Here is a 115343-nt window from a genome sequence, read left to right as displayed (position 1 = left end):
TGGAGCGATAACAATCGGGTAATTCGCGAAAATCGCCATACCTACTGTTCCAACAACGGTTGCAATAATTGTTGCTGTAAACGCTTGGTCAAATGGTACACCTGCATCAGATAATATTTTTGGATTGATGACAAGAATATACGCAAATGTAAAAAAAGTTGTGATGCCAGCTAAAAACTCTTGCTTCACAGAAGTATTATATTTTTGTAATTGAAACATGCTTATGTACCCTTCCTACACCTGAATTATTATCACACATTCTTTTTCTTACTAGTATGTGAGAAAATATAATACTTAATCTTAACAATCAATAAAAAGAAGAGTCAATATATTCCCTAATAGTTAGAATTTTAAGTTTAAGTCTGACAAGTACAGATGTAGTACAGTTCATTATGATTATTTTTGTAGCATAACAGATAGAAATGTTTTATAATTTGAAATAGTTAAATATTTAGTAAACGCATTCAAATATCGTTCACTCTACAAGGGGGATTCTTCTTATGCAGCACACAAACAAATCTGGAACTTTAAATCGTGGTTTAAAAGAACGACATATTACTTTAATGTCACTGGGCTCAGCTATTGGCGTTGGGCTATTTTTAGGATCCGCTTCCGCCATTAAACTAGCAGGTCCTTCTATTTTGCTAGGCTATATGATTGCCGGTCTCGTTATTTTTTTCATTATGCGAGCGCTTGGGGAAATGGCAATTGAACAACCTGTTGCTGGTTCTTTTAGTAAATATGCATATGATTATATTGGACCACTCGCTGGTTATATTACTGGTTGGAATTACTGGTTCTTATGGGTTGTTACTTGTATGGCTGAAATTACAGCAGCTGGTATTTACATGCAGTACTGGTTCCCAGATATCCCGCGCTGGACTTGGGCATTACTTGCTCTATTATTAATGAGCGCTTTTAACTTCTTATCGGTAAAAGTATTTGGAGAACTTGAGTTTTGGTTTGCTCTCATTAAAATTGTCACAATTATCTGTATGATAGTAGTCGGAGCTGGTATTATTTTATTCGGATTCGGAAACGGTGGTATCGCTACTGGTATTTCAAATCTTTGGTCACATGGTGGCTGGTTCCCAAATGGATTTTCTGGGTTACTACTCTCCATGCAGATGGTACTATTCGCTTATTTAGGCGTTGAATTAATCGGTGTTACAGCTGGTGAGGCTCAAAATCCGAAGAAAACACTCGCAAAGGCAATCGATAACGTATTTTGGAGAATTCTACTCTTTTACGTTGGGGCATTATTCGTTATGATGGCAATTTATCCATGGAACGAACTTGGTGAGAAAGGCAGTCCATTCGTATTAACATTCCAACAAATTGGTATCGCAAAAGCAGCAGGTATTATTAACTTTGTCGTATTAACAGCAGCTCTTTCTTCTTGTAACGGTGGTTTATTTAGTACAGGCCGTATGCTATATACATTAGCTCAGCAGAAAAAAGCTCCTGAAAGATTTGGTCGTTTAAATAAAAATGGCATTCCAAGCCAAGGAATTGTAGCAACTGCTATCGTTTTACTAATTGGTGTTATATTAAACTATCTCGTACCTGCAAAGGTATTTACATGGCTTACTAGCATTTCAACTTTCGGTGCAATTTGGACTTGGGGAATTATATTAGTCGCTCAAATTAAATTCCGTAAAAGCTTGCCTACTCAAAATAAACAAAAGTTATCGTATAAAATGCCTTTATACCCATTAAGCTCATATTTCTCACTCGTTTTCCTTGTATTAGTATTAGGTATAATGGCGTATTCAGAAGATACACGAATTGCATTGATTGTCGGCCCAATTTGGCTTATCGGCTTAGCAATCGTATATTACATGAAAGGGTTTCATAAGATTGATGAAACACCTAACTCAAAAATTAGTTAAGCAAAACATCCCTTCCTTATTACTTGGAAGGGATGTTTTTATATCTATATAAATATTTCTCAACAAAATTCACGGTATTTTTACAATTTTTTAATATTTTTTATGTTTTCCGTCTTTATTTTTACAGAAAAATAAATTACATTATTAAAGCACATATATTTATTATTAGGGGGATTCTTCTATGAAGAATAAAAAATGGATTACATTTTCTTTAGCAACAGCAATTACACTAAGTATAGGGACCTCGTTCATACCGTCTACTTATGCCGAAAGCTCTGTAGACCCAGCTCCTGAAATTGCTGCAAAAGTTGTAAATCAAAACAATGGGAAGAAAGTATTATTCGATAATACACACGGTCAAACTGCTGGGACAGCTGACTGGGTTATTGACGGCGGCTTTTCTGACTTCGGAAACGGCATTGCAAAAAACGGATATCACGTAAAGGAACTTCGTAAATCAACACCTATTACGTACGAAGACTTAAAAGATTACAATGTATTTATCGTTCCAGAAGCTAATATTCCTTACAAAAAATCTGAGCAGGACGCTATGTTACAATATGTAAAAAATGGTGGTAGTATCTTCTTTATTGCTGATCATTACAATGCAGATCGTAATAAAAATCGCTGGGACTCTTCTGAAGTATTTAATGGATATAGACGCGGTGCTTGGGATAATCCAGCAAAAGGAATGTCTAATGAAGAAGCTAATTCACAAGCTATGCAAGGAGTAGAAAGCTCTGATTGGCTCTCTGACAACTTCGGTATTCGCTTCCGCTACAATGCACTTGGTGATGTTTCAGCGAAAACAATTGTATCGCCTGAACAATCTTTCGGAATTACAAAAGGTGTTTCGTCTGTAGCAATGCATGCTGGTTCTACTCTAGCAATTACAAACCCAAAACTAGCAAAAGGACTTGTTTACCTTCCAGAAAATCCATCAAAATGGAATAACGCTGTTGATAGTGGCGTTTATAATGGCGGTGGTATTGCAGAAGGCCCATATGCTGCTATCGCAAAAGTAGGACTTGGAAAAGCTGCCTTTATTGGTGACTCTTCTCCTGTTGAAGATGCTACGCCAAAATACGTTCGTGAAGATTCTGGCCAAACAAAGAAAACTTACGATGGTTATAAAGAAGAAAACGATGCGATTTTATTAGAAAACATCGTAAATTGGTTATCAAATAAAGAGACATTTACAAGTTTAGATCAAGTAAATGGTTTACAACTTGATTCACCTACAGCTCTACAAACATTTGAACAGCCAAGCTTATCAACAGAACCACAACCTGAACCTTGGAGTGCACCAAATGCAGGTTATCAATGGTTTAATACAAATACTTTCAAACCAGGTTCATACGGTTATAACGGTGCGGTAACAACAAGCGACTACGTCGTTACACACCCTAGCATTCTACCAAACAATGAAATTTTCCAAATGAAGATTCAAGTAAATAACTTACTACCTAATACAACGTATAACAACTATTCTTTAGGTATCTTCACTACCGGTGGAACACAAGTGGCTAAAGTACAAAATGCAAACGGCACTTGGCCATCTACTTTCGGATATAGTAGTGCATTTTCTTTCACAACAAACAGCTTAGGCTCTGCTGAGAAAGTTGTAAATGTACAGATTGATTCAAATACAACTGGACAAGCAACGCTTCGTCTACGCCAAAATACAACAACGAAATATAATGAAACTGTAACGATTAATAAGAAATAATAAAAAAGGCAATCCATACATGGATTGCCTTCTTCTCACTTCTCTTCCTTCGAGAAAAACATTCTTGAAATAACGATACCTATACTACCGACGATTAGGAATAACACTGCCCTAATCATCATCGATACCTCTGGTAAGTCAAGTAAGAATAACTTCCCTACCGTTACGACTAAAACGACTAAACCAGCATATAATATTTCATTCATATTTCTATTTCTTCCAAACCAAACCGCAAATAATGCATATACCATCCATAATAACGATACTGATACACTAATTACGCTTCCATCTGTAGATAAAACTTCACCGATTCTCGTAATTGTAATAAATACAATTATCATAAACCAATAGAGCACTATAGAATACATATATTTGCCGAAGCTCGCTAATACTTCTTTCGCTTCTCTCATGCAATAATAGAACGTTCCTATTAAAATAAGATGAGCAACAAAGCCTGCCGAAATAAATTGATCAAACGGGCTAAAAATAGTCTGTATCATTCCAATTGCGTAAACCGTCGCACTAACATACAATTTTATCTGTTGTTTTACTTTAATAGAAGTGACCATGCCGAGGAAACCTTGTAACAATAGTACAATCGCTGCATTCACTAAACTATACTCATATAAAATTGCTAAACTAAATGCTCCCATTGCGAAACCAAATAAGAGATTTGTAAATGTAGAATGTCTATTTTTCCTATATTCACATACGAACATAGCGGCATGTACGAATGCACTAATAATCAATCCCCATGTTGTAAAATCAGGTATTTTTGAAATAGCTAGTATAAAGAACACTGCATTCGCACTAAATATCGCCAAACGTGGTTCTAGTATAAAACTTCTCTCCGTAAACATATGCCAAAATAATAGTAAATGAATCAAACCATATACAATCGTTAACTGTATTTGCAAGTTCTCTACTAACATTGACATAACAGCAAAGAAAACGAAAAGGACAATGGCAGCAACAGCGTAAGAAATCATATATAAGTATTTATAACGATTTTTCAACGCATACCATAATAAACTAAGTGTTAATACTGTCTCATATCCAAAGAAAATATAAGGATTAGGAGTCGTACTATTTAACAAGAATGGTACGAAGAACGCACCGACCGCTACGAAAATAGTGAGATATTCCGATTGATATCTTTTCGCTAAATAAATCCCTAAAATAACCCATGCAATATTACAGAGAAACGCGACACTTGCCGGAATAAATCCATATAAATAATGTGCTGCAAACGTCGTTAGAACAATCCCGGTAATACTTCCTCCAGCTAATACTAATCCTAACGCTTGCCGCTCTCTTTTAATTTGAATATCTCCTATATAATACAACCCGATAGATAATGCGATACCAAACACAATTCGTATCGCTGGTGTTAATAAACCAGCATCTACCCCTGCTTTAAATAACCAGATCACTCCAAGCAACATAATACCGACAAATACACGCGGTAACCACGTCTGACAAAACTTAATAATATTAAATGGCTCTGGTTTAAAAGCCGATATATCTACTTGTTTTAACTCAGGTTCTTGCAAAGGCTCTTTTATCTTAACTATTTCTTCTTTTGGCTTTTCCTCCATTACCGTTTCAATATATTCTTTCTTGTTCTTACTAACATGTTGCTGAGCGTTTTCTACTTCTATTTCCCTCTGCTTTACTTTTAATTCAGCAAGTGCTTCTTGAATTGTTTCAATTGCCGTTTCGAGTGCTTCTATTTTCTTATCCAAATCCTTCTTCATACGCTCCCCCCTTATTCGTAACTCTCATTGAACCTATATATTACCAATTATCTTTATCATACTCTTAGTCTATTCATTTTCAATAGTATTTTTCCAAAAAAAGAAAGGTGTCTTCCCAAAATAGGAAAACACCTTTTTACTCATTTATTCTTATTTAGAAAAATGCTAACGATAAAACCAAGACACATGCCTACAATAGCTGGAACAATCCACCCAACACCTTCTGTATAAAACGGGATGTATTTTAATGCTGACGTCCACTGATTCATCATTACATTTTTATTTAAAATGTCAATTGCACTAAATATCGCTACAACCAAAACAGTTACTGCATATACGTATGCATACTTTCCAATATACTGATGGAATAACCCTAGAATAATAAGCGTTAACGCAATTGGATAAATAAATCCAAGAATTGGTACTGATACTTTTAAAATTTGCGTTAACCCTAAATTAGCTAAAATCATACTAACAACGCTTACTATAAATGCCCACAATTTATAAGATACTTTCGGAAATGCACTCGCAAAAAATTGACTACAAGACGTAACAAGTCCAATTGAAACACATAAACACGCGATAGTAAAAATAAGACCTAATAAAACGACTCCGCCCTGTCCAAATAATGTAATCATAACTTGTGCTAACACTTTCGCACCGTTATCAAATGTTCCTAATGAGCCACTAATTGCCCCCACATATCCAAGGATGACATAAATAATAGATAATAATAGTCCTGCCCCAATTCCAGCAATACTCATATATTTCGCTAAACCTTTATCATCTTCAATACCCTTTGCACGTAATGCATTTGCAATAACAATTCCAAAGATTAAAGCAGCTAACGCATCCATTGTTAAATATCCATCTAAAAACCCTTGAAACATAGGAGCTTGGCCATAGTTCCCTATTGGTTCTTTCATATCTCCTACTGTTGTAAACATACTCTTTATAAAAATGAGTGCAATCATACATAATAATAATGGCGTCAAGACTTTTCCAAACAACCCCATTAATTTAGATGGGGATAAACTTAACCAGTAAACAATACTAAAGAAAATAACTGTGTAAAACAATAATAATCCGTTTCCTGCTTCAGGGAATAACTGACCTGGCCCCATTTCAAAAGCTAAACTTCCCGCACGGGGTATACCAAGCCCAGGTCCAATAAATACATACACGATACATGGAAAAATAATTGCAAATGAAGAATGAACCCTACCCGCTAACGTTTGAAAACTTCCTGCTTTTGCAATAGAGATAACACCTAATATAGGAAGACCTGTTGCTGATATAATAAACCCTACTAATGAAATCCAAACATGTTCTCCTGCTTCATACCCAAGGAAAGGTGGAAATATCAGATTCCCTGCTCCAAAGAACATAGAGAATAACATAAGGCTAATAAGTAAAATTTCTTTTTTCTGTAACAATTTCATTTCTTTCTCCTTCTTTAATTTCATCTTTTATGAAATCAATTTCACATATAAAAAAGTACAATAACCCGCTTCCTTACAAAGAAAACATAGTCCATAGTCTATCACAAAAGAAACACCCATTCTATAGCTATTCCTCTTTTCCAATTTCTTCTGAAAAATCAACCTTTATTGACTTATAATAGTTAATAAAGTAAAATATTAAATGTACAAAATTATTAACTTTGTTTTTGTTTGTGTCAGGAGGAAAATAACATGGAATCAGCGATACAACTAGAAAGAGAACAACAAAGAAAAAAGAAACATCCTCCAGGTTTATACTTACTCTTCTTTACAGAAATGTGGGAAAGATTTAGTTACTATGGATTACGAGGATTATTAACATTATATTTAACGACAGCTTTAGTAAGCGGTGGTCTTGGGTTTAGTCCCGCATGGGCACTCTCTATTTACGGATTTTATACTGGGGCCTGTTATTTCACACCAATGATTGGTGGATACTTAACAGACCGTTTTCTAGGTAGACGAAAAGCAATCACAATTGGTGGTATAACAATGGCAATCGGTAACCTTACACTATTTGCCTTGCAAAACCAATTAGGCCTATACCTCGGATTAGCGCTTATTATTATCGGTAACGGATTCTTCAAACCGAACATCTCTACACTGGTTGGAGAATTATACGAAGAGAACGATCCAAAACGTGATAGTGCATTTACCATTTTCTATATGGGTATTAACGTCGGTTCATTTTTAGCTCCACTCGTTTGCGGATTTTTATCAGAAAATTTATTCAAAACAACAGTTGATGGCGTTGTACATTACGGATTCCGTTACGGTTTCTTAGCCGCTTCAATCGGAATGATCATTGGACAAATTTTATTTACAACACTATCAAATCGCTTCCTTGGTAATATCGGTAAAAAACCAACTCGCGATTTACAAACAGCTGCTGGACAACCATCAGTAGGAGATACACCATTAACAAAAAAAGAAAAACAACGTACCGCAGTTATCGTCATTTTAACATGCTTCGTTGTCTTCTTCTGGGCTGGCTTTGAACAAGCTGGTAGCTCATTAACATTATATACAAACAAATTTGTAGACCGCTCTGTGTTCGGATGGGAAGTTCCAACATCTTGGTTCCAATCGGTCAATCCATTATTTATTATTTTACTTGCTCCAGTCATTTCTGCATTATGGGCAAAACTTGCAACTCGCAAGCAGGGTGATTTAAAAATCCCAACTAAAATGGGACTTGGTATGATCTTGCTCGGTATCGGTTATATCATTCTCGTTATCGCTACATTAAAAACAGGTAGTGATGAACATAACATTACAGAAAAAGCAAACTTACTGTTTATCGTCTTTACGTATCTTTTCCATACGTTAGGTGAGCTATTCTTATCACCTGTCGGACTATCAATGGTTAGTGCGCTTGCACCGGTAAAATTAGCATCTTTACTAATGGGTGTATGGCTAGCAAGTTCAGGTATCGCCAACATTTTAGGCGGACAACTTGCAAGCTTCACAACTTCACTTGGATACGCTGAAGTATTCACAGTTATTGGCGCTGTGGCAATTGTACTAGGTTGTGTTTTATTATTAATTTCTAAGAAATTAGTGAAATGGATGGATTAAAAAAGATGAGGAATTTCTCCTCATCTTTTTTTATGCTGTTTTCCCTTGTTCTATTGCTTGTTCGTACAGCTCTTTATGTTCTTTATATTCACTTGGTACGAAACTCTTATAGAAGAATGAGAACCAGCTGTCTCCCTTTTTATACCCTTCTTCTCGAATTTCCGCTGCTTTTTTATTCGATTTAAATCCTTCAGTAAACCATTTCTTTAACAATTCATTTCTTTCATACTTAGCAGGAACTTTTAAATCATAGTTTTCAAATGCATACTTATAGCCAGCTTTTTCTACTGCCTTTTTCGTAGATTTATAGCCTTTTTCATACGCTGTTTCATATGCCTTCACGTATACTTCTTTCTCTCTATTTCCAGGATTCTTTTCAGCTAGTTCTTTCCCTGTCTTTTCCCCTAACTCAGCTTGCTCTTTTTCAATTTTTTCTGTTCTTTCTTTATTCCCTACTTTGAATCCGTCTGCAAAGTTTACCTTAAACTCTGAAGCAACTTGACTATCGTCCATCGTCTCTTGTGCTAAACCTTGTTCTTTTCCTTTTTCAAAATGCGTTTTCTTCTGCTCTTCTAAAGACCATGCGGCTGCATAAGTCGCTTTAAACGCTTGTTTATATGCATCAGATTTTCCAGCTACATGCACTTCTGCATCATTTTTTCCTGCTTTAAAATCAGTTTCTCCATTCTTTTGACCTTCAAGTTGACCTTTTTCCATATCAGCTTGGCGCTGCGCTTCCTCTTGTTTACGTGCCTCTTCAGCTTTTCTTTGTTCCTCGGCTACACGTTGTCTCTCTTCTTCAGCTTTACGCTGTGCTTCTGCAGCACGTTGTTTTTCCGCCTCGGTATTGCGCTGTGCTTCTGCTTGTCTCTCAGCTTCTACAGCACTATTATTATTCTGGCTAGGAGCTGGGCTCGTTGCACCACTACTAGAAGCTGGTTTATTATGATAATGATATTCCCCGTACTGTAATCCCCATTTCTCACAATTTGTACGACACGTATGTCCTCCATTAGCATCTGTACGCCCTGGATGTGCATAAGCTGAAATCGGAGCTACCAATAACGCTATACTCGTTGTTAAAAGAAGTTTCTTCACCTGTTGTCTCACTCTTGTTCCTCCCAAAATATAGAATCCTAACTTTATTATACATAAATAGAATAATATTTGAATACAAACCAAAATATTCTATTATTTCTCAACATTAGTAAAAAAGAAGGTGAACTCTTTAAAGAGTTCACCTTCTTTTTTACTTCTTCGCCTTCGTTCTTACTAAATCACCAGCAACAACATAACGCTTAGAATTATCCTTTACAGATACACATGTAATAAGCGTTATCTCATCTTTCCCATGATCCTCTACAACTTCCCACTTATCAGGAGTCACTTCAGATACACCAGTAACCGCATACTCATATTCATTTTCATTGTCATACAAATAAATTTTATCGCCTTTTTTCAAAGAAGCTATATCACTAAATAAAACACCTTTTTTAGACATGTTATGTCCTGCTAATGCGTAATTTCCTTTTCCCATAACTTGATTCTCTTTTACTGTCGCTGCACCTGATAATAAGTTTTTTTCAGTAGAAGCTTTTAAAACAGGCAGTTCTACTGAAACACTTGGAATCGAAATACGACCAATTACTTGTTTCTTATCTAATGATGCATTCGCTACTTCCGCCAAGTCTGGTTGATTAATTTTGGAAGCATCTACAAATTCCGTCTCATGCTTTTCATAATCCATCTTTTGAACAGCCTGCACATTTTCAGTCTGTTTCTTTTCAGCCTGATATCCATCATAAAATGGCTTTCCAATTAACACGCCACCTACAACAAATAGCAGAATTGCTACTATACTATAAATTCTTTGCTTATTCATACACAGTTCCTTTCCCTTACAAAATCTTACTCTATATAAAATGATAAAATAATATCGCTATATGTACAAGTATTAGCTTAAAAAGAAACCTTCTTGCCAGTGCAAGAAGGTTTCTTTTTAAGCTAATTTATTTCTGTATAGTGATACGTGAAATACTGTCATTTGAATAAAGAAAATAGAAAATAGAATATATAATGGGTATCCAGGAAGATATTCATTAATAATAGGCGAAAAAGTTAAAAATCCAACTGCACAAGGTAACACAAACCATAACGATACAAATGTTGTTCGACAAGCTTTATCCGTAATCGCTTTTTCACGTTCATCTTCTAGCGGAAATAATAATGGATACATCCAAAAAGATAAATTCTTATATTTTTTCTTTTGAATTCTATAAAAAATTGTAACTATAATTGCTCCAATAAATAATAAAATGAATGGTACTCCATTAAACCATACTTCAAATGGGAATTTCTCGTTTTTAATTATATCTGCTAACTCTGTAATGACACTATAAAATTCAACAAATGTCCAGCATGCTAAAGCAGTATAAAGCACGTTTATGATATAAGAAAAAACAATTCTATTCATCCTCTTCCCCCTCCTTATTTAAAACAAACACGTCTTCCATCTTTAACTGAAACACATCACAAATCGTAAGTGCTAATAACAACGAAGGAACGTAATCACCTTTTTCAATTGCAGCAATTGTTTGTCTCGTTACTCCAACCTTTTCTGCTAATACACTTTGCGTAAAGTTAAAACGAGCTCTTAATTCTTTTACTCTGTTTAAAATGGTCAAATTTACCACCTCTCACCATTATTGTATGCTATCCTTAACAAAATGTAAACTCAACTTAACATTATTATTATAAAAAAATCCAACTCTACGTATTGTAAAGTTGGATTACTTGTTAGTTTAAAATTGTAACTTTAACTGTTCTTCTGCCCCAGCTACTTGATGAACCTTTATCTGGCATTAAAACATCAATTCTATGCCCCTTAATAGCTCCACCAGTATCGGCTGCAATTGCTACTCCATAACCTTCAACATTTACAGTCTTACCTAATGGAATAACACTTGGATCTACAGCAATTAATTTCATTCCTGGGTTTGCAGTTAGATTATAACCTTTACCACCTGGTCCCCATGCAGAAAATACTTGTTGACCTGGCGCATAACCATTTTCTCCTGGATCAGCTGTATAAGCTGTAGCTTCTACATAAATTTCTTTCCCACCAGCAGTTGGCTTAGAAGATGGTTCAGGTTGTGCAGGTTTTGTAGGTTCTACCTTCGAATTATTATTAGCAACTGGTTCAGCTGGTTTATTAGCTTTTTCCTGCTTTTGCTTTTCAGCAATTTCCGCTTGTGCTTTCGCTAAAGCTTCTTGCTCTGCTTTTGCAGCCGCTTCTGCTTTTGCACGCTCTTCCGCTGCGATTCTTGCTGCTTCTTGTTCACGAGCAATCGTTTCTTGTACTGCCTTCATATTTGATTCAATTTTAGCTTTCTCTTCCGCTGCTAAATTAAGTTGGCTTGCAACTTCATTATATTTAGCTTGAACTGTTTGCAAGTTATCTTGACGTTTTTTCAGGTTATCTTGCAGTTCAGCTTGCGCTTTTGCTAATTTTTGTTTATCTACTACTAAAGATGCTTCTTTTTCGTCAATTGTTTTCTTGTCCTCTTCAATTTGACGAAGATCTTGTTCTTGTAGACGTAAAATTTCTTTATCAGCTTCTAGAATAGTAGAAACTGCGTTCATACGTTGTAAGAAGTCTGCAAAGTTTTTTGACTCTACTACAACTTCTACTACTAAACTTGTATTTGAACTGTTCTGAACAGAAACCATACGTTTTCTCATAATATCTTTACGAGCAAGGACTTTATCCTCTAAAACGATAATTTCTTCCTTTTTTTGTTCAATCTGCTTATGTGTTTCATCAATTTTACGTTGAATAGCAGCTTGATCCTCTTTATTTTTTGCAATTGTATTATTTAAATTATGTAGTTCGTTTTCGATACCTTTAATTTCTTTACTAACAGCTTGCTTCTCTTGCTCTTTCTTTTGCATTTCTGCATCGTTTTGTTGCAATTGCTGTTGCATGTTGTTAAGTTTCTCGTCGTTTGACTCTGCTTTAACAGCGACTGTACTAGAAAGACCGATAATTCCTGCTAATACTAGACAGCTGATTCGCTTAAAATAGTTCATAATCCGACTCCCTTCTTATACAGTTATACATGATTTATTTTACAGTTTGTTTACAAAACGATTAAATACAGTTTATTTTTCGTGACGAAAAAAAGAGAATTATGAATAAAATGTAATAGATTCTTAAATATTTAACAATTCCTATATTTAAAAAATACAAAAGATGCTAAAATCCAAATATAGAGAAAATATAACTTTCGAAGGCGGTTGAAATAAATACATGTTTACTCAAAAAAAATCACTCCAACATACAATTGCTCAATTAGAAGAGCGTATACAAGAATTAGAATTAGAATTAAAACAAAAAGATATTGAAAAGCAAGAGACTATTTCTACTATCCACGATCGTGTACAAAGCGTTGTCCAAGAGCATCAACTTGTAAATAACCAACACAATACACTTCAAAGCTTAGTTCAACAATTAAGTTCATGTTTCGAAAATGTTTCAACACGTACGACACATTCCAATGAGTTAAATAATGAAATGTTACAAAAGGAACAAAGCTTAATTCAGTCTATTGCAGAAATTATTGACTGCTCTAATGAAGGAAAAGAATCCGTTCACCGCTTACTTATTGTAATTAATAAATTAGGTGAACAATCTCAACGCACGTCTAATAGTATGAATCATCTAAGCGAACGCTCAAAGGAAATCGAGCAAATTGTAGAAGTCATTCAAAACATTGCAGCACAAACAAATTTACTTGCTTTAAATGCGAGTATTGAAGCCGCGCGTGCTGGAGAGCATGGTAAGGGATTCGCTGTCGTTGCCAATGAAGTAAGAAAACTAGCGGAAAGTACAGCAGAAAGTACAAAAAACATCGGCAACTTAACGAAAAAAATTCAGGAAGAAATTGAAAAAGCATATGATAACACAAAAGATAATTTACATTTAGTTGATGAAGGTGTAGAAATGAGCGCCGATACAAATGCTAGAATTGAAAATATTTTAGTTATGATTCAAACGTTACAAAATGGTGCTACAAATGTTATTAAGGCTATCGAAAACCAAAAGTCTTGTAATGATGACATATTACGAGAATTCGCTAACACGCAACAAATGTTCCAAAAATTAAATACTACTATTATGAATCATATTCATGATGCTGAAAAAGTCGATGTTCAATTGTCTAAAAGTCTTCAAGAAACAGTAACTTCTTAATTAAAAATAAAAATCCCTTATACTGCTATAAGGGATTTTTATTTTATTTCGAATATTTATTTCTTTTCAATATTCATCCATATCTTTGTTATAATGGAAAAGTTGTTTCTTTCAACTAATAAACAAGGAGGTTATTATGGAACAATTTTACTACGTTTTAAAATATTTAATTCTCGGTCTGTTCCAAGGACTAACAGAACCAATTCCGATTTCTTCAAGTGGTCATCTCGTTTTAGCACAACATTTGCTAGGACTAAAAATAGAAGGGTTTAGCTTCGAACTACTTGTTAATTCAGCTTCATTATTAGCTGTATTACTTATTTATAGAAATGATTTAATTCGTCTAACGAAGAATGGTCTCTCTTATATATTTACAAGAGCAGAAGACGCAAAATCAGATTTCTTCTTTATTATTTATCTTGTTATTGCAACCATTCCAGCAGGTGTTATTGGTGTTTTATTTAAAGATTACATCGATCAGTACTTAAAAGGTGTGAAGATGGTTGGGATTTCCCTTCTTATTACTGCTGTCGGCCTTTGGATTATTAGAAATTTACGCGGTCGTAAAAATGATGGCGACCTTTCTATGAAAGATGCAATCATCGTCGGATTAGCACAAGCTTGCGCACTGATTCCCGGAATAAGCCGATCTGGTGCCACAATCGTAGCAGCAATGTTACTTGGTATGAAGCAAGAAACAGCACTTCGCTTCTCATTCTTACTATACATTCCTGTTAGCTTAGGTGGCTTATTGTTAAGCATTACAGACATTGCAAATGATCCAAATCTAGACACATTATTCGTACCATATGTCGTTGCATTCATCGCAACATTTATCATGACGTATATTTCACTAAAATGGTTTATGAACATTATGGCAAAAGGAAATTTAAAATATTTCTCTTTCTATTGTATTATCGTAGGTGTACTTACTCTTATTTTCTTATAAAGTAAAACTTACAAATTGAAAGCGAGTCATCTAGTGTAATAGAATGACTCGCTTTTTTATACCTCTATTAAGTTAAAATCTATTATTTACTCATAATTTTCTGAATAGTATAATATTATTTAAGTTTACTATTACAGTAATTCTATCTTTCCTACTATTATCGTAAAAGAGGTGTTTATATGTTTATAGTTACTAAACTCATTCACATTAAGTACGAATATGAAAATGAGCTACTTTATGGGCTTAAACAATATTATCCTTCCCCTGGAACGAACGGTTGTATTAACATAGAGTTTTCACATGTTCATCGTACAAATGATAAGGCAGAATATATGATTCGTCTGTTATGGAAAACACAACAAGATTACCATACATGGCTTTCTCAAAGAGAAGGCCATGTAACTTTGAAGCACAAAATACAAGGCTATATACTTTCTTCCAAATCAAATGCTACCTATGTGCATTAACCCTTCTCTTTTTATTCCTTACGAGGGGCAAAATGATAAAGTGAAACTTTAATCAGCCCTCATCAATCGGGCTGTTCACAAATAACAAGATAAGGACCCTCTTACTTTTCATACTGTAAGAGGGCTTCTCTTATGCATACACTTTCTTCTCTTGACAATACAAACGAATAACATGTTTATTTTGTTGAAATACATCATGCGTCAGACGAATAATAATAAAGTTTCTTTTTGTTTGATCATCATGAACAAAAATCTGTTCTCCCTCCTGAAAACGCCATGCACTTTCAAAAGTCGTAATATGATCCCCACTTACAGAAAAAAGTTCATATCGCATCTCTTGTACCCTCTCTCAACTTACATAATCATAATATCCTTATATTAAATTTATTATAACTTAATTCCTATAAAATTAGTAATTATTTCTATTTCGAAAGATTTTAACTTTGTATTTAAATATTTTTAGCGCTATAATGATAAACGAATTTTCATTGAAAGGAGTTTTACTTTGACTGCATATTTATTTCCAGTAAAAACAGCATTTATTTTATTCCCCTTTTTAGCAATGTTTCTTTTAATCCCTTTTTTAATATTTAATTATCGAAAATACGGTTATTTAAATAAATGGCGCTCATTTATTTTATACTCATTATTACTTTACTTATTAAATGCCTATTTTCTTGTTATTTTGCCGTTACCACAAACGTTTGATACTTGTAGCCTACAACCAGCTAATACACAACACATGCAACTCTCACCATTTTATTTCATACAAGAGATTAGTAGTCATACATCGGCAGTTTTAACGAAACCAGCTACTTATTTCTACTTATTAAAAGAGTCTGCGTTTTTACAAGTTGCATTTAATGTTCTATTAACTGTTCCATTCGGTATTTACTTACGTTATTATTTCCGACGTAGTTTCTTACAAACAATTTGCATTTCCTTTTTCCTTTCACTATTTTTCGAGCTAACACAAGTGACTGGATTATACGGTATATACAATTGTGCATACCGATTATTTGATATCGATGATTTGTTTTTAAATACATTAGGTGGCGTAATTGGTTTTATCATTGCACCAATATTTACGTACTTCCTTCCGAAGACAAACGAGTTAGATAGTCATATTGATTTGGAAACGAAACCAGTCGGATTCATTCGTCGCCTTATCGCGATGCAAATTGATTGGATTTTCTTATCTATCGTCGTACCTGTCGTTAAAAACAAAGGAAATTCTTTCTTCGTTTCTAATATGCAATCTTACACGAATATGTATGAACTCATTTTCATTACGTGTTCAATCCTTATTTATTTTATTCTTATTCCATACTTTACAAATGGAAAAACAATTGGGAAAGCATTGCTTCGCATTCATCTGAAAGGAAAATCAGATCGTATTACATTAAAAGAACTATTTATTCGCTACGGTATATTTTATTTTGCGTTAGGCGGAATCAATTATATTCTTTCTAGTAGCTCTATGTTAAATCATACAGAACCTTTAGTATTACTCGTTACATTGTTATTCCTATTTATCATTAACGGCCTATTCATTATTCATGTTTTACTGCATGTATTTAGCCGTGATAAACTACTATTTTATGAACATATTAGTCATACAAGAAATGCAATTACACTAAAAAAAGCTGACAAATAATTATTTGTCAGCTTTTTTATATACATAATGTTAAAATTTAATCAGTGGGGGTCTTACTGCCCGGCAAATAGCGGGATAAATAACTTTTCTGCATAAGGATTAAAAAACATTCCAAGTTCATCTAGAGACTTCCTCGCCTGTAAAAACGAATGAAACTCTGGATATATATCTTGTAATTGCTCATACGATAATGTATGCATTTTCCCCCAATGCGGACGCCCTTCATACTTCAGAAAAATTTTTTCCACTTCGCCAAAGTAAGCAGCATATTTCATACCTTTATACATATGAACAGCGATATACGCTGAATCTCTTCCATAGGCTGGACTAAGCCATATATCATCACCTTTCACATAGCGGCATTCGATCGGGAAGTGCACCTTATACTTTTTCTTTTCAATAAGATTTGAGATTTCTTCTACAACCGTCCTCATATACTTTGAAGGAATGCTATACTCCATTTCATAAAATGGTACCGTACGTGATGTAGCAAATACTTCATAGCTCGGGCCAATTATTTTTGTGTTTGGTACAGCTTTAGCTGATAATCGACTCACGCCTTTACTTATAGAAGGAAACCATTTACACCCTTTAGATAGTAAAGAGAACATCCTATTTTCAAGTAACTCCACCTTTAATTTATGCCATTTCAAATCACTGCCTGTATTCGTTGTTTCGTTCGTAAGTTTTACTTGTACTTCATCAGAATAAGGAAAAACGAAAAATTCAAAATGACGATGCTTCTTATATTCTTCTAGTTTGTTCATTACAGTGGATAATGACTGTTTTTCACTTTCATAAACGAGTGAATACGCTGGAATAACCTTTAATTTTATCTTTACAATGATACCTAACATTCCAAGTGACAACTGAAACGCTCTCCAATATTCTACGTTCTCAGTTTCCGAACAAACTATACTCTCACCATTAGATAAAACTGCCGTAATCTCTATAACTTGTGTTGATAAACTCCCAAAGGTAATACCCGTTCCATGAGTCCCCGTACTAATCGCTCCTGCAATAGATTGTGAATCAATATCCCCTAAATTTTCTTGCGCATAGCCTTTTTCCTCAAGTAACTTCCCTAAATCATATAACTTTGTTCCTGCCCACACTTCAGCGACCATCTTCTCTTCATCAATATTCACAATGCCCTTCAATTCATCTAAAGAAACTAAAACTTCTTCGGTTTGCACAAGGGGTGTAAACGAGTGTCCTGAACCAACAACACGAATTTTCCGCCCCTTTTTTCGTGCAAGCCCCACAACTTCTACTACATCTTGTATACTTTCTGGATACATCGTATAATGCGGCGTTCCTTCTACATTCCCTGTCCAATTCCTCCACTTTTGTCCCTTTATAGAAAGCATTGGCCATCCCCCCGATATGTTGAATACTCCCCAACAATCTCTCCTTTTTTAACACGATACAAAAAAGGAAAGCGCTCACATAATTCACCAGCCTTACTATGACGAAACAAAATGGACTCTCCTATATCCACTCGTTCCTCGCCGCTATAAAAAATTGGCGTTTGTACCTCGCCAGCACCTTCTAAAGCTAATAGTTTTGCACCCTTCGGTCTCCAAACTTCAGGCTCTTTATCTTTTCCAACTGCTCCTGAAGCAATATATCCACCACCTAGGCAAGTGTAAATAAACGGGACTGGTTTACGCACAACTGGTAAAGCAAATCCGACCGCTGGATGAAATTTCACCTCTTTATAATAATCAAACAGCTTCGGAGAATAAAAAGCAGAACCTATTGTAATCTCTGAAACTGAATTATCTTTCTCAGTTGTTTTTATGCTTCCTGTTCCACCTCCATTTACAAACCTTAGCTCAATACCAAGTTTTTGTATTGCTTTTACAATATGTTCTCTTCTTTCTTTCACTTCTAGCACTGATTTCTGCTTTAAATACGAAATCACTTTACTTTTCAGCCATTGATTCGGTATATGGTCTCCCACCCCAGCAATTTGAGCTTCATAACCCATCACACCATCTAACATTAAATATGATGACCTTCTCACCTTTTCTACTACTTTCAACGCATCCTGCACATTTTTTACTGGGGATCTTTGTACACCAAAATGAAATTGAAAGAAACGACTACTCATATCAATATCCAAACAAACACGAAAACATCCTTTAGATTTCTCAGCAATTTTTTCTAAATACACAATATGCTCTTCACAATCCACCATACAAGTTATAATGAAACCTTTCTTTGTTAGCAAACTAATTTCACACAAAGCTCTTTCATCATAAGCAGGATATCCGAGCAATAAATCATTAAATCCTTGTTCTATTAAAAATAAAACCTCTCTAGGTGAAAAGCACATAATACCTTGAAATCGATCATTTGCAGCTAAAATCTTTTGCATAATCGGAACAGAACGTAACGATTTACTCGCTATACGAATCTTCTTATTTCCACTTAACTCTATAATCGATTGAATATTTCTATCTAAAGCCACTTCATCCAAAAATGCACACGGTAATGGAACTTCTTTAAAAATTCCTCGATCCACATTTTTCTCTCCTCTTTTCAATATGTCTTATACATATTGGAAAGAAAGTATGATTTTCCTGTTTGCAAATAAAAAAAGTTTCTTCTTTACGAAGAAACTTTTTGAAACTACTTCATAGAAATAGTCGCCTCTACTGGATAATGATCAGAGTAATCATTATACGTATATTTTTGGAACCATGATGTAACAGTCCATTGTGGAGATTTCGGCTGTAACACCTTATTCTCTATATACGATGGGTTCGCATGGTCTTTGCTTGCAATAATATAATCTAAATATTCGGCAGGACTATCAGGGAAATTATATTTTGCAATACTGTTTGTCGTTGCATCCCAAGTCGCTGTATATCCAGTATAAGATGGTACAGAAGCGTTCAATGTTTTAAACATAGATGCATACTCTGAATCATTATTGTTCTCTGCATTTATCTTATTTACGTTCATATCACCACCAATTAACACATACTCATTATTTGGTATATTTTTATTTTTAATAAAATCTTGAATTTCTTTTAATTGGTTCGTACGTACAGATGCTGGTGAAGTTTTTCCGCACATACTATCTTCAGCCTGCAAATGCGTCCCAATCACGTGAACGAAACGATCATTTTTCTTAATTTTCGTGTATACAAATCCTTTATTCGATAAATTATCTGGCCCGCATCCTTTTGCAAATACATATTGAATCTTTTCAGCGATTGGCCATTTGCTCACAATCGCAACGCCACCATCTTCAGGAGTTGAAGATGAATAGTTTCCTAACGTTTTATCCCATTCACTTCCACTACTACGACCTAATACTGCTGTTTGATTTGGATATTCTTTCTTCAAATTCCCTAATAAACGATCTGAAGCGCTATTATCAAACACTTCATTTAATATAACTACATCTTGATTCTTTATATAATCTGCCGCCCCGATTAAATCAGCACGCTCAGTTTGTCCCCAGTTCGGATATAAGTTTGTTGATAGCATATATACATTATGCGTCATCACTTTTAATGTATCATTTTGATTTGTAGACACTTCTGCTTGAGCTGACGTTCCGCTATATAAAGCTCCTAAACCAACACCTAAGCTAAGTACACCTTTTAGCAATTTACCTTTCACGTTTCATACCTCCATGTATTGTATAGTGATAAAAAGGCCAAATACTCTATTCTGAGATTTGACCTTTTTTAAATACTTAACGATTTCCGTACGTATCAAACCAAAGCTGAATATATCCAGCAGTAACACGTTGTGCATCCATTAAACGCTTACCTGTCATTGGTGTAACTTCAGCGCGCCATTTATCTGCATATTCTTGTGATACAGCAGCTCTCACGAACCAATCTTTCGTATTATCATTTACAATGCCAGCGTAATCTTGTTTCGCAACTACTGCCGCTCCATGAATCCAATCTTCTGGATTCGTACCTTTCCAGTTCCAATATCCATTTCCATCCGTTACTTTATAATTATCTTTTATCGTATCTACAAAGTTTTCATATTTAGAATGGAATCCTTGTGGATACGATAGATTCGTAAAGTTTGCCGCATGCATCGGTTGGTTTACATCCCCTAAATAATGAAGAGATAATCCTAAATAGAAGAACGCTTGTTTCATATCTTTATTTTTATAAGACTCACCAGCTAATTTAAAATATTTAGCTCCTGTTTCCTTTGCCTGCTTTGCATATGGAATATAAGTTTTCCCATTGTCAGGGTCATAGAAATGTGAAGCAAATGTGCTATTATCATAATAAGGATTTTCATAGTCAGCAGCATAAATACCGTTCTCTAACTCAGTACGCCATTCATTTAATAGTGCAACTCGATCTTGTTTTACAAGTGTTGTATTACGAGACATAATATCAATTGCACGGTTTACAATCCATAAATGAGAATTCACGCCTTCTTTATGTTTATCTTCAGCAGACCAGCGCGGAATAACTCCAAATCTCTGTCCCCCATCATTTTCATGAGCAAATGCAACACTTTGTAATGGAGCAACTAATGTAATAGCTGCCGCTAAAGCAAGTACTTTCTTTTTCATATAAAATCCTCCATTTTATAATTGAATTATTGTAAACATTTTGTTAGGATCCTATGATGTCATCCGGTTAACCTATGACTAGAATATCCCACCTTTCATGAAATTTCTATCAATAAATTAAAATATGCAAATGTTCATATCATTATAACTTTATACACAGTGAATATAATGAATGAATACACTTTCATTTTAATAAACTATTATTAAGGCTTGTCTAAACTAATGTAAAAAAAAAGTAAAGCATCTGAATGCTTTACTCTTTTTTTCTATTCGATAATATACTTGGCAATTGTACATTAACTGCTAACTTATGAATAAATCCAAACACTAGTCCAATCCCAATAAATATGTATAAGATTGTAAATATCTTTCCGAAATCAGTTTGCGGACTAAAATTCCCATCACCGACAGTCGTCAACGTGACCACACTAAAATATAAAGCGTCAATAGGACGTAATCCTTCAACTGTACTATAAAAAATCGTACCCGATATTAAAGTCAAAATTGTTAATACAAATAATACTTGAAATTCTTTATCTTTCCACGCTCGTAAACAGGCTCTTAACATTCGCTTTAAAGTTAACAAAAATGAAAGCATTAGATTCTCCCTTCCAAACAAAAATACATTGAGTCAAAGGAAAGTCTATCACCTTTCAGTATAGAAAAAAAGTAGCCCTCTTCTATTTCTAGAAAAGGGCTACTCTATTCGATTCTATCTTATTTAGGTGAAACAAGAATTTTCACTTGTGTTTTATCTTTTACAAGTGCTTCAAATCCTTCTTCAACAACTTGATCCACTGTAATTTTTTTCGTAATTAATTTCTCTGCTTGAATTTGACCGGAGCTAATCAATTTAATAACAGCTGGGAAGATGTGACGGTATCCTAAAATACCAATAACTTCTTTTTCTTTTAATACTAAGTTATTTGGAGTAATTGTTGCGTCTTTTTCCCATACACTAACAATTACAGTTTGTCCTTCAAAGCTTGTACTTTCAATCGCTTGACGTAGTACAACTTCAACACCTGTTACTTCAAAGCTAACATTTACACCTAACCCATTTGTTAAGTTACGAATTTCAGCTAACACATCTTGAGTTGCTGGATTTAATACATAATCCGCACCTGCTAATTTCGCTAACTCTTGACGTTCTTTAGAAAGTTCAACTGCAATAACAGGAGTTGCTCCTGCTGCTTTAGCTGCTTGGATAACAAGAAGTCCAATTGGACCGCAACCAAATACCGCTACAGCTTCCCCTTCTTTTAATTTACTTTGACGTACTGCATGAACTGCTACTGCTGCTGGTTCTACAAGCGCACCTTGTTCATACGTCATTTCATCTGGAATGTGATGAACCATATCTTCTGGTACTACTGTATATTCAGAGAAACCGCCGCCTTCTCCGCCAAGACCGTGGAAAACAAGTTGTTCACAAACATTGTAATGTCCATGTTTACAAGCTTCACATTTACCACAAGAATAAATTGGCTCTACAACAACGCGGTCTCCCACTTTATGAGATGTAACGCCTTCACCAATCTCTATTACCTCACCACTAAACTCATGACCTAAAATAACAGGTGCTTTCACATGTGTTAATGGATGTTCTTCTGTTGGAATAAAAATAGGCCCTGCTAAATATTCATGCAAGTCTGTCCCACAAATACCACACCATTTAACTTTGATTTTCACTGTTCCTGGTTTTACTGTTGGTTCTGGTACTTCTTCTACTCGTACATCACGTTGATTATGCCAAAGTAGTGCTTTCATTTTATACATCCCTCTCTATGTATATACTTAACCTGGTGAAGTTTACAATTCTATTATAATACTTCTATCCATATATTTCAAAAAAACAATCACATCCCCACTAATTTTTTACAAATAACGTTCAATATTTTGTCACTTTGTACTTTTTTCCACATCTGTTAATTCAATTTCATTGCAGGTGAAATTAGCATTGTGCCATAATAGCATAGGAGAGGTGAATATCGCTTGAAATATTTTATTTACTTTATCGTTATCGTGGCATTTTTAGATACATTTTCACAATTACCTATTATGAGTACTTTCGCTCAAAGCCTTGGAGGAACTCCTCTTATTATCGGGCTAGTTGTCGGTATGTACTCATTCGCTAATATGATCGGTAATATTATTGCTGGAGCCGCTGTCGATAAATTTGGTGCAAAAAAAATCCTTTATATAAGCATGGGAATTACGAGTTTCATAGTCTTGTTATACACCGGTGTTCAAAGTGGTGAACAACTATTAGTTGTGCGCTTTATGCATGGATTTAGTGATGGCTTTTTAATTCCTGCTGCCTTTACATTTTTATCAAAACAAACAAATGCAAAAAGACAAGGAAAAGCAATGGCTCTATCTGGTGCTGCTGTTGGAACAGCCGCAATCGTAGGACCTGCTTTCAGCGGTATTATGAAAGCAACAGCTGGCGTAGAGTGGGTCTTCATTACTATTTCTATTTTAATGGCTCTTGGTACGATCGTATCTCTATTCTTCTTACCAAATAACGTATCAAGAAAAGATACATCAAGAACGCAAATGATGAACAAAGAAGATATGGTTGAACTTTTAAAATCAGAACCGTTATTACAAGCATATATTGGTGCTTTCACATTAATGTTTTCACAAGGAATTGTCACTTATATGTTACCAGTAAAAGTTGAGGCATTAGCGCTTAAAGCATCTACAACAGGCATGATGTTAAGTGTATTTGGTATAACTGCTATCCTCTTCTTCTTGCTTCCAACAAATCGTATTTATGATCGATTTAATCGTTCGAAACTAATGCTAATCGGAATTGCAGTTATGGCATTCGCATTATCTTTACTCGGATTATTTGCTACAAAAGGTATGCTCTTTATCGTAATGATGATTTATGGAATTGGATTCGCAATCCTCTTTCCGTCTATTAACGCTTTACTCGTTGAAAATACTACAGACGATAATCGCGGAAAGGCATTCGGATTATTTTATGCCTTCTTCTCATTAGGAGTTGTTGCTGGCTCCTTTACAGTCGGCGCAATCGGAGCATCACCTAGCGTCAGCTTCATTATCGGGACAGCATTTTTATTAACATTTGCTGGGATGATTTATGTAAGAAGCAAAGTAAAAAAGACAATGATGGGATAATCCATCGTTGTCTTTTTTTTAATGCATATTGATATAACCCGTAATATAATGGAAGCGTTGGAATAATGCCAATTAATTTAAATATAAAAGGTAACGGCTCATCTCCCTCTTCATATAAACGAAAAACAAAAACTGTAGTTAAAGTCCAAATGACGCTAAACAAGAAGATACATTTCCAAACAATTGAGGTTAATATTTGTATATCAAATACAAAGCCAAAGAGCCCTATCGAATAGAACTCTTTTTGCCCAATATATTACTTTTGTGTATAACCAAATAACAATGTAAATAAATTGAGCCGTAAAGGCAATAATACATCTCTTCTTTTAAACAGAAAGTTTATAAATACTGACGATACTTCGACAATTTCCTCGGAAATATTTCCTTTCCCCACATAATTTGATACAGTACACATGAATAAACACTTGTATTACATAAAGTGAAACTTTAATCAGTGGGGGTTTTGTTCCTCCCCACTGATTATTAGTTGAACCAATCGGGCTTTTACGGGCAGTTGATCTCACAACTCACTTCTTTACTTCCACTGAATTTTGAGGTGGGGATCTTACTGACCGTTAATGCGGGATAAACTAAAATAATAACTTACTGTACAAATTAAAAAGCACACTCTTCATATGAAGAATGTGCTTTTATGTTATTAACGTTTAATCCAAACAGCGCCTGCCGATTTATCTTCTGCCTGTCCAACAACTTGGAATTTAAGTCCAAGGTTTGGAACTTTTCTTCCTGCGTCTGCAATTTGCTTGTTACTATATACTTTTGAATCATCAAAAGTTGTAACACCTTGTAATCCAGAATAGTTAAACTGACCACGTGTTAATGAATTTACACTCCATGCTGGTGTTTTATCAAATGAAAATGCAGCATCTGCAATTTGCATGCCCGTATTACCGTATGCTGGTTTCCCGTTTAAATTACCAACTAGCGCTTCTGGATGAGAGTCAACAACACCAAGGAATCCTTCGCCTGGATGCATCCCAACCCAGTTATCTTTAAAGCTATCATCTGCATACCAAACGACAAGACCTGTATTATACACTGGACCTTTTCCTGCTTTTAAACCATTATCTGATCCCGCATAATTTCTCCACTCTAAGTAGTAATAATGAGCTTTCTTCTCTGTCCCATCAGAAACAACAAAACCATTTAAATTCATTTTAGACTGTCCTTCTGCATCATCAGAAAATACAACTTGTCCATCAACAGTTACATTTACATTGTCCATCGCAAAACCTTTATATGTTACAGCCGGATCTGTAATATAGTCGAATTGTAGTTTCACTTTTTTGCCTTTAAATTGACTTAAATCATATGATTTATCAATCCATTTCCCATCTGTTGTATCTTTATCTCCTTGGACTACTTTTTCCCCAAGTCTATCAATTAATGTTTTCGTTCCATCTTCTGTTACTGCATGTACTTCGACGAAATCGCACTCTGCTTCTAACTCATAATTTGCTTTATAATCGAATTTTGCATTTGTTCCCTTTGTTAAATCAAAGAATGGTGTCTCTAACGTTGTATGCATATCATCGCCTCTTGTACTATAATATGCATGCTTTCCAAACTCCGGTTTAATCGTTTCAACACTTTTACCTGGTAAGTTAACACGTACAACGCCTGGACGATTTGATTTCGTAACACTTTGATCAATATAGGTAGGAACTCCCACACCACTCTTAATTTTATCGTAATCTACTTCTAATATTTTTGCCCAGTTGCCACCCATATTCTTTTGTAAGAAGTCTTTATTTTGTGGTGAAAAACTAGTCGGCTCTGTTCCTGCGATTTTCCCTGTCCAACTACCTCCACTCATTAATGACCAAGCTTCGACTGGTGAACCATTTCCAGTATATTTCGTGTCATATTCATCTGGTAATCCAAGATCATGTCCAAATTCATGTGCAAACACACCTACAGCTCCATCTTCTGGTTCAATTGTGTAATCATGTGCTGCTACTTTACCACCAAAGTAATCTACCTTTGATTTCGTACCTTCAATCGCTACTGGATCTACTGCTAATTTTGAACGATGTGACCAGATCGCATCATCACCTAATTTACCGCCACCAGCTTCTTGACCAACACCAGCATGGATTACCATTAAATGATCAATTACACCGTCAGGTTCATTTTGATTCCCGTCCCCGTTTGTATCATATCTATCAAATTGATCAAACTGGGATAAATCTAGTCCTTTCTCAGCAGCTGCATGCAAAGCTTCTTTCACTAAATCACGTGCACCCTTTGGACCTTTATTATCGTGACCACTGCTACCATCAGCTCCATAATCAGATGCTTTTCCTGGAACAGTTAGCCACTCCGTTACATATCCATCTGTCGTATAACTACCACCAGACTGCTCTTCATAGTATTGTTTAAACGTTTTTACTTTTGAACCATCAAATAAAGTATACGGCTCATTACCGAACAACATCTTTTGATAATGTTCTCTACTAAAGTCTTTCGAATACATATAACCTGGTGTTTGATCAATATTATTATGTTTATAATCACTAAATTCAACGAGTAACACTAATACTTTATCCGATCGAACAGATCCCTTATATGGAGCTTGCTTTGCTTTTGAAGTTGGAACTTGCCCATTCAATTGCTTTTTATTTGGTTCTGGCTTTTGCTCAAGGCTAACATTTTTTTCAGCCTTTTTTACATTTTCCTTTTCTTCCATCTTTTTCTCTTTTACTTTTTTTGTGAAATCAGATGTTTCTTGTGAGTGAGCATCTGGAAGAATTTCTTTATTCGCCTGATCTCCTTGTTTCTTTTCAATATATTGCTCAACAGCTTTTTTCGTCTCTTCTTTAGAAGATGCTGGATTAATTGTTCCTCTTTCTTTCAGAGCTTCCGCTAAACGATCTTCTTGAATTAAATTGTAATCAATTGGTGTTGTAGATACACTATCTTTCTCTTTTGCTACCGTTTCTGCATATGCTAACGGAGCACTCATTACAGATGTACATCCGATAATTGCCGCAATTGCTAATGATGACAACACTTTAAATGGTGCTTTTCTTCTCATTCCATTTCTCCCCTTTATAAAACTTAAAATTCAGATAAATCGGTGCATTTTTGTCCAAATCTCTGTTTACTACCCTCCCTATATAAAAAGACATAATTCTATAAACATTAAGCTTTTTGTTATAGAATCATGCCCTCCAGTTTTCTGGTCAGACCCTCTATCTTTTTATCCCTTGGTTCAATTAATAATCAGTGGGGGGATGAACAAAGCCCCCACTGATTAAAGTTTCACTTTATGTCGAAATATTAAAAATAAAGAGTTATGTGATATATATTAAATATCTTATATAACAAATTTAAAAGACAATATGCAAAATTGCATGAAAATTCTTTTAAATAAAAAAGAATCCTAGTCAATTAAACTAGGATTCTTGCTTTTCTATTATTTCTCTTGTGTTTTTTCCCAATCAGCTAAGAATTTCTCAATTCCTTGATCTGTTAATGGGTGCTTCACTAATGAAGCAATTACGTTTGCTGGGATTGTTGCAATATGTGCACCGTTTAATGCTGCGTCAGTTACGTGAACGCTGTGACGTACAGATGCTGCGATGATTTCTGTTTCGATACCATGAATTGCAAAGATTTCTGCGATTTGACGAATTAAATCCATACCGTTATGACCGATATCATCTAAACGACCTAAGAATGGTGAAACGTACGTTGCACCAGCACGAGCAGCAAGTAATGCTTGAACTGCTGAGAATACTAATGTAACGTTTGTACGAATTCCTAAATCAGAGAACGCTTTTACTGCTTTTAAACCTTCTGTTGTCATTGGAACTTTTACAACAACGTTTGGAGCAATCTTCGCTAATTCTTTTCCTTCTTCAATCATTTTATCAGCTTCTAAGCTAATTACTTCTGCACTTACAGGTCCTTCTACAACGTTGCAAATTTCACGAATGCGCTCGTGGAAATCTACGCCTTCTTTTGCTACAAGTGATGGATTTGTCGTTACTCCAGCTAATACGCCTAATTCATTTGCCTCTTTAATTTCGTTAATGTTTGCTGTATCAATAAAGAATTTCATTTGTTGTTCTTCCTTCCTAATTTTCATTTTATATTTATTTATTTTTCTTAATAAGCTCTAATTCAATCGGAATAGATTTGTCCACTTTTTTACCTTGTGTTATCTCTTTTGCTGTTTGCATCGCCTTCTCTCCGATTAATTCTGGTTTTTGAGCGACTGTTGCAGCCATACGCCCATCGTTAACCGCTTTCACAGCATCTTCTGTTGCATCAAATCCAACAACTACTACATCTGTTTTTCCAGCAGACTTCAATGCTTCAAGTGCACCTAATGCCATCTCGTCGTTATGAGCAAACACGGCTTTAATATCGCTATTTGCTTGCAAAATGTTTTCCATAACAGATAATCCTTTCGCTCTATCAAAATCAGCCGCTTGTTTGGCAACTACTTTTAAAGACTTATCGGCTACGTTATGGAATCCTTTCCCACGTTCACGAGCAGCAGACGATCCAGGGATTCCTTCTAACTCAGCAACGTTTGCTCCTTCGCCGACTAATTCACGAATGTAATCACTAGCCATTTGACCACCTTCGATATTATTAGATGCAATGTGAGAAACAACCTTACCTGAATTCGCAACGCGGTCTACTGTAATAACAGGAACATTTGCTGCGTTTGCTGCACTTACTGCTGAAGCAACAGCATCTGAATCGGTCGGATTAATAACAACTACATCGACACCCTTTTGAATTAAATCTTCAACATCGTTCGTTTGCTTTGCTGCATCATTTTGCGCATCAACAGCAATCAATTCGATGCCACTATCTTTCGCTTTCTTTTCTGCCCCCTTTTTCAAAGTTACAAAGAAGGGATTATTTAAAGTTGAAACAGAGAATCCAACTTTAATAGTTTTATTTCGACCTTTATCGCTAGAATCCTTTGCCCATTCTGGCGGTTCCATTGAACAACCAGCAGTAATGACCATAATACATGCAACGAGTATAAGTAACCATTTCTTCATGAACTGTCCCTCCATTACGCTTCTTTTCTACGATCAATTAATACAGCTAATAAGATTACAAGTCCTTTTACAACTTGTTGGAAGAAAGAAGATACACCTAATAAATTTAAACCGTTATTTAGTACACCGATAATAAGTACACCGATGAATGTACCAACAATCCATCCTCTTCCCCCAGAAAGACTTGTTCCACCTAATACAACTGCTGCAATTGCATCTAATTCATAAGAAGTACCTGCAGTCGGCTGTGCAGAATCTAATCGTGATGTTAAGACAATACCTGCAAGCGCTGCCAAAATTCCGGAAAGACCGTAAATCATTACTTTAATTCTCGTAACATTAATACCTGATAGTGCTGCTGCTTCTTCATTTCCACCAATTGCAAATGTACGGCGACCAAATGTCGTTTTCTTCAAAATGAAGTACAGTACTGCGAAAGCGATCATCATTGTAACAGCGGGTACCGGAATACCAAGAAAATAACCGCGGCCAAACATTTGGAACATTAAATGATCACCAAGACCAGTGATCGGACGTCCGTCCATATAAACAAGCGTCAACCCACGAAAAATAGTCATTGTTGCTAAAGTTGCAATAAATGGAGCTACTTTTCCTTTCGCAATGATGATACCGTTTACAATTCCCATTACAAGACCTGCTAATAGTCCAACTGCCATTGCAAGGAACGGATCCATGCCACTTGCCATCATTCCAGCAACAAGTGCACTTGATAATGCTAAAATAGAACCTACCGATAAGTCAATACCCCCTGTTAAAATTACGAAGGTCATTCCAAATGCAATAAGCGCATTAATCGATACTTGACGCAGTATATTAAATAAATTTGGAATTTCAATGAACGCTGGATTTAAAGCTGTAATTACGACGATAATTAATACTAAACCGATTAAAGAACCGAGTTGTTGTAATACATTCCCCTTCTTAGCCATCCTTACTCTCCCCCTGTAGCTAGTGCCATAATAGACTCTTGTGATGCCTCATCTTTCCCTAAAATTCCGCCGACTTTTCCTTCATGAATAACAAGAACTCGATCACTCATCCCTAAAACTTCCGGAAGCTCAGATGATACCATAATAACGGCATCGCCTTGCTCTGTAAGCTTATTCATAATAGAGTAAATTTCTTTTTTCGCTCCAACATCGACACCTCTTGTTGGCTCATCTAAAATGAGTAATTGCGGATGAATGCCTAGCCATTTTGCGATTACAATCTTTTGCTGATTTCCACCAGAAAGAGATTTCACTGCCTGCTCTCCGCTAGATGCTTTCACATTAAGAAGCTTCATCATATCCTCTGTAAACTGTTGTTCTAGCTCATTGCTTAGAACACTTCCCTTTGAAAGATTTTCTAAATTCGGTAAAGCTAAATTTTCTCGAATTGAAAAATCTAACACTAATCCTTCAGACTTTCTATCTTCTGTAATGAAAGCAATTCTTTGTCTAATTGCATCTATTGGACTATCAATCTTTACTTCTTGTCCATTTATAAAAATTTGTCCAGAGTCTAAAGGTTCATAACCAAATATCGCTTTCATAATATCAGTGCGACCAGCCCCCATCAAACCAGCTACACCAAGGATTTCACCTTTCCTCACTTGAAACGAAACATTTTCAAATTTCCCTTTCTTCGTTCCATTACGCATTTCAAAAATGACATCACCAATTTGACTATTTCGCTCTGGGTAACGTTCACCAATGCTGCGCCCCACCATCATACTCACTACTTCATCAAATGATGTTTCTGGAATTAATCTCTTTCCCACGTATTCTCCATCACGCAAAATCGTAATAGCATCACATATTGAGAAAATCTCTTCCATACGATGCGAAATGTACACGAATGAAACACCTTCTTTACGTAACTTATTGATTACTGTAAAGAGCGTTTCGATTTCACGATCCGTCAGTGCCGCAGTAGGTTCATCCATAATAATAACGCTCGCGTTTGTCATTAATGCTTTCGCAATTTCGATAATTTGCTGTTGTCCAACCGATAATTCCTCTGCTAACATAGCGCCTCTTACATGCAGCCCTAGCTCTGCTAGTTGCTGCTGCGCAATCGCGTTCATTTGTCGAGTGCGTAAAATACCTGTTTTCCCATACATTAACTCTTTACCGAGAAACATATTTTCAGCTACTGTTAAATTCGGCAATATGTTTAGTTCTTGATGTATAAATGCGATGCCGTACTCTTCAGCTTCTTTCGCATTTTTAAAGGTGCGCTCTTGCCCATCAATCTTGATTGTCCCACCATCTTTTTTGTATACACCTGTTAAAATCTTCATGAGCGTTGATTTACCCGCTCCATTTTCCCCCATCAATGCATGGACTTCTCCTGTTTCAATCATAAACTGTGCATTCTTCAAAACAGGATTGCCATTGAACGCCTTTGAAATGTTTTTCATTTCAATATGCATTCCCATCACTTCCCTTTATTAAAAAATCACGCCTGCATGTAAAATTACATTTGCATAAGGCGTAGCCTCGCCTGTACGAATAATTGCCTTCGCTTTCTTTGTATGCTCTTTAAATTGTTCATGAGATACATACTCAAATGCTGGCTCTATTAATTTCCGTTCGATCTCTTTATTTACTTCTGCATTATTTATAATGACTTCTTCTGCTAACGTCACTTTTTCGATTGCCATATCATCAGCTACAACTTGTAACACCTCTAAAAAACTCGGTTTTCCAATCTCAACAGCTAAATCAATTCGTTTTACTCCGTCAGGAATTGGTAAACCGCAATCAGCAATTACAACCGTATCTGTATGCCCAAGTGAAGCAAGGACTGCCGCGATTTCACTGTTTAATACACCATGCTTTTTCATCCAACAATCACCTGCACTTCACGTACTCGATCTCTCGTTGGCATACCGCCCTGTGCCCCAAGTTTCGTTACAGAAAGACCACCGGCAATATTCGCGAAACGAATTGCTTTTTGAAGTGTCTCTCCTTCAGAAAGTGCAACTGCTAACGCACCATTAAATGTATCACCAGCTCCAGTTGTATCCACTACATCAACAGCAATGCTAGGAACATGTACAATCTCTGTTCCATTATGGAAACGAACACCGTTAGAACCTTCTGTCATCAATAATTTATTTGGATACTTCGCCAATAAATCTTCAATTGGTGATGTAAAATCATCTAATACGATGCGGCACTCATGTTCATTTGGCGTAATATAAGTTGCTTTTTCTAAAATTTCTTCTGATAAAACTTGTGCTGGCGCTGGATTCAACATAACAGGAATATTATGTTCCTCACAAATAGCCAATACATATTTTACTGTTTCAAGTGGAATTTCTAGTTGAAGAACAACCATATCCGCTTTTACAAGAAGGTCTTTGGAGCGATCTACAACTGACTTATTTACAAGAGCATTTGCCCCTTGTACGACAACAATACTGTTATCTTCTTCTGCTAAAACGATATGAGCAATTCCTGTCGTTCTATCTGTAACCGGTACCACATAATCGATAAAAATGCGTTCGTTCTCTAAATTTTTTCTAACTACTGTTCCATAATCATCATTTCCTACCGCTCCAACCATTGCTACATTTGCTCCTAACCTAGCTGCAGCAACTGCTTGGTTTGCCCCTTTCCCTCCTGGGATTGTATGAAACGCTTCACCAATTACTGTTTCTCCTGCTTTCGGCCGTTTTTTTGAAACAGCCACTAAGTCCATTGAAATGCTTCCTACTACTGCAATATTTGGCATCTGTTTCATCTCCTTACTTCGTTGTATTTCGTTCTATAATTTCAATTGGCAAACGATAGTGTTTCTCTTCTAATGTATTTCCTTCCATTTGCTCTAACAACAACTCTGTTGCAATTTTCCCCATTTCATATATCGGTTGTGCAACTGTTGTAATAGATGGATACATCATTTCCGTTAAAGAAATGCCATCAAATCCGATAATTTGTAAATCATCTGGAATGGCAATCCCCTTTTGAAGTGCAGCCTTTACAATACCAATCGCAATTAAATCATTCCCAGCAACAATACCATCAATATGCGGGTATTCTTCTAATAATTCCATCGCTACACGCTCACTATTTGCTGGCTCAAACGTACTCTCCGCAATCATATACGAAAGATTATTTTGCGTAATAACGTCTACAAAACCTTCAAAACGTTCATTTGCAGTACTCACATCACGTGGTCCGCGAATATGTGCAATATGTTTACATCCTTTATCTAGTAACAACTTTGTCGCAGCCTGACTTCCTGCATAGTTATCTGCATATACAGTAGGAATACGCTCATTAAACATACGGTCAATCGCAACAACCGGAACAGATAAATTCATGTAATTAACACTATTTTGTGGATTCGTTGCTACAATAAATCCATCTACATTATTTTGTCTAAGTACATCAATGTATTGTTTCTCTTTTTCTAAACTTTCATCAGAGTTACAAAGAACAACTGTGTAACCTTGTTTATGTGCTACATCTTCTACGGCACGTGCAACTTCTGGAAAGAACGGATTCACGATATTCGGAACAACTAAGCCAATTAAACGAGACTTTTTATTATACAGTGAACGCGCTACTGTACTAGGCTTATAATCTAACATCTCTATTGCACGCTCTACCTTTTTTAATGTATCTTCATGAACATATCCATTTTTATTTAGAACTCTGGAAACGGTCGCAACAGATACTCCCGCTAATTTCGCAACGTCTTTAATCGTACTCATTCTCTTTTCTCCTCATTTCATGTAACCGTTTACAGAAAATAATATAACGTATTTCTAAAAATACGTCAATCATTTCTCACTAAAAAGCTTTTAAGGTTATACTCAAAAAAACACCGCCATAAGGCGATGCTTCTTCATTACGAGTATGATACAGTTTTTTCTTTTTCTTCAACAGCAGGCTCTTCAGCATCTTTTTTACGATCTGATAGTTTAATTTTTTGTAAGAAAATCGTAAAGATGGCACCTACTACGATAAATACTAATCCTGTTAAGAATACAGTATGAAGCGAGTCTACTAAAGAGTTTTTCAAAATAGGTACAATGCTGTTAGCAAACGCTTCTGGCATTTGTTTTAATGCCTCTGGGCTAAATAGCATCGAATATAAACCTTGTGGATCTGTGTGAATCATATCTTTAAATTTCGTTACCATTTGTCCCGCTTCTTTCGGGAATGTATCTAATACAGGTACTAATTTATTTGTTAACGTTGTACCTGAAGTGTTATTCATAATTGATCCTAAAATTGTAATACCAAATGTTCCACCAATTTGACGGAAGAACTGACTTGATGACGTTACGACACCAAGGTCTTTTTTCGGGAAGCTTTCTTGTAACGCTAATGTTAATGTCGGCATTACAAGACCCATTCCTAAACCGATAACCATCATATAAGAAGTAGCTGTAAGCTTCGTTGTGTGCATATCCATCGTTGTTAATAACCAAAAACCACCGGCCATAATAAGCATACCTGCGATAATTTGTGGTTTTACACCAACTTTTAATACAAGTTGCCCACCGATAATACTCATTACAATCATTGTAATCATCATTGGAGTCATAATTGTTCCTGATTCAGCAGCACTTACTCCTACAATACCTTGCATGAAGAATGGTACGAACATAATCGCGCCGAACATTCCAATACTCATAAAGAATCCAATCGCATTCAGTATTGTAAATGTGCGATTTTTAAAGAAATGCATTGGTAAAATCGGCTCTTCAGCTTTCGTTTCAACAATAACAAAGCTAACGATACCAATTACAGCTAGTGCGAATAAACCGATAATTTGCCAAGAATCCCATGCATAATCTTTTCCGCCAAACGTTAGCGCAAGTAATAAACTTACAACACCTAGAATCATCGTAAAGATTCCAGCGATATCAATTTTAATTGGTCCTGTTTGTTTATGTGATTTTAATCCCATTGCAATAAAGATTGTTGCTAAAATACCAACCGGTAAGTTAATGTAGAATACCCATCTCCAGTTCACTGCATCTACAATCCAACCACCAACTTGCGGTCCAATTACAGAAGCAAGACCGTATAACGCACCAAAAATACCTTGCCATTTCGCACGTTCTTTTCCCGTGAACATATCTCCAATAATAATCATAGCCATTGGCATCATAATACCGCCACCAAGACCTTGAATACCACGGAAAATAATTAATTCTGTCATACCATTCGCCATACCACATAACGCCGAACCAATCATGAAAATAACTAGCCCTGTTATATATACGTTACGACGACCAAGTAAATCCGCTAATTTACCTGCAATTGGTACAACTGTCGTTGATGTTAACATATAAGCTGTCGTTAACCATGTCATTAAACTTAATCCGCCTAGGTCACCGACGATACGTGGCATTGCTGTACCAACAATTGTTCCATCTAATGCAGCAAATAGCATCGCGATTACTAAACCGATTAACAACAACTTTCTATTTTGATTTTCTTGTTGCTCCATGTAATCTCCTCAATTCCTCTTAGTTATTCTCTTTTTTCTCTTGTGTCCCGCAAATAATGGTTTCTAACTTCTCAAAGAGACGTAATAAATCTTCTCTTTCTTGCAACTCTAAATGTGAAAAGTATTTTGCAATATGCTCGTTGCGAGCTGTCATTGCCTCTTCTACTCTAGCTTTCCCCTTTTTCGTTAACTCGATGATGACAACACGACGGTCATCTTTGTCGTGATAGCGTTCTACAAGTTCTTGATCGATTAGACGATCAATCATCACTGTAATCGCGCTAGGCTTCACATACATCTTTTTTGCTAATGTTGTCGCTCTTGAAGCCCCATAATGATCTAAAATCTTTAAAATATAAAACTGCGGTGGTGTAAGTCCTGTTGCTTGCATTTGTTCTAATAACTCCGTCTGCATTTTCTTTCCAATCGAAAAGGCAAGAGCTTGAATTTTATCGATATGCGTCATATCATTTGGCATGTTATCCACCTCTTATTTAAACAATAAAATATTTAACGTATTTAAATATTAATCCCGCGAACAAAATCCGTCAATACTTTTATTCATAAAAACGTTTACATTTTTGTCACAAAGTTGTATAATTTTCGACGAAGTTAATATTGACAGTCACGGAGAAACGGAGTACACGGCTATGAATCATAAAAAAGGAAACTTTTTTATATTTCATGGCCTTTTTATATTCTCTGTCTTAAAACGCTTCGAATTAATTAGGGGAGGATTTTCATTTTATGTTTTTCACACAATTATTTAAACCTGCGCCCCACGCGGAACGCTTACCAGCTGATCGCGTTGATAGCGAATACCGTAAATTACGTTTACAAGTATTCTTAGGTATCTTCATCGGTTATGCAGGCTACTACTTTGTTCGAAAAAACTTTTCACTAGCAATGCCATACTTAATCGAGCAAGGCTTTAGTAAAGGGGAACTTGGGGTTATCCTTTCAGCAGTTTCTATTGCTTACGGATTAAGTAAATTTCTTATGGGTATCGTATCCGATCGTTGTAATCCTCGCTACTTTTTAGCAGCTGGGCTATTTTTATCAGGTATCATTAATATTATTTTCGGCTCATTTTCTTTCATTACAACGAGCATTATACTTATGTTTGTACTTCAGTTTTTAAATGGATGGGTACAAGGTATGGGATGGCCTCCTTGTGGTCGTACGATGGTTCACTGGTTCTCTATTAGCGAACGTGGTACAAAAATGTCTATTTGGAACGTCGCTCATAATGTTGGCGGAGCGCTTATGCCTTCCCTTGTAACATTAGGCTTATACTTCTTCGCAGATGACTGGAAAAGTATTTTTTACTTCCCAGGTATTCTTTCAATTTTAGTTGGTATTTATGTATTAATTACGATGAAAGATACACCTCAATCTTGTGGACTACCTTCTATTGAAGAACATACTGGGGAATATCCACCAGATGAGAAAGTAAAAGATCGCGAACGCGAACTTTCAGTAAAGGAAATTTTATTTAAATACGTATTAAACAATAAGTTTTTATGGTACATCGCTATTGCGAACGTTTTCGTATATTTCGTACGTTACGGCGTTGTAGACTGGGCTCCTACTTATTTAGTAGAAGAAAAAAGCTTTACTCATAGTAGCTCACGTACTGCTTACGCTCTATATGAATGGGCTGGTATTCCAGGTACACTTCTTTGCGGATGGATGAGTGATAAACTATTTAAAGGACGTCGTGCACCTGCTGGTATTCTATTTATGGTTGGTGTATTTATCGCAGTTCTTGTTTACTGGTTAAACCCTCCTGGTAATCCAATGGTTGATAGTATCGCACTTGTCGCAATTGGATTTTTAATTTACGGACCGGTTATGTTAATTGGTCTACACGCTCTAGATTTAGCACCAAAGAAAGCTGCTGGAACTGCAGCAGGCTTAACTGGATTCTTCGGTTACTTAGGCGGAGCAGCTTTCGCTAGTGCAGCTATGGGCTTTATCGTAGATGCATTCGGATGGGATGGCGGATTCATCTTATTACTTGCATCTTGCGTACTTGCAATGTTCTTCCTTGCTCTTACTTTAAATACAGGGTCAGTAAAATCAAAACAAGCTTAAATAATATATAACAAGCATAAAAATAGCTCTTAGCATTTACATACATGCTAAGAGCTATTTTTTATTTTCATTGCTGTTCCTACTAATGATAACAACCCATTCCTTCCCTACTATAAGATTAAAAGATTTGATGAAACACCTTTATTAAAACGGCTAACGTAACAGATGCAGCAAATCCCCCTAAACAAATAAGACTGACACCTTGGCTATATGACAAATTTTGAAATGATTTCATTACTTCCATCCTCCCTATCTCCCCTTTGATACTTTTATTTTACCAATGGGAAAAATTTCATAACATCGATTTCTCTAACAACTAACTTACAAATTTGTAAGTTAACATCTTTTCAACTTATATATCTAGTATTTCCACAAATAAGAGTCATTTATACATAAAAAAAGACCTCAGTTATACTAAGGTCTTCGTTACATTCTATTTCATTTTACAATCATCACTGGACATTTCACACGCTTTGCTATTTTATGACTTACACTTCCCAGCACCATTTCTTGCAGTGTATTGAGCCCTCTACTTCCAGCAATGACAAGATCTATATCTCCTGTATTCACATATTGAACAATTGTATCTCCAGGATCACCATGTAATATCGTAATTGTATAAGAAATGTTCTCTTTCTTTAATAAACCTTCAATCTCTTTTAATTTATCTTTTCGACTAGCTGATATTGTTTCTAAATCTGTTTGACCTTGTATAATATCTGATTTTGCCGTTCTATTATCTACTACGTACACAACTTCAACATTTGTTTCTTCGCTACATTTTGCAATATATGTTGCATGTTCCGCTGCTCGAAGTGCATGTTCAGAACCGTCACATGCTAATATAATTTGTTTGTACATATGCTGAATCCCCTTTTCGTTATCCTACTCGTATTATATAATAAAGCCCCCTAAAAAGGAGGCTTTTAACTAGCAATTCTTTTATTATAAGTAGCTAAATTTGCAACAAGTTTTGAGCTACGTTCATTTAATCCTGTTATACTTACTTTCACGCCACTTTGTTCATATTTCATAATAACTTTATCAATTGATGCCACTGCCGAATCATCCCATACGTGCGCATGAGTAAAGTTCATTTCGATTTCTTTTATATCTTCATCCAATGAAAAAGCATTTATAAAATCTGCTGTAGATGCAAAGAAGAGTTGACCGTGAATTTCGTATATTTTCTTATTTTCAATATATAAATGTTTCACGTGAATCTTTGCCATATTGAATGCAAATAAAACCGCACTAATTACTGTTCCGATAATTACACCTAATCCCAAATTATGAGTGATAAGAACGACCACGACTGTTACGATCATGACGAATGCGTTCCCTTTTGGCACTTTATGAATCGTTGCTACAGAGTTCCAATCAAACGTTCCGATTGAAACCATAATCATAACTGCAACTAAAGCTGCCATCGGAATATGAACGACATAATCTCCTAAAACGAATAGTAATACGATTAAAAATCCGCCCGCTACAAATGTTGATAGGCGACCTCGTCCACCTGATTTAATATTAATAACAGATTGACCGATCATTGCACAACCTGCCATTCCTCCGAAGAAACCAGCAACAATGTTTGCGATCCCTTGTCCACGTGCCTCTTTATGCTTATTACTTTCCGTATGCGTCATATCATCTAAAACTGAAGCTGTTAATAATGATTCTAGTAAACCGATAATTGCAAGCATAACTGCATAAGGTAAAATAATCCCTAATGTCTCAAGTGTAAAAGGCACGTCAGGAATACTAAAGAACGGTAATTCTTTCGGCAGGCTTCCCATATCTCCTACTGTTTTCAACTGTAATCCGCTCATAAGTGCAATACTCGTCACAATAATAATTGAAATAAGCGTAGAAGGTACAGCCGTTGTAATACGTGGAAATAAATATATAATTGCAAGTCCTAATACAACGAGTGCATACATTTGCCAAGTTGCATTTTTAAAATGTGGCAATTGCGCTGTAAAAACTAAAATTCCAAGTGAATTTAAAAAACCACTCATAACAGATTTCGGAACAAACTTCATAAATGAGCTCAGTTTGAACACGCCAAAAATAATCTGGACAATACCTGTTAATATTGTTGTAGCAAATAAATATTGCAAACCATGATCTTTAACAAGCGTTACCATTAATAATGCCATTGCACCTGTTGCAGCTGAAATCATTCCAGTTCTTCCGCCAACAAATGAAATGGTAACTGCAATACAAAAGGCTGCGTATAGTCCAACTGTCGGATCCACGCCTGCAATAACAGAGAAGGCTATCGCTTCAGGGATTAACGCTAAAGCAACGACAATTCCTGATAACACGTCCCCTTTCACATTAGAAAACCAGTCATTTTTTATCGTTTGAAACAAAATATCACTCCTCTACTCCTTTATAATTTGATTTTCTCCATAAGAAAATCTAGCCGACTGCACGAAAGCTATTATATAACGAGTAGAAGATTTTTTGCTATGTAAAAGTTTCCTAAAAATGATATTACCTTCGTAGCTTCTTTTTTAGGAAACTTTAAATATACTATCACCTATTGTTGATTTAACGTACAATGATTTCGGATTCTACAGTATGTCAAATGAAGAAAACTTTGTTTGGATGGATGAAAAATGCACATGTAATTTAGTTCATTTAAAGTTCTATAGATATTTCCACTTCATATATGAGGTTTAGTTTGGATAGTTTAGGGTTAGAGGAGTTTATACTAATTTAATGAAAATAGTAAGAGCACTCTTTCGAGTGCTCATTTTATGCAGATACAGTTGCTTTATCCTTACGGAATATACCCATTAACCCACCGATTAATAGTAATACGCCTGGTAATAAGTAAATTATAGAAATACAAATAAATCCACCGATAGCAGCCACAGTCATCATAATACCGCCAACCTTCGCTTTACTTCTTACCATAACAGATCCAACAATTCCTAAGATTGATAGAGCCACAGCTCCCCAACCTAAACCAATAACAGTATTTGCTCCATCAGCTTCAAAAGCAGCTCCCATACCGCCGATCAATAAAGCAACAAATGCACAAATAATACCAAAAATACCTCCAATAAGACCTAATACAAATTCAGCTGTTCTTTTCATTTCAATCTCTCCTTATTTAGCAACTTCAAATTCAAATTTCACTGATTTCTCGTCAAATGTAAATGTAGGTTTAAATGTACCAACAAACTTATCGCCTTCTGGTACATCAAATAACATTTTGTTTGTAATTTGGTTACCTGGCGCAATATTTTCATTTATAAACGTATTTTCCCCACCAAAGTACTCTTTGAATTGGTTGCCGTTAGTATCAGCAATTTTTAATTCAGAAGTTCCAAAATATATATCTTTTTTGCCATTATTTTTAGCGTTAAAAGCGATTTCTAGTACTTTCCCTTTTTCAGCTTTTACGTATTCGTTAGGCTCAACGAATTTAGCTGAACTGAAAGTAAGTTGTAGACCATTAACTTCTACAGTATCTCCAATTTTATAAATCTTGCTTTCAGCTTTTTCCTTTTTATCTTTCTTTTCAGCCTGTTTAGGAGCATCGTTTTTACTCACTTCTTTAACTTCAGTTTCACCACAAGCAGATAAACTAAAAGCAAGTGCACCTGTTAAAGCAATAGTACCCAATTTTTTATACATTCTTTTTCCTCCGATTATGTAAAATGTAAGATTTTCGAAACTATCATAACAGAAACAGTTACAACTTTTTTGTCATATTTTGTCGAGGAAAATAAAAAAAGACGCTATATCAGTAGCATCTTTTCTCATTTCATTAATGTCCACCGTGTCCTTGACCACTTTCCTGAACAATTTCTAACCTCTCATCTAGTATTCCTTGTGTTTCAAATGAAATATCACTCGTACTTCCTAATAAGAAACCGTGATTATATGGTCCAAGTGTTGGATCATCTTTAAACTTCGGCTGAATGCTTGCAAGGAAGTCATACACTGGTTGTGAAGCTTTACCTTCTTCTAATAATACAGCAGGTGCGTGTTTACCCATATGTGAAAAAGGTGCCCCAGCAACTGCTAAATCTGGTGTTTTGCTTGAAACAAATGATAAACCGTGACCAGGTTTTGTGAATCCCCAGCCAAATTTTGTTTTTTCATCTTTAAACTTAGCGAACGCAATCGAGTTTTCTGTAGGGGTCTCTCCACTAATACGCGTTACTTTCCCGTATTTGCTTAGCTCTTTTTCTACTTCTTTTGAAACAATTTTTTCTGGCCCTAATACATATATATTTGCTTTATCTTTTCTCATTTTTAATGCCTCTATTGTCGCTTCTGGCACCTTATCTTTTTCTGTATATAAAAGCGGTTCTGGCATATGAGAAATCCAGTTTACAGCTGGTGTTGTATATAAACGTCCTTCTTCTTCAGACGAACCAATAATAACACTATTTGGGTAGCTTCCTGTTATATCGGCATACTCCTTATCAACATCCTTCGCAAATATAGCTGGATCTGTTTCTTTTATTTGTTTTACTTTATAACCTTTTAATTGCTCAAGCGCGCTAGTACCTACATCCCCCATCACCATAATTTGTGTTCCATCTTTCGTTCCGATTGGATTTAATCGTTTTATTTCTTTTAACGTCATTTCCGGTATCTTTTCTTTTTCTATAAATAAAATCGGCCCGTTATTCGGATGATGAATAAGGTCTGCACTCGCAATACCTAATTGCCACTCGCTTGCTGGTACTAAAATAACAGCACCTGGCTGGTTCTCCTTATGAGTTGCTGGCCATATCGTTTGTGAAGTTAATACTGCCATTTGCAAAGGGTCGTTTGTGTTTAATCTCGTTACATTTTTTAAACTTGTCGTTAATAAATCATTAGATGCACCTTGGTTCATTTCTTTTGGCGCCGTTACCTCCTGATTCATTTTCATTTCCTTTTGCTCTGTTTTCTTCTCTTTTGTAGATTCATGGTTTTTATGGTCTGTATTCGTTTGTCCGCATGCAGCAAGACCAACTACTGTAATTATTGTTATCCCAAAAATTCGGGTCATTTTTTTCACTATACCGCCTCCGTATTAATCATTTTTGAGCCAATATGATTACCTAAAATGTAATTTCAACTCCACAATAACAAGCAATTCTGAAGAAATTATGCAGACACATCATAATCTGCACCATTTCTTCATGATTTTGCATTACACTTTAAGTAACGATTATAAATATGGAGGGCTCTCTATGATTGATATACTGCTCGTAGACGATGAACCGAGAATGCTTGAATTATTAACGCTTTATCTTACACCAATTGGATATAACTGCGTAAGTGCGACTTCAGGAGAAGAAGCTATTTTACATATAGAAAATCGAAACTTTAAATTTGTTTTACTCGATATTATGATGCCAAAGATGGACGGATGGGAAACGTGCAAAAAAATCCGATCTTTTAGTAACATTCCTATTATTATGGTTACAGCTCGTGATCAAACAGTAGATGTCGTTCAAGGATTAAAAATTGGAGCCGATGATTACGTAACGAAACCTTTCCATGAAGAAGAACTTTTCGCAAGAATTGAAGCCGTTTTAAGACGTACAAATGAACATAAACAAATCCAATATCACGGTATTGTATGGGATGAAACAAAACACTTCGTTTCTGTCCATAATGAAGAACTCCTTCTCACACCAATTGAATTTTCTTTACTCGGATTATTTTTACGCCATGTGAACTACGTATTAAACCGTGATCAGCTCATCGAACGAATTTGGGGGTTAAACACAAATACAGAAGATCGCACAGTCGATTCACATATTCGTAATTTACGTGATAAATTGCGAAAAGCAAATTTCCCTATTGATCATCATTTAAAAACCGTGTATGGAATAGGTTATCGATGGATTGATACTGAACAGTAAGGGGCAAAACGATGAAACGAATTTCAATTCAATTCGGATTTTATTTTTTAATTGTTACACTTTTAATTGAAAGTGTTCTCTTTATTTTGCTCTATTATAGTCTTGTAAACACTAGAGTAAATGAAGAAATGACAGCTTTATTAAAGCGAGGAAATAGTCATCGAGATGTACTTGAAAAATATTACGATGAGCAAACCATCTCTCACGTAGCATTAATGGAATCTGAAGCTGAAACAACTGTCGTTATTACAAATGCAAATAAAGAAATACTAGCTAAATCTAACGAAATAAACACGACTATAAACGATCATATTAGTAAAATGCAAACTCGAACAGACCATAATGGAGCGATTATAGAAAATCATTGGAAAACATCTAATTATATATGTACAGTTAGCCCCATTGTAGTAGATGGAAAACATGAAGGCTATGTGTACATGTTTCTTGGAACAGAATCAATTGAAAAGTTAGTTAATGGATTAACAAAACAATTCATTATTGCTGGTGCCATCACATTTCTACTCACAGTCATCACAATTTTCCTATTATCACGTTTATTAACAAAACCATTGTTACACATGAAACATGCAACTGAAAAAATGAGTAAAGGCGATTTGTCCGTTTCGTTAACGACTACTCGTAATGATGAAATTGGTGAACTGGCATCATCTATTCAAACGCTCGCAAATGATTTGCATTATATGAAAACAGAGCGAAGTGAATTTCTAGCAAGTGTTGCTCACGAATTACGAACACCATTAACATACGTAAGAGGTTATGCTGACATTGCTTTAAAAGAAAGTACCCCTCCTGAACAACGTTTGCGATATTTATCAATTATAAAAGACGAGTCTGATTACATTACGAACTTAGTTCAAGATTTATTTTCACTTGCACAAATGGAACAACATAACTTTTCTATTCAAGTAAAGGAAGTGCATTTACACACCTTCTTTACTCGCATAGCTGAAAAAGTAAACGCCATGTATAAAGAAAGATATATTAAAGTTTCTTTCTCTTGTCCTCCTACACTGCTAGTAAACTTAGATGAACAGCGATTTGAACAAGTTATAGTAAACATTTTAAATAACGCTTATAGACATTCAAAAGAACATTCTCATATAAACATTTCTATTACAGAAGAACATAAACGTATCTCCATTACAATTGAAGATGAAGGCGAAGGTATTCCACCTGAAGACCTCCCTCACATTTTTGACCGCTTTTACCGTGTCGATAAAGCAAGAACACGATCTACAGGCGGAACTGGTTTAGGGCTATCTATCGTAAAAGAAATTGTAGAACTACACGACGGAAATATTACTGTAACGAGCGAAGTCGATTACGGGTCTTGCTTTATCATTTCATTGCCATCTATAAAGAAACACGACTACCATCAGTAGTCGTGTTTCTTTATCCCGCATTAACGGGCAGTAAGACCCCTACATCAAAATTCAGCGGAAGCAAAGAAGTTAGGTGGGGGATCAACTGCCCGTAAAAGCCCGATTGGTTCAACTAATAATCAGTGGGAGATGAACAAAACCCCCACTGATTAAAGTTTCACTTTATCATTTTACTTTATAATATAAATTTACAAATTGCCCAAAACGTTTCGTATCCGTCAAAGTTAAATTAATTTCTGGGTTCTTGTCTTGAAATAACGGAACTCCAGAACCTAATATATGCGGTGTAATCGTAACAACATATTCATCAATTAGATTATTCTTAAAGAATTCTCTCAGTAGCTCTCCTCCACCAACCATCCATATTTTAGACCCTTCTTGTGCTTTTAACCTTTTTGTAAACTCCACTACATCTTCATTTACAAATTCCACGTTTCCGTCTGAACCTTTTTCTGAACGAGAAAAAACATAACATGCTTTATCTAAGTACGGGAATGTTTCCGTATGCTCTACTACATAATCGTACGTTTTCTTTCCCATAATTATTGTATCAATCGTTTCGTACATTTCTGTATAACCATTATCTCCCTCTCCTTCCGTTTCCATTAACCACTCTAAATCATCATTTTCTTTCGCAATATATCCATCTAAACTCGCCGCTATAAATAAAACTATTTCACGTGACATATCTTTTCCTCCTTGTATCTCATCTTGATAACATATGATGTAAACAATATACTAACAATAAAACATGACAATTTATGTCACGTTAAAAAGAAAAGGTGATACATTTGTCAAAAGCTAAACGCTTATTAGATATTCTTATATTTGCTTCTGCGAAAAAAACATTTACAGCTCAAGAAATAGCTGATGAATTTAATATTTCCGTTCGTACGGTTCATAGATACATTTTAGATTTAAGTGATATGGGGTTGCCCATTTACGCAGAACAAGGTCGTAACGGCGGCTATAAAGTATTAACGAATAGAGTAATTCCGCCTATTTTATTTACGGAAGAAGAAGCAGTCTCTATCTTTTTTGCTTTTCAATCTTTAAGTTACTATCGCGACTTACCTTTTAACACAGAAATCAATTCCGTTACACATAAACTGTATAGCTCCCTACAACATGATGCGAAAGTGAAAGTTGATAAAATACGTTCTTATATCGCCTTTTGGAATCCGAAGAGAACAATTGAGACCCCACTTTTAAACGAAGTGTTAACAGCGGCTATTGAAAATAAAAATTTACACTTTCAATACGAATCTAAATCAGGGATAAAAACAAAACATGTTCATCCGATTGGTGTATATGCTCACGACGGGTTATGGTACTTACCGTCCTATGACTTCGGTAGAAAAAAAGTATTACTGTATCGCATCGATCGTATTCTTTCCATATTATCAACGGAAGAAAATGAGGATACATTCATGAATTTAGAAGAGTGGTTTGCCTCTAACTCTAACGTAGTACACATCCCTACTCAGTTACATGTTTTACTGACAACAGAAGGCGTACGCCAATGTAAAAGCGTTCCTTATCTTGAGGAATTCGTTATAGTAAACGAGGATGGGACAGGATATATAAATTCAACAATTGATAAAGGTGAAATTAATTTTATTACGCCTTTATTTTATAGACTCGGAAAAGATGCAAAAGTTTTAGAACCGAAAGAATTGATAGATGGTTTACGTATGCGTGCGAAAGAAGTTTTAAGTATGTATGAAGACTAAAAAGGCGTAAGAGAAATTCTCTTACGCCTTTTTAGTGTGCAGTATTTTCTCTATCTCTTCTTTTAACAACGTCTTTATTTCTTCCAAATTATGATTCTTCTTTTCTCCCGGCTTTACCGTATAAAACTCAGCAAATGAACGCTCTTTATATCTCGGTACAACATGCATATGATAGTGCGTAAGTTCATTAAAGATTCCACCATTTTGACAAATCGTAATTCCGTCAGGTTTATATAATACCTTAATCGCTTTTGCAATCAGCTTAGAAGCATCCATAATGGATTTTGCTACAACATCATCTAATTCGTCTACTTCTACAACATGTTGTTTTGGCACAATTAAAGTATGTCCTGTATAGAAAGGTTCATGATCTAGAAAGCATGTTACATAGTCATCTTCATATATTTTATATATTTTTTCCTCTTCGTTTGCTAATTTACAACCTAAACAATCCATTACACTTTCTCCTCTCTCTAAAACATAAAAACGTGAGAGCCATATTCTCACGTTTTTATGTTTCATTTTATTAGTTCAATCGTTTCCGTAACTTTTATACTATCCTTTACAGACTGAACAATTGTGCAATTTTTCACTGCAAGCTGCAGCGCCTTGTCCAACTGCTCTTCTGTAATATTGTGTGCTTTAATTTTATAGTGCAAATGAACACTTTCAACTGGTTTTGATACAGCTTCACTTCTACCAATTTCAGTCTCAATTGTAAACGTATCGTATGTAATACGTTTCTTTTCTAAAATTGTTCGAAAGACAATTGCACTGCATCCTGCGATAGAAGAAATGAGTAATTGTAACGGTGAATACCCGTTTTCTTTTCCAATCACTAATTGACCATACGATAAATCTGCTTCTATATCATCGTGTTTGATTGTTAGTTTCATTTGTTTTTTCCATCTCCACTTTCATCGGTTTCTGCCGTTTCTTACTAATATAATAATATATATAGCAGAAAATGATAAATGGAATACCACAGTATAACGCCATTCTTTGTTCAGGAATAAACGCTAAACTAATAACAACGATGCTATTTGTAATTAAGGCTAAAATCGGGACAATTGGGTATAGTGGTGTTCTATACTTTAAGTCCTCTAACTTTCCTCCGCCTTTTATATACTGACTTCTAAAGCGAAGTTGCGATAGAGCAATAATGATCCAACTTGAAACAGCCGATAAACCAGCTATCGATAATAAATACATGTATACTGTATCTTCTGCAAGGAAACTTGTGAATAGAGATAATCCAGCTACCGCAATCGTTACGACTAGCGCTGTAATTGGAATACCACGCTTATTTACTTTCTGGAAGGAAGTTGGTGCCATTCCCTCATTTGCAAGTGACCATAGTATACGCGTCGCTGCATATAATCCAGAGTTCGCTACAGATAATAACGCAGTAATAATAACGAAGTTCATAATATCAGCTGCGTATGGAATACCAATTTTATCAAATACGACTACGAATGGACTTTCAATTACGCCTGCTTCTTTCCAAGAAATTAATCCTACTAAAATCGTCATTGTTAAAATGAAGAATAACATAATGCGCCATACTGTATTACGAATCGCACGTGGAATTGTTTTTTCTGGATTTTCACTTTCTCCCGCTGCAATTCCGATTAACTCTGTTCCTTGGAACGAGAAGTTAACTGTAATCATTGTAAGTAATACGGCAGCTAGTCCATTCGGGAAAAGTCCACCATCGCTTACAAAGTTAGAGAAAAGAGGTGCTGCTTCTTTTCCGTCATATGATATAAATCCTAATAATGCACTACCACCAAGCACAACAAATGCAAGAATTGTAATTACTTTAATACTAGAGAACCAAAATTCTAATTCAGCATAACTTTTCGCCGAAATTGCGTTTGAAGCATATAAAATAACGCCGAATACAAGGCACCATACCCAAACATCAACATTTGGAAACCATCTTTTCATCATTAAACCGATTGACGTTAATTCTAGACCCACTGTTACTGCCCAGCCGAGCCAGTATAACCAGCCAATCATAAAGCCCGTTCCTGGTCCAATAAACTTCGTCGCATACTTTTGGAAAGATCCTGAAACCGGCATCGCTACCGTTAACTCTCCAAGACAAAGCATTGTTAAATACATAATAAATCCGCCTACTAAATATGAAAGGATGGCTCCCCCTGGTCCAGCCTGATTAATGGTGTAACCTGAACCTAAGAAGAAACCAGTTCCGATTACACCACCAAGTGCGATCATAAATAAATGTCTACTCTTCATCGTACGATGTAATTTCTCATTCGTTGGTTGCTGCATCTAAATCCTCCCCCTACCATACCCCTATATCCTGTTAAAATTTTCTGATAATAAAAATATACACGAAAGCGATTACATTTTCTATATAAAATTAAAACTTTTCTGATAAAACAATATAAAAATCGAATTATTGCAAGATTTAGATTCTATTTAGAGGAAAATAAGGAGAAACAAGGAAAAACCCTTACATATATTGTAAGAGTCAACGGAGTTCTAATCTTCTCGATAAAATTGATAAACTATAATTTACGATAAAGTACATACAAGCTACTACTATAAACGTCGGAATCATATAATTCACATTTTGCCCGCTAATAATTTGAGCATTATGCATAAGCTCAGGGAGTGATATAACAACCGCTAGCGACGTATCCTTCAGCAATGAAATAAATTGACTGACAAGCGGCGGAACCATTCTCCTTAATGCTTGTGGCAAAATAATATGCCAAAGCGCTTGAACATACGTTAATCCCGAAGATCTTGCAGCTTCAACCTGCCCTTTTTCAATAGATAATAGACCACTTCTAACAATTTCAGATATCATTGCTGCCTCAAATATTGTTAAAGCAACAATTGCAGCTGTTATAATTTCTAATTTCAAGCCTGCTTCTGGAAGTGCAAAATACGTGAAAAATATAATTAACAGTAGTGGTAAGTTTCGAATCACTTCAACTATAACTCCTAATACTTGTGAGACGACAGGTATTTTCGTGTAGCGCAATATACCGATTACACTTCCAATAATAAAACTAAGTACAATTGCTATGAGCGCTACCTCTAATGTTATAAGTAATCCTTTTAATAAAAATAGAATATGATCTCCTGTAATTGCTCCCTTGAAATCCATTTACACCGCCTCCTTTGCTAAGCGTTTTTCTAAATAACGCACTAGCATACTGAGCGGAATTGTTAATATTAAATAAAACATCCCGACAAATATATAAACATCAAACGTAACAAACGTCTTCGTTGAAATTAAATCTCCTTGATACATTAAATCAGCACCAGCAATAATTCCAAGTATTGAAGAGTTTTTAACTAAATTGAGAAACTGGTTTCCTAAAGGGGGAATTACAATTTTCACTGCTTGGGGTAAGACAACATAATACATCGCCTGCACATACGTTAGCCCTGAAGAGCGAGCAGCTTCCATCTGCCCTTTCGCAACTGATAAAATACCAGCGCGAATTACTTCTGCAATAAAAGCTGCCGTATATACCGTAAGCGTAACTGTTCCTGCTACAAAACCATTTAAAGTAATTCCTATTACAGGTAAAGCAAAATAGAATATAAATGCAATTAATACAAGTGGAATATTTCTTACAAACTCCACAAAAGCTGATCCTATCCAATTTAAAATGCGAATAGGTGCAATACGCATTACTGCCAAAATTACTCCTAAAATAAAACTACCTATCAATGCAATTACACTAGACATAACTGTATATTTAAACCCTTCTAAATACATATCAATGTTATTCGTTAATATAGAAAAATCAGGCACATATTCTCCCCTCTTTCTTTACAAGAAGAGGATGAGTACTCTCATCCTCTCACTTTTACTATCTACTTTTCTGGTTTTTGTCCAATCCACTTCTCATATAATTTGTCATACTCCCCGCTTGCTTTCATGTCTTTAATTAAAGTATTAATCTCTTTCGTTAAATCATCTGCCCCTTTTTGCACTGCAATTCCATACGGTTCATCTGTGAAAATTTTTCCTACTACTTCATAATTAGAATCTTGTTTTGCCATTCCGTAAAGGATCGCATTATCTGTCGTTAACACATCACCTTTACCTGCCTTTAACGCTGTAAATGCCTCACTATAATTTTCAAACTCTAATACAGTCGCTTCTGGTGACTTTTGACGAATGTTATTTGTAGATGTTGATCCTTTTACAGCTAATACTTTAACGCCTTGTTTTATATCATCGACGCTCTTAATATTGCTTCCTTTTTTCACAAGTAACGATTGTCCTGCTTTAAAATATACATCTGAAAAATCCACTTCTTTTTTGCGTTCTTCCGTAATTGTCATTGTTGCAATAATTGCATCAATATCACCATTTTTCAGCATTGGAATGCGTGTTTTAGACGTTACTTCTTTCAGCTCTAGCTTCTTTTCATCTCCAAGAATCTTTTTCGCCAGTGCCTTGGCGACATCAACATCGAATCCTTCTACCTGCCCTGTTGAAGGATTTTTTAATCCAAATAAATTCGTATCATTCTTCACCCCAACTACTAATTTCCCTCGTTTCTTAATTTGCTCAACAGCCCCGCCTTGCTTCGTATTTGTTTCCTTTGCCTCATCTTTCTTACTTCCGCATCCAGCAACAACAAGCACGAATAAACATGAAAATACGATTAAAGTAAATAACTTTTTCATTTTAAGCATGAAATTCCTCCTCTAATGATTTAGCACCCGACTTAAAAATAAACGGGCTCTTTCTTGTTCAGGGTTTGCAAAAAAGTTCGCCGGTGTTGTATCTTCAATAATTTGGCCATCATCCATAAATAAGATCCTATCTGCTACCTCTCTAGCAAATCCCATTTCATGCGTGACAACGACCATTGTCATCCCTTCTTTAGCCAGTGCTTTCATAACATCAAGTACCTCTCCAATCATCTCTGGATCAAGAGCAGACGTAGGCTCATCGAATAGCATAATTTCCGGCTGCATTGCAAGTCCTCTAGCAATTGCCACCCGTTGCTGTTGTCCTCCGGATAATTGATGTGGATATACGTTAGCCTTCTCAGGGATTCCTACTTTCTCTAAATAAAACATTGCTGTTTTCTCTGCTTCTTCTTTGGAAACTTTATTTACTTTAATCGGTGCTAATGTAATATTTTGAAGAACCGTTTTATGTGGATATAAATAAAAATGTTGAAAGACCATCCCAATATTTCGCCGCAATTCATTCATGTCCGTTTTTTTATTGTGTACCTCTGTATTTTGTACAATTAATTCTCCATCTGTAATTGCCTCTAATTGATTTATACATCGAAGCAATGTACTTTTTCCTGATCCTGAAGGCCCGACAACTACTACCACTTCGCCTTTTTTCACTTGCACATTAATATTTTTCAAAACTTGAAAGTTACCATAATATTTATTTACATTACGAAATTCTATCAACATACTCCCCCTTCCCCTAACAATGCATGTACATTCTTTTTATATTCAAAAATAGTCCCAAAAATAACTTTTAGCTTCAATTTGTCCATAAAAAAAGCAAAGGGTTTCCCCTTTGCTTCTTCATTTTTATTCGATTAAGATACTTCTTCTTTCTTATCTTTCCCGTATTCATGCTCCCAAAAATCAGCATTTTTAATTCCTAATGGCCCTGGATCAAATACTGGATCTTTTCCTTCTTTCTTCTGCTTTTCATAATCCTTTAATGCAACTAATGCAGGTTTTTGTAACAATAAAATCGCAATGATATTTACCCATGCCATAATCCCTACACCGATATCACCTAAAGCCCAAGCCGTTGCTGCTGTTTTTATACAACCGTAGAATACAGCTCCTAAAAATACAAATTTTAATACCATAGACATCCAAGGACGGTCTTTATCACGATTTAAGTACGCGATATTCGTTTCTGCAATGTAGTAATACGCCATAATTGTTGTAAACGCGAAGAATAGTAACGAGATTGCAACGAAACCGTTTCCAAATCCAGGGAAAACAGATTCTACCGCCGCCTGTGTATATCCTGGTCCTGGCTGAGCGCCGTTTAGTTTATTAACGATAAAGTTTTTTCCGCTTGCATCAAATACGTTATACATGCCTGTAATAATCATCATAAATGCTGTTGCTGAACAAACAAATAATGTATCAATGTAAACGGAAAATGCTTGTACTAACCCTTGCTTAGCTGGATGTGATACTTCGGCTGCAGCTGCTGCGTGTGGTCCAGTCCCTTGTCCTGCTTCATTGGAATAAATACCACGTTTTACCCCCCAAGAGATTGCTAAACCGATAATACCACCGAAAGCAGCTTCTAATGCAAATGCACTTCTTATAATTAACATAAATGCTTCTGGCAATTTTTCAATATTCATAGCAACAATGACGCAAGCTACTAAAATATAGCCTATTGCCATAAACGGTACGACAACTTGCGCTACGTTAACAATTCGCTTTACTCCACCGAAAATGATAAGAGCTAATACGACAACTAATATAGCCCCTGATACGGTAGTATTAATACCAAAAGCCGTTTCTAAACTTACAGCAATACTATTTGCTTGTACACCCGGTAATAAAAGCCCAGTTGCAAGAATTGTCGCTGCAACGAATACTAAAGCATACCATTTCACACCTAGACCTTTTTCGATGTAATAAGCAGGTCCACCACGAAACTGCCCTTGATGTTTCGTCTTATATATTTGCGCGAGTGTTGATTCTACATAAGCTGATCCTGCCCCTAAAAAGGCTACTGCCCACATCCAAAATACAGCTCCTGGTCCACCGAATGCAACCGCTGTTGCTACCCCAGCGATATTCCCTGTTCCAACACGTCCTGATAACGAAAGTGCTAACGCTTGGAATGAAGAAACACCAGCTTCTGATTTTTCCCCTTGAAATGTCAGCTTCACCATTTCTCCTACATGTCTTACTTGTAAAAACTTCGTTCGAATAGAAAAATATAAACCTACTCCTAAACATAAATAAACAAGTGCTGGACTCCAAACAATATTATTTAACCAATTTACGAAAGCTTCCAACATTCCCCCTCCTTTTTTATAAAGAATATTCAGAATATATATAAAATTATAAGTGTATACCGAATCTAGGACAATATTATTTTAATAAAGTAAACATATTTTTGTATAAAAAAACAAAGTATATATTTGTTTTATATACTTTGTTTTGAACTAAATGTATTATATATTCACAATTGCTTCTCTTTTAATAATTCTTTCGTATAGCTCTTCTGATAATTTCAAGAAGTTATCAGGCATATCTTTCCCTTTAAACTTCTTTTGAAGCGTTCCATATAAACCTATATCACGTAAACGTAAAAATAGTGGTAACGATTCATACCAACTATCCGCCAGCCTGTGCTCATACTCATATCCTTTTCGTAACACTTGTAACTGTTTACGAGCAAAATCTGTCTTCTCTTCTGCTGTCCACGGTGTAAATAGAACAGAGTAGTATAAAACCATCGCTAAATCATGTATAAAGTAATTATAAGCAGCATCATCAAAATCAAAGATTGTTAGCTCTTTACCATCATAATGAAAATTACCTTGATGAATATCACCGTGCATAAGACCGAACGTTTCTCTTTCAACTGGAAGAGCCTTAATTTCATCCATTAATACTGCTGCAATCTCTTTCACTTGACCATCTTCTAATTCATTAACAATTCCACTTTCGTCTTCTTCCCACGTATCACGGTAGTCTGTTTTAGGATAATCCATTGTAAGGCGATGCAGTTGCCCAATCGCTTTTCCCCACGCTTCAAAATAAGCATCTCCCCAATAAGGCGATTCTGCTCCTTTTACTTGCTCACCTTTTGCATATATAAATAAAGAAGCGAAAAAGAAAGTCCCATCCTCTGCTACGATTTCTTCTACGAGATTTCGAGACGTTGAATAAAGAGGTCCTGCTACCTTTGCCCCATTCTCCGCAACATATCGTAAAAAATCTAGTTCAGCCTCTACCTCTTGTTTAGAACGATGAGAAGAATGTGTTAAACGTAATACATAATCTTCATCATTATCACCCTTCGCCTTAAAAATATAATTCTCAAAATCTCCAAGTGGCTTTTCTTCTACTGTTACATGAAACAAATTCGCTGCTCTTTTTAAAATCTCTTTCGTAAAAACACGTTCTACAGCTATTTCCATATATATCCCTCCTATATATCTTCTTAATTCGACACAAATGTTAGAAGTACTGCTATGAAATTGAATAATGCGTGGGCAATCATAGCTGATAAAATAGAATTTGTTTTCTCATATAACCATGCAAATACTACCCCACTCAAAAAATTCACCAGTAATGTGTTATATGTAGGGATATGGACAACGGTAAATATTATGGAACTAATAAACATACCGCCCCACATGCCATATCTATCACGAAAAAATGTATAAAAAACACCTCGATATAAAATCTCTTCATAGATTGGTGATATAATTGCTGCTCCAATTACCACGATACAGAATGAATAGATTGATTTATCATTTTGGACCGTCTCCGTCTTACTATTTTCAAAGGAAATACCCATTTTCTCCATTATCACTAATACAGCAATACTAGCTACAATTAAGAAAATAACCGCTCCAACTGTCCATAAAAGATCTTTCCATGAAAGCTTCCGAATTCCAATATCTTTCCACGAGAGTTTATATCTTTTGATACAAAAAAGATAAACTACAGTAGTAAATATCACTGCCATTATAAAGCCCATTAATACTCCAGCATATAGTGAGTTACCTATTATTTCTAAAATATATTTATAAAAAAGAGATTCAACAGTTACTGGAACAATAACAAATACAAACATAAATAAATATAAAATTTCTTTCCATCCCCACATATCCCTCAAAGTCATTTATATCATCCCCTATACCCTATTTTCTATAGTATAAAAGATGACGTAACGTAACTTTCAAGCTACTTTGTCAAAAATAATCCAAGCATAAATTTCTCACAAAAAGCAAAAATTAACAGAAGTAACTTTATCTAAAAGAGGTGGAAATTATGACAGAGAAAAAAGAACAACAAGAGAGTACGGGCCAAAAGCATATGTTTCCATCACTCCCTGAGAACATTAATTACATTGAAAATAAACTTTCTCATTCTGATGATATAAAAAAATTAGATCTCCCTTTTCAAAACGGAAAAGGAATAAACATATATATCGAATCTTTAGCAGACCCAAATTTGATTCACCAATTAGCTCTTGAGCCTTTATTAACTCGGTCGGATTTGGCTTTAGATAAAGCTTTTGCCACATTAAATATGAAAAAAGAAACGAATTTAAATTATGGTGTGCAGCTTTTATTACAAGGTAAATCCTTATATTTTCATGAACACGTCGACAGTTTTTTTATTTTCGAAACAGCTTTATCTTTAAAGCGAGATATAGCAGAGCCTGATAATGAAGGGATTGTGCGCGGTCCACATACTGGTTTTGTAGAGGATCTAGCAACTAATTTAGCTTCGATTCGTAAGCTCATAAAAAGTCCAAATATCGTCGTTAAATATTTCACACTTGGTGAAGAAATGCATACGAAAGTGGCAATTGCTTATATGCAAAACATAGCGAATGACGATTTAGTTACAGAAGTAAAAAGAAGGTTAGAAACGATTAAGACAGATGCACTTATGCCTCCAGGATATATACAAGAATTTATAGAGGATACGTCTTTCTCACCATTTCCGCAGCAATTAAATACAGAGCGTCCAGATAGGACCGCTGCAAATTTAATGGAAGGACGAGTTGCTATTTTATCTGATGGAGATCCCACAGCGCTTATCGTTCCTGTTACGTTATTTGCTTTCTATCAATCACCAGACGATTATAATAACCGCTGGATTGTCGGTTCTTTCGTCCGAATGATTCGCTTAGTGAGTTTCTTGATTGCTTTTCTCTTACCAGCTATATATATCGCAACCGTAGCCTTTCATCCTGATGTATTGCCGCTCGAACTTGTGTATACAATTAAAGCTTCATTAGAGAAAGTACCACTTCCTCCTATTTTTGAAGCTCTCTTAATGGAATTAATCTTTGAATTATTACGGGAAGCTGGTATTCGCTTACCAAGCCGAGTTGGACAAACAATCGGTATTGTAGGTGGTTTAGTAATTGGTGATGCAATTGTAAAAGCTGGACTTGTTTCTTATACGATGATTATTGTTGTAGCTTTAACTGCCATCTCATCTTTTCTCGTTCCATCAAACGATATGAGTTCAGCAGTTCGAATTCTTCGTTTTCCATTAATGATTCTTGCTGCTATATTCGGATACGTCGGAATATCATTCGGTCTAATTATAACTTTCGTTCATTTATGTCAATTACATTCATTTCATACGCCATATCTTTCTCCTGTTGCCCCGATGCGGATAAAAGATATGAAAGATTCTTTCGTAAGACTTCCAATTTGGTCGTTTTGGGAACGACCACATGATCCAAAACCGAAAAAAATGCAACGACAACATGTAACGAGAGAGGATGAGGACGGTGACAAACACGCAAAGTAAAATTTCGCTCGTTCAATTTACCTTTTTCGTTATTCAATGCCAAATCGGAGTTGGTATCCTTTCTCTACCTAACCGTCTTCACCCAATAGCAAAAGGAGGTGGATGGATTTCCGCTCTCGTCGCTGGGCTTGCAATTCAACTTATTATTTTACTTATGTGGCTTTTCTTAAAGCGATTTCCTGATGCAGATATGTATGAAAGCGTTTGTATGCTATTTGGTAATAAGTTTGGAAAACTATTAGGTTTTGCTTATGTTTTTTATTTTACGCTTATTGGTATGACGGTTATGTTGAATGCTTGTAATGTCATTAAAGTATGGATATTACAAGCTACTCCTTGGTCTGCCATTCTCATGCTATTTACAATAGCTTGTTGTTATGTAGCTTATAACACTTTTAAAGTCATCGTACGATTTTATGTCATGGCCTCTATCCTCATTATTCCAATGGCCCTTTTAATTGCTCTAGGGCTTTCCCGAGCTGATTTCTCTTATATTTTTCCCATTACAGAAGCCGGCTGGTGGAATATAATTCAAGCATCCAAGGAAACAATTACAGCCATGTATGGTTTTGAAATCATTCTTATCGCTTTTCCAAAAGTAAATGGCAGTTCTGTCGCAAAACTGAAGGCCATTTCTATCGCTAATGGATTTGTAACACTTTTTTATACTTTTACTGTTTGGATTTGCTTTATCGTATTTAGTCCAAAACAAATTGAGCTTATTCCAGAACCAGTTGCTTACTTATTACGCTCCTTACATATCGGAATTATAGACCGAACTGATTTACTATTTATACCAATTTGGATGATAACTGTTGCAGCTTCTATCGCTAGTTATTATTGCGCTGCTTCAATCGGAATAGGACATATATTCAATCTTGCTAATCATAAAAAAGCTGTTCCAATCATTGGTATTATTGCTTTTAGTGTAGCCTTATTTATAGATACACCTGAAGAATTAAAAGTAATCTCAACTTTCACTGATAAGTTCACCTATATTTTCATAGTTGTCCTTCCTCTTTTATTTCTACTTTATTCTGTGATACGAAATAAGAAAGGAGAACAGTATGTTCAAAAAAAGAGTTAAATTACTTTTTGTATTATGTACTAGTTCCCTCCTTTCTGGATGCTGGGATCAAGAACCATTAAGGGAGGCAAGGTTAGCTTATAGTATTGGATCTGATATTACGGAAGAGAATCAACTCCAGCAAACAATCGAGCTCGTAAAAAGTTCAAGCGGAGAGCAATCTTCATTCGAAAATGAAATACATTCAGCAACGGGGCATAACATAAGGGATACAAGCGATGCCCTAAAAAAAAATGTTACTGGGAATATTCGTTATTTTAAATATGGTGTTCAATTACTAGGAACCAAAATCCTAAAAAAAGGTATATTACCTTATTTAGATGTCAGCTTTCGGGACCCAACAAACCCAACTGCTTTAGTAAAACTTATTGCAGTAGATGGTGAAACATCCGAGATACTAGAAAAAAAGAAAGTAGGAAATTTACTAATTGGAGATTTTCTAAAGAAAAAAGTGAAAAGCTTAGAAGATATGAGTGTATTTCCAAAAGAAACTTTAGAGACAGCTGCTACAAAAATGTTAGATCCCGGTAAAGACTTTACCCTCCCTTCTATAAAAATAAAAGGAAAAGAAGTGATTACAAACGGTCTAGCTTTATTTAACAATGATAAATTAACTGGGCATTTACCTTTGAAACAATCTGTTTTATTCGTATTATTAACCGGAAAAATGGGAACAAGTGCCCGTATAACCCAGAAGCTTACTAGCGATGAATCAGAGAAAACATCTGATTATTTAACAATGGAAATTAGCAACCGAAAGTTAAAACGAGACTTAAAAATAACAACAGATAAAAAAGGAAATGTTTATGCTCACATTAAGCTCCAACTAAAAGTTATAGCGCTTGAAGCTCCGAGAGATAATCTTTACAAAATGGATGAAAGAAAAAAACTAAATAAAGAATTGTCTAAACAACTTACGAAAGAAGCTAAAAAGATAACGAAAAAGTTACAAAAAGCAAACTGTGATGCTTTCGGTATCGGCAGACACCTTATCGCCTACCACCCTGACTTATGGAAGAAGAAAAATTGGAATAAAGATTATGCAAAAGTAAAATTCAAACCTGAGGTAGAGGTAAACATTTTGTACAGTGGTGTCCTAAAATAAAAAGGTTGTATGCCGCATGGGCATACAACCTTTTTATTTCGTATATCGATACACAATTGATTCATATGGTCTTAAGTTAAGTTTTGCAATATCCTTGCTAGCATCTTTATAATTCGACAGTAGTACTTCTTGTTTCATTCCATCTAATTGAACGTGCGCTGGTACAGAGTACGTTATTTCTTCTCCATAGAAGTTATTTATAACAAGTAGTACTTCACTTTCTGTAGTACGAGTATATGCCCAAATTTTAGGGTCATTTTTATCCAAAATAGCATATTCTCCTTCTGTAATTACATCATATGTTTTTCTAAGTTCTATTAACTTTTTATAATGATAAAATACGGACTCTTTATCTTCTAATGCCTTCTCTACGTTTATTTCTTTAAAGTTTTCAGCCGCTGAAATCCAAGGTGTACTTGTTGTAAAACCACTGTTCATCTCTTCATTCCACTGCATCGGAGTGCGAGAGTTGTCACGAGATTTTTGCTTTAAAATCCCGATAATCTCTTCTTTTGATAGCCCTTCTTTTAGCTTTATATCGTATATATTTAACGATTCCACATCACGATATTGCTCGATGGACTCAAATTTAGGATTCGTCATACCGATTTCTTCCCCTTGATAAATATAAGGCGTTCCTTGCAGCATGTGCATGGCTGTCGCTAACATTTTTGCAGATTCGTTTCGGTACTTTCCATCATCACCAAAGCGTGACACGATGCGAGGCTGGTCATGATTACACCAAAATAACGCATTCCATCCTCCGCCCTTTTGCATTTCAATTTGCCAGCTAGACATAATCTCTTTTAATTTAATAAAATCAAAATCAGCCTTCGTCCACTTATCACCATTCGGATAATCTACTTTTAAATGATGGAAACTAAACGTCATACTTAATTCATTACGCTCAGGGTTTGAATATTTAATACAATTATCAATTGTCGTAGATGACATTTCTCCAACTGTAATTACATCTTTTCCTGCAAAAACATTTCGGTTCATCTCTTGTAAATATTCATGAACACGCGGACCATCTGTATAATACTTGCGTCCATCACTTGTCGCAGTACTACCTTCATCGTTTAAGAAACATTGGTCTTTTGAAATTAAGTTAATGACATCTAATCGGAATCCTGTTACTCCTTTATCCAGCCAAAAACGCATCATATCATATACTTCTTCACGAAGTTTTTCATTTTCCCAATTTAAATCAGCTTGTGTTTCATCAAATAAATGTAAATAATATTGCTCCGTCTTCTCATCATATTTCCAAGCAGATCCACCAAACTTAGACTGCCAATTATTTTTTTCATCACGCCAAATATAGTAATTACGATATGGACTATTTTTATCTTCCTTCGCTTCTTTAAACCACTTATGTTCAGTCGAACTATGATTTACAACAATATCAAGCATAATCTCAATGTTACGTACTTTCGCTTCTGCTAAAAGTTCTTCAAACTCTTCCATCGTTCCGTAAGATGGATCAATGCTGTAGTAATCACTTACATCATATCCATTATCATTTTGTGGTGATTGGTATATCGGTGTTAACCATATATAATCCACTCCGAGTTCTTTTAAATAATCTAGTTTCTCTGTAACACCTTTTATATCCCCGGTTTCTCTATTGTAATAACTATTAAAGCTCTTCGGATAAATTTGATAGACTACACTTTTATGCCAATCCTTCATGTTTAACTTCCTCCTACTTCTGTTTGACTCTTTTTGCAAATAACCATGTTAAAGTAAACGGGATTACAACTGCAATAATCATTCCTACAATAAACATTGGAATCGATTTCGGAATGATAGAAATAAATGCTGGCAATCCGCCAATTCCGATAGCAGGCGCTAATACACCATTTAATGTAATGAATATCGCTGCCACAGCAGATCCTATAATCGCTGCATAGAACGGGAACTTATTTCGTAAATTCACCCCAAACATCGCTGGTTCTGTAATACCGAAGTATGCTGAAATGGCTGATGTTGATGCCATACTTTTATCATTTTGATTTTTAGAAATCCAGAACATCGCAAGTGCCGCACTACCTTGCGCAATGTTAGAAAGAGCGATCATCGGCCAAATAAATGTCCCGCCATGTTGTGCAATCAATTGTAAATCAATTGCAATAAACATATGATGCATACCTGTAATTACAAGCGGTGCATATAACGCTCCAAATAATACTGCTCCAACTACTGGTACTGTTTCATATACACCTACTAATCCTACTGTTAATAAATCTCCAATATGACGTGTAACCGGACCGATAATTCCTAGTGCTAACACACCTGTCACAACGATTGTTGTAATTGGTACAACTAATAATTGAATTGCATTTGGTACATGTTTCTTTAAGAAAATTTCCACTTTACTTAATACAAATGCTGCTACTAAAACAGGTAAAATTTGTCCTTGATATCCTACCTTCTCAATTTGGAATAGTCCTAAAATATTGAAGTACTCAATCTTTTGACCCTCTAAACCAGTCGCTGCTTTTCCATAGTCCCAAGCGTTTAATAAGGCCGGGTGCACAAGCATTAATCCCATAACAATCCCTAGTATTGGACTACCACCAAAACGCTTCGTTGCTGACCAACCGACAAGTGCTGGTAAGAATACGAATGCTGTATTGGCCATCATATTAATTAAATCCCAAAGCCCGCCTAAGTTCGGATAAACATCTAATAAATTTTTCCCATCAAAAAATAAGTCCTTTGCGCCTAATAGATTGTTAATACCCATTAGTAAACCAGCTGTTACGATCGCTGGTAATATCGGCATAAATACATCCGAAAATATTTTTACAAACTTTTGAGCTGGATTTAACTTCTGATTTCCAGAGTCTTTTACGTCCGCTACAGTCGATTCTTTCATACCTGCAAGCGTTATCAATTCAGCGTAAACACGATCTACATCCCCTGGACCAATTACAACTTGAAATATACCAGCGTTATGAAACGCTCCTTTCACTAATGAAACAGACTGTAATTTATCATTATCTATTTTACTTTCATCTTTTAAAGCGATACGGAGCCTCGTCACACAATGTGCAGCTTGTTCAATATTGTCTTTCCCACCAATATACTGCAACACTTCCTCTGCTGTTTTACGATAGTCTTTCCCCATATTCCCGTCCCTCTTTTCTTTTTTTGATACCGTTTACAATTACATATTAACTCGTATATATAAGTTAGTCAACACTCGTATATACGAGTTTGTGTTTTTTTTATAAAAAAAAGAGATGAAACAATATTTTGTTCCACCTCTTTACTTCCTGCGTGCCACATCCGAAAAGTGAAAAATATCTAAACGGTGGCGTGATTCTGTATATTCAAACTGACTTCCATCATACAAATGTGTAAAGTTTTTCACAACGACAACATAGTCTGTTCCATTTAAATCTAAATACTTTCTGTCATCCTCTGTACATGGCTGTACTTCTATTACCCTCTGCGAATAACTAATATGTAGCCCAAGCTCTTTCTCGATGTATTTATAAATCGATGCAGTTGCAATTTCTTTCGTTAATCCTGGAATAAACTCAGATACAAAATGATTTATATCTAAAATTACTTTTTCTCCATCAATATTTCGTACACGTTTAATATGGTCAATCTCTGTTTTTTCTTTTACATTTAATAATTTCGCAATGTCTTTTGTGGCTTTTTCTTTGTCCATTTCCACAACTTCCGTAATACAATGACGTCCTAAACGTTCATTTTCTTCTTGGAAACTTACAATACCGCCAAAATTAAATTCAATATTTTTTCGCTTTAAAACAAAAACACCTTTTCCATGAATTTTTTGCACATATCCACGCTCTTGCAGTAAATCTACAGCTTTTCTTACCGTGCCTCGGCTTGCCTCATACTGCTTCATTAATTCTGTTTCTGATGGGATTTTGCATCCCTCTTTTAATTGTTTATTATCAATAGATTTACTGATTTCTGTATAAATTTGTTCATACTTACTCATCATCTACAATAGCCCCTTGTCACCTTCTAATTCTATATGTATTATAACATGCTTCACTCTTCTGCCAATCTCTCACTTATTTTCCAGTACAAGAAAAATATAGGTAAATATTTAATCTTTAAAACGTATTTTTATAAAAATTTTTATATTTTTCTTTTCATTCAAAAAAACATGTAGTATACTAACTTCAAAATCAGAGGAGAAAGGGAGCAAAGAACTATGCTTACTTATACAACAACTGTAGTTACATTTGCACAAAAACATCATCATCATACGTAACCCTTGAAACCTAGCGGAAAAATTACGCGTAGGTACAAGGGTTATTCCCGTTGTACCTACGCTTTGGCGAAAGAGCCATGTAGGTATTTTTTTATCTACATGGCTCTTTTTTTATTGTCAAAAAGCTAGTAAAAAATGATGTTTAAGCAAAACTTACTACAAAGGAGTTAACAAAAATGGAAACGAAAAAATGGGGATTATGGGTTTTAACAGCATTTGTTATCGGGAATATGGTTGGCGGTGGCGTATTTATGCTTCCAGCAAATTTAGCACAAGTATCAGGGCCAATGGGTTCTACACTCGCATGGAGTATTACAGGCCTTGGCGTATTTATGATTGCACTTGTATTTGGAAATTTAGCGATTCGGAAACCAGAATTAAAAGCTGGACCACAAAGCTATGCTCAAGCGATGTTTCCTTCAAAAAAAGCTGGTAAAGTTGCAGGATATAGTATGGCATGGGGATATTGGGCTGCTAACTGGGCTGCAACAGCATCTGTTATTATTTCCTTTGCTGGATATTTATCAACATTCTTTCCAGTTTTACAAAGTAAGCAAATTCTTTTTTCAATAAATGGATTTTCACTGGAACTCGGAAAAGGATTAACTTTCCTCGTATGTAGCCTTATGCTTTGGGGAATTCAATATATTCTTTCTCAAAATATTGATCGAGCTGGAAACATGAATCTACTTGCTACCATTGCAAAAATTATTGGATTTACAATGTTTATTGTAATTACATTATTCATTTTCAACGCCTCTAATTTCGGAGACGGTCAAACCTTTATGAATGAAGCAGGACAATCAATCTCATTAGGTGGACAAATCAATTCAGCTGCTATTGCAACACTCTGGGCATTTATCGGTATTGAATCAGCAGTTATGCTTTCTAATCGTGCAAAATCACAGCGCGATGTAAAAAAAGCTACGATTTTCGGATTAATTATCGCTCTTCTTATTTACATGTCAATTACTTTACTTACAATGGGAGCTCTTCCGCAAGATGCTTTAAAAGAGTCTCAAAAACCATTAGTAGACGCATTAAATTTAGCAATTGGAAATAAAGGTGCATATATAATGGCTTTACTCGCTCTTATATCTTTATTTGGATCTACAGTTGGCTGGATTGTTGTTAGTTCAGAGGTACCTTACCAGGCAGCAAAAAATGGACTTTTCCCTAAGTTTTTCGGGAAAACAAATAAAAAAGGTAGTCCTTCAAAATCATTATTGATTACAAATGTAATGACGCAAATTTTCTTATTTTCAACGATTTCTGGTACTGTTTCAGAAGCGTATAGTTTCGCTATCGTCGTAGCAACATTAGCCTATTTAATTCCATACCTTGTTTCTACCTTGTACCAATTAAAATTAGTTATTACAGGAGAAACGTATGATATACTGCCAGGATCTCGAGTAAAAGATGGAATCATTACTACATTAGCGTTGATATACTCCATTTGGGTTATCAAAACGGGAACTGCTGATTTAAAAACATTCTTCTTAGGAATTGGATTGTTCGTATTAGGTCTTATTCTTTATCCAGTACTAATGAAAGACTCACAAAAAACGGATTAAATAAAGAGAAGCTGCTGGCTTCTCTTTTTTATTAAAAATCTGTAATTAACTTTTCTTTTAGCTCTCCTACAGATAAAGGTTTCGCATAATAAAATCCCTGTACATAATCACAGCTCATTGATTGTAACAAACTCTCTTGCTCTACTGTTTCTACTCCTTCAGCAACTACTGCTAAATTTAAACTATGAGCAATTTCAATAACGGATTTTACAATCGTTCGTTCTGGTTGTGCGTGATCATAATGAAATTCACGAATAAAATTACGATCAATTTTTACAATATCCAGTGGTAGTTGTTTTAAATAATATAAGGAAGAATAGCCAGTTCCGAAATCATCCAAAGCAATTAAAACACCCATATTTCTTAATTCTTGTAATGTAGCAATAATATAATCAAAATGGCGGACTGCAATACTTTCCGTTATTTCTAATATTAAACGGTTCGGAGGAAAACCAGTTCTCTTTAAAATGCTACGTACTGATAAAATAAAACGTTTCTGCATTAATTGTTGTATAGATAAATTCACAGATAACTTTAGTCCTTCTTGATAATTCGGCAATGTTTTAAACAAGCGACATGATTTTTCTAATACCCAGTCTCCTAGTTTTATAATTAGTCCAGACTCTTCAGCTACAGGGATAAATTCGCTTGGTGAAATAGGTCCGTCTTCTGTCATACAACGTACTAGAGCTTCTATACCAGAATATCTCTTCGTTTTCAAATCAATAATAGGCTGCAATGCTACATCTAACTCTTCATCACGAATTGCCTTTTGCAAAGCAAACTCAACTTTCATTCTACGATTTATTTTCGCGCGTAGCTCATCTGTAAAGAAACACGCAGCGTTTCTCCCCTGTTCTTTTGCACTATACATAGCTAAGTCAGAGTTTTTCAATAACGTTTCCACATCTTGTCCGTCTTGTGGATAAGAACAAAGTCCTAGACTAGCTGAAATGTATACTTCATGGCCTTCCAGCATAAATGGTGCCTGAAAACATGACAACACAGATGTCGCTAACTGACTCATATCATCTTGTCTATGATTTTTTGTTAACAGCACAAATTCGTCGCCACCTAGCCTAGCCAGAACATCTTTCTCTCCTAGTACATAATGCAACCTTGAAGCAACTTCACTTAAAAGTAAATCCCCTATCATATGACCTAATGTATCATTTACTAATTTAAAACGGTCCAAATCAAAGTAAATCATACCAAATTCTTTTTTATCTGCAATCAATTCGTTAACGGTCGTTATTAATTGTAAACGGTTAGGCAAACTCGTTAAAGCATCATGATAGGCAAGTTCCCTATAACGACTTTCACTTAGCCGCAATCTATGTTCCGCTTCTTTTCTACTACTAATATCATTTCGAATTGCGATAAACTGGTATGGCTCTCCTTTTTCATTTAAAAATGGAACAATTGTTGTTTTGACCCAATAATATGTACCATCTTTTGCTCGATTCCGAATCTCACCTGTCCATACTTTCCCATTCAAAATACGCTTCCATAAGTCTTGAAAAAAGGTTTTTGGATGATGTCCTGAATTTAAAATACGGTGATCTTTTCCAATTAATTCTTCTCTTTTGTATTTAGAGATTTCACAAAATTTATCATTTACATATGTAATAAGACCTTTTCGATCTGTAATTGCAACAATTGAAGACTCATCTAATGCTAACTTTAAATCTCGCAATGAAGAGTCATATAATGCATGACCTCTCTGTTCTAGCATGCGCATCTCTCCTTGCTTCTATCTGACTAAAACACAACCTGTTTCTCTTCATAGAAATAGAGATATTTCATTTTCTAATACTAGCCCATTACATAAATTATCTTTTTGAATAGACCGATTAAAATAACATAATATTATTTGTAATAAAAAGCAATATTATACCGTTCTAATTATAAATAGTAGCTTCTCATCTCCCTAATTATTTCGTACCTTATTATACTGCAATCCCTTTAAGTGGCTCTATGCAAGCCTTGTTTCCAACTAATACCACTCACATCTGATCTCTTTGTTTTTAATAACGAAATAGAAATTAGAACATACTACATAACTATTCACGAATAATAATATAAAACTCTACATCAATGTATATGTTTTTGAATTACAATAACAAAATATTAACATATTTTCACCTTAATTTTGGAAGTATTTTATAAATAAATACCGTATTAAACTAAAAAAGAGGATAGCCTCTTTTTTAGTTTAATACGAATATGGTATTTGCTGATAACCTGGGTATGGCATTGGATACGTTACAGGGTATGGCGACGGATAAGCTACTGGATATGGAGCCGGATAATACCCTCCACTTGTTGCACCTGTTAATGCACCAGCTGTTAGTCCGCCTAACACTCCTCCTGCAAAGCTTCCAGGGAAAAATCCGCCTCCGTGATGATGATGGTGATCATAGTGATTGTGTCCTCCATGGTGATGATGTCCACCGTTATGATTGTGCCCACCATGATTGTGTCCTCCATGATGATTTCGATAATACAATCCATTATTTTCTATATAATTCATGTTTCTCCGCTCCTTTTCGATTTTTTCATTTTCATATGCGTTAAGAGTGGGATAAAAAATGGGATAGTACACTGTATGTAGGACAAATGCGGAAAGTATAGGTGAAATGTCTATATTTTGTAAAAAAAGCAAAACACCTTATAATAAAGATGTCATATTACATCTTCTATTTAAGAAGTCTATATTGAAAAAAGATTAGGGGAATTATATAGAAATGAAGAAGCCTATCGTTCAATTACTATTAATATTTACAATTGTATCTATCGTTCTGTTCCTATTAAATACATCGTATATCTCGTTATATACATTTGTCGGTGCTCTATGGTCCATCACAATCGTAGGAATTTCATTCGTTATTTTTATAGAAAATAGATCTCCACAAAGTACATTAGCATGGTTTTTAGTATTAGCACTTCTTCCTATTATAGGTGTGCTATTATACGCTATTTTCGGGCGCAGCCGCTGGAGAAGAAAAAAACATCTCCATCGTTCAGAAGAACAAAGAAAATTATTCCGTGAAATATTAGAAGGAAGAAGACTAGAGTTATTACTCACAGTCCCACTAAATGAACGTTCCATACATTTAACAGAAGTCATACAAAAATTTGGAGGCGGTCCTGCTGCAGATAAAACAACTACAAAACTTTTAACAAACGGAGATCAAACATTTTCAGAAATTTTGCGAGCTATAGAGCAAGCAAAACATCATATACATATTCAATACTACATTTATAAATCTGATGAAATTGGTACAAAAGTTCGAGATGCTTTAATACAAAAAGCAAAAGATGGTGTTATTGTACGCTTCCTTTATGATGGCCTTGGAAGTAATACGTTAAGACGACGATTTTTGCAACCTATGAAAGAAGCTGGGATTGAAATTGTAGAATTTGACCCTATTTTTTCAGCTTGGTTACTTGAAACTGTCAATTATCGTAACCATCGAAAAATTGTTATTGTAGATGGCGAAATTGGTTTTACCGGAGGACTCAATGTCGGTGATGAATATCTTGGCCGTTCCAAGAAATTTCCTGTTTGGCGTGATAGTCATTTAAAAATAGAAGGAAAAGCATTATATAAATTACAAGCAATCTTTCTAGAAGACTGGCTCTATGCCTCTAGTGGTTTAAATACTTATTCCTGGGATCAATTCATGAATAGACAATACTTCCCAGGTAAAGAGATTTCAAATGCAGAAGGTGCTGTTCAAATCGTAGCAAGCGGACCAAGCTCCGATGATAAAAGTATTCGTAATACATTATTAGCTGTTATGGGCTCTGCAAAAAAATCCATTTGGATCGCTACACCCTACTTTATTCCAGATCAAGAAACTTTAACATTATTACGCTTAAGTGCAATTGCCGGAATAGATGTACGGATTTTATATCCAGGTAAAAGTGATAGCATCATTAGTGATCAAGCATCTCAATCCTATTTCACTCCGCTTTTAAAAGCTGGTGCTTCTATTTACAGTTATAAAGATGGTTTTATGCATGCAAAAATTGTACTCGTTGATGATACAATTGCAACTATTGGAACAGCGAACATGGATGTACGTAGCTTTGAATTGAATTACGAAATTATTAGTGTACTTTATGAATCAAAAACAGTTCACGATATTAAACGTGATTTTGAAGAAGATTTTAAACATTCAACTGAAATTAAATGGAACTCTTTCCAAAAAAGAAGTATAAAAAAACGCATATTGGAGTCTTTCATGAGGCTCATTTCTCCTTTACTGTAGGCAATCAACTTCATCTTGATTGCTTTTTCTTTTCCCTTTATCCTCCTTCCTTTTCTTTGCATACCATATTAAAACAAGTTATCATAAGATGTATTACTTTATGAAAATAATGTTAGGTGGGAAATACATGTTAGAACAATTTCATATACATGCTGATTTAAAACAACAGCTTTCTACGATTCATGAAAAGAATAAGCAAGAAGCTGGTGAAAACGCACATTTAATCGGAACGAAAATATATAAAGCGTCTGATAATAGCATTATTGAAGATGCGATTACAGCACTTCTTCTTGGCAAGAACATTCTATTAAAAGGACCGACTGGTAGTGGTAAAACAGTACTAGCGGAAACTCTTTCTTCTTTATTCCAAAAACCAATGCATAGCATTAACTGCTCTGTCGACTTAGATGTAGAGGGTATTTTAGGATACAACACACTACAAACGAAAGATGGTGCATCTGAAGTTTCATTCGTTAACGGTCCTCTTATGAAAGCAATGAAGAACGGTCACTTCCTATATATTGACGAAATCAATATGGCAAAACCTGAAACGTTACCACTTCTTCACGGCGCATTAGATTACCGTAAAATGATCACAAACCCATTTACACAAGAGGTTGTATACGGTGATGACGAATACCGTGTAATTGCTGCGATTAACGAAGGTTACGTTGGAACAAGTGAACTAAACGAAGCGTTAAAAAACCGTTTCGTTATTATTGAAGTTCCTTACATTCAAGGTGATACATTAAAAGAATTATTATTAGCAGAATCAAAATTAAAAGATGTTGCAACAATTGAAAAGTTCGTTGCCTTTGCAAGCGACCTTATGCCTTTAGCTCGCGATGGACGTGTAAGTGAAGAAGCGGCAAGTATTCGTGGCATTATCGACGCATGTGATTTAGGTGTATATATTCCTGTTATGCGAGCGATTGAACGAAGCATAATTGCAAAACTTAATGATGAAACAGAACAAATGACTGTCCGTGAATTAGCAGAAAGTTATTTCTTTGAGGGATAATTTATGAGACAAATTTTTAGTGACAAAAAAATTGATGCGTCGCTGTTTCTACAAATGGAAAACTTAATGTATGCCCTTCTAAAAGAAGACGATGCCTATCTTGAATATGGCTATAAAGCATACTACGACGAAATTGAAAAGAAAGTTGTCATTAGTCACTTTTGGGATGATCGAAAAGAAGAAGATACAGTAATCGGATTAAAAAGCGAAGTGTTCTTAAAAGCACTTGGTAATAAACATTACTCGGACATGACTTTAATTCGTTCTTATGCGATTGAATTGCAAGAATCGCCCCTAAAAAAGTTTTTAACACAATTATTTGTTCTATTAGAAGATTTACGCGTTGAGGAAATTGTAAAGAACTTACGTCCTGGCACGAAGCATGTTTTTAAAAGAAGAAAAGAAATGTATCGCAATTACTTTAGCTCACAAAATGAAATCAATCGCGTTCGTAACTATCACGGTGATCGTCTATTTTGCCTATGCTATCTTTCATTAACGAGCGATAAATATGAAATGTTTAATAATGAATATTTCGAACAAATTGAAGCTATTTTGCATGAAACATTCCAAGCTCGTAATACGGAAGATATTATGTATATCGTTGAGAAAATTCGCTACCGCTTAGAGGAGCTTCTTGAAAGTGATATGCTTAACAACTATTTCGGACATGCACCGCTTTATTTATCTGTTCTTGCAGACGAAAAGAACTGTCGCGTCGAAGATTTAGCAAATGATGATACGCAGCTTATAGATGACGATGAAAATAAAAACAAAATGGATGAAAGTTTCTCCACATGGCATCGTGAAAATAAAAATAACGAAAACGAGAACTTTTTACGCTTTGAATTAGAAAGCGGAACAAAAACAAACATGATGGGCGATACTGCTCGTGAATCAGAAGATGGCGACCAAGCACTTGGTTCTGTACAAGGTACTTCTCAAAAAAGTACACAATCCAACTTTGATGGCGCTGATACAGAAGAAGCAAGGGCTTCACACGCTTCTAGTCAAAATGATGGTGCATATGGTAAATATAACACTGGCGCTTCTCATACATTTAAAGAAGCACGTAAACCAAATCCTGATGAGAAAAAGGATTACCAAGCTATCAAATCAGTCGTTAATAAAGATGTAAAAGAATTAAAGAAAATTATCGAAAAAACGATTGAAAATAAAACGAATGCAAATAGTGATAAATATTACGGAAGACTTCGTAAGAAATTCCTTCGTATTTATACTGAAAAGCAGCCTCGCATGTTTTATAAAAAAGGGCAAGAATCACAAGAGCTCGACGTTGCATTCCAACTGTTAGTTGACTGTTCTGGTTCTATGTATAACAAAATGGAAGAAACGAAGAAGAGTGTTGTACTATTCCATGAAGCTTTAAAATCTTTAAAAATCCCGCACGCTATTAGCGGATTTTGGGAAGATGCCTCTAGCGCTAAACCTGAAGATAAGCCGAACGTTATCCATGAAGTTGTAAATTATAAAAACTCAACGTTACCAAACGTTGGTCCAGAAATTATGCAACTTCGTGAAGAAGAAGATAACCGCGACGGATATATTATTCGTATCGTTTCTGAAAAGCTTGCCAAAAGACCTGAGAAACATAAATTCTTACTAGTCTTCACAGACGGTGAGCCTTCTGCGCTAGACTATCAACAAGACGGAATTTTAGATACGCATGAAGCTGTTAAACTCGCGCGTAAAAGTGGTATGGAAGTAATCGGTATCTTCATCGAAGAAGGCGAAGCGAAAGAAGCAACTTATCAATTGATGAAAAACATTTATAACCATCACTTCTTAGTTGCAAATCACGCTGAAGATTTACGACTGAAGATTAAACCATTACTGAAAAAATTATTACTGAAGACGATTGAATAGAAAATAGGAGCCTTGTGGCTCCTGTTTTTTCGTTCAATTACTTTGTTTCTGGTTGAAACTTGTATGGAATGGCTATTTCTAACAAATATTCAAATCCTCCGTCATAGTATGGGAAGCGCTCATTCGCAATTGTTCGATCCACCCACTCTACTGCAGAAATTTCACCTTCATCTTCCGCAATAAGTTCACCTTTTTCTACATTCGCTCGGAATGTAAAAAATAGTGCATGATTCCCTGATTCTTCAAAGAATTTTTCATTGATCGCAACAAGTCCACCTAACGTAGCAGTTAAACCTGTCTCTTCTTTCACTTCTCTTATTAGTGCTTCCTCTAATATTTCACCTTTTTCCACAGCCCCGCCTGGCAATGACCAAACGTTTTGTTCTACATTATGTACCATTAATATTTTATCTGTTTCTTCGTCATGTATTAGTGCATATACGACATCAACTCTTTGCATAAGACTTCTCTCCTTCCAAAAATGAGGAAGAGCCGATTCCTAAGAATCGACTCTTCCTATTAATTCATCACTAACTCAGCTGTGAGCTTTTTTTTTAACTTAGCCAGCATGTCAGTTGTCATTTTGTCTAAATCGTATTCTGCTTTAAAGCCCCACTCTTTCATTGCTGCTGTTGCATCAATAGAGTTTGGCCAGCTATCAGCGATTGTTTGACGAGCTGGATCTACTGCATAATCCATTGTAAACGTCGGAATGTGTTTACGAATTGACGCTGCAATTTGCTCTGGCTCGAAGCTCATTGCTGTAATGTTAAATGCATTTCTATGCACTAGCTTACTTGGATCAGCTTCCATTAATGAAATGATCGCTTGTAAAGCATCAGGCATATACATCATGTCCATATATGTTCCTTCAGCAATGTATGAGGTGTATGCACCTTTTTTAATCGCCTCATAATAAATTTCAACTGCATAATCAGTCGTTCCGCCTCCTGGAGGAGCTACGTAAGAAATTAAACCTGGGAAACGGACACCGCGCGTATCTACGCCAAATTTTTGATAATAATAATCACACAGTAATTCTCCTGCCACTTTGTTTACCCCATACATCGTAGTAGGACGCTGAATTGTATCTTGCGGTGTATTATCTTTTGGCGTTGATGGACCAAATGCACCGATAGAACTTGGCGTGAAGAACTTACAGTTTAATTCACGAGCTGCTTCTAGAGCATTTACAAGTCCACCCATATTTAAATTCCATGCAAATAACGGATTTTTTTCTGCTGTTGCTGAAAGTAAAGCTGCTAAATGAATAATTGTATCTACTTCATTACGCTTTGCAATATCATGTAGTTTTTGTCCATCTGTTACATCTAACGTTTCAAATGGACCAGACGTTACTACTTCACTATCTGTTTCACGAATATCTGTTGCAATAACATTTGATGCGCCGTATACATCACGAAGTTTCATTACTAGTTCAGAACCAATTTGCCCTAAAGAACCGGTTACTAGAATTTTTTTCATTTTCCCCACTCCTCATTTGCAAGCTATTCAAAAGATGTCGTTACTTAAATGATGCCCATTTCTTTTCCTACTTTTTCATACTTAAGAATTGCTTCATCTAACATTTCTTTCGTATGAGCGGCTGTAGGCATATTACGAACGCGCCCTGTTCCTTTTGCTACAGTTGGGAACACGATAGATTTTGCGTATACACCTTCTTCATTTAGACGTTTACTAAATTCTTGTGTTAATACTTCGTCCCCAATGATACAAGGTGTAATTGGCGTTTCACTTTCCCCAATGTTAAAGCCAAGTTCTTTTAATCCTTGTTTCAAGTAGCGGCCATTTTCCCATAAGCGATCGTGTAACTCTGTGCTTTCCATTAAGATTTCAATTGATCTCATGCAAGCTGCTGCATCAGCTGGTGTTAATGCTGTAGAGAATAAGAATGGACGTGAACGAACTTTTAACCAGTCAATTAAGTTTTGTTTCCCTGCTACATATCCACCAATTACCCCAATTGCTTTTGATAATGTACCAATTTGGAAATCAACTTTATCAGAAAGACCGAAGTGCTTTACAGTTCCTGCACCTTTTCCAAGTACACCTGAACCGTGTGCATCATCTACGTATGTCATTAAATCTAACTCTTCTGCAATCTCAACAATTTCTGGTAGTTTTGCAACATCTCCATCCATCGAAAAGACACCATCTGTAATTACCATTAATTTATTGTAAAGACCTGATTCTTTCGCCGCGATTGCTTTTTGGCGTAAATCTTCCATATCAGAATGTTTATAAACAATAATTTTTGCTTTTGATAAACGACTACCGTCAATAATAGATGCATGATTTAATTCGTCTGAAAGAATCGCATCATTTTTATCCATAACAGCTGAAATCGCTGCCATATTACAGTTAAATCCTGATTGATAAGCAATTGCTGCTTCTGTATGTTTAAACTTTGCAATTGTTTCTTCTAACTTAATATGCAAATCTAAAGTACCGTTAATTGTACGAACAGCCCCTGCTCCAACACCGTACTTATGAATAGCACCAATTGCTGCTTCTTGCAAACGGCTATCTGTTGCTAATCCCAGATAGTTGTTTGAAGATAAGTTAATATATTCTTTTCCGCCAATTGTAATGATCGGTCCATTTGAACTCTCAAGCGGATCAATTACGTTATAAAGCCCCTTTGATTTTAAATCCTCTAAATTTTCTTCTAAAAATTTCGCAAGTGTTTTACTAGACATCGTGAAGCCTCCCATCGTTCATGTAAGCGGATTATTGTCTTAATAGTTCTAATAATCCCTCTACTAGCTTAACACGTTTTCAGAATTTATTATAGAAAAATAGTTTAAAGTAACCGCTTACAATTCTAGATTATATATGATTCATTACAATAAATCTATCATTTACTTTTCATATTTGATAGAATTAAAAAAATATTTCGGGAGGTTTCAAACATGGCATTTACAGAATCTGATGTATACAATAACACAGCATTTTTCGAACAATATATGAAACGAAGATACCGAGAAAATAGCCCAAATGAATCCATTGAAAAACCAGTATTCTTTCAGCTCATTGGTCATGTACAAGGAAAACAAATTCTCGATTTAGGCTGTGGTGATGCTAAGTTTGGCGCGGAATTATTAGAGAAGGGATGCTACTCTTACACCGGCATTGAAGGCTCCGAACTTATGTATGAAAAAGCTAAAAAACAACTAGAAAATAAAAATGGATCTGTTCATTTTTTAAACCTCAAAGATTATACTTACCCCTCTTCCACTTTTGATTTAGTAACATCTAGACTCGCCTTACATTATATTGAACATCTTGATACTATTTTTAAAAATGTATTTCAAACTTTAAAAACAAATGGCACCTTTACCTTTAGCGTTCAACATCCCGTTATTACTTCTTCATTTGAAAGCTTACAAACAAGTGGTAAAAGAACGAGTTGGCTCGTCGATGATTACTTTAAACTAGGCAAACGGGTTGAACCATGGATTGAGCAAGAAGTTATTAAATATCATCGTACAACGGAAGAGTATTTCACATTATTACAGCAAGCCGGATTTACCATTACATCATTAAAAGAAGCTACACCAAATCCAACCTATTTTCAAGATGAAGAAGAGTATAAACGTCGCTTACGTATTCCTCTCTTCCTCTTATTTTCTTGTACCAAATAAAAAAAACGATGAATCACTCATCGTTTTTTTATCTCATTGCCTGAGCAACTTCTTTAACTACACGTCTTCCTCTTCCGTGAGGGATACAAAGCGGTGTTCCAAACAACGGATCCGTACTAATTTGACACTCCATTCGGAATACATCACGTACTAGTTTCTCATCTACCACTTCTTCAGGTTTACCTTGTGCATATATTTGTTTATCTTGAATTGCTACAATGTTATCTGCATAGCGGCATGCTAAATTCAGATCATGTAATACCATAACAATTGTTCTTTGTTCTGTTTCATTTAATTCGAATAATAAATCTAGCACTTCAATTTGGTGAGTCATATCTAAGTATGTAGTTGGCTCATCCAGTAAAATGATATCTGTATCTTGTGCAAGTGTCATTGCGATCCAAGCACGTTGACGCTGCCCACCTGAAAGAGCATGCACATCACGCTCAGCAAATTCTGTCATACCTGTTGCTGCAAGTGCCTTCTGTACCATTTCCTCATCTTTTTCTGACCACTGTTTCAGCCATGTTTGATATGGATAGCGTCCTTGTTTTACAAGTTGCAATACTGTAAGCCCTTCTGGTGCTTGCGGTCCTTGCGGTAAAATTGCCATTTGACGAGCAATTTGCTTCGTTTGCATACTTTGAATAGCTTGATTATCTAACAAAATGTCACCAGTTGTTGGCTTTAATAATCTAGCTAGTGAACGTAATAAAGTTGATTTCCCGCAACCGTTGGAACCGATAAAGATTGTAATTTCACCTTTTGGAATTTCTAAATTCAACTCATCAATAATAATTGTTTCACCATAAGACAACGTCAAGCGTTTCGTCTCCAATGCTTTTTGCATATTCATCTCCCTTTATGAATTCCGACTTTTATAAAGTAAATAAATAAAATAAGGTGCACCAATTGCTGATGTAAATACCCCTGCTGGAATTTCAAGTGGTGTGAAAATTGTACGCCCTATTAAATCTGCAGCAAGTACTAGAATTGCACCGACAATAGCTGCAACTGGGAGCAATGCACCGTATAAAGAACCAACTAGCCTTCGTGAAATATGAGGTGCCATTAAACCGACAAATCCAATCCCTCCGGCGAAGGCAACTGCTCCCCCAATTAAAGCCGTACTAAGTAATAACATGAATACGCGTGACTTCGTTAAAGGAACACCAAGTCCTACCGCAATATCATCCCCTAGCTCTTGCGCATTTAAATGTCTAGCAGCTATAAATGATATTACTGTTAAAATGAGAACCCACGGTGCAAGTACCATAACATTTTGCCAAGAAGAGCCATAAACGGTACCCGTAATCCATACATTCGCTTGGCTCGCTTGATAAATTGGTGCTAACAACATAAATAATGTTGTTGCCGCCTTCGTTAATGCCCAAAATCCAACACCAATTAAAACGAGAATAATTGGTGATAATCCATCATTTTTCCATGCAAATAAGTATACAAAAACCGCTACAATCGTTGCTCCTGCAAAAGCTGCTAACGGCATATAATGAATGCTTACAGTTAGCGCATTATTTTTATCACTAAATAGCGCTAAAAATAATACAACTGCGACACTTGCCCCGCCCGTAATCCCGATGATATCAGGAGAAGCAAGTGGATTTCGAACGAGCCCTTGTAAAATACAGCCCGCTACCGCAAGCGCAATTCCTACGAGGATAGCAATTAAAATACGTGGCATACGAAACTTATTTACAACCATATTTGACATTGCATCGCCATTTCCGGTAATTGCTTGCCATACGTCATAAGGAGCAATTTTCATGTCTCCCATACCTGCGCTCGCAAAGAATAATCCTATTAAAACAACTAGTAAACTTAACAAGACGAGACAAGCTCGTTTATACATTAAAAACGAGAGCTCACCTTTTCCTATACGAAACGGAATATATTTCTTCATTTGCTAAGCCCTCTCTTACGTGCAATATAAATAAAGAATGGAGCTCCAATAAATGCTGTCATAACTCCTACTGGTACTTCTTGTGGCATAATGACATATCTTGCTGCTATATCAGCCAATATTAGTAGTATTGCACCTAACAATCCGCTATAAGGCACTCTCCATCTGTGGTCAACTCCAACAAGAAATCTCGCAAAATGCGGAGTAATAATTCCAATAAATCCAATTGGGCCAGCAACCGCAACTGAACCACCAGACAACAGTACAATAATAAGTAACACGAATGATTTCATTAAAATTGTTCGTTGTCCAAGTCCTTTCGCGACGTCTTCTCCCATCATCAATGTATTTACTTTCCCTGCCATCATAAGAGATGCAATCCATCCTATTAATAAATATGGGAATACAGATTGTAAAATTTCTAACTTTCTCCCTTGCACAGATCCAGCAAGCCAAAATAATACCTCTTCAAGTGCTTTTTCATTTAACACAAGTAATCCTTGTGTTAATGATGAAAATAATGCACTAATTGCGACCCCTGCTAACGTTAACTTAAGAGGAGTAGTCCCTTCTTTTCCTAAAGAACTAGAAGCAAATACAAGTACAGCTGCAACCGCCGCTCCTAAAAAGGCAATCCATGTGAAAGCTGATAATGATGTTACTGAAAAGATTACAATTGCTACAACTATAAAGAACGCAGCACCTGAATTTAATCCAATAAAATCTGGAGAAGCAAGTGGATTCTTAGTTAAAGTTTGCATAAGACAACCAGCAATGGCTAAACTAGCACCAACACTAGCTGCAATTAACGCCCTAGGCAGACGTACATTTTGAATAATAATATGTTCATTGGAACCGTTAAAATGGAAAAAAGCATCCAATGCTAGTTTCCAACTCGTATTTGTATATCCGAAAATAATACTTCCCCAAATACAAATAACGACTGCAATGATTCCAACAAATAATCCAATCCATTTTGCTCGATTTGTTTTTAATAACATGCAGCGTTTCCCCTTCAATGTATAATGATACGTTGTTAGTGTATTTCAACTTAATTCTCATTGTCAACGGAAATGAGAATTATTTTCACCCATATGTATTGACAATCAAAAGATAAAGGCTTAATATCATGCTTGCTATTGAAAAATATTCTCAACATATAGGGGGTACATAATGAATTTCATGCGGAAGAAATCGTTTACAGTATTTGTATTTTTACTAGCATTTTCAATGCTTTTAAGCGCTTGTGGAAAATCAAATAACAAAGAAGAATCTACAAAAGAAGATAATAAAAAAGAAGTGGTTACTGTAGAACATGCAATGGGTAAAACAGAAGTTCCTGCTAATCCAAAACGTGTAGTTATCTTAACAAATGAAGGAACTGAAGCTTTACTTGAATTAGGTGTGAAACCAGTTGGTGCTGTAAAGTCTTGGACTGGTGACCCATGGTATCCACATATTAAGGATAAAATGAAAGATGTAAAAGTTGTTGGTGATGAAGGACAAGTTAACGTTGAAACAATCGCTTCTTTAAAACCAGACTTAATTATCGGTAACAAAATGCGCCACGAAAAAGTGTACGAACAATTAAAAGCAATTGCGCCTACTGTGTTCTCAGAAACATTACGTGGTGAATGGAAAGATAACTTCAAATTTTATGCAAAAGCATTAAATAAAGAAAAAGAAGGTCAAAAAGTTGTAGCTGATTACGAATCACGTATGAAAGATTTAAAAGGCAAACTTGGCGATAAAGTAAATCAAGAAATCTCTATGGTTCGTTTCATGCCTGGTGATGTTCGTATTTATCATGGCGATACATTCTCTGGTGTTATTTTAAAAGAACTTGGATTTAAACGTCCTGGAGATCAAAACAAAGATGATTTTGCAGAGCGTAACGTATCTAAAGAGCGTATTTCTGCTATGGATGGTGACGTATTATTCTACTTCACATTCGATAAAGGAAATGAGAAAAAAGGATCTGAACTAGAAAAAGAATATATAAACGATCCTCTATTTAAAAATTTAAATGCCGTAAAGAATGGTAAAGCATACAAAGTCGACGATGTTATTTGGAATACAGCTGGCGGTGTAATTGCTGCTAACCTATTACTAGATGACATCGAAAAACGCTTTGTTAAATAATATTTCCTTAACCAGCTCCCTTCTGTGGAGCTGGTTATTTTTCAATTCACTTAAATGTCACATTATTTCGTTTTGTATTTTTATTCCCAATATGTTATATTGAGAAAGTAAATAGAATATATTTTCTTTATATCAGAATAAATGTTTTAATCTAAATTTTCTGATTAATCACTATTTTATTTTCTTTTAGAATTCAATTATTACATTTGAAAACGCTTATCATCTCGTTTTCAGGGCAAAATACAGTAACGGTCGAAGAAAAATAGAACTTTTTTAGAAATTTTCTTTCTATTTCCATATAATTCTATTGACTTCTAAATATTTTGTAAATTAAAATGATTACATAAATATCCGTTATACAGGATTAGGGGGAAACAAAAATGGATGCAGCTTTAAAATTAGACAAAGCTGGAGAGCAACAATCACCAAAAAAACATCCACCAGGGTTATACTTGTTGTTCTTTACAGAGGCATGGGAAAGATTTAGTTATTACGGAATGCGTGGCTTATTAGTTCTTTATTTAACAACGAGCTTAGTAAGCGGCGGTTTAGGATTTGATAAAGCAGTTGCAGTTCAAATTTACGGTATTTTCACAATGTTAGTATACTTCACACCTATTATTGGTGGTTGGTTAACTGACCATTTCATTACGAAGCGACATGCCATTACTATTGGTGGTATCATCATGGCAATTGGTAACTTTGTATTATTCTCAATGAACACAAAAACTGGACTTTTCTTAGGATTAGGATTATTAGTTATTGGTAACGGATTCTTCAAACCAAATATTTCGACTTTATTAGGTCAATTATATAGCGAAAATGATTCTCGTCGTGATAGTGCCTTCACTATCTTCTACATGGGGATTAACTTAGGAGCTCTTATCGCTCCATTCATTTGCGGTTACTTTGCAGATTATAGATACGGTTTCTTAACAGCTTGTATCGGTATGATTATTGGGCAGCTTGCCTTTAATTTCTTAGCACCTCGTTACTTAGGGTCTATCGGAACAACTGTTGTAGGTAAACAATCTAAAGAAAAAAATGCAAAAGCAATTGAGAAAAAACCTTTAACAACACAAGAGAAAAAACGTACTGCTGCAATTTTAATTTTAACTTGTTTCGTAGTATTCTTCTGGGCAGGATTTGAGCAAGCTGGTAGTTCTTTAACACTTTACACAGATAAGTTCGTCGATCGTACAATTGGTGGATTTACAATTCCAACACCTTGGTTCCAATCTGTAAACCCACTATTCATTATCTTACTAGCATTACCTGTTTCTGCGTTATGGATTAAGCTTTCAAAAACAAAAAATGGCGATTTGAAAATCCCAACAAAAATGGCATTAGGCATGATTTTACTAGGGATTGGATATTTAGTTCTAACTTTAGCTGTTTTAAAAACTGGTAGCGATGAAGGTAACATTACAATGAAAGCAAACTTACTATTCATTGTATTCACTTACATGTTCCACACAATCGGTGAGTTATTCTTATCACCAATCGGATTATCTATGGTAAGTGCAATTGCTCCTGTTAAATTAGCATCATTATTAATGGGTGTATGGTTAGCTGGTACTGGCTTCGCAAACTTATTAGCAGGACAATTAGCTGCTTTCACTCAATCTTTAGGATATTTAGAAGTATTCGCAAGTATCGGTATTATCGTAATTGTACTGGGATTAGTACTTCTTATGTTCTCTAAGAAAATTGCACATATGATGGAATAACAAAAAGACGCTTCTCAATTGAGAAGCGTCTTTTTTATTATTTCTCCTCTAAAGCTGTCACGTCCACATGAACGCTCTCACCAGGATTAGATACATCATACACTTGAGCACTCCCCTTCTGCTCATCACAGCTCTCAATCCATACTGGTACGCCCTCATATGTAACGTCAATTCTACTTGAAGAAGATAAAATTTGTTTCACACGTTTCACATCCATACTACTATCCCTCCTTTTGCTTACTACACTCCTTTCTATTTTTTCTTTTCCTTTTAGAATATATTCCGTAAGGCAGCATGTTGATTGATAGTCATTTCTTCCTCACATGCTAATATTTACTCTCTCACTACCTTTCTGACAAATAAAAAAAGACGTATATTCCATACGTCTTTTTCCATAATATTCAAATTTTAAGAAAATAATGTTTTTACTACCGCACTTACTTTATCATTATGGATTTGATAATACACTTCTAATCCTCGTCTTTCAAAGCGCACTACTTTATTTTGCTTTAACTTCGTTAAATGTTGTGAAACCGTTGATTGCGGAATTTCTAATACTTCCTGTAGTTGTGTTACATTACATGTTCCTCTTTGCATAAGTTCCATTACTAGACGTAGACGAAGTGGGTGAGCTAACGCTCTTAACATTTGTACATCTTCTTCTGAAATACGACATTCGAATTGATTTTGGCTCATAAAGTTCCCCTCATTTTCGTTTTTATTTGCGTTTTTATGTTCTTTTTATTTATTTATATATCTGTTCTTATATTTCCTGTTACGACATAACTTTATCAACCTATAAAGCCGAAAAATTTTTCCATCTTTATCAGCAAAAATTCAGGAAAAAATCCTTGCTGATTTTGAATATTATACTATATGATATAACGAAAAAGCAAAATAATGGCCTACGAATACTTTGCTTGCAAACGTTGTTTTATCAAGCTTTTTGTTATATTTTCACCTCATTGAAACGCACAGTAACGGTATTGTAAAATACCGTCTATAATTGATAACCTATCGTAATGTAGTTGAACTATAATTAACCTCTTTGTTACGCTAAAAGGAATTTTCAGTAAAAAGAGATGATGTGATATTAAAAATTTGTTTCTAATTTTTTATTCGTATTGCAAGCGGTTGGACTGTTGTGCAAAACTTCCTATTTAAATCCACTCACCAATCCTCCCTCACACTAGATCAAATAGGACAGATCAGTTCATATATCAAACTTTATACTCGATATAAAAGATGGCATCTAATATACACTTATAGGAAACATGCCAGCTGAATAAGCAAAATAATATGCAAATAGTTTATACAGCACACTTAAATTCATTTGAGTGTGTTTTTTGTCTACTTTATGAACAAAGCTTTTCTTTTAACACTATTATGGAATAATTATACTTTTTTACGTTGACAATAGTGTTGAAGGAGAATATACTAAGCATGTAAGTTGATTGTGAATAGTTTCACAAATAATGTGAATTTCTTCACATATAATAGATAGGAGTTGTCATTATTATGAGTACTTGGACACAAATTTATGACCCATTAAACAATATTTGGTTATCTGCACTAATCGCAGCACTTCCAATCTTTTGTTTCATCATTTGTTTAATGGGATTCAAAATGAAAAGTTACATGGCTGGTCTTTATAGTGTGATTGTCGCTATTATCCTTGCAATATTTGTTTATAAAATGCCAGCAACAGTAGCTGTAGCATCTGCTGGATTCGGTGTTTTATCTGGATTTTATCCAATTTGTACTATCGTTATCGCCGCAATTTTCCTTTACAAATTAACTGTTAAAACAGAGCAATTCAATATTATTCGCGATAGTATTTCAAGCATTACAAATGATCAACGTTTACAAGTATTATTAATCGCTTATTCTTTCGGTGCTTTCTTAGAAGGTGCAGCTGGTCTAGGGGTTCCAGTTGCTATTACAGCCGCACTACTTGTAGGTATGGGCTTTAATCCATTAAAAGCAGCAGGTATTTGTTTAGTAGCTAATATTGCTGGTGGTGCTATGGGTGCTATGGGTATTCCAGTTACAGTGCCAGCACAATTAACTCAACTTGACGCATTAACTATTGGTCGTCAAACTGTTCTTATTTTACCTTTCATTAGTATTATTTTACCTTTCTTACTTGTTTCAATGGTCGATGGAATTAAAGGTATTAAAGAAACTTGGCAAGGTATTCTTGTAAGTGGTGTTTCTTTCGCTATTACTCAATTCGCTGTGACTTACTTCTTAGGTGCAGAACTTACTAATATTTTCGCAGCAGTTGTAAGTATGATTGCTCTTGCATTATTCTTACGTGTTTGGCAACCAAAATCTTCTACTAAAGAAGAAAAACAAGAAACTAAAGTATCACATACATTCAATCAAATTTTATACGCTTGGTCTCCATTCGTATTCTTAACTGCATTTGTAACAATCTTTAACTTAAAACCGATTAAAGCTTTATTTGCTCCAGATGGTGCGTTAGCAAACTTAGTATTTAACATTCAGTTCCCTGGTCTTCATAATGCTGTTATGAAAACTACACCAATTACAAAAGCTGATACACCTTTCGCAGCTGTTTTCAAATTTGATGTATTCTCTTCTACAACTACTGCGATTGTACTAGCAATTATCGTTTCACTTATCGTTTACCGCGTAAAAGGTAAAATGGTTAAAGAATTAATGATTGAAACAATGAAAGAATTAAAAGCTCCAGTATATACAATTTGTAGCGTTATCGCTTTAGCTTACGTAGAAAACTACTCTGGTATGTCATCTACACTTGGACTTGCATTCTCTTCTACTGGTAATGCATTCCCAGTTCTTTCTCCAATCTTAGGATGGATTGGCGTATTCATTACAGGTTCAGTAGTTTCAAGTGGTTCTTTATTCGCACCACTTCAAGCAGTAACAGCAGACCAGTTAAACATCGTTCCTTCTACACTCGTTGCCTTAAACGTAGTAGGTGGTACAATGGCAAAAATGGTTTCACCACAATCTGTAGCAGTTGCTTGTGCCGCAGTTGGACTAGTTGGTAAAGAATCTGCTCTATTTAAAACAGCAATGAAATACAGTTTAATCTTCTTAGCTGTTATTAGCTTACTTCAATTAAACGCTGTATTTAATATCTTTTAAAAATAAAACACCGATCCAAGTGGATCGGTGTTTTTCACATTACATTTTTTTATTTTTTAATAAAGAAGCTCCAGCAATTTCAGGGTGAGTCATTTCGAATGGATCTAAAATAATATCCAATTCCTCTTCTGTCAGTACACCATGTTCTAAACATAACTCCCTAACAGATTTCCCTGTTTCAATTGCTTCACGTGCAATACGAGATGCTACTTCATAACCAATATGAGGATTAACTGCTGTAATAATTCCAACACTTTTCTCAACATATTGCTTCAGCAATTCTTCATTTGCCGTAATTCCTTCAATACAATATTCACAGAATACACGGAATCCATTATTCATAATACTAATAGATTGAATTAAATTAAATACAAGCACAGGCTCCATTACGTTTAACTCTAATTGTCCTGCTTCTGATGCTAAGCAAATTGTATGATCGTTTCCGATTACTTGGAATGCGACTTGGTTAATCACTTCTGCCATAACTGGATTTACTTTACCTGGCATAATCGATGAACCTGGCTGACGTGCTGGCAATTGAATTTCAGCTAACCCAACACGTGGTCCAGACGCCATAATACGAAGATCGTTTGCAATTTTAGACATGTTCATCATACATACTTTAAGTGCTGCAGATACTTCTGTGTATGCATCTGTATTTTGCGTTGCATCAACTAAATGCTCTGCACCAACAAGTGGGAATCCACTAAACGTTCTTAAATGTTTTACCACTTGTTCAATATACATAGGATTTGCATTCAATCCTGTACCAACAGCTGTCGCCCCCATATTCACTTCATATAAATGCTGACGAGACTGTTTAATTCTTTTTATATCACGCGCAAGCACTCGGCTATACGCTTCAAATTCTTGTCCAAGGCGAATTGGAACTGCATCTTGTAAATGTGTGCGTCCCATTTTAATAACGTGATCAAACTCTTTTGCTTTTTTACGAAAAGCAGAATGAAGTTCTTCCATTGTAATAAGAAGCTTTTCTAACATCATAAGAGTTGCAATATGAATCCCTGTTGGAAACGCATCGTTCGTTGATTGGGCCATGTTCACATGAGTGTTTGGGCTAATTTTCGCATACGCCCCTTTTTCATATCCCATACGTTCTAACGCTCTATTCGCAATTACTTCATTTGTATTCATATTAATAGAAGTTCCGGCTCCGCCTTGAATAGGATCCACGATAAATTGATCATGAAACTTTCCATCAACAATTTCTTGCGCTGCTTCTGCAATTTCATGTCCAATGTCTTTAGCTAAGTAACCAGTATCTATATTCGCAAGCGCCGCCGCTTTTTTCACAATTGCCATTGCTGTAATGAGTGATGGATGAATGCGATATCCTGTAATTGGGAAGTTTTCTACGGCACGTAATGTTTGTACACCATAATAAGCTGCACTTGGTACTTCTTTTTCACCTAAAAAATCTTTTTCTATACGTATATCCTTCGTTGCTATCATTTTTATCACCTATACTTTTTCATTCTAAATCCTTATCCAAAAAATCCGCCCTCTAAAAACACGAGTATCATTCAGAAGAATTTTTCAGTATCCACCTTCACTATATAGCACCTTTTTTGAAAGCGCAAACATTTATTTTTCTGTATATCCTTTTTATTAAAGTTTATAGAAAATCATTCTTCTACTTTCCTTATTTCCACTCGTTTAATTTGATGCATATCCTTTTCAAGGACTTTAAAATAAAAACCGTGTTTCTCAATAATATCTCCTTCAGCAACGATTTGTTTTTGTACCATAATCCAGCCACCAATTGTATCTACATCATCAGCAATTAAATGTATGCCAAGCAAATCATTTACTTCACTAATAAGCACTTTTCCTTCTACGATTTTATAACCTTCACTTATATGCTCTATAGGGGGATTCTCATCTTCATCGTATTCATCTCGAATTTCTCCAACAATTTCTTCTAAAATATCTTCTAGTGTAACAATCCCAGCTGTACCACCATATTCATCATACAATACAGCTAATGGAATGTGTTTTCTTTGCATTTGTAATAGTAAATCATGAATTGGAATATTTTCTAGCACTTCAATAACTGGCCTTGTATATGGCATAATTGAGCACTCCTCATCCCGATTACCATCCATATAACGAATAAATAAATCTTTTACATTAACCATCCCAATAATTTCATCTTTATCTTCACCAAATACAGGATATCTCGTGTACTTTTCTTGCGCGATTACTTTAATATGTGTTTCAAATGGTTCGTCCTCATATAAGCCTACAACTTCCGTACGAGGTACCATAATTTCTTTTGCTACTCTATTATCAAATTCAAAAATATTATTTACATATTTAAATTCCCTTTGGTTAATCTCTCCGCTCTCATAGCTCTCAGATAAAATTAACCTTAATTCTTCTTCTGAATGAGCTACTTCATGTTCAGAAGCTGGATGTAATCCGAATAAACCAGTTACAACCCTCGCTGAACCATTCAAAGCCCAAATAAACGGATACATAACTCGGTAAAAATAAATAAGTGGTTTCGATAACAATAAGCTAACTTGTTCTGCTTTTTGTATAGCAAATGTCTTTGGAGCAAGTTCCCCAATGACAACATGTAAAAATGTAATTACTGCAAAGGCAATAATAAATGAAACTGTACTGGAAATTGCAGGTGAGAATTTTAATTTTAAAAACAACGGCTCGAGTAAATGTTTAATGGTTGGTTCCCCTAACCACCCAAGCCCTAAAGCAGTAATTGTAATACCTAGCTGACAGGCCGATAAATATTCATCTAAATTTGAAGTTACCTTTTTAGCTGCCAGTGCACCTCGTCTTTTTTCGCTAACGAGTTGATCAATACGACTGCTACGTACCTTAATAATTGCAAATTCAACAGCCACAAAAAATGCTGTTAACCCAATAAGAATGACTACCATCAATAATTTTAAAATATCCACATATGCTCTTTAGCTTTCTTAGCTAAAGTTACACCTCCTTTTAAAAAGAAGTTTCACTTTAGTTTCTTCAATTATTGGAAAGCAACTCTATATAAAATCCACCAATTTTCAAACCTCATACAATTCTAAAGGTAAACCATCAGGATCTTGGAAAAAGACGAATTTCTTCCCCGTTATTTCATCAATACGGATCGGTTCCGTCTCAACACCACATTGGTTTAAATGCTTCACAGCTTCTTCTATATTTGTAACAGCAAATGCTAAATGTCTAAGACCGGCTGCTTCTGGAAAACTTTTACGCTCAGGCGGATTTGGAAATGAAAATAATTCGATTTGATACTCTTCTCCTACACATAAATCTAATTTATAAGAATCTCGTTCCTTTCTATATACTTCATTTATCTCTTTAAACCCTAATATCCTAGTATAAAAATCCTTTGACGTCTCATAATTCGAACAAATAATTGCAACGTGATGCACTCTACATATATTCATGCTCTCTCTATTCCTTTCTTTACCAAAGATGCATATTCTCCCTTGAAATGAAAAACATATATAGCAGAATATCTCTTTTAGGGGGCTTACCATGAAATTCATTACTTTTTTCGTCGGACTAATTGTTGTTTTCTTGCTCGCTTATATTGCTAGCAATAATAAGAAGCATATTAAATTTAAACCAATTTTTATCATGCTTATTATACAGTTAATTTCAACCTATTTACTATTAAATACAGAAATCGGCCTCATACTTATTAGAATCATTTCCAGTTTGTTTACCAAGCTACTCGAGTATGCTGCTGATGGAATAAATTTCGTATTTGGTGGTCTTGCAAATAAAGGTGAAATGCCATTTTTCCTTACTGTATTATTACCAATCGTCTTTATTTCTGTTTTAATTGGTATATTACAACATTTCAAAATATTACCATTTTTTATTCGTTGGATCGGGTACTTTCTTAGTAAAATAAATGGTCTTGGTAAATTAGAATCTTACAACGCTATCGCCTCTGCCATTGTCGGCCAATCAGAAGTTTTTATTACAGTGAAAAAACAATTAGCTCAAATTCCAAAACACCGTCTTTATACACTTTGTGCCTCTGCTATGTCAACCGTATCTATGTCTATCGTAGGTGCCTATATGACAATGATTGAACCTAAATATGTAGTAACTGCACTCGTTCTCAATTTATTTAGCGGTTTTATTATCATACTCATCATTAACCCTTACGACGTTAAAGATGACGAAGATATTTTAGAAATCAAAGGTGAAAAACAAAGCTTTTTTGAAATGCTTGGAGAATACATTCTTGATGGTTTTCGTGTAGCCATTGTTGTCGGCGCTATGCTCATCGGATTCGTCGCATTAATTAGTTGTATTAATGACCTGTTCCTCATTATATTCGGTATTACGTTCCAACAATTAATCGGCTATGTATTTGCACCTATCGCATTCCTTATCGGTGTACCCAGTTCTGAAATTGTCGCGGCTGGCAGCATTATGGCAACGAAGCTTGTAACGAATGAATTTGTCGCAATGATGGACCTTAGTAAAATTTCTAATAGCCTTTCTCCCCGTACAGTTGGTATTATTTCTGTTTTCCTTGTATCTTTTGCCAATTTTTCTTCCATTGGTATTATTTCAGGTGCGGTAAAAGGACTAAACGAAGAACAAGGAAACGTTGTTGCGAGGTTTGGCCTTAAATTACTATATGGAGCTACTCTCGTTAGTATTTTATCTGCAATTATCGTAAGCATTATGTTGTAATTAGGTAAAATTTTATCATTTTCTTATCCCTATCTTTTGTATACAATAACGAATAGGTGTCTTATAAATAATCAAGACATCTATTTTTTATACATGTACAATCGCTTTTATTTAGCGTAAAATATTTTTTATGTGTTTGAATACACTTCTAAATGTATACACTTTGATAGTTTTAAAGGAGAAAAAATGATGAAATCCGACACGAACAACAATACGCGAGCCAAAAAAGGACGCTCAAAGAAAAAACGCCTACTTTGGTTCCTTCTTATTCCATTACTAATTGTAGCACTTGGAGCAGGAGGCTACTCCTTCCATATATACAGTAAAGCAAAGTCCGTCTTAAATAATGCTTATGCTGAACTAGGTCGAGGAGATAAGTCCAGTAAACGTGAAAAAGCTGTTAAACCTATGACCGACAATATTTCCGTACTAATTATGGGTGTTGATGAAAGTGATATTAGGGAAAAAGGTTATGGAAAAGCAACTCGAACAGATGCGTTATTACTTGCAACAATTAATAAAAACGATAAATCCGTTAAACTTGTAAGCATTCCACGTGACTCACGCGTCTACATTAAATCACGTGATAAATACGATAAAATCACACATGCGCACGTATTCGGTGGTGTAGACAGCACAATTGATACGGTAGAGAACTTTTTAGATGTTCCAGTTGACTACTATGTAAAATTCAATTTTAAATCCTTTATTAAAATTGTTGATTCTCTTGGTGGTATTACTGTAGACGTTCCAGTTGAGTTCACAGAGCAAAATAGTAAAGATGAAGCAGATGCCATTCATCTAAAAAAAGGACGTCAACATTTAAATGGAGAAGAGGCACTGGCACTAGCTAGAACTCGTCATATCGATAGTGATTATATGCGTGGTCAACGTCAACAGCTTGTATTAGAGGCCATTGCTGAAAAGGCACTATCTCTTAATTCCATTAATAAAATCGGTGGCCTACTAGACGCTGTCGATAAAGATTTAAAAACTAATTTAACTTTTGATGATATGATGACAATTACAAAAAATTCAATGGATTCAAATTTAAAAATGGAAAAAATGCAAGTAGAGGGTACAGATAAATATATAGGTGGTATTTATTATTACGTTCCAAATGAAAAAAGCGTCGATACTATTTCAACTACCCTTCAAAAACATCTCGGTGTTACGAATAAAAATGAACATAAAAAATTATAATAAAAAAGGCTGCTAGATCTTTCTAGACAGCCTTTTTATTATATTTTTCAACATATTTTTCATACACATTGTGACAAGAAGTGACAATTATTACAGCGGTGTAACATTTTTTATGAAAACATTACACACACAGTGAAAATAATAGTATACTAGTACGTACATAATGTTATTTTCATCATTTTTATACAAAAAATGTAATACATATATTTATACATAAATTTCTGGGGGGAAATAAATGAAGCTAAGTAAAATACTGATTGGTTCTGCAATTGCTGGGGGCATATTACTTTGTGTAGGCGGTGTTGGGGGATATCAATATGTATCCAAATTAAATAATCAATTAGATACTACTGCATTACCAAATACTACATTTGAAGGTATTTCTCTCGACGGAAAAAATAAGAAGGATATTCAAGCAATTATTAATCAAAAGGTAACTGAGTTAGATCAAAAATCCCTTACCTACATATTCCAAAACGATAAACAAACTTACACATGGAAAGATTTAGGGATAAATTATAAAGAGAAAGATATTATTGACAAAATCTTCAAAGAACAAGAAGGAAACGTAATGAATCGTTACAAAATGCGTAAGCAAGCTGAAAACGGTGAATTAAAACGTGACTATAAATTAACACCACAATTAAATGCAACAGCTTATGAAACCTTTATAAAAGATAAATATAATGAAACATTAAAAAATCCTGTTAACGCAGAATTAAGTATTGAAGGCTCAACAGTAAATATTAGTCAAAGCCAAAACGGAGAAAAAATTGATAAAGGGAAACTAAGCGGTTTAACAAATGAAGCTATTACTACTGGTAAATCAGATGTTACATTACCAGTTACATTCATAAAACCAGAACGTTCTACAGAAGACATACAGAAAATGGGTATTAAAGAAGTCATTGCTGAATATTCTACTCCAATGGCTGGCCGTAACGGAAATCAATCATTTAACGTAAATAAGTCAGCTAATACTTTAAGTGGGGTTATTGTCGCACCTGATGAAACATTTAGTTTTAACGGTCGCGTTGGCGTAACTGATGCTGCACATGGTTATAAATCTGCAGCAGTATATTCACAAGGTAAAGTAATACAAAGTGCAGGCGGAGGAGTTTGCCAAGTCAGTAGTACATTATACAGTGCAGCTTTAAGGGCAGATTTAGGCATTGTTTCTCGAAGCAATCATTCTATGCCAGTAAATTATTTACCACTTGGGCAAGATGCAGCAGTAGCAGATTATGGTCCAGATTTAAAATTTAAAAATAATACAGGCAATCATATTTATATTCAAGCATTTTCAAATGGAGGTAGTATTACTACACGCATTTTCGGTACAAATACTGGTAAAAATGTTGAAGTTTCTTCTCAAGTAATTAGTAGAGCTAGTGATAAAATCACCGCGGTTACGTATAAAAAAGTAACACAAAACGGGGAAGTAATATCAAATGGACAAATTTCAAAAAGCGTATATAAAAGCGCTCCAAAAGAATAGATAATATCAACCGAATAGCATAAAGAAAAAGGCGTGATTTAATCACGCCTTTTTCTTTTGCAGTAACAGTAAAAAAGTTTCAAGATGGTCTTTCGTTTCTTCTAAAGACCACATACGATTTCCTTGCTTCGCAGCTAATACACACGCCTCTTCCCACGCGTTCTTTTTCTTCATATTTATTAATTCATCACGTAATTTCAAAACAATTTCTTCGTCTTCTTGTTCAATAAACTCTTCCATCACGCTTACTATTTCATCCTCATGAATACTTAACGTACAGTACGATTTAAGAAAGTATTGTAATGTCGTATACATAATGTACTCCCCCTTCTTATTTATCAGATGGATAAGAAGTAATAATCTTAAACCCTAATTCTCCTGACTTATCTCTTGCTAAAACAGTAACAGTTTTTACTAACTTGTCTTTTACACTCATATTTTTCTTTATTACCGTTTTTCCAACAGGAAATGAATGAGTTGTATTTAATACGAGACGAGCCTCTTTAGAATTTTTTAACCAATCTTGAATTTCCTTGTCATGTTGCTTCAAGCTATCTTTTACAGCTTTCGTCGCTGTTTCTTTATCATAGTATGTACTTGCGGCTGACACTTTATCTGTCTTCAAGCGATTCTTCAAATCCTCTTCTGACTTGCCTACATGTCTTTCAATCGTATGACCATTTTTAGGTGGTCCTTCCATTTCATCTAAAATATTATCACTAATTTTTTCTACCGATGTAGCTTGATTCCCTGTCTGTTTCTCTGTTTTTTGTTCTTTTCCTGCACATCCGCTTAAGATCAGCATTAATGCCAATAAACTACTGAAGAAAAGACTACTTATTCGTTTCATCATATCACCTCTTCCATGATTATTATCGCAACTTCACTAAAAGTCAATTTCACAACGAAAAAATCTATCAGTTTTCATTTTTTTTATCTATTTTTCCATATTTACCCCAGCAATTTCATCAACCCTCTATTTTTTGCCTTTTATAATATATACCCCCTATATTTTTCGATTATTTCCCAGATAAAATCACAGATAACATAACTATAAAACTCTTTTATACAAAGGTTTTTATAGTATTTTTAAAAATATCTTAAAATACCCCTATTTTCATATACCAAATACCCATATAAGGTATAAAGATGCCTTCTTATCAACGTTTTTCTACATTATGTAAATTTACCCTTGCCTATACAAACGAAATGTGGTGTAATGCAAAAAAAGATAAAGGATTTTAAACAATGGCTGAAACGATTCAAAATTTCTTAACAGAATACTATTCAATCGCAATTCCACTTAGTATCTTAATTAACATCATCATTAGTCTTTTAGGTTTTATCCCTAGTATTTTTTTAACCGCCATTAATATACAGCTCTTTGGCGTAACAAATGGTACTGTTATTTCGATCGCAGGCGAAGCATTAGGGGCTATTATCTCGTTTTATATTTACCGCATGGGCCTTCAAAAGTTCACTCACGATAAAGTAAATAAATACCCAAAGGTAGAGCGTCTTCTTTATGTAGAAGGTAGAGAGGCCTTTCTACTCGTTCTATCGTTTCGCTTGATACCTTTCATCCCATCAAGTATCGTGACTTTATTTGCGGCTCTAGGTAAGATGTCATTACTCTCCTTCAGTATTGCCAGCACAATAGGGAAAATACCGGCATTGTTAATCGAAGTATATTCTGCCTATCATGTCATGAACGGAACAAATGAAGCAAAGTGGATTGTGACAATTGCAGGTTGTATCGGATTATATTATTTGTGGAAAAAATGGAGAAAAAAATAAAGAAGGAGCATAGGCTCCTTCTTTATTTTTGAGGTATTTTATTAATAGCTATCCTTTAAATCCTTAGTTAATACCAACAGCACTAAATGATTGCTTAACTGCTGCTACTTCCGCAGAAGTCGCACCATATAAATCAGCTGCAGCTTGTACTGCACCAGCACGAGCTTGGCTAAATGTAGTAGATTGCGTGAAATATTGTGTGTTTGCACGGTAATAAATTGCACCTAACTTATCTTTACCAATGCCCGTTACAGTTACACCCGAATGCGTACCACCATTTGCTAATAAATAAGCTTGTTTGTTAATGATACCACTGTTTGTATGAACGCCACCGTTATCACTAGTACCAGTGTAACGCTTAGAATAATGGTCTGGATCACCGTATTTCGCTGGATCACTCATAGAGCGAAGCGCATCTCCTGCTTTACCAGGCGTATAAATATCTTCACCAATCTCCCAATCCGGGTTACGGTTATCATAGAATTCTACTAAAGTACCAAAAATATCAGAAATTGCTTCATTTAGCGCTCCTGATTCATTTTGATAAATTAAGTCCGAGCTATTTTCAGTAACAGCATGCGTTAATTCGTGACCAATTACATCAATTCCACCAGATAATGAAGTGAATGTTATACCATCACCATCTCCGTATACCATTTGTGAGCCATTCCAGAATGCATTATTATACTTACTTCCGTAATGAACTGTCGATTTTAACGGAGCTCCTGCATCATTAATAGAGTTTCTGTTAAATGTAGCTTTATAATAATCATATGTTCTACCTGCATAGTAATGAGCATCTACTGCTGCTGCATCATACGCTGCATTAAAAACATTATCTGCATCTACCCATAAAGTTCCTGGCAATGTAGTACGATTTTTCGCATCATATGTGAAAATTGTTGCCCCGCGCGTATTATCTTGTAAGTAGTAAGATGAACCAGATAACGTTGTATTAAGTGATTTCGTATCTCCTAATACACCTTTACCAGTCCCTACTTTATTGGTTCCTGTTACAGGTTTTACTACTGCTTTCGCATCCTGTTTAGGAGCCTCATGCTTAACTGGTGATTTATCTCCATTTGTTACATGATCCAATTTATTATATTTATTTAATACTTTACCGCTGTCTGCTTCAATGAAATAGTAGTAGTTTCCTGGACTTGGATCTAAGAAGTTTAGATTTACAACGTATGCATATGTTGTTTCTTCACCATTTTGATATACATATAAGTCCGCTTTTGGTTCTACCTCATATTTCGGTGTTACCCCTAAATCTTGTTGCGCGATTTCAATTGCTTTTGCGCCTTCAATCTTATTTTTATTTTTCAACTTTTCCTTTTTGTCTAAATCAGGTGCAACTGTTCCAGACAATACTTTTAAAGAACCGTCTTTACTTACGTGAGCCACTTGAGTAGAACCCCATACAGGCACTCCTTCGTAAACTTGTTGCATACGTACTACTGTTGAATCAGTTATAGCATCTTTCTTCACTTGTTTCACTTTGAAAGAATCTTGCGCACTCTTTTCCCCTAGCTTGTAATCACCTTTTGCTGCATTTAAGTAATCAAACACAACAGATTCCGCTTTCTTACCAGTCGCTCCAGTTAGATCACCAGAAATAAACTCAGGTGACTGTACTGTCTCATTGTACTTCTTCGTAGAGAGTACATTTTTAGAATCCGCAAATGCAGAGCCTGTCCCTCCAAATGTTGTAACTGCCATTCCTGTCGCTAACACTAACGCTAAACTTTTCTTTTTCATGAACCTTCCCCCTAATAAAAATTTTTTTTGAAAAAGAGTAGTTTTATATTAGCATTATGTTTCCACTATTAATATACTAAAAATTCAAATAATTATTTTCTCAAGTTTTGTAGAATTTTGAGGAACAAATATTGAAAAAACCCTTTCCGATTGGAAAGGGTGGAGATTATAAATTAACTTGTTCAACAGTTTTAGCTTGTTGACCAACAATATCAGGTTTACTGCTATATTGATGTATTCCTCCAGCAACTGTAAGAGTCAATATAAACGCCAATACTCCAAATACCATCTTTTTCATGTTTATTCCTCCTTATTATCATTCATTAAATCAATAACTAACCTATAATATCGATTACTTTCTTCAAATCTCGATAAACTGGAAAAATGTTCTGCTAGTTCAACGTATACTTTCTTTAATTCTATTTTATTTCCTGCAGATTTATACAACGGGATAGCCTCATTTTCCAAAAATGCTTTATAATCTTTTGCTTCTTCAAAATATTTATATCTAAGCATTAAAAGCAAATATAATTTTGCATTAAATCTCTCTTCCTGTTTTGCTGCATCAATTCCCTTATCAATTAATGTCCTTGCCTCTTCCAATTCTTCTAATTTAATGCATACTAATGCCATTTCGTATATTGTATCTAAATAGTTTAAATCTATTTGTTTTTGAAGTTGTAGACTATCTAAATAATATTTTTTCGCTTGCTGATATTTACCTTTTTTATAATAGATACTTCCCATATTACTTAAAGTAATAGCTAATAGTACATCCTTATCAGCAAAAGATGTGGCCTCTCTCAATATACTCTCATACATTTTTAAAGCTTCTTCATACTGACCTTTTTCTGTATAACTTACCGCAATAAGGATTTGGCAATTAATTATATTTCTAAACTTATATTCACTACGAAATCCTTCTAATGCCATATTTACAAAATGAATTGCCAGATGATGAATATCTAAATGAGTATATGCAAGCGCTATATTATAATACAAGCCTGTTTCATGATACCCTTGTTCTTTGGCCATTACTTCTGTTTTTAATAAGTAATCTAGCCCATCCTTCCATCTATACTGTAAACAGCACAATAATCCTCTACTATACATATATAACAACTTCTGAAATGGAGAATATTTTTTATATACCTTCTTCAACTTATCTAATTCTTCTTCGAGTGCAGAAATATCCCTTTTCATAATTAAATAACGTGTATACAGCAGTTTATAATAATTTATAATTTCAAAATCCAACACATGCTTCATTTCACCTTGCAACTCTTCATATATACGTTCTACTTGTTGCTTGTCTAAATGAACTAGTGCATTTAACCATTCATCTAGCTTCCCCTTCACATCTTCTTCTACATCTCTCAAATCCGTCACAGCAATTTCTAGTCTTGTGCAGAGCAATTGTAGAATTTCTTCTGATGCTTCGATCTTTCCATTTTCGATCTTACTTAAGTATGAGACAGAACAAATGCCCTGACATAATTCTTCTTGTGTCATTTTTTGCTGGAGCCGTTTATAAAAGACTTGTTTGCCTATTTTTTCTAATGTTTGTTGCATTGTCCTCCTCCATTCTCATTACCCCCATTACTCTAATAATACATAAAATTTGGAGAAATATAAATTGATAAATATAAATTTTCTAAAAAATATGCATAATTTCATTTTTTTCTCTCTTGACTTCACATCAATATCTCTTCTTTGCTACGAATGGTGAAAAATTGGTATACTATAACCAAATTATGGAGGTGTTCTCGCGATGACTCATTATAAAGACGATAGTTATGCCTTACATACAGACCTATATCAAATCAACATGGCTTATACATATTGGAAAGATGGTATTCATAATCGCCGTTCTGTTTTTGATTTATATTTTCGAAAGCTTCCATTTGAGAACGGCTACGCTGTTTTTGCTGGCCTTGAGAAAATTGTAGAGTACATAGAAAATTTCAGTTTTACTGAAAGCGATATCGCTTACTTAGCAGAATTACAATTCGAAGAAGAATTCCTTCATTATTTACAAAATATGAAATTCACTGGGACGATTCGCAGTATGCAAGAAGGTGAAGTTGTATTTAATAACGAGCCTTTATTACGTGTTGATGCACCACTTGGTGAAGCACAAATTATTGAGACTGCCCTCTTAAATATTGTGAATTACCAAACATTAATTGCCACAAAAGCAGCACGTATGAAACATGCTGCAAGTAATGATGAGCTTTTAGAGTTCGGCACAAGACGTGCCCATGAGTTCGATGCTGCCCTTTGGGGGACGCGTGCTGCCTTTATTGGTGGTTTCTCCTCTACAAGCAACGTTCGTGCTGGGAAACGCTTTGGGATTCCTGTAGCTGGCACACACGCTCACTCTTTCGTTCAAGCATATCGCGATGAATACGTCGCGTTTAAAAAATACGCTGAAACTCATAAAAAGTGCGTCTTTCTCGTTGATACATATGACACATTGAAATCTGGTGTTCCAAATGCGATTCGTGTTGCAAAAGAATTTGGGGATCGTATTGATTTCTATGGCATACGTCTTGATAGTGGTGATATGGCTTATTTATCGAAAAAGGCACGAAAACTACTAGATGAAGCAGGGTTTACAAATACAAAAATTATCGCTTCTAGCGATTTAGATGAATACACAATTATGCACCTTAAATCTCAAGGAGCAAAAATTGACGTATGGGGCGTTGGAACGAAATTAATTACGTCCTTTGAGCAACCTGCATTGGGGGCTGTTTACAAACTCGTTGCGATTGAAGATACTGACGGAAAATTAAATGATACAATTAAAATTTCATCTAACCCTGAAAAAATTACCACTCCAGGACTGAAACGAATTTATCGTATTATCAATCGGGTTAACGATCATGCAGAAGGCGATTATATTGCGTTAGATTCTGAAGAACCAGGAAAAGAAGAGCGCTTAAAAATGTTCCATCCAGTTCACACATATATAAGTAAATTCGTAACAAACTTTGAAGCCCGTGAACTGCATAAAGACATTTTCGTTAACGGTGAAAGAACATATGAACTACCAAGTATATTAGATATTCAAAAATATAATGAACAGAGCCTCTCTCTATTTTGGGAAGAATATATGCGAACTTTAAACCCTGAAGAATACCCTGTCGATTTAAGCCAAGAGTGCTGGGATCATAAAATGAATTACATTCAAACAGTTCGAGAACAAGTTGAAAAAAACATACAAAAGTAAACAGAGAAGTTTCCCCTTCTCTGTTTTTTCAATACTATATGGATATTTGTAAAAAATATATTAAAATAATAAGACGAATGTATCTTATTTGTAAATTTTAATATTATACTATTTTAAAGTAAAATAATATTTGATATTATTTTATTGAGTCAATTTCAACAAAATCACCAATAAAAAAGAGGACGCGGTTCGCGTCCTCTTTTTTATAAATCTTTCACTCGTAATACACGCATTGCATTTAACACTGCAAGTAGTGTCACACCAACATCTGAGAAAACAGCTTCCCACATTGTTGCAATACCAAAGGCACCAAGTAATAAAACGATCCCTTTTACACCTAGAGCAAAGATGATATTTTGCCACACTATACTTCTTGTGCGTTTTGCAATTTTTACAGCTTTCGCAATTTTTGAAGGCTCATCAGTCATAATAACGATGTCTGCCGCTTCAATTGCTGCATCTGACCCTAAACCACCCATCGCAATACCAACGTCTGCACGGGCTAATACTGGTGTATCGTTAATACCGTCACCAACGAAGGCAATTTTTTCTTTTCCGTGCTTCGCTGCATCAATTTTTTCAATCTCTTCTACTTTTTGTTGCGGTAGTAATTCCGCATGAACTTCATCTAAGCCTAATTCTTTACCAACAGCTTCACCAACTGGTTTTGCATCACCAGTTAACATTACTGTCTTTTTAATACCTAGTTCTTTTAACTTTTGAATCGCTTGTTTCGAATCCTCTTTTACCTCATCAGAGATAACAATATAACCTGCATATCTTCCATCTACAGCAACGTGAACTAATGTACCTACTGTTTCTGGTTGCTTAAATTCAATATTTTCTTTTCTCATTAATTTTGCATTACCTGCAAAAATTTCGTTTCCTTGTACTTTTACGACTGTACCGTGACCAGAAATTTCGTTATAATCATCGATTATTTTTTCATCAATTGATTTTCCATATGCCTTTCGAATAGATTGGGCAATTGGATGGTTAGAATATACTTCAGCAAATGCCGCATACTCTAATAACTCTTCACTTGTAGTACCTTCGCTCGGTTCCATTTTTGTAACTTTGAAAACACCTTTTGTTAATGTTCCTGTTTTGTCAAAAACAATATATTTCACATCATTTAAAGCTTCTAAATAGTTACTACCTTTTACTAACACACCACTTTTAGATGCACCACCAATACCTCCAAAGAATCCAAGAGGAATGGATACAACTAACGCACATGGACAAGAGATTACTAAGAACACTAAAGCTCTATAAATCCACTCAGAGAATGTAGCTCCTTCTAAAATAAGTGGTGGAATAAACGCCATGATTGCCGCTGTAATAACTACAACTGGAGTGTAGTAACGTGCAAACTTCGTAATAAAGTTTTCCGTTGGTGCTTTTTTACTGCTTGCATTTTGAACTAAATCTAAAATTTTCGATACAGTTGATTCACCGAATTCTTTTGTAACTTCAATTGTCAACACACCGTTTTGGTTCACAAAGCCACTTAATACATCATTTCCAACTTCAACTTCACGTGGTACAGATTCACCTGTTAATGCTGAAGTATCTACCATTGATGTTCCTTCAATTACTTTTCCGTCTAACGGCACTTTCTCACCTGGCTTAACGATAATATAATCGCCAATTTGTACATCTTCTGGTGATACTTGTTTCGTTTCATTTCCAACCTTTACATTCGCATAATCAGGACGAATATCCATTAATGAAGTAATTGATTTTCGAGAGCGGTTTACCGCAATGCTTTGGAATAGTTCTCCTACTTGATAAAATAGCATTACTGCTACAGCTTCTGAGTATTGTTGAATTGCAAAAGCTCCTACAGTTGCAATTGCCATTAAGAAGTTTTCATCAAATACTTGGCCACGAGTTATGTTTCTTACCGCTCTCCAAACGATATCTCCACCTATTAATAAATAAGCAAGGACGAATAACGGAATTGTTACCATTTGTGGTAAGCCCGCTAATGCAGCAATTGCTGTCAAAATTCCGCCGACCACTAATCTCCCTACCATCTTTTTCACATTTGCTTCACCATGATCATGACTATGCCCGTGGTCATGACCGTTCTTCTCTTCACGAACAACTTTCACGTCTGGCTCTAACTTTTGAACGACATTTGTTATATTTGCTACAGTCGCTTCTAGTTCTCTTTTATTCGCAACTTCTACTCGTAGTTTCTTCGATACGAAATCAACAGTTGCTTCTGAGACAGCTGGCATTTCCTTAACTTTATTTTCAATTTTCATTGCACAGTTCGCGCAATCTAAACCTTCTAATATAAATACTTCTTTAGCAATTTTATTTTTTTGTTCTTCTTGCACTTTAATATGCGGTTCTAATTTTGTAACGAGTTGTTTTGCTTCCGTAACAACTTCGTTTTCTTTATTTTGTGCCGTTTCTAAAATCATTGTCTTTGTTGCAAAGTTTACAGAGCAAGAATTTACTCCTTCTATATTCCCAACACCTTTTTCAATTTTCATTGCACAATTCGCACAATCTAAACCTTCTAACATCAGTTTCTTTTTCACTAACGCTTCAGCCATCGTTCTCCCTCCTCGCGTTCTTTTTATTCTTCTTCGTTTACGTGTTCAAACGCTTGCTCGAAGATATGAATTACGTGCTGGTCAGCTAACGAATAATAAACAACCTTTCCTTCTTTACGATTCTTCACAAGTTTCGCTTGCTTCAACACACGAAGCTGATGCGAAATAGATGATTGTGTCATTCCTAATAAATAAGCTAAATCACAAACGCACATTTCAGCTTCAAATAGCGCATGTAATATTCTCGTACGTGTACGGTCACCTAATACTTTAAATAGTTCTGCTACTTTACTTAAACTTTCATCAGTTGGAATTGTTTGTTTTACTTGCTCTACAACTTCTTCATGAATTATCGTTTGAGAACATGTCTCTTGTGGTGTTTCTACTTTATTTCCAGCCATTATAGCTCACCTCTTTAATTGAACATATGAGCAATCATTCATATATCTTATACTCTTATTATATGAGCGCCTACTCATATGTGTCAATGAAATCTGAATTTTTTTATGAACATTCCGTTCACATTTTAATAAGTCGTATACATATTTTCCGCACCCTCTATATTCTCATACAAAAAAGGATGCACAATTCGCACACCCTTTTTCATATTCCGACATAAAAATTCAACAAAGTAATATACATTCCCTTTATTTCAACAAAAGAAAAAGCCTTGCGCGCTCCCTAGACGCACAAGGCTTACTATACTTATATCCCTTTTAATTAGCTTGTTCTAAATTATCCTGCGAACTTCCATCGTCTTTTAAATGACTATGTTTTTTCGAATAAACAAAGTATACAACTACTCCAATTGCTAACCAAGCACCGAAGTACATCCATGTTTTTAATGGTAGATTTACCATTAAGAATAGACAACATGCAATCGAAATAATCGGCAAGATCGGTACAAGTGGTACCATAAATCCACGTTGTAATTTTGGATGTGTTTTACGAAGAATAATAACTGACACACCAACCATCGCAAATGTTAACAACGCTCCAATATTCGCTAAATTCGACAATTCTTTTAAATCGATAAATCCAGCAATTAAAGCACTACCAATTCCTGTTAACCAAACTGTAAATGTTGGCGCTTCTGTCTTTTTATTAATTTTCGCGAAAGATTCTGGCAATAAACCGTCACGGCTCATCGCAAAGAATACACGTGTCGTTGCATAAATGTAAGCAAAAATTACTGCCATAATACCAATTACAGCTCCAATTGCGATTACACCTGCTACTTTATCTTGTCCTACAACTTCTAACACATATGCCATAGCTTCTGGTACATCTAATTCTTTATAAGAAACCATACCCGTCATAACGAGACAAACTACAACATAAATGATTGTACAAATGACTAACGAAGCGATAATACCAATCGGTAGATCACGTTGCGGATTTTTTACCTCTTCAGCAGAAGTTGCTAATGCATCAAATCCTAAGAAAGCAAAGAATACTGCTGCTCCCCCCGCGAAAACTCCACTTAAACCGTACGGTGCAAATGGTATCCAGTTTTCTGGTTTCACGTAGAATACACCAACTGCAATGAATAAAACAACGATACCAATTTTAATTAATACCATTATGTTATTCACGCGTTTACTTTCTTTCGTACCTCTTGATAATAACCAAGTTATAACTAATGTAACGATAACTGCTGGTAAATTCACCATACCACCTTGAGACGGAATCGTTAGCAGTGCTTTTGGAATTTCAAGCCCTAATCCACTCACTAAGTTATGGAAGTAACCAGTCCATCCGCCAGCTACTGCGGCAGTCGTTACAACATATACGGATAGTAATGTCCATCCCATTAAATGAGCTACAAACTCACCAATTGTTGCATATGAGTATGTGTACACACTACCTGAAACAGGAAGTGTAGAAGCAACCTCTGCGTAACATAATGCTGCAAATCCACAAACGATGGCTGCAATCATGAATGAAAAAATAACTGCTGGACCAGCATCTCTTGCTGCTACTAATCCAGTTAATACTAGAACTCCTGTACCAATTATCGCACCAATCCCTAGCATTGTTAGGTCAAATGCCCCTAGCGTTTTCGTCAAAGTTTTACTTTTACTTTCCCCTAACAATTGCGTAACGGATTTCTTTTTAAATAGGTTGGCCACGATGTATGCCCCCTTTTGCCAAGAAGAGCTAAGAGATCTTCACTCTTAGCTCTTATCATGTTGTTTTATATATTGTTCGATTTTGTTTTGTATAATGCTTCTATTAGCAAGATACTGTTTCTACTTCTAATAATTCTTTAGCACCTTTGTACTCTACACCGTGAGCTTCTGCAACTGCTTCGAATGTTACATAGCCATCTAATGTGTTAATACCTTTTAGTAATGCAGAGTTGCCTAGGCAAGCTTCTTTGTAGCCTTTGTTAGCAATTTGTACTGCATATGGTACTGTTACGTTTGTTAATGCAAGAGTTGATGTACGTGGAACCGCACCTGGCATGTTTGCAACTGCATAATGAACAACGCCGTGTTTTTCGTAAGTTGGGTTATCATGAGTTGTAATACGGTCAGTTGTTTCGAAAATACCACCTTGGTCAATCGCGATATCTACAACAACAGAACCTGGTTCCATTGATTTAATCATTTCTTCTGTTACAAGTTTTGGAGCTTTTGCACCTGGGATTAATACTGCACCGATTACAAGATCAGACTCTTTAACAGCTTCTGCAATATTGTAAGGATTAGACATTAAAGTTTTTACTTGGTTTCCGAAAATGTCATCTAATTGACGAAGACGTTCTGCGCTTAAGTCGATGATTGTTACATCCGCACCTAGTCCAACTGCAATTTTAGCAGCATTTGTACCAGCTTGTCCACCACCGATGATTGTTACTTTACCACGTTTAACCCCTGGAACACCTGCAAGTAAGATACCTTTACCGCCTTTGTTTTTCTCAAGGAATTGTGCACCAATTTGTGCAGCCATACGACCAGCTACTTCACTCATAGGTGCAAGTAATGGTAATGAACGGTTTTCTAATTGTACTGTTTCATATGCGATAGAAACAACTTTTTTCTCGATTAAAGCTTTTGTTAATTCTGGCTCTGGAGCTAAGTGTAAGTATGTGAACAAGATTAAGCCTTCACTGAAGTGTTTGTATTCGCTTTCAATTGGTTCCTTAACTTTCATAACCATTTCCATATTCCAAGCTTCTTCAGCTGTATCAACAATTTTTGCTCCCGCTTCAACATACTGAGCATCTGTGAAACCAGACCCTAAACCTGCACCCTTTTGAATGAATACTTCGTGATTGTTACGAATTAAATGTACAACACCTGCTGGTGTCATTGCCACACGGTTTTCGTTGTTTTTAATTTCTGCTGGTACCCCAATACGCATAATGAAATGCCCCCTTATAATTAACAGAAAAAAGAGATTCTTTTTTCTTTTTGTAATAATTAATAACTTATGTCCTTATTCTAGCATAACTTAAAAGTTATGAAAACGCTAACATATCATTTTCCTAAAGTTTTTATATTTAGAATAGTGTAAATATATAAAACATTGATTCTATTAGGGGTTTCGTGTCATTCCATTATCTTTCACTCTATTTTTATTATACTGCTTCAAAATAAACAGCAATCATTTATTATTTGACAATAATTTAACAATGTAAGAAACCTAAGCGATAACGTATACATATACAGTTATTACTTTACTCAATACTTTAGAGATATATTCTTTTCACAAAAAAACAGCTGCTAGCATTTAGCTAGCAGCTGGGTAACTTATAAATAACTTAGAAAATAAATCATCTGTCGTTTCAGTAATTTTATCAAACAGATCACTTTCTTCCGCTTCTTGCTCTTTTAACATCTTAATTGTTTCACGTGCATCTTCAGGGTAATCGGTTATAATACCATCTACGTTTAACTTATAATATGCCTTTAAATTTTCCATATCATTTACTGTCCATACGTAAATTGGTTTGTTTAACTTCCTTGCTTCTTTTACTAATTTCTTATTTAACATATATTCTTCTGCTACGTAAAAGTCAGCCTTCACATTCTTTAAGTTAGCTCTACTTGCATACAGTATATACCCTACTTTTATATCTGGATTTGCACGCTTAAACTCTTTAATAAGTGGATAGTGTAACGTTTGAATTACACATTGCTTCTCAAATTCATTATCTTTAATCGTTTTTAAGACTTTGTTTACAAAATCTTTTTCGCCCCCATGAAGCTTCACTTCTATATTAAGTTTGATTTTGCCATTTGCTAGCTTAATGATTTCATCAAGTGTACTTATTTGTCCTGAAAGTCCATCTTGACTAAGGGTAAGCTGCCTTAACTCAGCCATCGTTAAATCTGACACATGTACATTGGCATTTGCGAGACGTTTCAGCTTCAAATCATGTATAACCGCTAGCTCACCGTCTTTCGTTTGTAATACATCTATTTCAGCGTAGTCTGCTTTTGCATCAATAGCACCTTGCACAGCTTCTTTCGTATTTTCTACGCCTTTTGATATATACCCGCGGTGCGCCATAATAATCGGTTCTTTATACGAATTTGAAATAAACGTTACAATGAAGGCAACGACCATTCCCGCAGTAATAATCCCTACAATGTATACGCCAATGAATTTCCAACGATGTTTTTGGAAAAAGCATTTATCTGCTTTCGTTTTCGAATAATCTAATCCTTCTTCTAATAAAACATCTTCAACCGGTACCTTTTGTAAGTATAATCGCGTAATCGCCATAATATAAAATGGCGTCACGATAAAGCTGAATAAATACAATGTGCTCGTTAAAAATACCGAAATCGTTGATTCAGCTAATAATGCAAATGTTCCTTTCGGGCTTGTAAATTCATAAATACCCCATAGGCACAATAAATACATTCCCAAAAACATGACATATACAATTCCAATTGAAATAAAAAATCCTACTAAAAAGAATAGTACTTTAAAAAAGCTTTCCTTTACTAAAGTTGCACTTTTACGTGCTGCCACGCGAAATGGTTTTTGCTCTAAAACAACAATAGGTAGAACGAAAATCCATCGAAGATTCAAATACGCGACTACAGCAAAGAACGTGTAATAACCAACTTGTCCCATCGTTGTCTTAAACAGCTCTCCTGTAATAAAGTTAGGAATTTGAATTTGCGGGATTAATGCCGTTTCATATCCCATATTTAAAAGAGGCAACAATACGACAGCATATAAAATAAATCCTGGTAAGCAATATGTGAAAAGAGTAGGTAAATACGTTACCGTTTTATATAAAATCGGACGTAATTTCACCTTCTGTCTTTTATGAGCGAAATACGAAATAATAATAAGCACCGCAAATTCTGTAAAGATAAGAAACAGTGCTAACAATGATAAAATTACGATTGCTAAGATGCCATAAGGCGTCTTTAAAAACGCTAATAATTCATCATTTGTCGCATTTGCATAACCACCAAAATACAATAACTTATTAAAAATGATTCCAAATAGCGGAACAAACACAATCGCTGCTAATAATTTATAAGCAAGTTGAAAAGTTAATACATTCCAAAAGGCAAATTTAACTGTTTGAAAGGAATGTCTCATTACTCCTGGTATAGATAGTTTTTTACGGTGTTGCATATATTCCTCCAAATTCTAAAACGGTATTTGAGATGGATTCCATATTTCCAGTTCTAATCCATCTTTTTAATAATAATATATTCCGCTTAACATGAACACACTTATACATATAATGAAAAAAGTGATGGCTACTTCCCATCACTTTTTCATTTATTCTATTTTTTCTCTAGCCCTTGTCCAAATGCTTTCAAGAAGCTAAAACCGAATGTAATAGCTCTATTGATATCTGGATCTTTTAATACTTTAAAGAAATCCATCACTTTTGTTTTTTTACCACTATTTAATTCATCTGTTGCAAATTGCAATCCTGTAACTAAACTTGACGTAATTTGCTTCGTTATTTCTGGGTCAACTGAAGATAACGCTTCTCCTGCCCCCATCATATTATTTAACGCATTTTTAACGGGTTCACGATTTAATTGCTCCACAGCGATTTTTGAAACATCTTCCTTCGCAGCAAGTAAACTAATTGCCGCATCTAATATACCAGCCTTCTGCAACTGTGCTAAAAGCTGCATCGTTTCTTCTACTGCTTCACGATTATTAGATAGCTCATTTAGAAGTTCATCTGCTACTTGCTGTTTCTGTTCTTCCTCTGTTACAACTTTCTTTTTAATTACAGTAATTTCTTTCGCCACTATCTCCGCCCCCTAGTCCACAAGTGATACGTATTGTTTTCTTTGCCATTTTTGCTGGATTTCAACACCGTTTTGCGGATTACGCTTTTTATCTCTCGGGTTTGAAGATGGTAACGGACGATTCCCTTTTTCACGTAGTACACGCATCTTTACCATCGTTTGTTTGTACGCTGGTGTACACGTATAAAGATCTGTCGCCGTTCCAGTTAAAATATTGATTGCCTCTTCATTTACCGTTGCATGCATCGGTAAATATAGCTCTTTCCCCGTTACACGATCTGTAACAAGTGCCTGTACTTTAATTTTCCCAAATGGTGATGCTAATTCTACAAGGCCACCATCTTTCACATTGCGCTCTAGGGCAAGTTCAGGCGAGATTTCAACGAACACTTCAGATACTTTAGATAAAATACCAGCCGATTTATTCGTCATATTCCCTTCGTGGAAATGTTCTAACATACGACCATTATTTAAAAGTAAATCATACTCATCTGGCGCTACAACTGGTGGTACCCATTCATCTAATGATAGACGAGCTAGTTTATCCGGGAAGTTAAATCCGTCCACATATAATAGCGGTGTATCGCTACCATCATGGCTACCCCAACATAAACTATTCCATCCTTCTAAACGATCGTATGTTGCCTGAGAATATAAAGGTGCAAGCGATGCAATTTCATCCATGATTTCACTTGGACTTTCATAATTCCAGTCCCCGCCAAGCGCACGAGCTACTTTTTGTAAAATCCACCAGTCTGGCTTTGAATCACCAAGCGGCTTCAATACTTCATATAATCTTTGAATACGGCGCTCTGTATTCGTAAATGTTCCCTCTTTTTCTAAGCTTGGTGCTGCCGGTAAAATAACATCAGCAAAACGAGCTGTTTTCGATAAGAACATATCTTGAACAACAAGGAAATCTAAATTCGCTAAAATATGTTGTACATGGTTGGCATTCGAATCTACTAAAGCCATTTCTTCACCCATAACATACATACCACGCAGTTTTCCTTCATCTGCCGCAAGTAACATTGCAATATTATTTAAGCCTGGTGCTTTCGGAATTGTAGTACCGTATGCTTTTTCAAATTTCGCACGGAGCGCATCATCTGAAACCGCTTGGTAACCTGGAAGCCAGTTTGGTAATGTTGCCATATCACAAGCGCCTTGTACGTTATTATGTCCGCGTAATGGATATGCTCCTGCACCAGGACGACGATAATTACCCGTAACAAGCAATAGATTTGAAATTGCTGCTGAAGTTGTACTTCCTCCAGTATTTTGCGTTACACCCATTCCCCAAAGTACACAAGTACCATCTGCTTCATATACCATACGAGCCATTTCTTTCAGATTTTCTTTCGAAATCCCCGTAATTTCTTCTGTATAATCAAGCGTATACTTTTCTACCATTTTGCTATATTCATCAAAATTCTTCACATTTTCAGCTATGAACTTTTTATCGTGCCAATCTTGATCAATAATATATTTCGTAATACCAGCGAGCCATACATAATCAGTTCCTTGGCGCGGATGAATGAATAAATCCGCACGCTCTGCCATTTCATGTTTACGAAGGTCCGCCACAATTAATTTTTGGTCATGTAATTTATGAGCACGTTTTACACGCGTTGCAAGTACAGGATGTCCTTCTGTCGGATTTGCTCCAACGATAATGACAAGGCCTGCTTCCGCAATATCTTTCACTGTTCCAGCGTCCCCGCCCATACCGACAGTTTTAAATAAACCGTCTGTTGCTGGAGATTGACAATAACGGGAACAGTTGTCTACATTATTCGTTCCATATATTTGACGGGCTAGTTTTTGCATAAGATAATTTTCTTCATTCGTTACTTTCGAAGAAGAAATAAACCCAAATGCATCACTTCCATATTCTGATTTAATATGCTGCATATTGGATGCAACAACTTCAAGAGCCTCTTCCCATGAAGCTTCAACAAACATATCCCCTTGGCGAATTAATGGCTTTGTAATACGATCTTCACTGTTTACAAAATCCCATCCAAATTTGCCTTTTACACATGTTGAAATACCGTTAACCGGCGCATCTGAAACAGGCTGCACTTTCAAAATGTGGCGGTCTTTCGTCCATACTTCAAATGAACAACCTACACCACAAAATGTACAAACTGTTTTTGTTTTATTCACTTTCGTCTTACGCATCGCAGCCTCTACTTCTGAAACTGCTAAAATACTACTATATCCCGGCTCTACATCCTTTACAAAATCAATCATCGGATCTAACACATCCGGTTTCAATCCTGTCATGAATCCAGCTTCACCTAACATTGATTTCTCCATCAACGCATTACATGGACATACTGTTACACATTGCCCGCAACTTACACAAGATGAGTCATTTATACTTACACCATTGTCCCATATAACACGTGGACGGTCTAAGCTCCAGTCTATCGATATAGTTTCATTCACTTGTAAGTTTTGACATACTTCTACACACTGTCCACAAGCAATACATTGATTTGGATCATATCGATAAAACGGATGTGACATATCCACTTCACACGCACTTACTTTTGGCTCATACGGATATTTCTGTTCCTCAATTCCCATCATATGTACTGTATTGTGGACTTTACAATTACCATTATTGTTATCACAAACGGTACAATACAGTAGATGATTCTCTAATATTCGATCCATTGCCTCAGTCTGTGCCTCTTTTGCACGCTGGGACTGTCTTTCGATATGCATACCGTTCTCTAATTTCGTTGAACAAGCACGCAATAACTTTCCATTTACTTCTACAATACACGTATCACAAGTTTGAATTGGATCTACTTCTGGTACATGACAAATTTGAGGATGTTCCAAATTACTCTCGTTAAATAATTGTAGTATCGTCTTTTCACCTGATGCAGAAAATTCTTTACCATCGACGGTTACACGGACTGTCTGTTCTGCCATAGTTTCCCCTCTCCTTACAACCAACTGTACAACACAATCATGAATCCGTTTTCAAAATCGCATTACTGTACATATTTTTGAAACGCTCTACCCAAATACTTTCTTATGAAGTCGATTCTAGATGTTATAAGGTATAACTACGAAAGCTTGAAAATATCACTATTCTACAGTTCTATTATATCGTACATATACAATAATAACCAAAATAATCTGTGATCTTCTTGTTAATAGGTGTTTTTATTTTTCCCATTGTTTTATGATAAATGTGGGAGAGAAATACATATAAAAGGGGAATTAAATATGGGGCCTACGCAAGAGACTTATACAATTGTACGTTATCAATCTGGTACATTTTCAAAACAACTTGATGAGATTGTTACAGAATCTCCTATTACTATTAAATTGAATGGTGAAGAATATGTAACAGTCGTATGCACACCAAATTATATTGAAGATATGGTAATTGGTTTTTTAATTTCTGAGGGGATTATTTCTTCCTATAACGATGTTGAAGAACTATGGGTTCAAAAAGATAACGGAATTGTCCATGTAAAATCATCAAAAGTGAATCCGCTCTATCAAACTTTATATAATAAACGATACGTCACTTCTTGCTGCGGAAAAGGTAGACAAGGTTTTATTTTCGTAAACGATGCAGCAAAAGCAAAAGACTTACATGATATACATGTAAAAATTACTCCTGAAGAATGTTTTTACTTAATGAATACGTTACAACAATCTTCCACTACCTTTCGCCAAACCGGCGGTGTTCACAATACCGCGCTCTGTGATCGAAACAAAATCCTCCTATCAAGAATGGATATTGGCAGACATAATGCATTAGATAAAATATATGGTCATTGTTTACGCAACGATATATCTGTTAAAGGAAAAATTATCGCATTTAGCGGACGTATTTCATCTGAAATTTTACTCAAAGTTTCAAAAATCGGATGTGAAATTGTTCTATCTAAATCTGCCCCAACAAAACTAGCATTGCAACTCGCTCACGATTTAGGCATTACAGTCGTAGGATTTATCAGAAATGAATCCTGCAATATTTACACACATCCACATCGAATTGATGGTTATCAATCGAATAACTAAAATAACTCCTCAATTGAGGAGTTATTTTAGTTATGAAAATGTAATATATTAAAGGCTTGAATAGTTAATAAAGTTAATATATAATTTCATTACATATTAAAAAACAAAACATTGTAGCATATATCTTTTCATTCTTTTACAAATTAAAAGAGACTGCTAACAAAACACATACACACTCTTATAAAAGTAATGGATTTATTTTATTTGAAATCGACCAAGGAGGTTACAACTATGGAAATTCGCTTATTAACGACAGAGGACGCAGAAATATATTTAAAAGTTTGTATGGAAGGTTTAACGAAGAACCCGGAAGCTTTTAGCTCTTCCTATGAAGATGTTTTGAAACATGAGGATCCTGTAGCTGCTATGGCAAAACGATTAAGCAATCCGGATAAGTATACTCTAGGGGTCTTCAAAGATAACGATTTAATTGGTATCGCTACTTTAGAAACAAAGCCTTTCATTAAACAAGAACATAAAGCAAAAATTGGCTCCGTTTTTGTTTCCCCAAAAGCGCGTGGCCTTGGAGCAGGACGAGCTCTAATTAAAGCAATTATTGAAAATGCCGATAAATTACATGTAGAACAACTTATGCTCGATGTTGTAGTTGGTAACGATGCAGCAAAAAAATTATATGAGTCATTAGGTTTCCAAACTTACGGCGTACAAGAGCGTTCATTAAAACATAACGGTCAATATTGGGACGAGGAACATATGGTTCTGTTCTTAAATGATTAATACTTCAATATAGTTTTCCAAAAGCATCTTTTTATTAAGAAAGATGCTTTTTTCATTACAACAATGTAATCTTCATGTCACCTTTATCGATCGTACCAAACCTTTCCATTCATTATACTAAAAATATAAAGTGAAACTTTACTCAGTGGGGAACTACATCCCACGCTGATCGCATGTACTTGATATGTAGAGGAGAATGTGACATGAAACAAAACAAACGAGCTATGCTTTTAATATTTACTACAGCAATTGTAACTTCTGGATTAGCAATTTTACCTTGGTTTATTATATGAACACTCCCCCTAACAATGAAAAAAGCTGATTGCTTCTTAAGAAGCAATCAGCTTTTTTTATATTATAAAATCCCCAAAATTTTATTTACGCAACTTATAATAATAACCATAGATACGGCAACGCACATGACAACCGTATTACGATCTTGCTTTTCTTTTTTTGAAATTTCTTCTTTTGAATTCATGTGTATGATCTCCTTTTAAAAAAAGTGTGAGATAGGAAATTTTTCTTATCCGATGCGAGGTGAATACGAAAACCCTCTCTATCTCACATACACAATAGAATGGAATTGTCATTTTATAAATAAAATGACATGACGTTATGTCGCAACATAGGGTATTTTGTGTCGCTACGTTTTCTATTATAAAAAATAGTTGTGCAAAACTAGTGCATTTTTTATGTCAATTACTCTGAGCGAAAAAATCAGCCCTCCATTCAATCACATAAAAAGAGTTTTTTATTATTTTCATGTAAACTATACAAGTAGAATGAACAGTTTGGGGTGCACAAGATTATGGTAAAAATTTTATTAGTAGACGATGAAGAACGTATGTTACGATTATTAGATCTGTTCTTAAGCCCTCGCGGCTATTTTTGTATGAAAGCTACCTCTGGCCTTGAAGCACTAAAATTAATCGAACAAAAAGAATTCGATATTATTTTATTAGATGTTATGATGCCAAGTATGGATGGATGGGATACTTGCTATCAAATTCGTCAAATTTCCAACGTTCCTATCATTATGTTAACAGCTCGCAACCAAAACTACGATATGGTGAAAGGCCTCACGATGGGCGCAGATGATTATATTACAAAACCATTTGATGAGCATGTATTAGTCGCACGAATCGAGGCTATATTACGCCGTACAAAAAAAGATGGCTTTGTTAGTTTCAATGGTATTGAGTGGGATAAAACGAAACATACTGTCACAGTTTATGATGAAAAAATCTCATTAACTCCTATCGAATTTTCGTTACTCGGACTATTTTTACAAAATACAAACCGTGCTTATAGCCGAGATGATTTAATCGAAAAAATTTGGGGCTATGAAACAGATATCGAATATAGAACAATTGACTCACACATTCGTAATATCCGTGATAAACTACGCAAAAAAGGATTTCCGATTGAAGATTACCTAGAAACGGTCTATAAAGTCGGATATAAATGGAAAAGTGAATAATTACTTCGGTCAGTGGGAAATCGTATACCACTGACTCTTTATTATGAATAAGGTATGGTGAAAAAATGAGTAAACTTTCCCTTAAAATTGGGACATACTTTTTAATATTAGCTTTATGTATTGAAACAATTGCTTTCGTATCTTTTTATAAAAGCCTTTCAAAAATGCGTATTGTAGAGGAAACAGATGCTCTTTTAGAGAAAGGTAATCGCTATAGTAAAAAAATTAAAAGCCGCGAGAGACGGGATGAATATTATAAAGAAATGAAACACGCTGAACATAATAAAAATCCTAAACGTCCTGTGTACCCTGAGTTCGATATTACGAATGAGGCTGCACACTTAGTTGAATCGGAATCAATTTCTAACTCCGATATAGCTATCATTATTACTGACCATAATGGCAAAATTATTTCCACCTCAGAACCCGTAACAAAAGATATGCAAAAACAACTTACTTGTAAAACAGAAACTGTCCCAGACGGCGGATTGGTCGTTGAAAGGAACTGGAAAAAATCAAAGTTCATCACAACAGTAAGCCCACTTAACACAACAAAGTTTC

General features: G+C 35.2%; 103 protein-coding genes and 1 pseudogene (2 of these 104 cut by a window edge). 32 read left to right on the top strand and 72 right to left on the bottom strand.

The genetic code is table 11. From position 1 onward, the window contains the following. On the bottom strand, positions 1-219 hold the start of the coding sequence (locus ACTFRM_RS27160; RefSeq protein WP_000487192.1) for an NCS2 family permease. 1074 nt of this gene lie to the left of the window's left edge; the window shows 219 of its 1293 coding nt (coding positions 1-219); it begins with the start codon at positions 217-219; its stop codon lies beyond the left edge, outside the window. Between the two features lie 281 nt (positions 220-500). Between ACTFRM_RS27160 and ACTFRM_RS27155 the strand changes: the two genes are divergently transcribed. Together ACTFRM_RS27155 and ACTFRM_RS27150 are read left to right on the top strand one after the other, a co-directional pair. Next, a complete protein-coding gene (locus ACTFRM_RS27155; protein ID WP_001164897.1) occupies positions 501-1892 on the top strand; it encodes an amino acid permease in 1392 nt (463 codons plus the stop codon). 181 nt (positions 1893-2073) lie between these two features. Beyond that, positions 2074-3621, top strand: a complete 1548-nt coding sequence (locus ACTFRM_RS27150) for a DNA-binding protein (protein WP_000791509.1) — start codon at positions 2074-2076, stop codon at positions 3619-3621. Between the two features lie 35 nt (positions 3622-3656). On the opposite strand, the gene ACTFRM_RS27145 is transcribed toward ACTFRM_RS27150, so the two are convergent. Together ACTFRM_RS27145 and brnQ1 are read right to left on the bottom strand one after the other, a co-directional pair. Then, positions 3657-5378 carry a DUF2339 domain-containing protein gene (locus ACTFRM_RS27145; protein WP_000710917.1) on the bottom strand — a complete coding sequence of 574 codons (1722 nt, stop codon included), beginning with the start codon at positions 5376-5378 and terminating at the stop codon, positions 3657-3659. Positions 5379-5518: 140 nt separating this feature from the next. Further along, complete coding sequence (gene brnQ1 / locus ACTFRM_RS27140; RefSeq protein WP_000771689.1) at positions 5519-6820, bottom strand: branched-chain amino acid transport system II carrier protein BrnQ1; 1302 nt, start codon at positions 6818-6820, stop codon at positions 5519-5521. Positions 6821-7072: 252 nt separating this feature from the next. Between brnQ1 and ACTFRM_RS27135 the strand changes: the two genes are divergently transcribed. Next, positions 7073-8458: a peptide MFS transporter gene (locus ACTFRM_RS27135; protein ID WP_000443143.1), complete on the top strand. Its 1386-nt coding sequence runs from the start codon at positions 7073-7075 to the stop codon at positions 8456-8458. A gap of 30 nt (positions 8459-8488) precedes the next feature. Here ACTFRM_RS27135 and ACTFRM_RS27130 read toward each other — a convergent pair whose 3' ends face one another. The 5 genes from ACTFRM_RS27130 to ACTFRM_RS27110 form a co-directional block, all read right to left on the bottom strand. Further along, on the bottom strand, positions 8489-9568 hold the full coding sequence (locus tag ACTFRM_RS27130) for a YHYH domain-containing protein (protein ID WP_001249814.1): 1080 nt from the start codon (positions 9566-9568) through the stop codon (positions 8489-8491). 139 nt (positions 9569-9707) lie between these two features. Beyond that, positions 9708-10340, bottom strand: a complete 633-nt coding sequence (locus tag ACTFRM_RS27125) for a class A sortase (RefSeq protein ID WP_001041726.1) — start codon at positions 10338-10340, stop codon at positions 9708-9710. Between the two features lie 117 nt (positions 10341-10457). Next, positions 10458-10931: a hypothetical protein gene (locus ACTFRM_RS27120; protein ID WP_001080043.1), complete on the bottom strand. Its 474-nt coding sequence runs from the start codon at positions 10929-10931 to the stop codon at positions 10458-10460. Continuing rightward, a complete protein-coding gene (locus ACTFRM_RS27115; RefSeq protein ID WP_000154019.1) occupies positions 10924-11142 on the bottom strand; it encodes a helix-turn-helix transcriptional regulator in 219 nt (72 codons plus the stop codon). Before ACTFRM_RS27115 ends, ACTFRM_RS27120 begins: the two co-directional genes overlap by 8 nt. A 112-nt stretch (positions 11143-11254) precedes the next feature. Further along, the gene (locus tag ACTFRM_RS27110) at positions 11255-12547 is read right to left on the bottom strand and encodes a 3D domain-containing protein (protein WP_001105777.1); all 1293 of its coding nucleotides are present in this window, start codon (positions 12545-12547) and stop codon (positions 11255-11257) included. 220 nt (positions 12548-12767) lie between these two features. Here ACTFRM_RS27110 and ACTFRM_RS27105 point away from each other — a divergent pair, with 220 nt between their 5' ends. From ACTFRM_RS27105 to ACTFRM_RS27095, 3 genes are all read left to right on the top strand, one after another. Then, complete coding sequence (locus ACTFRM_RS27105; protein WP_000495037.1) at positions 12768-13709, top strand: methyl-accepting chemotaxis protein; 942 nt, start codon at positions 12768-12770, stop codon at positions 13707-13709. Positions 13710-13845: 136 nt separating this feature from the next. Beyond that, positions 13846-14658: an undecaprenyl-diphosphate phosphatase gene (locus ACTFRM_RS27100; protein ID WP_000434794.1), complete on the top strand. Its 813-nt coding sequence runs from the start codon at positions 13846-13848 to the stop codon at positions 14656-14658. A gap of 179 nt (positions 14659-14837) precedes the next feature. Beyond that, complete coding sequence (locus ACTFRM_RS27095; RefSeq protein ID WP_000471238.1) at positions 14838-15125, top strand: hypothetical protein; 288 nt, start codon at positions 14838-14840, stop codon at positions 15123-15125. Between the two features lie 130 nt (positions 15126-15255). Here the strand turns inward: ACTFRM_RS27095 and ACTFRM_RS27090 are convergent, their stop codons facing one another. Next, positions 15256-15459: a hypothetical protein gene (locus tag ACTFRM_RS27090; protein WP_001268332.1), complete on the bottom strand. Its 204-nt coding sequence runs from the start codon at positions 15457-15459 to the stop codon at positions 15256-15258. Positions 15460-15630: 171 nt separating this feature from the next. Here ACTFRM_RS27090 and ACTFRM_RS27085 point away from each other — a divergent pair, with 171 nt between their 5' ends. Further along, on the top strand, positions 15631-16782 hold the full coding sequence (locus ACTFRM_RS27085) for a VanZ family protein (protein WP_000128025.1): 1152 nt from the start codon (positions 15631-15633) through the stop codon (positions 16780-16782). A gap of 53 nt (positions 16783-16835) precedes the next feature. Here ACTFRM_RS27085 and ACTFRM_RS27080 read toward each other — a convergent pair whose 3' ends face one another. The 6 genes from ACTFRM_RS27080 to bdhA all read right to left on the bottom strand — a co-directional run bounded on the left by ACTFRM_RS27080 (position 16836) and on the right by bdhA (position 23119). Continuing rightward, entirely contained in the window at positions 16836-18152 is a 1317-nt protein-coding gene (locus tag ACTFRM_RS27080; protein ID WP_000948959.1) for a D-arabinono-1,4-lactone oxidase, read from the bottom strand. Then, positions 18140-19312 (bottom strand): amino acid deaminase/aldolase, encoded by a 1173-nt coding sequence (locus ACTFRM_RS27075; protein ID WP_000373754.1) that lies wholly within the window; start codon positions 19310-19312, stop codon positions 18140-18142. Before ACTFRM_RS27075 ends, ACTFRM_RS27080 begins: the two co-directional genes overlap by 13 nt. A 107-nt stretch (positions 19313-19419) precedes the next feature. Next, positions 19420-20421 carry a sphingomyelinase C gene (gene sph / locus ACTFRM_RS27070; protein ID WP_000676804.1) on the bottom strand — a complete coding sequence of 334 codons (1002 nt, stop codon included), beginning with the start codon at positions 20419-20421 and terminating at the stop codon, positions 19420-19422. 76 nt (positions 20422-20497) lie between these two features. Next, positions 20498-21349 carry a phospholipase CerA gene (cerA, locus tag ACTFRM_RS27065; protein WP_000730997.1) on the bottom strand — a complete coding sequence of 284 codons (852 nt, stop codon included), beginning with the start codon at positions 21347-21349 and terminating at the stop codon, positions 20498-20500. A 253-nt stretch (positions 21350-21602) separates the two neighbouring features. Further along, positions 21603-21947 carry a potassium channel family protein gene (locus ACTFRM_RS27060; RefSeq protein WP_000948210.1) on the bottom strand — a complete coding sequence of 115 codons (345 nt, stop codon included), beginning with the start codon at positions 21945-21947 and terminating at the stop codon, positions 21603-21605. Positions 21948-22066: 119 nt separating this feature from the next. Beyond that, positions 22067-23119, bottom strand: a complete 1053-nt coding sequence (gene bdhA, locus ACTFRM_RS27055; RefSeq protein WP_000645827.1) for a (R,R)-butanediol dehydrogenase — start codon at positions 23117-23119, stop codon at positions 22067-22069. A 225-nt stretch (positions 23120-23344) separates the two neighbouring features. Between bdhA and ACTFRM_RS27050 the strand changes: the two genes are divergently transcribed. Then, on the top strand, positions 23345-24499 hold the full coding sequence (locus ACTFRM_RS27050; RefSeq protein ID WP_173600766.1) for an MFS transporter: 1155 nt from the start codon (positions 23345-23347) through the stop codon (positions 24497-24499). Here the strand turns inward: ACTFRM_RS27050 and ACTFRM_RS27045 are convergent. From ACTFRM_RS27045 to ACTFRM_RS26995, 11 genes and pseudogenes are all read right to left on the bottom strand, one after another. After that, positions 24420-24728, bottom strand: a pseudogene (locus ACTFRM_RS27045) (hypothetical protein); the annotation flags it as partial. The gene ACTFRM_RS27050 and the pseudogene ACTFRM_RS27045 sit on opposite strands and share 80 nt — an antisense overlap. 429 nt (positions 24729-25157) lie before the next feature. Continuing rightward, positions 25158-27557, bottom strand: a complete 2400-nt coding sequence (gene inhA2, locus ACTFRM_RS27040) for a M6 family metalloprotease immune inhibitor InhA2 (RefSeq protein WP_001252985.1) — start codon at positions 27555-27557, stop codon at positions 25158-25160. 381 nt (positions 27558-27938) lie between these two features. Next, complete coding sequence (fsa, locus tag ACTFRM_RS27035; RefSeq protein ID WP_000667670.1) at positions 27939-28586, bottom strand: fructose-6-phosphate aldolase; 648 nt, start codon at positions 28584-28586, stop codon at positions 27939-27941. A gap of 34 nt (positions 28587-28620) precedes the next feature. Then, entirely contained in the window at positions 28621-29547 is a 927-nt protein-coding gene (gene rbsB, locus ACTFRM_RS27030) for a ribose ABC transporter substrate-binding protein RbsB (RefSeq protein WP_000758976.1), read from the bottom strand. Positions 29548-29561: 14 nt separating this feature from the next. Beyond that, complete coding sequence (locus ACTFRM_RS27025; RefSeq protein WP_001074641.1) at positions 29562-30497, bottom strand: ABC transporter permease subunit; 936 nt, start codon at positions 30495-30497, stop codon at positions 29562-29564. Positions 30498-30499: 2 nt separating this feature from the next. After that, complete coding sequence (rbsA, locus tag ACTFRM_RS27020; protein ID WP_000546778.1) at positions 30500-31984, bottom strand: ribose ABC transporter ATP-binding protein RbsA; 1485 nt, start codon at positions 31982-31984, stop codon at positions 30500-30502. 18 nt (positions 31985-32002) lie between these two features. Further along, a complete protein-coding gene (rbsD, locus tag ACTFRM_RS27015; RefSeq protein ID WP_000716152.1) occupies positions 32003-32398 on the bottom strand; it encodes a D-ribose pyranase in 396 nt (131 codons plus the stop codon). Beyond that, positions 32395-33291: a ribokinase gene (gene rbsK, locus ACTFRM_RS27010; RefSeq protein WP_001132865.1), complete on the bottom strand. Its 897-nt coding sequence runs from the start codon at positions 33289-33291 to the stop codon at positions 32395-32397. The genes rbsD and rbsK overlap by 4 nt, the downstream gene beginning before the upstream one ends. 13 nt (positions 33292-33304) lie before the next feature. Continuing rightward, entirely contained in the window at positions 33305-34276 is a 972-nt protein-coding gene (gene rbsR / locus ACTFRM_RS27005; RefSeq protein ID WP_000104051.1) for a ribose operon transcriptional repressor RbsR, read from the bottom strand. Between the two features lie 137 nt (positions 34277-34413). Next, positions 34414-36027 carry an MDR family MFS transporter gene (locus ACTFRM_RS27000; protein WP_000437647.1) on the bottom strand — a complete coding sequence of 538 codons (1614 nt, stop codon included), beginning with the start codon at positions 36025-36027 and terminating at the stop codon, positions 34414-34416. 19 nt (positions 36028-36046) lie between these two features. Beyond that, entirely contained in the window at positions 36047-36505 is a 459-nt protein-coding gene (locus ACTFRM_RS26995) for a MarR family winged helix-turn-helix transcriptional regulator (protein ID WP_001132365.1), read from the bottom strand. A gap of 269 nt (positions 36506-36774) precedes the next feature. Between ACTFRM_RS26995 and glpT the strand changes: the two genes are divergently transcribed. Then, positions 36775-38124 (top strand): glycerol-3-phosphate transporter, encoded by a 1350-nt coding sequence (gene glpT / locus ACTFRM_RS26990; RefSeq protein WP_000466385.1) that lies wholly within the window; start codon positions 36775-36777, stop codon positions 38122-38124. Positions 38125-38242: 118 nt separating this feature from the next. On the opposite strand, the gene ACTFRM_RS26985 is transcribed toward glpT, so the two are convergent. The 6 genes from ACTFRM_RS26985 to ACTFRM_RS26960 form a co-directional block, all read right to left on the bottom strand. Beyond that, positions 38243-38359, bottom strand: a complete 117-nt coding sequence (locus ACTFRM_RS26985; protein WP_000834733.1) for a DUF4027 family protein — start codon at positions 38357-38359, stop codon at positions 38243-38245. A 203-nt stretch (positions 38360-38562) separates the two neighbouring features. Then, positions 38563-38985 (bottom strand): universal stress protein, encoded by a 423-nt coding sequence (locus ACTFRM_RS26980; RefSeq protein ID WP_000277999.1) that lies wholly within the window; start codon positions 38983-38985, stop codon positions 38563-38565. A 65-nt stretch (positions 38986-39050) separates the two neighbouring features. Further along, on the bottom strand, positions 39051-40502 hold the full coding sequence (locus ACTFRM_RS26975) for a SulP family inorganic anion transporter (RefSeq protein ID WP_000487893.1): 1452 nt from the start codon (positions 40500-40502) through the stop codon (positions 39051-39053). A gap of 388 nt (positions 40503-40890) precedes the next feature. Further along, positions 40891-41235: a DUF4064 domain-containing protein gene (locus tag ACTFRM_RS26970; RefSeq protein ID WP_000831286.1), complete on the bottom strand. Its 345-nt coding sequence runs from the start codon at positions 41233-41235 to the stop codon at positions 40891-40893. A gap of 12 nt (positions 41236-41247) precedes the next feature. Further along, positions 41248-41778 (bottom strand): DUF4352 domain-containing protein, encoded by a 531-nt coding sequence (locus ACTFRM_RS26965; protein ID WP_000277062.1) that lies wholly within the window; start codon positions 41776-41778, stop codon positions 41248-41250. A gap of 133 nt (positions 41779-41911) precedes the next feature. Beyond that, positions 41912-43159: a cell wall-binding repeat-containing protein gene (locus ACTFRM_RS26960; RefSeq protein WP_065382252.1), complete on the bottom strand. Its 1248-nt coding sequence runs from the start codon at positions 43157-43159 to the stop codon at positions 41912-41914. 175 nt (positions 43160-43334) lie between these two features. On the opposite strand from ACTFRM_RS26960, the gene ACTFRM_RS26955 reads away from it, so the two are divergent. Both ACTFRM_RS26955 and ACTFRM_RS26950 read left to right on the top strand, forming a co-directional pair. Beyond that, entirely contained in the window at positions 43335-44012 is a 678-nt protein-coding gene (locus tag ACTFRM_RS26955) for a response regulator transcription factor (RefSeq protein ID WP_173600767.1), read from the top strand. 11 nt (positions 44013-44023) lie between these two features. Next, positions 44024-45415 carry a sensor histidine kinase gene (locus ACTFRM_RS26950; protein WP_173600768.1) on the top strand — a complete coding sequence of 464 codons (1392 nt, stop codon included), beginning with the start codon at positions 44024-44026 and terminating at the stop codon, positions 45413-45415. Positions 45416-45580: 165 nt separating this feature from the next. Here ACTFRM_RS26950 and ACTFRM_RS26945 read toward each other — a convergent pair whose 3' ends face one another. Next, on the bottom strand, positions 45581-46102 hold the full coding sequence (locus ACTFRM_RS26945) for a dihydrofolate reductase family protein (protein ID WP_000085781.1): 522 nt from the start codon (positions 46100-46102) through the stop codon (positions 45581-45583). Positions 46103-46206: 104 nt separating this feature from the next. Between ACTFRM_RS26945 and ACTFRM_RS26940 the strand changes: the two genes are divergently transcribed. Next, positions 46207-47148: a helix-turn-helix transcriptional regulator gene (locus tag ACTFRM_RS26940; RefSeq protein WP_065223128.1), complete on the top strand. Its 942-nt coding sequence runs from the start codon at positions 46207-46209 to the stop codon at positions 47146-47148. A 21-nt stretch (positions 47149-47169) separates the two neighbouring features. Here ACTFRM_RS26940 and ACTFRM_RS26935 read toward each other — a convergent pair whose 3' ends face one another. The 10 genes from ACTFRM_RS26935 to ACTFRM_RS26890 all read right to left on the bottom strand — a co-directional run bounded on the left by ACTFRM_RS26935 (position 47170) and on the right by ACTFRM_RS26890 (position 56020). Then, entirely contained in the window at positions 47170-47670 is a 501-nt protein-coding gene (locus ACTFRM_RS26935) for an HIT family protein (protein WP_173600770.1), read from the bottom strand. Beyond that, positions 47667-48044 (bottom strand): OsmC family protein, encoded by a 378-nt coding sequence (locus ACTFRM_RS26930; protein WP_000778846.1) that lies wholly within the window; start codon positions 48042-48044, stop codon positions 47667-47669. The genes ACTFRM_RS26935 and ACTFRM_RS26930 overlap by 4 nt, the downstream gene beginning before the upstream one ends. Further along, positions 48019-49446 (bottom strand): amino acid permease, encoded by a 1428-nt coding sequence (locus ACTFRM_RS26925; protein ID WP_001187097.1) that lies wholly within the window; start codon positions 49444-49446, stop codon positions 48019-48021. The genes ACTFRM_RS26930 and ACTFRM_RS26925 overlap by 26 nt, the downstream gene beginning before the upstream one ends. 202 nt (positions 49447-49648) lie before the next feature. Further along, positions 49649-50293 (bottom strand): amino acid ABC transporter permease, encoded by a 645-nt coding sequence (locus ACTFRM_RS26920; RefSeq protein ID WP_000345960.1) that lies wholly within the window; start codon positions 50291-50293, stop codon positions 49649-49651. Then, the gene (locus ACTFRM_RS26915) at positions 50294-50950 is read right to left on the bottom strand and encodes an amino acid ABC transporter permease (RefSeq protein WP_001112667.1); all 657 of its coding nucleotides are present in this window, start codon (positions 50948-50950) and stop codon (positions 50294-50296) included. 62 nt (positions 50951-51012) lie between these two features. After that, positions 51013-51843, bottom strand: a complete 831-nt coding sequence (gene glnH / locus ACTFRM_RS26910) for a glutamine ABC transporter substrate-binding protein GlnH (protein ID WP_000916491.1) — start codon at positions 51841-51843, stop codon at positions 51013-51015. A gap of 12 nt (positions 51844-51855) precedes the next feature. Further along, a complete protein-coding gene (locus ACTFRM_RS26905) occupies positions 51856-52587 on the bottom strand; it encodes an amino acid ABC transporter ATP-binding protein (RefSeq protein WP_006917993.1) in 732 nt (243 codons plus the stop codon). 131 nt (positions 52588-52718) lie between these two features. After that, entirely contained in the window at positions 52719-54179 is a 1461-nt protein-coding gene (locus tag ACTFRM_RS26900; RefSeq protein ID WP_000387160.1) for an alanine/glycine:cation symporter family protein, read from the bottom strand. Positions 54180-54338: 159 nt separating this feature from the next. Next, on the bottom strand, positions 54339-55310 hold the full coding sequence (locus ACTFRM_RS26895; protein WP_000401644.1) for a phosphotransferase enzyme family protein: 972 nt from the start codon (positions 55308-55310) through the stop codon (positions 54339-54341). A 23-nt stretch (positions 55311-55333) separates the two neighbouring features. After that, a complete protein-coding gene (locus ACTFRM_RS26890) occupies positions 55334-56020 on the bottom strand; it encodes a CPBP family intramembrane glutamic endopeptidase (protein ID WP_000175182.1) in 687 nt (228 codons plus the stop codon). 149 nt (positions 56021-56169) lie between these two features. On the opposite strand from ACTFRM_RS26890, the gene gerKA reads away from it, so the two are divergent. The 3 genes from gerKA to gerKC are packed head-to-tail and all read left to right on the top strand — an operon-like array spanning position 56170 to position 59864. Continuing rightward, on the top strand, positions 56170-57672 hold the full coding sequence (gerKA, locus tag ACTFRM_RS26885; RefSeq protein ID WP_440043787.1) for a spore germination protein GerKA: 1503 nt from the start codon (positions 56170-56172) through the stop codon (positions 57670-57672). Continuing rightward, positions 57653-58759, top strand: coding sequence for a GerAB/ArcD/ProY family transporter (locus ACTFRM_RS26880; protein WP_000185799.1), 1107 nt, complete (start codon positions 57653-57655; stop codon positions 58757-58759). The genes gerKA and ACTFRM_RS26880 overlap by 20 nt, the downstream gene beginning before the upstream one ends. Beyond that, positions 58740-59864: a spore germination protein GerKC gene (gene gerKC / locus ACTFRM_RS26875; RefSeq protein WP_000474043.1), complete on the top strand. Its 1125-nt coding sequence runs from the start codon at positions 58740-58742 to the stop codon at positions 59862-59864. Before ACTFRM_RS26880 ends, gerKC begins: the two co-directional genes overlap by 20 nt. A 33-nt stretch (positions 59865-59897) precedes the next feature. Here the strand turns inward: gerKC and treC are convergent, their stop codons facing one another. The 3 genes from treC to treR all read right to left on the bottom strand — a co-directional run bounded on the left by treC (position 59898) and on the right by treR (position 63852). Then, positions 59898-61559, bottom strand: coding sequence for an alpha,alpha-phosphotrehalase (treC, locus tag ACTFRM_RS26870; RefSeq protein ID WP_000656142.1), 1662 nt, complete (start codon positions 61557-61559; stop codon positions 59898-59900). 13 nt (positions 61560-61572) lie between these two features. Further along, positions 61573-63000, bottom strand: coding sequence for a PTS system trehalose-specific EIIBC component (gene treP, locus ACTFRM_RS26865; protein WP_000513942.1), 1428 nt, complete (start codon positions 62998-63000; stop codon positions 61573-61575). A gap of 141 nt (positions 63001-63141) precedes the next feature. Continuing rightward, positions 63142-63852, bottom strand: a complete 711-nt coding sequence (treR, locus tag ACTFRM_RS26860) for a trehalose operon repressor (protein WP_000987240.1) — start codon at positions 63850-63852, stop codon at positions 63142-63144. 452 nt (positions 63853-64304) lie between these two features. Here treR and ACTFRM_RS26855 point away from each other — a divergent pair, with 452 nt between their 5' ends. Then, on the top strand, positions 64305-65702 hold the full coding sequence (locus ACTFRM_RS26855; RefSeq protein WP_000448447.1) for an amino acid permease: 1398 nt from the start codon (positions 64305-64307) through the stop codon (positions 65700-65702). A 31-nt stretch (positions 65703-65733) separates the two neighbouring features. Here ACTFRM_RS26855 and ACTFRM_RS26850 read toward each other — a convergent pair whose 3' ends face one another. Both ACTFRM_RS26850 and ACTFRM_RS26845 read right to left on the bottom strand, forming a co-directional pair. After that, positions 65734-67437, bottom strand: coding sequence for a putative bifunctional diguanylate cyclase/phosphodiesterase (locus ACTFRM_RS26850; RefSeq protein WP_000893345.1), 1704 nt, complete (start codon positions 67435-67437; stop codon positions 65734-65736). A 480-nt stretch (positions 67438-67917) separates the two neighbouring features. Beyond that, positions 67918-68235 (bottom strand): cobalt transporter, encoded by a 318-nt coding sequence (locus ACTFRM_RS26845; protein ID WP_426866612.1) that lies wholly within the window; start codon positions 68233-68235, stop codon positions 67918-67920. A gap of 214 nt (positions 68236-68449) precedes the next feature. Between ACTFRM_RS26845 and ACTFRM_RS26840 the strand changes: the two genes are divergently transcribed. From ACTFRM_RS26840 to ACTFRM_RS26830, 3 genes are all read left to right on the top strand, one after another. Next, entirely contained in the window at positions 68450-69979 is a 1530-nt protein-coding gene (locus tag ACTFRM_RS26840; RefSeq protein WP_000743030.1) for a cardiolipin synthase, read from the top strand. A gap of 127 nt (positions 69980-70106) precedes the next feature. Next, positions 70107-71000, top strand: coding sequence for an ATP-binding protein (locus ACTFRM_RS26835; protein ID WP_000892971.1), 894 nt, complete (start codon positions 70107-70109; stop codon positions 70998-71000). A 3-nt stretch (positions 71001-71003) separates the two neighbouring features. Next, on the top strand, positions 71004-72887 hold the full coding sequence (locus tag ACTFRM_RS26830) for a vWA domain-containing protein (RefSeq protein WP_001248875.1): 1884 nt from the start codon (positions 71004-71006) through the stop codon (positions 72885-72887). Positions 72888-72924: 37 nt separating this feature from the next. On the opposite strand, the gene ACTFRM_RS26825 is transcribed toward ACTFRM_RS26830, so the two are convergent. Genes ACTFRM_RS26825 through ACTFRM_RS26815 form a run of 3 tightly spaced genes read right to left on the bottom strand, consistent with a single transcriptional unit; the run spans position 72925 to position 75607 of the window. Next, positions 72925-73347 carry an NUDIX hydrolase gene (locus tag ACTFRM_RS26825; protein WP_006919539.1) on the bottom strand — a complete coding sequence of 141 codons (423 nt, stop codon included), beginning with the start codon at positions 73345-73347 and terminating at the stop codon, positions 72925-72927. A gap of 59 nt (positions 73348-73406) precedes the next feature. Continuing rightward, complete coding sequence (locus ACTFRM_RS26820; RefSeq protein WP_000723149.1) at positions 73407-74372, bottom strand: L-threonine 3-dehydrogenase; 966 nt, start codon at positions 74370-74372, stop codon at positions 73407-73409. Positions 74373-74416: 44 nt separating this feature from the next. Next, positions 74417-75607 carry a glycine C-acetyltransferase gene (locus ACTFRM_RS26815; protein ID WP_000095905.1) on the bottom strand — a complete coding sequence of 397 codons (1191 nt, stop codon included), beginning with the start codon at positions 75605-75607 and terminating at the stop codon, positions 74417-74419. A gap of 213 nt (positions 75608-75820) precedes the next feature. Here ACTFRM_RS26815 and ACTFRM_RS26810 point away from each other — a divergent pair, with 213 nt between their 5' ends. Beyond that, positions 75821-76552: a class I SAM-dependent DNA methyltransferase gene (locus ACTFRM_RS26810; RefSeq protein WP_000885969.1), complete on the top strand. Its 732-nt coding sequence runs from the start codon at positions 75821-75823 to the stop codon at positions 76550-76552. A gap of 28 nt (positions 76553-76580) precedes the next feature. Here the strand turns inward: ACTFRM_RS26810 and ACTFRM_RS26805 are convergent, their stop codons facing one another. From ACTFRM_RS26805 to ACTFRM_RS26795, 3 genes are read right to left on the bottom strand one after another with little or no spacing between them, the layout of a single operon-like run. Beyond that, entirely contained in the window at positions 76581-77402 is an 822-nt protein-coding gene (locus tag ACTFRM_RS26805) for an ABC transporter ATP-binding protein (protein WP_001167962.1), read from the bottom strand. A 12-nt stretch (positions 77403-77414) separates the two neighbouring features. Continuing rightward, a complete protein-coding gene (locus tag ACTFRM_RS26800; RefSeq protein ID WP_000760056.1) occupies positions 77415-78473 on the bottom strand; it encodes a FecCD family ABC transporter permease in 1059 nt (352 codons plus the stop codon). Continuing rightward, a complete protein-coding gene (locus ACTFRM_RS26795; RefSeq protein ID WP_000925232.1) occupies positions 78470-79474 on the bottom strand; it encodes a FecCD family ABC transporter permease in 1005 nt (334 codons plus the stop codon). Before ACTFRM_RS26795 ends, ACTFRM_RS26800 begins: the two co-directional genes overlap by 4 nt. Positions 79475-79646: 172 nt before the next feature. Here ACTFRM_RS26795 and ACTFRM_RS26790 point away from each other — a divergent pair, with 172 nt between their 5' ends. Together ACTFRM_RS26790 and ACTFRM_RS26785 are read left to right on the top strand one after the other, a co-directional pair. Beyond that, complete coding sequence (locus tag ACTFRM_RS26790; protein ID WP_001010276.1) at positions 79647-80615, top strand: ABC transporter substrate-binding protein; 969 nt, start codon at positions 79647-79649, stop codon at positions 80613-80615. Positions 80616-80995: 380 nt separating this feature from the next. Continuing rightward, entirely contained in the window at positions 80996-82345 is a 1350-nt protein-coding gene (locus tag ACTFRM_RS26785; protein WP_000338314.1) for a peptide MFS transporter, read from the top strand. A 37-nt stretch (positions 82346-82382) separates the two neighbouring features. Here ACTFRM_RS26785 and ACTFRM_RS26780 read toward each other — a convergent pair whose 3' ends face one another. Then, complete coding sequence (locus ACTFRM_RS26780) at positions 82383-82562, bottom strand: acid-soluble spore protein H (RefSeq protein WP_000382679.1); 180 nt, start codon at positions 82560-82562, stop codon at positions 82383-82385. 191 nt (positions 82563-82753) lie between these two features. After that, on the bottom strand, positions 82754-83041 hold the full coding sequence (locus ACTFRM_RS26775) for an ArsR/SmtB family transcription factor (RefSeq protein ID WP_000081428.1): 288 nt from the start codon (positions 83039-83041) through the stop codon (positions 82754-82756). A gap of 822 nt (positions 83042-83863) precedes the next feature. Between ACTFRM_RS26775 and ACTFRM_RS26770 the strand changes: the two genes are divergently transcribed. Then, the gene (locus ACTFRM_RS26770; RefSeq protein WP_000109096.1) at positions 83864-85483 is read left to right on the top strand and encodes an L-lactate permease; all 1620 of its coding nucleotides are present in this window, start codon (positions 83864-83866) and stop codon (positions 85481-85483) included. 39 nt (positions 85484-85522) lie between these two features. On the opposite strand, the gene aspA is transcribed toward ACTFRM_RS26770, so the two are convergent. The 3 genes from aspA to gloA2 all read right to left on the bottom strand — a co-directional run bounded on the left by aspA (position 85523) and on the right by gloA2 (position 88923). Next, a complete protein-coding gene (gene aspA / locus ACTFRM_RS26765) occupies positions 85523-86956 on the bottom strand; it encodes an aspartate ammonia-lyase (protein ID WP_257115845.1) in 1434 nt (477 codons plus the stop codon). Between the two features lie 173 nt (positions 86957-87129). Continuing rightward, positions 87130-88428: a hemolysin family protein gene (locus tag ACTFRM_RS26760; protein WP_000353313.1), complete on the bottom strand. Its 1299-nt coding sequence runs from the start codon at positions 88426-88428 to the stop codon at positions 87130-87132. Between the two features lie 108 nt (positions 88429-88536). Continuing rightward, positions 88537-88923, bottom strand: coding sequence for an SMU1112c/YaeR family gloxylase I-like metalloprotein (gene gloA2, locus ACTFRM_RS26755; protein ID WP_001017675.1), 387 nt, complete (start codon positions 88921-88923; stop codon positions 88537-88539). Between the two features lie 91 nt (positions 88924-89014). On the opposite strand from gloA2, the gene ACTFRM_RS26750 reads away from it, so the two are divergent. The 3 genes from ACTFRM_RS26750 (at position 89015) to ACTFRM_RS26740 (ending at position 92894) form a co-directional block, all read left to right on the top strand. Continuing rightward, positions 89015-90193 (top strand): NupC/NupG family nucleoside CNT transporter, encoded by a 1179-nt coding sequence (locus ACTFRM_RS26750; protein WP_440043785.1) that lies wholly within the window; start codon positions 89015-89017, stop codon positions 90191-90193. 186 nt (positions 90194-90379) lie between these two features. After that, complete coding sequence (locus ACTFRM_RS26745; RefSeq protein WP_002163841.1) at positions 90380-91396, top strand: LCP family protein; 1017 nt, start codon at positions 90380-90382, stop codon at positions 91394-91396. A 235-nt stretch (positions 91397-91631) separates the two neighbouring features. Then, the gene (locus ACTFRM_RS26740) at positions 91632-92894 is read left to right on the top strand and encodes a VanW family protein (protein WP_440043784.1); all 1263 of its coding nucleotides are present in this window, start codon (positions 91632-91634) and stop codon (positions 92892-92894) included. Between the two features lie 42 nt (positions 92895-92936). Here the strand turns inward: ACTFRM_RS26740 and ACTFRM_RS26735 are convergent, their stop codons facing one another. Then, positions 92937-93209 carry a hypothetical protein gene (locus ACTFRM_RS26735; protein ID WP_000288803.1) on the bottom strand — a complete coding sequence of 91 codons (273 nt, stop codon included), beginning with the start codon at positions 93207-93209 and terminating at the stop codon, positions 92937-92939. A 16-nt stretch (positions 93210-93225) separates the two neighbouring features. After that, positions 93226-93744, bottom strand: a complete 519-nt coding sequence (locus ACTFRM_RS26730; protein WP_000822694.1) for an RNase A-like domain-containing lipoprotein — start codon at positions 93742-93744, stop codon at positions 93226-93228. A gap of 398 nt (positions 93745-94142) precedes the next feature. On the opposite strand from ACTFRM_RS26730, the gene ACTFRM_RS26725 reads away from it, so the two are divergent. Next, complete coding sequence (locus ACTFRM_RS26725) at positions 94143-94691, top strand: TVP38/TMEM64 family protein (protein WP_000852222.1); 549 nt, start codon at positions 94143-94145, stop codon at positions 94689-94691. 63 nt (positions 94692-94754) lie between these two features. On the opposite strand, the gene ACTFRM_RS26720 is transcribed toward ACTFRM_RS26725, so the two are convergent. The 3 genes from ACTFRM_RS26720 to ACTFRM_RS26710 form a co-directional block, all read right to left on the bottom strand. Then, the gene (locus ACTFRM_RS26720; protein WP_440043783.1) at positions 94755-96455 is read right to left on the bottom strand and encodes a M4 family metallopeptidase; all 1701 of its coding nucleotides are present in this window, start codon (positions 96453-96455) and stop codon (positions 94755-94757) included. Between the two features lie 166 nt (positions 96456-96621). Beyond that, positions 96622-96753, bottom strand: coding sequence for a quorum-signaling peptide NprX (gene nprX, locus ACTFRM_RS26715; protein ID WP_000738910.1), 132 nt, complete (start codon positions 96751-96753; stop codon positions 96622-96624). Between the two features lie 2 nt (positions 96754-96755). Next, positions 96756-98027 carry a tetratricopeptide repeat protein gene (locus tag ACTFRM_RS26710; RefSeq protein WP_001187961.1) on the bottom strand — a complete coding sequence of 424 codons (1272 nt, stop codon included), beginning with the start codon at positions 98025-98027 and terminating at the stop codon, positions 96756-96758. Between the two features lie 199 nt (positions 98028-98226). Here ACTFRM_RS26710 and ACTFRM_RS26705 point away from each other — a divergent pair, with 199 nt between their 5' ends. Continuing rightward, a complete protein-coding gene (locus ACTFRM_RS26705) occupies positions 98227-99690 on the top strand; it encodes a nicotinate phosphoribosyltransferase (RefSeq protein WP_000150184.1) in 1464 nt (487 codons plus the stop codon). Positions 99691-99893: 203 nt separating this feature from the next. Here ACTFRM_RS26705 and ACTFRM_RS26700 read toward each other — a convergent pair whose 3' ends face one another. From ACTFRM_RS26700 to fdhF, 7 genes are all read right to left on the bottom strand, one after another. Continuing rightward, positions 99894-102260, bottom strand: a complete 2367-nt coding sequence (locus ACTFRM_RS26700) for a heavy metal translocating P-type ATPase (protein WP_440043782.1) — start codon at positions 102258-102260, stop codon at positions 99894-99896. A gap of 23 nt (positions 102261-102283) precedes the next feature. Then, positions 102284-102661 (bottom strand): ArsR/SmtB family transcription factor, encoded by a 378-nt coding sequence (locus tag ACTFRM_RS26695; RefSeq protein ID WP_000918378.1) that lies wholly within the window; start codon positions 102659-102661, stop codon positions 102284-102286. 315 nt (positions 102662-102976) lie between these two features. Next, a complete protein-coding gene (locus ACTFRM_RS26690) occupies positions 102977-104392 on the bottom strand; it encodes an amino acid permease (RefSeq protein WP_001284893.1) in 1416 nt (471 codons plus the stop codon). A gap of 103 nt (positions 104393-104495) precedes the next feature. Next, positions 104496-105629: an alanine dehydrogenase gene (gene ald, locus ACTFRM_RS26685; protein ID WP_440043780.1), complete on the bottom strand. Its 1134-nt coding sequence runs from the start codon at positions 105627-105629 to the stop codon at positions 104496-104498. 369 nt (positions 105630-105998) lie between these two features. Beyond that, positions 105999-107870, bottom strand: a complete 1872-nt coding sequence (locus ACTFRM_RS26680; RefSeq protein ID WP_001164714.1) for a glycerophosphoryl diester phosphodiesterase membrane domain-containing protein — start codon at positions 107868-107870, stop codon at positions 105999-106001. Positions 107871-108025: 155 nt separating this feature from the next. After that, entirely contained in the window at positions 108026-108508 is a 483-nt protein-coding gene (locus ACTFRM_RS26675) for a DUF1641 domain-containing protein (RefSeq protein WP_001040540.1), read from the bottom strand. 12 nt (positions 108509-108520) lie between these two features. After that, positions 108521-111457, bottom strand: a complete 2937-nt coding sequence (fdhF, locus tag ACTFRM_RS26670) for a formate dehydrogenase subunit alpha (RefSeq protein ID WP_000840663.1) — start codon at positions 111455-111457, stop codon at positions 108521-108523. Between the two features lie 300 nt (positions 111458-111757). Here fdhF and fdhD point away from each other — a divergent pair, with 300 nt between their 5' ends. Beyond that, positions 111758-112564 carry a formate dehydrogenase accessory sulfurtransferase FdhD gene (gene fdhD / locus ACTFRM_RS26665; protein WP_000529239.1) on the top strand — a complete coding sequence of 269 codons (807 nt, stop codon included), beginning with the start codon at positions 111758-111760 and terminating at the stop codon, positions 112562-112564. Between the two features lie 231 nt (positions 112565-112795). Then, a complete protein-coding gene (locus ACTFRM_RS26660) occupies positions 112796-113302 on the top strand; it encodes a GNAT family N-acetyltransferase (protein WP_000405875.1) in 507 nt (168 codons plus the stop codon). 355 nt (positions 113303-113657) lie between these two features. On the opposite strand, the gene ACTFRM_RS26655 is transcribed toward ACTFRM_RS26660, so the two are convergent. Further along, a complete protein-coding gene (locus ACTFRM_RS26655) occupies positions 113658-113780 on the bottom strand; it encodes a hypothetical protein (protein WP_001085006.1) in 123 nt (40 codons plus the stop codon). Positions 113781-114110: 330 nt separating this feature from the next. Here ACTFRM_RS26655 and ACTFRM_RS26650 point away from each other — a divergent pair, with 330 nt between their 5' ends. Next, a complete protein-coding gene (locus tag ACTFRM_RS26650; protein ID WP_000238957.1) occupies positions 114111-114782 on the top strand; it encodes a response regulator transcription factor in 672 nt (223 codons plus the stop codon). 65 nt (positions 114783-114847) lie between these two features. After that, positions 114848-115343 carry the 5' end (the start) of a HAMP domain-containing sensor histidine kinase gene (locus tag ACTFRM_RS26645; protein ID WP_000041022.1) on the top strand. 959 nt of this gene lie beyond the right edge of the window, so 496 of the gene's 1455 nt are visible here — the first part of the coding sequence; it begins with the start codon at positions 114848-114850; its stop codon lies off the right edge, out of view.

This window comes from Bacillus cereus group sp. MYBK227-1, from assembly GCF_051916325.1.
Taxonomy (GTDB): domain Bacteria; phylum Bacillota; class Bacilli; order Bacillales; family Bacillaceae_G; genus Bacillus_A; species Bacillus_A cereus.
The sequence above is the reverse complement of the archived record's forward strand: the minus strand, read 5'-3'. Positions and strand labels throughout refer to the sequence as shown.

What these genes read in the sequence shown, in the direction of transcription:
- ACTFRM_RS26895 (WP_000401644.1), bottom strand. Translation starts at nt 55,310, where the DNA reads ATGGAAATAGCTGTAGAACGTGTTTTTACGAAAGAGATTTTAAAAAGA.
- ACTFRM_RS27000 (WP_000437647.1), bottom strand. Translation starts at nt 36,027, where the DNA reads ATGGAGCAACAAGAAAATCAAAATAGAAAGTTGTTGTTAATCGGTTTA.
- rbsK (WP_001132865.1), bottom strand. Translation starts at nt 33,291, where the DNA reads ATGCCAAATATTGCAGTAGTAGGAAGCATTTCAATGGACTTAGTGGCT.
- rbsD (WP_000716152.1), bottom strand. Translation starts at nt 32,398, where the DNA reads ATGAAAAAGCATGGTGTATTAAACAGTGAAATCGCGGCAGTCCTTGCT.
- ACTFRM_RS26890 (WP_000175182.1), bottom strand. Translation starts at nt 56,020, where the DNA reads ATGACTTTGAGGGATATGTGGGGATGGAAAGAAATTTTATATTTATTT.
- ACTFRM_RS27090 (WP_001268332.1), bottom strand. Translation starts at nt 15,459, where the DNA reads ATGCGATATGAACTTTTTTCTGTAAGTGGGGATCATATTACGACTTTT.
- ald (WP_440043780.1), bottom strand. Translation starts at nt 105,629, where the DNA reads ATGCGTATTGGGGTACCAGCAGAAATTAAAAACAACGAAAACCGTGTG.
- treR (WP_000987240.1), bottom strand. Translation starts at nt 63,852, where the DNA reads ATGATGAGTAAGTATGAACAAATTTATACAGAAATCAGTAAATCTATT.
- ACTFRM_RS26705 (WP_000150184.1), top strand. Translation starts at nt 98,227, where the DNA reads ATGACTCATTATAAAGACGATAGTTATGCCTTACATACAGACCTATAT.
- ACTFRM_RS26750 (WP_440043785.1), top strand. Translation starts at nt 89,015, where the DNA reads ATGAAATTCATTACTTTTTTCGTCGGACTAATTGTTGTTTTCTTGCTC.
- ACTFRM_RS27125 (WP_001041726.1), bottom strand. Translation starts at nt 10,340, where the DNA reads ATGAATAAGCAAAGAATTTATAGTATAGTAGCAATTCTGCTATTTGTT.
- treC (WP_000656142.1), bottom strand. Translation starts at nt 61,559, where the DNA reads ATGAAGGATTGGCATAAAAGTGTAGTCTATCAAATTTATCCGAAGAGC.
- ACTFRM_RS27120 (WP_001080043.1), bottom strand. Translation starts at nt 10,931, where the DNA reads ATGAATAGAATTGTTTTTTCTTATATCATAAACGTGCTTTATACTGCT.
- ACTFRM_RS27095 (WP_000471238.1), top strand. Translation starts at nt 14,838, where the DNA reads ATGTTTATAGTTACTAAACTCATTCACATTAAGTACGAATATGAAAAT.
- ACTFRM_RS27100 (WP_000434794.1), top strand. Translation starts at nt 13,846, where the DNA reads ATGGAACAATTTTACTACGTTTTAAAATATTTAATTCTCGGTCTGTTC.
- ACTFRM_RS26835 (WP_000892971.1), top strand. Translation starts at nt 70,107, where the DNA reads ATGTTAGAACAATTTCATATACATGCTGATTTAAAACAACAGCTTTCT.
- ACTFRM_RS26695 (WP_000918378.1), bottom strand. Translation starts at nt 102,661, where the DNA reads ATGGCTGGAAATAAAGTAGAAACACCACAAGAGACATGTTCTCAAACG.
- ACTFRM_RS26970 (WP_000831286.1), bottom strand. Translation starts at nt 41,235, where the DNA reads ATGAAAAGAACAGCTGAATTTGTATTAGGTCTTATTGGAGGTATTTTT.
- ACTFRM_RS26785 (WP_000338314.1), top strand. Translation starts at nt 80,996, where the DNA reads ATGGATGCAGCTTTAAAATTAGACAAAGCTGGAGAGCAACAATCACCA.
- ACTFRM_RS27135 (WP_000443143.1), top strand. Translation starts at nt 7,073, where the DNA reads ATGGAATCAGCGATACAACTAGAAAGAGAACAACAAAGAAAAAAGAAA.
- ACTFRM_RS26985 (WP_000834733.1), bottom strand. Translation starts at nt 38,359, where the DNA reads ATGAAATCATTTCAAAATTTGTCATATAGCCAAGGTGTCAGTCTTATT.
- ACTFRM_RS27060 (WP_000948210.1), bottom strand. Translation starts at nt 21,947, where the DNA reads ATGCTTTCATTTTTGTTAACTTTAAAGCGAATGTTAAGAGCCTGTTTA.
- ACTFRM_RS26710 (WP_001187961.1), bottom strand. Translation starts at nt 98,027, where the DNA reads ATGCAACAAACATTAGAAAAAATAGGCAAACAAGTCTTTTATAAACGG.
- ACTFRM_RS26800 (WP_000760056.1), bottom strand. Translation starts at nt 78,473, where the DNA reads ATGAAGAAATATATTCCGTTTCGTATAGGAAAAGGTGAGCTCTCGTTT.
- ACTFRM_RS26745 (WP_002163841.1), top strand. Translation starts at nt 90,380, where the DNA reads ATGATGAAATCCGACACGAACAACAATACGCGAGCCAAAAAAGGACGC.
- treP (WP_000513942.1), bottom strand. Translation starts at nt 63,000, where the DNA reads ATGGGGAAAGACTATCGTAAAACAGCAGAGGAAGTGTTGCAGTATATT.
- ACTFRM_RS26995 (WP_001132365.1), bottom strand. Translation starts at nt 36,505, where the DNA reads ATGCCAAATGATATGACGCATATCGATAAAATTCAAGCTCTTGCCTTT.
- ACTFRM_RS26655 (WP_001085006.1), bottom strand. Translation starts at nt 113,780, where the DNA reads ATGAATTCAAAAGAAGAAATTTCAAAAAAAGAAAAGCAAGATCGTAAT.
- ACTFRM_RS27025 (WP_001074641.1), bottom strand. Translation starts at nt 30,497, where the DNA reads ATGGCTAAGAAGGGGAATGTATTACAACAACTCGGTTCTTTAATCGGT.
- ACTFRM_RS26775 (WP_000081428.1), bottom strand. Translation starts at nt 83,041, where the DNA reads ATGAGCCAAAATCAATTCGAATGTCGTATTTCAGAAGAAGATGTACAA.
- ACTFRM_RS26820 (WP_000723149.1), bottom strand. Translation starts at nt 74,372, where the DNA reads ATGAAAAAAATTCTAGTAACCGGTTCTTTAGGGCAAATTGGTTCTGAA.
- rbsA (WP_000546778.1), bottom strand. Translation starts at nt 31,984, where the DNA reads ATGCATATTGAAATGAAAAACATTTCAAAGGCGTTCAATGGCAATCCT.
- ACTFRM_RS26730 (WP_000822694.1), bottom strand. Translation starts at nt 93,744, where the DNA reads ATGAAACGAATAAGTAGTCTTTTCTTCAGTAGTTTATTGGCATTAATG.
- aspA (WP_257115845.1), bottom strand. Translation starts at nt 86,956, where the DNA reads ATGATAGCAACGAAGGATATACGTATAGAAAAAGATTTTTTAGGTGAA.
- ACTFRM_RS26810 (WP_000885969.1), top strand. Translation starts at nt 75,821, where the DNA reads ATGGCATTTACAGAATCTGATGTATACAATAACACAGCATTTTTCGAA.
- ACTFRM_RS26770 (WP_000109096.1), top strand. Translation starts at nt 83,864, where the DNA reads ATGAGTACTTGGACACAAATTTATGACCCATTAAACAATATTTGGTTA.
- ACTFRM_RS26945 (WP_000085781.1), bottom strand. Translation starts at nt 46,102, where the DNA reads ATGTCACGTGAAATAGTTTTATTTATAGCGGCGAGTTTAGATGGATAT.
- ACTFRM_RS26795 (WP_000925232.1), bottom strand. Translation starts at nt 79,474, where the DNA reads ATGTTATTAAAAACAAATCGAGCAAAATGGATTGGATTATTTGTTGGA.
- ACTFRM_RS27110 (WP_001105777.1), bottom strand. Translation starts at nt 12,547, where the DNA reads ATGAACTATTTTAAGCGAATCAGCTGTCTAGTATTAGCAGGAATTATC.
- ACTFRM_RS26855 (WP_000448447.1), top strand. Translation starts at nt 64,305, where the DNA reads ATGGAAACGAAAAAATGGGGATTATGGGTTTTAACAGCATTTGTTATC.
- gerKC (WP_000474043.1), top strand. Translation starts at nt 58,740, where the DNA reads ATGTTCAAAAAAAGAGTTAAATTACTTTTTGTATTATGTACTAGTTCC.
- glpT (WP_000466385.1), top strand. Translation starts at nt 36,775, where the DNA reads ATGTTTTTCACACAATTATTTAAACCTGCGCCCCACGCGGAACGCTTA.
- ACTFRM_RS27080 (WP_000948959.1), bottom strand. Translation starts at nt 18,152, where the DNA reads ATGCTTTCTATAAAGGGACAAAAGTGGAGGAATTGGACAGGGAATGTA.
- ACTFRM_RS26700 (WP_440043782.1), bottom strand. Translation starts at nt 102,260, where the DNA reads ATGGCTGAAGCGTTAGTGAAAAAGAAACTGATGTTAGAAGGTTTAGAT.
- ACTFRM_RS27105 (WP_000495037.1), top strand. Translation starts at nt 12,768, where the DNA reads ATGTTTACTCAAAAAAAATCACTCCAACATACAATTGCTCAATTAGAA.
- ACTFRM_RS26735 (WP_000288803.1), bottom strand. Translation starts at nt 93,209, where the DNA reads ATGTATACGACATTACAATACTTTCTTAAATCGTACTGTACGTTAAGT.
- ACTFRM_RS26725 (WP_000852222.1), top strand. Translation starts at nt 94,143, where the DNA reads ATGGCTGAAACGATTCAAAATTTCTTAACAGAATACTATTCAATCGCA.
- nprX (WP_000738910.1), bottom strand. Translation starts at nt 96,753, where the DNA reads ATGAAAAAGATGGTATTTGGAGTATTGGCGTTTATATTGACTCTTACA.
- ACTFRM_RS26650 (WP_000238957.1), top strand. Translation starts at nt 114,111, where the DNA reads ATGGTAAAAATTTTATTAGTAGACGATGAAGAACGTATGTTACGATTA.
- ACTFRM_RS26825 (WP_006919539.1), bottom strand. Translation starts at nt 73,347, where the DNA reads ATGCAAAGAGTTGATGTCGTATATGCACTAATACATGACGAAGAAACA.
- fsa (WP_000667670.1), bottom strand. Translation starts at nt 28,586, where the DNA reads ATGAAATTCTTTATTGATACAGCAAACATTAACGAAATTAAAGAGGCA.
- ACTFRM_RS26950 (WP_173600768.1), top strand. Translation starts at nt 44,024, where the DNA reads ATGAAACGAATTTCAATTCAATTCGGATTTTATTTTTTAATTGTTACA.
- ACTFRM_RS26815 (WP_000095905.1), bottom strand. Translation starts at nt 75,607, where the DNA reads ATGTCTAGTAAAACACTTGCGAAATTTTTAGAAGAAAATTTAGAGGAT.
- fdhF (WP_000840663.1), bottom strand. Translation starts at nt 111,457, where the DNA reads ATGGCAGAACAGACAGTCCGTGTAACCGTCGATGGTAAAGAATTTTCT.
- ACTFRM_RS26830 (WP_001248875.1), top strand. Translation starts at nt 71,004, where the DNA reads ATGAGACAAATTTTTAGTGACAAAAAAATTGATGCGTCGCTGTTTCTA.
- glnH (WP_000916491.1), bottom strand. Translation starts at nt 51,843, where the DNA reads ATGCTTAAAATGAAAAAGTTATTTACTTTAATCGTATTTTCATGTTTA.
- bdhA (WP_000645827.1), bottom strand. Translation starts at nt 23,119, where the DNA reads ATGAAAGCACTACTTTGGCATAATCAACGTGATGTACGAGTAGAAGAA.
- fdhD (WP_000529239.1), top strand. Translation starts at nt 111,758, where the DNA reads ATGGGGCCTACGCAAGAGACTTATACAATTGTACGTTATCAATCTGGT.
- ACTFRM_RS26680 (WP_001164714.1), bottom strand. Translation starts at nt 107,870, where the DNA reads ATGCAACACCGTAAAAAACTATCTATACCAGGAGTAATGAGACATTCC.
- ACTFRM_RS26980 (WP_000277999.1), bottom strand. Translation starts at nt 38,985, where the DNA reads ATGTACAAACAAATTATATTAGCATGTGACGGTTCTGAACATGCACTT.
- ACTFRM_RS26840 (WP_000743030.1), top strand. Translation starts at nt 68,450, where the DNA reads ATGAAGAAGCCTATCGTTCAATTACTATTAATATTTACAATTGTATCT.
- ACTFRM_RS26790 (WP_001010276.1), top strand. Translation starts at nt 79,647, where the DNA reads ATGAATTTCATGCGGAAGAAATCGTTTACAGTATTTGTATTTTTACTA.
- ACTFRM_RS27155 (WP_001164897.1), top strand. Translation starts at nt 501, where the DNA reads ATGCAGCACACAAACAAATCTGGAACTTTAAATCGTGGTTTAAAAGAA.
- gerKA (WP_440043787.1), top strand. Translation starts at nt 56,170, where the DNA reads ATGACAGAGAAAAAAGAACAACAAGAGAGTACGGGCCAAAAGCATATG.
- ACTFRM_RS26780 (WP_000382679.1), bottom strand. Translation starts at nt 82,562, where the DNA reads ATGGATGTGAAACGTGTGAAACAAATTTTATCTTCTTCAAGTAGAATT.
- inhA2 (WP_001252985.1), bottom strand. Translation starts at nt 27,557, where the DNA reads ATGAGAAGAAAAGCACCATTTAAAGTGTTGTCATCATTAGCAATTGCG.
- ACTFRM_RS27145 (WP_000710917.1), bottom strand. Translation starts at nt 5,378, where the DNA reads ATGAAGAAGGATTTGGATAAGAAAATAGAAGCACTCGAAACGGCAATT.
- rbsB (WP_000758976.1), bottom strand. Translation starts at nt 29,547, where the DNA reads ATGAAGAAATGGTTACTTATACTCGTTGCATGTATTATGGTCATTACT.
- gloA2 (WP_001017675.1), bottom strand. Translation starts at nt 88,923, where the DNA reads ATGAATATATGTAGAGTGCATCACGTTGCAATTATTTGTTCGAATTAT.
- ACTFRM_RS26965 (WP_000277062.1), bottom strand. Translation starts at nt 41,778, where the DNA reads ATGTATAAAAAATTGGGTACTATTGCTTTAACAGGTGCACTTGCTTTT.
- ACTFRM_RS26955 (WP_173600767.1), top strand. Translation starts at nt 43,335, where the DNA reads ATGATTGATATACTGCTCGTAGACGATGAACCGAGAATGCTTGAATTA.
- ACTFRM_RS26660 (WP_000405875.1), top strand. Translation starts at nt 112,796, where the DNA reads ATGGAAATTCGCTTATTAACGACAGAGGACGCAGAAATATATTTAAAA.
- rbsR (WP_000104051.1), bottom strand. Translation starts at nt 34,276, where the DNA reads ATGAGTACGATTAAAGACGTTGCGAAATTAGCGGGAGTATCTGTTGCG.
- ACTFRM_RS26905 (WP_006917993.1), bottom strand. Translation starts at nt 52,587, where the DNA reads ATGTTGATAGAATTTCGTAATGTAAATAAATATTATGGTAACTTTCAA.
- ACTFRM_RS26925 (WP_001187097.1), bottom strand. Translation starts at nt 49,446, where the DNA reads ATGCAGCAACCAACGAATGAGAAATTACATCGTACGATGAAGAGTAGA.
- ACTFRM_RS26930 (WP_000778846.1), bottom strand. Translation starts at nt 48,044, where the DNA reads ATGAAACTAACAATCAAACACGATGATATAGAAGCAGATTTATCGTAT.
- ACTFRM_RS26805 (WP_001167962.1), bottom strand. Translation starts at nt 77,402, where the DNA reads ATGCAAAAAGCATTGGAGACGAAACGCTTGACGTTGTCTTATGGTGAA.
- ACTFRM_RS26740 (WP_440043784.1), top strand. Translation starts at nt 91,632, where the DNA reads ATGAAGCTAAGTAAAATACTGATTGGTTCTGCAATTGCTGGGGGCATA.
- ACTFRM_RS26850 (WP_000893345.1), bottom strand. Translation starts at nt 67,437, where the DNA reads ATGCTAGAACAGAGAGGTCATGCATTATATGACTCTTCATTGCGAGAT.
- brnQ1 (WP_000771689.1), bottom strand. Translation starts at nt 6,820, where the DNA reads ATGAAATTGTTACAGAAAAAAGAAATTTTACTTATTAGCCTTATGTTA.
- ACTFRM_RS26845 (WP_426866612.1), bottom strand. Translation starts at nt 68,235, where the DNA reads ATGAATTATATAGAAAATAATGGATTGTATTATCGAAATCATCATGGA.
- ACTFRM_RS26920 (WP_000345960.1), bottom strand. Translation starts at nt 50,293, where the DNA reads ATGGATTTCAAGGGAGCAATTACAGGAGATCATATTCTATTTTTATTA.
- cerA (WP_000730997.1), bottom strand. Translation starts at nt 21,349, where the DNA reads ATGAAAAAGAAAGTACTTGCTTTAGCGGCAGCTATTACATTAGTTGCT.
- ACTFRM_RS26720 (WP_440043783.1), bottom strand. Translation starts at nt 96,455, where the DNA reads ATGAAAAAGAAAAGTTTAGCGTTAGTGTTAGCGACAGGAATGGCAGTT.
- ACTFRM_RS27150 (WP_000791509.1), top strand. Translation starts at nt 2,074, where the DNA reads ATGAAGAATAAAAAATGGATTACATTTTCTTTAGCAACAGCAATTACA.
- ACTFRM_RS26935 (WP_173600770.1), bottom strand. Translation starts at nt 47,670, where the DNA reads ATGAAACATAAAAACGTGAGAATATGGCTCTCACGTTTTTATGTTTTA.